99 protein-coding genes, 3 tRNA genes and 1 rRNA gene (1 of these 103 running past the window's edge) are annotated in these 115343 nt (G+C 33.9%); 50 read left to right on the top strand and 53 right to left on the bottom strand.

Annotated features, from left to right (window positions below; translation table 11 throughout):
- From DMB65_RS00520 to DMB65_RS00500, 5 genes are all read right to left on the bottom strand, one after another.
- A protein-coding gene (locus tag DMB65_RS00520; RefSeq protein ID WP_110304723.1) for an MATE family efflux transporter crosses the window boundary here: on the bottom strand, positions 1-1082 show its 5' portion. It extends 454 nt beyond the left edge of the window; only the first 1082 of its 1536 coding nucleotides appear in the window; the start codon lies at positions 1080-1082; its stop codon lies off the left edge, out of view.
- 108 nt (positions 1083-1190) lie between these two features.
- Positions 1191-2273 carry a GDP-mannose 4,6-dehydratase gene (gene gmd / locus DMB65_RS00515; protein ID WP_110304722.1) on the bottom strand — a complete coding sequence of 361 codons (1083 nt, stop codon included), beginning with the start codon at positions 2271-2273 and terminating at the stop codon, positions 1191-1193.
- Between the two features lie 220 nt (positions 2274-2493).
- The gene (locus tag DMB65_RS00510; protein WP_110304721.1) at positions 2494-3444 is read right to left on the bottom strand and encodes a GDP-L-fucose synthase family protein; all 951 of its coding nucleotides are present in this window, start codon (positions 3442-3444) and stop codon (positions 2494-2496) included.
- 6 nt (positions 3445-3450) lie between these two features.
- Positions 3451-3876, bottom strand: coding sequence for an adenylyltransferase/cytidyltransferase family protein (locus DMB65_RS00505; RefSeq protein WP_110304720.1), 426 nt, complete (start codon positions 3874-3876; stop codon positions 3451-3453).
- A gap of 40 nt (positions 3877-3916) precedes the next feature.
- The gene (locus tag DMB65_RS00500; protein WP_110304719.1) at positions 3917-4534 is read right to left on the bottom strand and encodes a hypothetical protein; all 618 of its coding nucleotides are present in this window, start codon (positions 4532-4534) and stop codon (positions 3917-3919) included.
- A 516-nt stretch (positions 4535-5050) separates the two neighbouring features.
- Between DMB65_RS00500 and DMB65_RS00495 the strand changes: the two genes are divergently transcribed.
- Positions 5051-6016 (top strand): T9SS C-terminal target domain-containing protein, encoded by a 966-nt coding sequence (locus DMB65_RS00495; protein WP_110304718.1) that lies wholly within the window; start codon positions 5051-5053, stop codon positions 6014-6016.
- Between the two features lie 333 nt (positions 6017-6349).
- Here the strand turns inward: DMB65_RS00495 and DMB65_RS00490 are convergent, their stop codons facing one another.
- From DMB65_RS00490 to DMB65_RS00435, 12 genes are all read right to left on the bottom strand, one after another.
- Positions 6350-11056, bottom strand: a complete 4707-nt coding sequence (locus DMB65_RS00490; protein WP_230470566.1) for a hypothetical protein — start codon at positions 11054-11056, stop codon at positions 6350-6352.
- Between the two features lie 80 nt (positions 11057-11136).
- Positions 11137-13593: a porin family protein gene (locus DMB65_RS00485; protein ID WP_196239565.1), complete on the bottom strand. Its 2457-nt coding sequence runs from the start codon at positions 13591-13593 to the stop codon at positions 11137-11139.
- A 7-nt stretch (positions 13594-13600) separates the two neighbouring features.
- Complete coding sequence (locus tag DMB65_RS00480) at positions 13601-14944, bottom strand: PKD domain-containing protein (RefSeq protein ID WP_110304717.1); 1344 nt, start codon at positions 14942-14944, stop codon at positions 13601-13603.
- A gap of 35 nt (positions 14945-14979) precedes the next feature.
- Positions 14980-15828: a hypothetical protein gene (locus DMB65_RS00475; RefSeq protein ID WP_110304716.1), complete on the bottom strand. Its 849-nt coding sequence runs from the start codon at positions 15826-15828 to the stop codon at positions 14980-14982.
- Between the two features lie 123 nt (positions 15829-15951).
- Positions 15952-16713 carry a tetratricopeptide repeat protein gene (locus DMB65_RS00470; RefSeq protein WP_110304715.1) on the bottom strand — a complete coding sequence of 254 codons (762 nt, stop codon included), beginning with the start codon at positions 16711-16713 and terminating at the stop codon, positions 15952-15954.
- Positions 16714-16830: 117 nt separating this feature from the next.
- Positions 16831-17244: a hypothetical protein gene (locus tag DMB65_RS00465; RefSeq protein WP_110304714.1), complete on the bottom strand. Its 414-nt coding sequence runs from the start codon at positions 17242-17244 to the stop codon at positions 16831-16833.
- 49 nt (positions 17245-17293) lie between these two features.
- Entirely contained in the window at positions 17294-17761 is a 468-nt protein-coding gene (locus tag DMB65_RS00460) for a hypothetical protein (RefSeq protein WP_110304713.1), read from the bottom strand.
- A complete protein-coding gene (locus DMB65_RS00455) occupies positions 17758-18756 on the bottom strand; it encodes a hypothetical protein (RefSeq protein ID WP_110304712.1) in 999 nt (332 codons plus the stop codon). The genes DMB65_RS00460 and DMB65_RS00455 overlap by 4 nt, the downstream gene beginning before the upstream one ends.
- Before the next feature lie 481 nt (positions 18757-19237).
- Positions 19238-19981, bottom strand: coding sequence for a hypothetical protein (locus tag DMB65_RS00450; RefSeq protein ID WP_110304711.1), 744 nt, complete (start codon positions 19979-19981; stop codon positions 19238-19240).
- Between the two features lie 2 nt (positions 19982-19983).
- Entirely contained in the window at positions 19984-25407 is a 5424-nt protein-coding gene (locus DMB65_RS00445) for a fibronectin type III domain-containing protein (RefSeq protein ID WP_110304710.1), read from the bottom strand.
- 2 nt (positions 25408-25409) lie between these two features.
- Positions 25410-30509 (bottom strand): T9SS type A sorting domain-containing protein, encoded by a 5100-nt coding sequence (locus tag DMB65_RS00440; protein ID WP_110304709.1) that lies wholly within the window; start codon positions 30507-30509, stop codon positions 25410-25412.
- 4 nt (positions 30510-30513) lie between these two features.
- Entirely contained in the window at positions 30514-32577 is a 2064-nt protein-coding gene (locus tag DMB65_RS00435) for a fibronectin type III domain-containing protein (RefSeq protein ID WP_110304708.1), read from the bottom strand.
- 575 nt (positions 32578-33152) lie between these two features.
- On the opposite strand from DMB65_RS00435, the gene DMB65_RS00430 reads away from it, so the two are divergent.
- From DMB65_RS00430 to DMB65_RS00415, 3 genes are all read left to right on the top strand, one after another.
- Complete coding sequence (locus DMB65_RS00430; RefSeq protein WP_110304707.1) at positions 33153-35015, top strand: ABC-F family ATP-binding cassette domain-containing protein; 1863 nt, start codon at positions 33153-33155, stop codon at positions 35013-35015.
- A gap of 279 nt (positions 35016-35294) precedes the next feature.
- Positions 35295-35663 (top strand): four helix bundle protein, encoded by a 369-nt coding sequence (locus DMB65_RS00420; RefSeq protein WP_110304706.1) that lies wholly within the window; start codon positions 35295-35297, stop codon positions 35661-35663.
- Between the two features lie 59 nt (positions 35664-35722).
- Positions 35723-36514 (top strand): O-methyltransferase, encoded by a 792-nt coding sequence (locus DMB65_RS00415; protein ID WP_110304705.1) that lies wholly within the window; start codon positions 35723-35725, stop codon positions 36512-36514.
- Positions 36515-36571: 57 nt separating this feature from the next.
- Here DMB65_RS00415 and DMB65_RS00410 read toward each other — a convergent pair whose 3' ends face one another.
- Positions 36572-37225 (bottom strand): DUF6565 domain-containing protein, encoded by a 654-nt coding sequence (locus DMB65_RS00410; protein ID WP_110304704.1) that lies wholly within the window; start codon positions 37223-37225, stop codon positions 36572-36574.
- Positions 37226-37699: 474 nt separating this feature from the next.
- Between DMB65_RS00410 and DMB65_RS00405 the strand changes: the two genes are divergently transcribed.
- The 9 genes from DMB65_RS00405 to DMB65_RS00365 all read left to right on the top strand — a co-directional run bounded on the left by DMB65_RS00405 (position 37700) and on the right by DMB65_RS00365 (position 49093).
- Positions 37700-38386: an ABC transporter ATP-binding protein gene (locus tag DMB65_RS00405; RefSeq protein WP_110304703.1), complete on the top strand. Its 687-nt coding sequence runs from the start codon at positions 37700-37702 to the stop codon at positions 38384-38386.
- 86 nt (positions 38387-38472) lie between these two features.
- Positions 38473-39042, top strand: a complete 570-nt coding sequence (locus DMB65_RS00400) for a cob(I)yrinic acid a,c-diamide adenosyltransferase (RefSeq protein ID WP_110304702.1) — start codon at positions 38473-38475, stop codon at positions 39040-39042.
- Positions 39043-39247: 205 nt separating this feature from the next.
- The gene (locus DMB65_RS00395) at positions 39248-39469 is read left to right on the top strand and encodes a DUF2795 domain-containing protein (protein ID WP_007138072.1); all 222 of its coding nucleotides are present in this window, start codon (positions 39248-39250) and stop codon (positions 39467-39469) included.
- An 87-nt stretch (positions 39470-39556) separates the two neighbouring features.
- The gene (gene secA / locus DMB65_RS00390; protein ID WP_110304701.1) at positions 39557-42898 is read left to right on the top strand and encodes a preprotein translocase subunit SecA; all 3342 of its coding nucleotides are present in this window, start codon (positions 39557-39559) and stop codon (positions 42896-42898) included.
- A 242-nt stretch (positions 42899-43140) separates the two neighbouring features.
- Complete coding sequence (locus tag DMB65_RS00385) at positions 43141-43518, top strand: hypothetical protein (RefSeq protein WP_230470565.1); 378 nt, start codon at positions 43141-43143, stop codon at positions 43516-43518.
- 92 nt (positions 43519-43610) lie between these two features.
- Positions 43611-45770, top strand: a complete 2160-nt coding sequence (locus DMB65_RS00380; RefSeq protein WP_110304699.1) for a TonB-dependent receptor — start codon at positions 43611-43613, stop codon at positions 45768-45770.
- A 93-nt stretch (positions 45771-45863) separates the two neighbouring features.
- A complete protein-coding gene (locus DMB65_RS00375; RefSeq protein ID WP_110304698.1) occupies positions 45864-47459 on the top strand; it encodes a PepSY-associated TM helix domain-containing protein in 1596 nt (531 codons plus the stop codon).
- Between the two features lie 307 nt (positions 47460-47766).
- Positions 47767-48255, top strand: coding sequence for a hypothetical protein (locus DMB65_RS00370; protein ID WP_110304697.1), 489 nt, complete (start codon positions 47767-47769; stop codon positions 48253-48255).
- Positions 48256-48364: 109 nt separating this feature from the next.
- Positions 48365-49093: an LVIVD repeat-containing protein gene (locus tag DMB65_RS00365; protein WP_110304696.1), complete on the top strand. Its 729-nt coding sequence runs from the start codon at positions 48365-48367 to the stop codon at positions 49091-49093.
- On the opposite strand, the gene DMB65_RS00360 is transcribed toward DMB65_RS00365, so the two are convergent.
- Both DMB65_RS00360 and DMB65_RS00355 read right to left on the bottom strand, forming a co-directional pair.
- The gene (locus DMB65_RS00360) at positions 49090-49746 is read right to left on the bottom strand and encodes a TrmH family RNA methyltransferase (RefSeq protein WP_110304695.1); all 657 of its coding nucleotides are present in this window, start codon (positions 49744-49746) and stop codon (positions 49090-49092) included. The genes DMB65_RS00365 and DMB65_RS00360 overlap by 4 nt on opposite strands.
- Positions 49739-50374, bottom strand: coding sequence for a hypothetical protein (locus DMB65_RS00355; protein WP_110304694.1), 636 nt, complete (start codon positions 50372-50374; stop codon positions 49739-49741). Before DMB65_RS00355 ends, DMB65_RS00360 begins: the two co-directional genes overlap by 8 nt.
- A gap of 201 nt (positions 50375-50575) precedes the next feature.
- Here DMB65_RS00355 and DMB65_RS00350 point away from each other — a divergent pair, with 201 nt between their 5' ends.
- The 5 genes from DMB65_RS00350 to DMB65_RS00330 all read left to right on the top strand — a co-directional run bounded on the left by DMB65_RS00350 (position 50576) and on the right by DMB65_RS00330 (position 57117).
- Positions 50576-51886, top strand: a complete 1311-nt coding sequence (locus DMB65_RS00350; RefSeq protein WP_110304693.1) for a BNR repeat-containing protein — start codon at positions 50576-50578, stop codon at positions 51884-51886.
- Between the two features lie 15 nt (positions 51887-51901).
- Complete coding sequence (locus DMB65_RS00345; protein WP_110305038.1) at positions 51902-52603, top strand: SIR2 family NAD-dependent protein deacylase; 702 nt, start codon at positions 51902-51904, stop codon at positions 52601-52603.
- On the top strand, positions 52600-53292 hold the full coding sequence (locus DMB65_RS00340; protein WP_110304692.1) for a sterol desaturase family protein: 693 nt from the start codon (positions 52600-52602) through the stop codon (positions 53290-53292). Before DMB65_RS00345 ends, DMB65_RS00340 begins: the two co-directional genes overlap by 4 nt.
- A gap of 79 nt (positions 53293-53371) precedes the next feature.
- Positions 53372-54718: an adenylosuccinate lyase gene (purB, locus tag DMB65_RS00335; RefSeq protein ID WP_110304691.1), complete on the top strand. Its 1347-nt coding sequence runs from the start codon at positions 53372-53374 to the stop codon at positions 54716-54718.
- 161 nt (positions 54719-54879) lie between these two features.
- On the top strand, positions 54880-57117 hold the full coding sequence (locus tag DMB65_RS00330) for a cation:proton antiporter domain-containing protein (RefSeq protein ID WP_110304690.1): 2238 nt from the start codon (positions 54880-54882) through the stop codon (positions 57115-57117).
- A 108-nt stretch (positions 57118-57225) separates the two neighbouring features.
- Here DMB65_RS00330 and DMB65_RS00325 read toward each other — a convergent pair whose 3' ends face one another.
- Both DMB65_RS00325 and DMB65_RS00320 read right to left on the bottom strand, forming a co-directional pair.
- The gene (locus DMB65_RS00325; protein ID WP_110304689.1) at positions 57226-57864 is read right to left on the bottom strand and encodes a peroxiredoxin; all 639 of its coding nucleotides are present in this window, start codon (positions 57862-57864) and stop codon (positions 57226-57228) included.
- Positions 57865-57975: 111 nt separating this feature from the next.
- Positions 57976-58887: an AEC family transporter gene (locus DMB65_RS00320; RefSeq protein ID WP_110304688.1), complete on the bottom strand. Its 912-nt coding sequence runs from the start codon at positions 58885-58887 to the stop codon at positions 57976-57978.
- Between the two features lie 105 nt (positions 58888-58992).
- Here DMB65_RS00320 and DMB65_RS00315 point away from each other — a divergent pair, with 105 nt between their 5' ends.
- From DMB65_RS00315 to meaB, 5 genes are all read left to right on the top strand, one after another.
- Entirely contained in the window at positions 58993-59559 is a 567-nt protein-coding gene (locus tag DMB65_RS00315; RefSeq protein ID WP_110304687.1) for a Crp/Fnr family transcriptional regulator, read from the top strand.
- A 58-nt stretch (positions 59560-59617) separates the two neighbouring features.
- The gene (locus tag DMB65_RS00310; RefSeq protein ID WP_110304686.1) at positions 59618-60079 is read left to right on the top strand and encodes a DoxX family protein; all 462 of its coding nucleotides are present in this window, start codon (positions 59618-59620) and stop codon (positions 60077-60079) included.
- 142 nt (positions 60080-60221) lie between these two features.
- A complete protein-coding gene (locus tag DMB65_RS00305; protein WP_110304685.1) occupies positions 60222-60629 on the top strand; it encodes an Rrf2 family transcriptional regulator in 408 nt (135 codons plus the stop codon).
- 57 nt (positions 60630-60686) lie between these two features.
- A complete protein-coding gene (locus DMB65_RS00300; protein ID WP_110304684.1) occupies positions 60687-61328 on the top strand; it encodes an NAD(P)-dependent oxidoreductase in 642 nt (213 codons plus the stop codon).
- A gap of 152 nt (positions 61329-61480) precedes the next feature.
- Entirely contained in the window at positions 61481-62569 is a 1089-nt protein-coding gene (meaB, locus tag DMB65_RS00295; RefSeq protein WP_110304683.1) for a methylmalonyl Co-A mutase-associated GTPase MeaB, read from the top strand.
- Between the two features lie 126 nt (positions 62570-62695).
- Here meaB and DMB65_RS00290 read toward each other — a convergent pair whose 3' ends face one another.
- From DMB65_RS00290 to DMB65_RS00270, 5 genes are all read right to left on the bottom strand, one after another.
- Positions 62696-62926, bottom strand: a complete 231-nt coding sequence (locus DMB65_RS00290; RefSeq protein ID WP_110304682.1) for a hypothetical protein — start codon at positions 62924-62926, stop codon at positions 62696-62698.
- 130 nt (positions 62927-63056) lie between these two features.
- Entirely contained in the window at positions 63057-64997 is a 1941-nt protein-coding gene (locus tag DMB65_RS00285) for an LTA synthase family protein (RefSeq protein WP_110305037.1), read from the bottom strand.
- Positions 64998-65081: 84 nt separating this feature from the next.
- Positions 65082-65309 carry a hypothetical protein gene (locus tag DMB65_RS00280; RefSeq protein WP_110304681.1) on the bottom strand — a complete coding sequence of 76 codons (228 nt, stop codon included), beginning with the start codon at positions 65307-65309 and terminating at the stop codon, positions 65082-65084.
- Between the two features lie 120 nt (positions 65310-65429).
- Positions 65430-65771, bottom strand: a complete 342-nt coding sequence (locus tag DMB65_RS00275; protein ID WP_165834811.1) for a lysozyme inhibitor LprI family protein — start codon at positions 65769-65771, stop codon at positions 65430-65432.
- 46 nt (positions 65772-65817) lie between these two features.
- A complete protein-coding gene (locus DMB65_RS00270; protein ID WP_110305036.1) occupies positions 65818-67188 on the bottom strand; it encodes an MATE family efflux transporter in 1371 nt (456 codons plus the stop codon).
- Between the two features lie 314 nt (positions 67189-67502).
- On the opposite strand from DMB65_RS00270, the gene DMB65_RS00265 reads away from it, so the two are divergent.
- Complete coding sequence (locus DMB65_RS00265; protein WP_110304679.1) at positions 67503-68018, top strand: hypothetical protein; 516 nt, start codon at positions 67503-67505, stop codon at positions 68016-68018.
- A gap of 66 nt (positions 68019-68084) precedes the next feature.
- On the opposite strand, the gene DMB65_RS00260 is transcribed toward DMB65_RS00265, so the two are convergent.
- Positions 68085-68963 (bottom strand): PPK2 family polyphosphate kinase, encoded by an 879-nt coding sequence (locus tag DMB65_RS00260; RefSeq protein WP_110304678.1) that lies wholly within the window; start codon positions 68961-68963, stop codon positions 68085-68087.
- 320 nt (positions 68964-69283) lie between these two features.
- Here DMB65_RS00260 and DMB65_RS00255 point away from each other — a divergent pair, with 320 nt between their 5' ends.
- The 8 genes from DMB65_RS00255 (at position 69284) to DMB65_RS00220 (ending at position 74907) form a co-directional block, all read left to right on the top strand.
- Positions 69284-69748 (top strand): hypothetical protein, encoded by a 465-nt coding sequence (locus DMB65_RS00255; RefSeq protein ID WP_110304677.1) that lies wholly within the window; start codon positions 69284-69286, stop codon positions 69746-69748.
- Between the two features lie 32 nt (positions 69749-69780).
- Positions 69781-70617, top strand: a complete 837-nt coding sequence (locus DMB65_RS00250; protein WP_110304676.1) for a DUF6929 family protein — start codon at positions 69781-69783, stop codon at positions 70615-70617.
- 204 nt (positions 70618-70821) lie between these two features.
- Positions 70822-71322: an RNA polymerase sigma factor gene (locus tag DMB65_RS00245; RefSeq protein WP_110304675.1), complete on the top strand. Its 501-nt coding sequence runs from the start codon at positions 70822-70824 to the stop codon at positions 71320-71322.
- A gap of 2 nt (positions 71323-71324) precedes the next feature.
- Positions 71325-72290 carry a hypothetical protein gene (locus tag DMB65_RS00240; protein ID WP_110304674.1) on the top strand — a complete coding sequence of 322 codons (966 nt, stop codon included), beginning with the start codon at positions 71325-71327 and terminating at the stop codon, positions 72288-72290.
- A 36-nt stretch (positions 72291-72326) separates the two neighbouring features.
- Positions 72327-72740, top strand: a complete 414-nt coding sequence (locus DMB65_RS00235; RefSeq protein ID WP_110304673.1) for a TonB-dependent receptor plug domain-containing protein — start codon at positions 72327-72329, stop codon at positions 72738-72740.
- Between the two features lie 137 nt (positions 72741-72877).
- The gene (locus DMB65_RS00230) at positions 72878-73465 is read left to right on the top strand and encodes an LURP-one-related/scramblase family protein (RefSeq protein ID WP_110304672.1); all 588 of its coding nucleotides are present in this window, start codon (positions 72878-72880) and stop codon (positions 73463-73465) included.
- A 113-nt stretch (positions 73466-73578) separates the two neighbouring features.
- Entirely contained in the window at positions 73579-74295 is a 717-nt protein-coding gene (locus DMB65_RS00225) for a 3-ketoacyl-ACP reductase (protein WP_078226066.1), read from the top strand.
- 102 nt (positions 74296-74397) lie between these two features.
- Positions 74398-74907, top strand: a complete 510-nt coding sequence (locus DMB65_RS00220; RefSeq protein WP_110304671.1) for a hypothetical protein — start codon at positions 74398-74400, stop codon at positions 74905-74907.
- A 110-nt stretch (positions 74908-75017) separates the two neighbouring features.
- On the opposite strand, the gene mtaB is transcribed toward DMB65_RS00220, so the two are convergent.
- A complete protein-coding gene (gene mtaB / locus DMB65_RS00215) occupies positions 75018-76352 on the bottom strand; it encodes a tRNA (N(6)-L-threonylcarbamoyladenosine(37)-C(2))-methylthiotransferase MtaB (RefSeq protein WP_110304670.1) in 1335 nt (444 codons plus the stop codon).
- Between the two features lie 488 nt (positions 76353-76840).
- Here mtaB and DMB65_RS00210 point away from each other — a divergent pair, with 488 nt between their 5' ends.
- Entirely contained in the window at positions 76841-77362 is a 522-nt protein-coding gene (locus DMB65_RS00210; RefSeq protein ID WP_110304669.1) for a hypothetical protein, read from the top strand.
- Positions 77363-77438: 76 nt separating this feature from the next.
- On the opposite strand, the gene DMB65_RS00205 is transcribed toward DMB65_RS00210, so the two are convergent.
- From DMB65_RS00205 to hisS, 11 genes are all read right to left on the bottom strand, one after another.
- Positions 77439-78242: a Cof-type HAD-IIB family hydrolase gene (locus DMB65_RS00205; RefSeq protein WP_110304668.1), complete on the bottom strand. Its 804-nt coding sequence runs from the start codon at positions 78240-78242 to the stop codon at positions 77439-77441.
- 72 nt (positions 78243-78314) lie between these two features.
- Complete coding sequence (locus DMB65_RS00200; protein ID WP_110304667.1) at positions 78315-78533, bottom strand: putative signal transducing protein; 219 nt, start codon at positions 78531-78533, stop codon at positions 78315-78317.
- A gap of 12 nt (positions 78534-78545) precedes the next feature.
- Positions 78546-79235, bottom strand: coding sequence for an alpha/beta hydrolase (locus DMB65_RS00195; protein WP_230470564.1), 690 nt, complete (start codon positions 79233-79235; stop codon positions 78546-78548).
- A gap of 139 nt (positions 79236-79374) precedes the next feature.
- On the bottom strand, positions 79375-80037 hold the full coding sequence (locus DMB65_RS00190) for a DEAD/DEAH box helicase (RefSeq protein WP_110304665.1): 663 nt from the start codon (positions 80035-80037) through the stop codon (positions 79375-79377).
- 56 nt (positions 80038-80093) lie between these two features.
- Positions 80094-81257 (bottom strand): sigma-54-dependent transcriptional regulator, encoded by a 1164-nt coding sequence (locus DMB65_RS00185; RefSeq protein ID WP_110304664.1) that lies wholly within the window; start codon positions 81255-81257, stop codon positions 80094-80096.
- Positions 81258-81337: 80 nt separating this feature from the next.
- On the bottom strand, positions 81338-82654 hold the full coding sequence (locus DMB65_RS00180) for an ABC transporter permease (protein WP_110304663.1): 1317 nt from the start codon (positions 82652-82654) through the stop codon (positions 81338-81340).
- A 70-nt stretch (positions 82655-82724) separates the two neighbouring features.
- Positions 82725-83654, bottom strand: coding sequence for an ABC transporter ATP-binding protein (locus DMB65_RS00175; protein WP_110304662.1), 930 nt, complete (start codon positions 83652-83654; stop codon positions 82725-82727).
- A 161-nt stretch (positions 83655-83815) separates the two neighbouring features.
- Positions 83816-84925, bottom strand: a complete 1110-nt coding sequence (gene dnaJ, locus DMB65_RS00170) for a molecular chaperone DnaJ (protein ID WP_110304661.1) — start codon at positions 84923-84925, stop codon at positions 83816-83818.
- Positions 84926-85012: 87 nt separating this feature from the next.
- A complete protein-coding gene (locus tag DMB65_RS00165) occupies positions 85013-85591 on the bottom strand; it encodes a nucleotide exchange factor GrpE (protein WP_110304660.1) in 579 nt (192 codons plus the stop codon).
- A 315-nt stretch (positions 85592-85906) separates the two neighbouring features.
- A tRNA-Trp gene (locus DMB65_RS00160) sits at positions 85907-85977 on the bottom strand.
- A 183-nt stretch (positions 85978-86160) separates the two neighbouring features.
- On the bottom strand, positions 86161-87588 hold the full coding sequence (gene hisS / locus DMB65_RS00155; RefSeq protein ID WP_110304659.1) for a histidine--tRNA ligase: 1428 nt from the start codon (positions 87586-87588) through the stop codon (positions 86161-86163).
- Between the two features lie 203 nt (positions 87589-87791).
- Between hisS and DMB65_RS00150 the strand changes: the two genes are divergently transcribed.
- The gene (locus DMB65_RS00150) at positions 87792-89036 is read left to right on the top strand and encodes an ABC transporter permease (protein WP_110304658.1); all 1245 of its coding nucleotides are present in this window, start codon (positions 87792-87794) and stop codon (positions 89034-89036) included.
- Positions 89037-89106: 70 nt separating this feature from the next.
- Here DMB65_RS00150 and prmC read toward each other — a convergent pair whose 3' ends face one another.
- Complete coding sequence (gene prmC / locus DMB65_RS00145) at positions 89107-89961, bottom strand: peptide chain release factor N(5)-glutamine methyltransferase (RefSeq protein WP_110304657.1); 855 nt, start codon at positions 89959-89961, stop codon at positions 89107-89109.
- A 79-nt stretch (positions 89962-90040) separates the two neighbouring features.
- A complete protein-coding gene (locus DMB65_RS00140) occupies positions 90041-90526 on the bottom strand; it encodes a GNAT family N-acetyltransferase (RefSeq protein WP_110305035.1) in 486 nt (161 codons plus the stop codon).
- Between the two features lie 109 nt (positions 90527-90635).
- Here DMB65_RS00140 and ribD point away from each other — a divergent pair, with 109 nt between their 5' ends.
- Genes ribD through DMB65_RS00125 form a run of 3 tightly spaced genes read left to right on the top strand, consistent with a single transcriptional unit; the run spans position 90636 to position 92922 of the window.
- Positions 90636-91685, top strand: coding sequence for a bifunctional diaminohydroxyphosphoribosylaminopyrimidine deaminase/5-amino-6-(5-phosphoribosylamino)uracil reductase RibD (ribD, locus tag DMB65_RS00135; RefSeq protein WP_110304656.1), 1050 nt, complete (start codon positions 90636-90638; stop codon positions 91683-91685).
- Complete coding sequence (locus DMB65_RS00130; protein WP_110304655.1) at positions 91678-92280, top strand: HAD family hydrolase; 603 nt, start codon at positions 91678-91680, stop codon at positions 92278-92280. Before ribD ends, DMB65_RS00130 begins: the two co-directional genes overlap by 8 nt.
- Positions 92281-92289: 9 nt before the next feature.
- Positions 92290-92922: an IMPACT family protein gene (locus tag DMB65_RS00125; RefSeq protein ID WP_110304654.1), complete on the top strand. Its 633-nt coding sequence runs from the start codon at positions 92290-92292 to the stop codon at positions 92920-92922.
- 31 nt (positions 92923-92953) lie between these two features.
- On the opposite strand, the gene DMB65_RS00120 is transcribed toward DMB65_RS00125, so the two are convergent.
- Positions 92954-93358 (bottom strand): acyl-CoA thioesterase, encoded by a 405-nt coding sequence (locus tag DMB65_RS00120; RefSeq protein WP_110304653.1) that lies wholly within the window; start codon positions 93356-93358, stop codon positions 92954-92956.
- A gap of 186 nt (positions 93359-93544) precedes the next feature.
- Here DMB65_RS00120 and dnaA point away from each other — a divergent pair, with 186 nt between their 5' ends.
- The 10 genes from dnaA (at position 93545) to scpA (ending at position 103759) form a co-directional block, all read left to right on the top strand.
- Positions 93545-94972 (top strand): chromosomal replication initiator protein DnaA, encoded by a 1428-nt coding sequence (dnaA, locus tag DMB65_RS00115; protein WP_110304652.1) that lies wholly within the window; start codon positions 93545-93547, stop codon positions 94970-94972.
- Between the two features lie 9 nt (positions 94973-94981).
- The gene (locus tag DMB65_RS00110) at positions 94982-95449 is read left to right on the top strand and encodes a low molecular weight protein-tyrosine-phosphatase (RefSeq protein ID WP_110304651.1); all 468 of its coding nucleotides are present in this window, start codon (positions 94982-94984) and stop codon (positions 95447-95449) included.
- A 71-nt stretch (positions 95450-95520) separates the two neighbouring features.
- A complete protein-coding gene (locus DMB65_RS00105; RefSeq protein ID WP_110304650.1) occupies positions 95521-96234 on the top strand; it encodes an SAM-dependent methyltransferase in 714 nt (237 codons plus the stop codon).
- 22 nt (positions 96235-96256) lie between these two features.
- Positions 96257-96658: an energy transducer TonB gene (locus DMB65_RS00100; RefSeq protein WP_110304649.1), complete on the top strand. Its 402-nt coding sequence runs from the start codon at positions 96257-96259 to the stop codon at positions 96656-96658.
- Positions 96659-96718: 60 nt separating this feature from the next.
- The gene (locus DMB65_RS00095) at positions 96719-97846 is read left to right on the top strand and encodes a methionine aminotransferase (protein WP_110304648.1); all 1128 of its coding nucleotides are present in this window, start codon (positions 96719-96721) and stop codon (positions 97844-97846) included.
- Positions 97847-97920: 74 nt separating this feature from the next.
- Complete coding sequence (locus tag DMB65_RS00090; protein WP_165834809.1) at positions 97921-98802, top strand: SDR family oxidoreductase; 882 nt, start codon at positions 97921-97923, stop codon at positions 98800-98802.
- A 252-nt stretch (positions 98803-99054) separates the two neighbouring features.
- On the top strand, positions 99055-99663 hold the full coding sequence (udk, locus tag DMB65_RS00085; protein ID WP_110304647.1) for a uridine kinase: 609 nt from the start codon (positions 99055-99057) through the stop codon (positions 99661-99663).
- A 197-nt stretch (positions 99664-99860) separates the two neighbouring features.
- Positions 99861-100187 carry an FtsB family cell division protein gene (locus DMB65_RS00080; RefSeq protein WP_110304646.1) on the top strand — a complete coding sequence of 109 codons (327 nt, stop codon included), beginning with the start codon at positions 99861-99863 and terminating at the stop codon, positions 100185-100187.
- A gap of 20 nt (positions 100188-100207) precedes the next feature.
- Positions 100208-101572: a methylmalonyl-CoA mutase subunit beta gene (locus DMB65_RS00075; protein ID WP_110304645.1), complete on the top strand. Its 1365-nt coding sequence runs from the start codon at positions 100208-100210 to the stop codon at positions 101570-101572.
- 45 nt (positions 101573-101617) lie between these two features.
- Positions 101618-103759: a methylmalonyl-CoA mutase gene (scpA, locus tag DMB65_RS00070; RefSeq protein ID WP_110304644.1), complete on the top strand. Its 2142-nt coding sequence runs from the start codon at positions 101618-101620 to the stop codon at positions 103757-103759.
- 51 nt (positions 103760-103810) lie between these two features.
- Here the strand turns inward: scpA and DMB65_RS00065 are convergent, their stop codons facing one another.
- The 5 genes from DMB65_RS00065 to dapF all read right to left on the bottom strand — a co-directional run bounded on the left by DMB65_RS00065 (position 103811) and on the right by dapF (position 107920).
- Positions 103811-104458 (bottom strand): peptidoglycan-binding protein LysM, encoded by a 648-nt coding sequence (locus DMB65_RS00065; RefSeq protein WP_110304643.1) that lies wholly within the window; start codon positions 104456-104458, stop codon positions 103811-103813.
- A 98-nt stretch (positions 104459-104556) separates the two neighbouring features.
- Positions 104557-105477 (bottom strand): DUF2279 domain-containing protein, encoded by a 921-nt coding sequence (locus DMB65_RS00060; protein WP_110304642.1) that lies wholly within the window; start codon positions 105475-105477, stop codon positions 104557-104559.
- Between the two features lie 2 nt (positions 105478-105479).
- Positions 105480-106520, bottom strand: coding sequence for an endolytic transglycosylase MltG (mltG, locus tag DMB65_RS00055; RefSeq protein ID WP_110304641.1), 1041 nt, complete (start codon positions 106518-106520; stop codon positions 105480-105482).
- A gap of 10 nt (positions 106521-106530) precedes the next feature.
- The gene (locus DMB65_RS00050) at positions 106531-107064 is read right to left on the bottom strand and encodes a GNAT family N-acetyltransferase (protein WP_110304640.1); all 534 of its coding nucleotides are present in this window, start codon (positions 107062-107064) and stop codon (positions 106531-106533) included.
- Between the two features lie 73 nt (positions 107065-107137).
- Positions 107138-107920 carry a diaminopimelate epimerase gene (gene dapF / locus DMB65_RS00045; RefSeq protein ID WP_110304639.1) on the bottom strand — a complete coding sequence of 261 codons (783 nt, stop codon included), beginning with the start codon at positions 107918-107920 and terminating at the stop codon, positions 107138-107140.
- Positions 107921-108057: 137 nt separating this feature from the next.
- On the opposite strand from dapF, the gene DMB65_RS00040 reads away from it, so the two are divergent.
- Positions 108058-109458 (top strand): trypsin-like peptidase domain-containing protein, encoded by a 1401-nt coding sequence (locus DMB65_RS00040; protein WP_110304638.1) that lies wholly within the window; start codon positions 108058-108060, stop codon positions 109456-109458.
- Between the two features lie 160 nt (positions 109459-109618).
- Entirely contained in the window at positions 109619-111067 is a 1449-nt protein-coding gene (locus DMB65_RS00035; RefSeq protein WP_110304637.1) for a glyceraldehyde-3-phosphate dehydrogenase, read from the top strand.
- Positions 111068-111128: 61 nt separating this feature from the next.
- Here DMB65_RS00035 and DMB65_RS00030 read toward each other — a convergent pair whose 3' ends face one another.
- Complete coding sequence (locus DMB65_RS00030) at positions 111129-111611, bottom strand: Lrp/AsnC family transcriptional regulator (RefSeq protein WP_230470563.1); 483 nt, start codon at positions 111609-111611, stop codon at positions 111129-111131.
- 168 nt (positions 111612-111779) lie between these two features.
- Here DMB65_RS00030 and ald point away from each other — a divergent pair, with 168 nt between their 5' ends.
- Positions 111780-112898 carry an alanine dehydrogenase gene (gene ald / locus DMB65_RS00025; RefSeq protein ID WP_110304635.1) on the top strand — a complete coding sequence of 373 codons (1119 nt, stop codon included), beginning with the start codon at positions 111780-111782 and terminating at the stop codon, positions 112896-112898.
- 260 nt (positions 112899-113158) lie between these two features.
- Here ald and pafA read toward each other — a convergent pair whose 3' ends face one another.
- The 4 genes from pafA to rrf form a co-directional block, all read right to left on the bottom strand.
- Entirely contained in the window at positions 113159-114775 is a 1617-nt protein-coding gene (pafA, locus tag DMB65_RS00020; protein ID WP_110304634.1) for an alkaline phosphatase PafA, read from the bottom strand.
- Between the two features lie 261 nt (positions 114776-115036).
- A tRNA-Leu gene (locus tag DMB65_RS00015) sits at positions 115037-115122 on the bottom strand.
- Between the two features lie 10 nt (positions 115123-115132).
- Positions 115133-115205: transfer RNA gene (locus DMB65_RS00010), tRNA-Phe, on the bottom strand.
- 45 nt (positions 115206-115250) lie between these two features.
- A 5S ribosomal RNA gene (rrf, locus tag DMB65_RS00005) occupies positions 115251-115343 on the bottom strand; the annotation flags it as partial.

The raw sequence follows: 115343 nt of genomic DNA, 5'->3' as shown, positions 1-115343 counted from the left end.
TTTATTTGGTTCATCATCGTTAATAATATGATAGACCTACAAAATTCTACTGTATATTCTGGCACATTTTTCAACCATAATTTTAAAATAAAAGGCATTTCAAAAAAAAAAGGAAGTGCAAAAAATGTAAACAAATAAAAAGAAAATTGATTTGCTGTCAATGATAACCTTATCATACGATCCCTGTCATTTGATCCTTCACTTTTCATAATTTGAGGCCGCATAGCGCTCATCATAGTCTGAGAAAAGAACATCAACTGGCTATTAACCTGATTAGCAATTCCGTAAGCTGCATTAACTACTGTGGCAAAAAACAGATTAAGTATGACTGCTACTCCTTGATTTCTAGCTAATGAACAAAGGGTTCCAAAAAGACTCCATCCTGCGAAAGAATTTAATTCTTTTATCTGATCTATATCATACTCCTTAATCAAATTCACATGGCACTCTTTATATTTTCGCTTGCTATAAATCCTTTTAATAACTCTAATAATAATAGTACATAACATAGTAAAAAAACCATACACAAATAATTTGTCTACTGTTAAAAAAAAGAGGCTAAATGCAATCAATAATTTTAAAACAGATTCAACAACGCCTACAACAGCAAGAAATGTCATATTTTCATGAGCATTAATTAATGCATCATAAGGGACTGAAATTACTGTTATAAAAGTAGAAGCTACTACAAAATGTAAAATATATAATGCCACATCTATTCTTGCTGGATTAATCTTTAACTGATTATTTATCAAATAAATACCTACCAGCTCAATTACGATAACCAACAATATACCAATTACAAAATGTACAATAACACTATTTGCAAAAATTTTTTTTACACTTTCAATATTTGCTGTCCCTAAATTATATGAAATATACCGCTGAGTAGAAGTGCTCATAGCAGCATTAAGAAAAGCTAACATAGCTATCATACCACCTACAACATTATAAATACCAAAATCTTCAGCCCCAAGAGCATTCAAAATGAGCCTTGTAGAATAAAGTGCAATAAGAGAAGTAACTACAGTTTTAACATATGTAATTCCTGTATTAAATATAACTCTATTAATTGCTTGCATTCAAACTTATTTTTAATTTAAATATTCATTAACGTCCAAATTATTACCACTATATAACTTTAAAAATTTAGAGTCATATAAAACCAATCTACCTTCTTATAATAAATCCTAAAACAACTTCAAATCACTCGCTACCATCTCTTTAACCAAAGCAGCCAAATCATACTGAGGCTCCCAACCCAGTTTGGTTTTCGATTTTGTAGGATCACCAATTAAAAGATCTACTTCTGTAGGACGGTAATATTCAGGGTCTACACGTACCACTACTTTACCTATTTCTAATTGGTATAGTGGGTTATTGCAGGCTGCTACTTTTGCTACTTCGCTTTCGTTTTCTCCTTCAAAAGTTAATGTAACACCAATTTCTGCGAAAGCCATAATCACAAAATCTCTAATATAAGTTGTCACTCCTGTTGCAATTACATAATCTTCCGGTTTGTCTTGCTGTAAAATTCGCCACATGGCTTCTACATAATCTTTGGCATGCCCCCAGTCTCTTTGAGAGTTCAGATTACCCAAATACAAACAGTCTTGTTTTCCTTTTGCAATAGCAGCAGTTGCCATCGTAATTTTACGGGTTACAAATGTTTCCCCTCTGCGTGGCGATTCATGATTGAACAGGATTCCGTTACAAGCAAACATATTGTAAGCTTCACGATAATTTTTAGTAATCCAAAAACCGTAAATTTTAGCAGCACCATAAGGAGAACGAGGGTAAAAAGGGGAATTTTCATCATAGAATCCCTTTTCATTTTTATTTTCACTCATCCCGCCATAAAGTTCAGAAGTTGAAGCCTGATAAACTCTGGTTTTTTCGCATAAACCTAAAATTCTTACCGCCTCTAATATTCTTAAAGTACCTATTCCGTCAACATTTGCCACATATTCGGGAGAATCAAAAGATACTTTAACATGAGACATTGCGCCTAAGTTATAAATCTCATCGGGCTGTACTTCCTGAATTATTCTAATAATATTAGTTGAATCAGTCAAATCTCCATAATGGAGTTTAAAATTCACATGCACTTCGTGCTGATCCTGATAAATATGGTCAATTCGTTGCGTATTAAAAGAAGAGGCACGTCTTTTAACACCATGCACCTGATATCCTTTTTCTAATAATAATTCGGCTAAATAAGATCCGTCCTGGCCTGTGATTCCTGTTATAAGGGCTACTTTTTGTGTGCTCATGGGTTTGAGTATATGAGTTGTGAATTGTGAATTGTGAATTGTGAATTGTGAATTGTGAATTGTGAATTGTGAATTGTGAATTGTGAATTGTGAATTGTGAATTGTCTCTCGCTTTGCTCGATTTTTCTAAGCTCTGAATTCACTTTTATCTTCTCACTTTTCACTTCTTACTTCTTACTTTTCACTTCTTACTTTTCACTTCTTACTAATTAGATAAAAACTACATTTTTACTTGTTTGAATGCTTCGATATTATTTAAAAACCATTCGTACGTTTTTTGTATGCCTTCCTCAAGCTCTATTTTGTGTTTCCATCCTAAATCATGCATTTTGGTAACATCCATCAGCTTTCTGGGTGTTCCGTCTGGTTTAGTTGCGTCCCAGATTATTTCTCCTTTATGACCTGTAATTTTCTGAATCGTTTCTGCAAGCTCTTTAATGGTTAAATCTTCTCCTGTTCCTACATTGTACAAATAATCAGGCAATTTGTTTTCAAGAGCAAAAACAACAGCTTGTGCCATATCATCTACAAATAAAAACTCCCGCATCGGGGTTCCGCTTCCCCAAAGTGTTACCGGAGCATTATTGTTTTCTTTGGCTTCATGAAATTTACGGATCATGGCCGGTAAAACATGAGAAGTATTTAAATCAAAATTATCGTGTGTACCATATAAGTTTGTAGGCATTAAACTCACATAATCCTTTCCAAATTGATTTCGAATAGCCTGACAAGCTTTTACACCGGTAATTTTAGCGATTGCATACCATTCGTTGGTTGGCTCTAAAGTATCTGTTAACAAATAATCTTCTTTTAACGGCTGTGGTGCTAATTTTGGATAAATGCAAGAACTGCCTAAAAAAATAAACTTTTCAACATTATTTTGCAAAGCAGCATCGATCAGGTTATTCTGGATTTGCATGTTCTCCATAATAAACTGATACGGATAATCATTGTTTGCCAATATTCCACCAACTCTTGCAGCCGCATCAATAATAACTTCCGGTTTTTCTTTAGCTATAAAATCGTGTACAGCTTGTTGATTTCGAAGATCAAGTTCCTTACTGGAAACTCCTGTCAAATTTGTAAACCCTTTATTAGATAAGGTTCTCCAGATAGCGCTTCCCACCATTCCGTTATGGCCTGCAATATATATTTTTGTATTACTTTTCATATCTGTTTAAATTACCTTTAACGCTTCTTTTTCTGCCACTACTTTTCTTAGACCACTGCTCGAAAAACGATGATCTCTTTGATTAAAATATAGTTCAATTCCTTTTGATTCACAATATTCTCGACCTGTAAAGTTTTTTTCCCGGTATTCATCACCAATAATACGAACATCAATTTTAAAAGACCTCAAAATATCCTCTAAATCCTGTTCTGTCGCATACGGAATAATCTCATCTACAAATTTACACCCTTTTAGCTGAATATAACGTTCCACAACGGTTTGAGTAGGCCTGTTCTTTTCAGGACGGTCTAATGTTGGATCCGTCTGTAATGCACAAATTAAATAATCACATTGCCGCTTAGCTTCTTCTAACATGGTTATATGTCCTGCATGAAGCAAATCGAAGGCACTAAAAGTAATTCCTATTTTCATTATTTTTTATTCTGAAAATGTTTTACTAATTTTTATACACTTAATATGCTGAATCTGAATGTAAACGATTTTGTCCTAAAGCCACCATAAAACCAAAAGTCAGTCCCAGATTGCTACCTGTTACATCTTTTCCAATTAAAGCTCCGTTATAATAAATTTTCTGTGATAAATTAGATTTATAAGTTAGGTCTGCAAAAAATGAAACTTTTTCATTTATAAAAACATAAGGTCTTGCACCTACGAGTAAAACACCTATCTTATCACGATTAAAATATTTACTAGACATTACTCCGGCACCTGCCCCACCATGTACCAGTAATCCAAATTCTCCTCTTGTACTTCTTGCCAATTCAAACAGATTTCCTAAATTATAACAAAGTTCTAATGTTCCTACTAATTGATCACTCTTTTGAAGCCCTTTATTAAACTGGTCAAAACTTAAGGATCCTAATAAACCAATGTTCTCATTAAACATATAACGCAAACCTCCCTGTCCATGAATCAATGATAAAGGTTTTATTTCTCCAGAAGGTGAAAGTAAGGTTAAAGGTACAGCTATACCAACTCCAGCTTCCATATAAAGCTTATCGTATCTTGATCTGTACTGGGCATTTGAAATTGTAGCAACCAATAATAAAGCAAAAAACATTTTTTTCATAAAACAGGTATTTTTTTTTAGGGTTTATATTATTTAAAAATTAAAAAAATTATGTCAAAACTATTGTAATAGATTATGAATTCTATAATACTATTTTTCTTTATAATTATCTTAAATGTAACGGTTTCAAACACAGCTTCGCTATACTAAGTCCCGTTTCAGGATTAGATAAAAAAATTTTCACAAATGTATTGACAATTTTTATAAATTATACTTAAAAAGCTGGTGCTACCAAGAATAATTGTTACGTAAAAATACATCATTCTCATTATCAAACACATACCACCTGCGATAAATTATTACATGTTAAATATTTTAACAAAAAAGTGGGTTTAATTTAATTTAACAGGATAAAAAAAAAATAATCATTTTTTTTAGTGTTAAATTTCCGACTATCACAGGTATTATATTCAACTATTTTGCCGTGAATTTATATGTTTTTTTTTCATTATACGCTAAATTTGAAGGAAAATCTTAAAACATAACATTTAAAATTTTAGTTTATTGCATTTCGTTATGAACATATTTTTATTTTTTTTCTGTTTGTGCATTTCCACAACTTACAGTCAAATTTCTGGCTGTACAGACCCGCTTTCAAAACAATACAATCTCAATGCAACAGTAAATGATGGAAATTGTAAATATGAAATAATTAAAATAAAACCGGAATATTCGAAAAAATTGAGTGATTCAATCAGAGAAATATCTGGTCTTATTAGTTTTGACGGCTTATTATGGACTCACAATGATGATCATGATAAAACGCTTTACGGATTAGACTCTTTAGGAAAAATCAAAAAAAAAATAATTCTGAAAAACAGTATAAATCATGACTGGGAAGAAATTTCACAAGACCGTTTTTATATCTATATTGGTGATTTTGGAAATAATTATAGCGGAAACAGAACTGATCTAAAGATTCTTAAAATCGAAAAAAAATCCTTTTTAGAAAACAATCCAATTATTGAGACGATTTCTTTCGATTATTCGGATCAAACTGACCTTTTTCCCAACAAGCCAAACACAACAAATTTTGATTGCGAAGCTTTTATTGTTGCAAAAGACAGCATCTATCTTTTTACAAAGCAATGGAAATCATCTAAAACCAGTATTTATGTTTTACCCAACCAATCAGGAAAACATGTAGCCAAATTAAAAGAAACATTGGACACAGAAGGACTTGTGACAGGAGCTGTTTATTTAGACACAAAAAAGTTAATCGCCCTTTGCGGCTATTCAAAAAAAGGAAAACCCTTTATATATCTTCTCTATGATTTTAAGAATGATGATTTTCTGTCAGGAAACAAAAGAAGAATTAAACTTAAACTCCCGTTTCACCAAATAGAAGGGATTACATCAACAGATGGCCTACATTATTATTTGACAAATGAATCTTTAGTCCAGAAACCCATCCTGCATATCCCGCAACAAATACATTATTTTGATCTAAGTCCAATATTGAATTCGTATCCCGATAAATAAGTCGTAAGTCGTGATATAATAGTTTACTTTTGACAAGTTTGTTCTGTAAATCATTCACAATAATTGAAAAGTTGACAAATGTTAGGGATGCTAAAACATATACAATGTTAACTGTTAAAATTCTCAAAAATCAAAATGCCATCCTCGTAAGTCTGGCATTTTGATTTTGTGACATTTATCGTCTGAATTTTTGGATTTTAGCTCATTAGAAAATCTTATTATTTAGATTCTCCTGATAACTGAATATTTTGTTGAATTATTTTTAAAAAAATGTAGCATGATCAGATTGATCTTCTCATTTCAAAAAATTATTGCCTACTTTATTTAAAATGGCTATCTAAAATTATTCATGTTTTTGTACTTGTAAGTGAACTCGTTTGCTTGTTTGTCTCCAGGTAAACTATATTTCATCACTATTTCATAATTTCCATATCGCATGAACAGGAAATTAGAGTTTATAAATCGTTTTGCAATTAATTCAACACTAGTGTCTCCATTGATATAAGCGTTAATAATCTGATTGTCTAAATCAATCCAGTCTTGTTTGTAAAGCAAAGGCATATTATATTTAAATGGGAAATTACCTTTGGTCCATGATTGGTTTACGTTATTTTCTATACTGGTCATATAATACGCACTGAGCGGTATTGCTTTAGCCGGAATCACTCCTAATTCACTTGTATCTCTGCTATTTATAGAATAACTGCCATGTAAAGGATAATCTTTATACAGATACGGAAAAATATCCGTTGCATAATACTCATCATTCAGCTTGGACTGTGCAATTATCATCGGTTTATTGTCACTATAATTCACTCCCTGCAGCTCAACAATATCAAATGCTTCCTGACTTGAAATAGTATTGGTTAAATAAATAACATCTGAATATATGACTCCAAAATTATAACTCTGCGTATTTATTGCATTCATTTTAGAATTGAATGTTTTGTATTTGCTAGTATTAAACGAATACGATAAACGCTCGATATTGCCTTCTGCCTTGGATAATGCATCAGCTTGGTTTTCTCTTACTTGTATGTCATTGCCTTCGTTACTAATTGTATTTGTTTTTGTGGCAGCAGTTGCATTTCTCGACGGAGTTTGTTTCAAATTACTCACTATCGAAAAATTGTATTTCTTATCCTGATCCATATTTGGCAAATCATAATACACTTCATTTGAACTGGTATTATAATTAAAAACTGCAACTTTTGAATTGGAAGTTCCTTCCTGATCTAGTTTGATACTGGTTTCCCAACTGGCATCTTCAAACAAATAATCCTGACCACGGTTAAGCTGAATATATCCTTTTGGGTATTCCTCTTCAAGGAAATATTTTTGATCTACAACCGGATAGGAGTATTTAATATTGGTAAGCGGAATATGATTGGGAGCTCCTCCTGTTGTAAAGAGTCTTTCCTCATATTCTGTTGCCACTTTTCCGTCTACTTTTATAGGCTCAAAAACACCATTAACCATCTTTTGAAAACTAACCTCAACCTGGACTTTAAGTGCTGCATTTGGAGGTAAAATATCTGTTGAAATAAAATTAGCCTTGTCTTTCATAGAACCCCATTCCAGAACTCCGGGAATTTCTTTTGTTCCGTCGAAAACCTTAAATTTTTCTAATATCACTTTATAGGTAACATCACCCGCATCTTCAGGAATTACAAAAGCTTCATTTACCTTCGTTGAAAATGCAGCTTGTGGCACAGCAAAAACATCTACATCTGCAGAACTTTGTTTAGGAGTTACATCTGTTATTAGTTTAAGCCCACCCAATGGCGATGCATTTTCAAATTGACATTCTTCTCCAAGTTCAAATTTAAAACGGAATTTTCCTTTTATTAGTCCACCCAGAATATTCATATTTCCTCCCACATAACCTCGCATCCAAACGGGGTTTGGTAATTTTGCCTGCAATAAAACAGCAGCTCCACCTGAAATAATTGGAATTTTAAATTTCAAAAATGATAATTTAACTCTGATACCTAACTCTCCCTGCAGATAAGCATAAGATTGTCCGTTAGCATACCATCCATTTATACCAACCCGGTCTCCTGTATTGGAACATCTGGCTTCCTGGTAATCTTTAAGCATAATATCGAATCCCATTCCTGCCTGAAAACGGGCGTAAAAAAGAAGAAAACTTAAATCTCCGGTATCAAAATCCAAACTGGCACCAAAAGCTAAACCTCCTCCATTTGCCAATGCATTTTCATCACGCATATAATCCAGTTCTTTGGCATCTACTCCCAAAATTTGTGCAACAATAGGCGGCGGTGGCGGACTTCCCGGGAGCACCGTCCCTGCCATAAAATAACTTGTTGTTTTTAAGAACATTCCTGCTATGCCTATTTTTACTCCGCATCGGTCATCGGGAGTTCCCATATACATATACCAATCTTTTGGATCTTTGTGAAAAACACCCCAGACTGCTCTTCCGCCTTCACCAATTCCGGAAAGAAAATTTCCCGGTGTATTAATATATACGTCTGTTGTAGCATGCAAAGAATGATTTTGAAAATCAAATTCTATTGCTGCTGCCATTTTTATACCTACCTGAGCTGATAAGTCTCCGGGAATTGCTTCTTTTGCGGCGGGAATATATTTGCTGGCAAAAGATCCTTTAAGATCGCTTTCGGTTACCCCCATAAAACTTGTCTTTGCCGTAACATTTGAAGCGACTTTCCCCATTAAGTCCGTAACATTTTTAAGTCCGGGTATTGAGGCCAGAACATTTGCTTTGCCAAAAATGGCTAATCTGTTTATTCCGCCTCTTGAGTTAAAAGCTATTTCAAATCCGGCTTCTCCATCACAAATGGTTTCTGAACCAATATGAAAATAAATTAGGGCTTTGACTCCTAAGCTTATTTTTTCATCGGGAGTATAACTCAGTCCTGACGGTGAGAAATCACCAATGGCTATATCCGGATTTCGATGCATTTTATAATACGCTCCTCCTCCAAAACCATTAATCATAAAAGGAGCCGGAGTTGGTGGCCATTTAACAGCGGCATCAAAATACCAATATCTAAAAGTCGTACGTCCAAAAATAGCTTTTGCCTTTACGTTAACCACATCGGCAACATCTACTTCAAGTTCTGCATTAAATCCATTTCCGTATACAGGATCTTTTTCCATTAAGATAAGACCTCCTTTAATGGTTAATCCGCTGAATTTACAGTCAATATTAATAGCGGACAGATCTAAACCATCATATCGGCTTCGCTGCCTGTAACCATCATCATACATTTTACCTTTAATCCCAATTCGGGCTGTGGCTCCGGCGCCAATACTTTCCATCAAATTTATCCCAAGATCAAAATCGATGCGGGAATCATTTCCGTTAATGGCAACATTTATATTACCAATTGAAACAGGAAAATTACCAAAGGCAACTGTGCCTTTATAGCCCATATTTCGAACCGAAATAATAGGTGAAACGGTTTGCAATTGCAGATTTTCAAAAGAGATTCCTTTAAAATCAACAGTCTTTTTTCCTTCTACTTCCTTGTCATCAGATGCTCCTTTGTTGGTTCCAAAGGAAATTGATCCGTTTAAATTGGCTTTAGGTAAAAATTTTCCATTTACTAATTTTAGTTCAACTGAGCTATTAGGTAACAGTAAAGCCTTTGCTTTCCAAAGATCAAAAGCTATAGAATCTTTTGTAACCACCACTAATTGCTGTTCTTCCATGGATATAAATCCATTATAAGCCAAACCTACTCTATTGGTTTGAGCCGCTTTAGTCGGAGTTGTTGCTGCACTTGCTGTTGGTGTAGCAGTAGTTGCCGTTTCTTTTTTCTCTTGTGGAGCTTTACTGATCGGTAAAAGAATCTGACCGTTTAAATTTGCTTTTACAAATGTATTGGCCGCAATCGTTACATCGATATGATCTAAGGAATAGGCCCATGATTTTTCCTGACTGGTTATTCCCCTGTCGAGCGGGAATACATTATCTGCATAAAAAGTTCCCGAAACTCCGTATTTGTCTATAATCAGATTTTGGGCTCCTACGTGAAGTCTTTCTTTACTTGATGCCGTATCTGTAGTTTGAAATTCTTTTGGCAAACCTACATCAAAGGTCTGAATGAATACTCCTTTCCAAGCTTGCGGACTTGGTGTTAAAAGTGCATTTTTTGCATAATATTCCGGAAAAACAACTGTTGGATCATTTTTTAAATCACTTAAATCAAGTACTGCATTACTGACTAAAAACTGAAAATTACCATCAAAATCTTTTCCATTCCGCTTGTCTTTTAATGTAAAAGGCTGCAAACTTACATTGACCAGAATATCATTCCAGCTGCTTGCCATAAAGCTAAACTCTCCTCTAACCCTATTAGGAATCTGAACTGTTTTTCCGTTGTAATAGGTTTTAGGAACAGTTGTTTTTGCTTCGTCGACAGTTTTAGATACCGGATCAATTGGCAATATTAAGTTTCTTGAAAACTCAACTGCTCCGGAAATTTTCATTTCTTTAAAACCATCACAGTCAATTGTCACATAGGTTAAATCATTGACGCTTCCTGTAGCCATATCAAAACCGCCATATAATGATACCTGCCATTTATTATCACTAAACGGAATGTCAACATTGCCCAATAAGACTAATTTGGCCTCCCCCATAATACCTCCCTGATGCGATAATTTTACATTATCTGCACCAAAAAACAATTGCATTGGTTGTCCATTTTTGTCTTTTTGCGGAATATCAACTCTACAAAAAACAGTCAAAGTGGTATATTCGGGAGAAAAAACAGCTTTCGTAATTCCAATAGAATATTGAACATTATTTACCGTATTACGGATTCCCATTGGTAATTCTACCAAATCCTGATTCGAAAATTTGTCTACCCAGCGTTCAGAAGCTTCTATTTTTTCGATAGCACTTGAAGCTGCACCTAATTCTTTAGGTGCTGCAATATCCTGCCCGTAAGAGAAAACAACCGAAAGCATGATAAACAATACCGATAAATGTGTTTTTACAACCTTTTTCATAAGCAGATATTCCTGTTTTTTTGTAAAATAAAGCATAGTAACTTTTTTATATTTTAGGCAAACGTCTATTTAAAACGATTATGTAATTTTATTTGAAGAATCAAGCTTTTTTAATCTTAATTATTCTTCAAATACTTAAATTCAACTTCAGCATCTTTGCCATTTTTAATGGCTAAATCATGATAAAACGGAATTAGTTTGATTTTTAATTCTTCTATTATTTCTGTATCTGTTTTTTTATCTTTCATCATTTTAAAGAAGTGACTCAACTCTTGTTTATTAAAATTTGAAAGATTTTCGTTTTGATGCATTTCATCTGCAGAAATATTCGCAAGTATCGAAATCTCATTAAGCATCCGTCGATGAATTAATAAAGGCTGTAGCTTTTTATTTTTTCGTTCGACCAATTTTAAATAAGAATTATAACTTATTTTATCCGTTACATCTTGTTCATTTACGCCATGCATCTTATGTTTATTTACTCTCCCAAGAGCCATAACATAATCATTTTCAATACCTTCATCTTCACGTATCATCTCTTCTTCTAAACTTTTTAAAGTTTCAAGAATATATTTGTTGTATCTGTCTAAGATGTCATTATTTAAATCGTACCCTTTTAAATAATTTAAAGTCTTTTCTTTAAAACTTTCATCATCAGGAGTCAGAGTAGCAAGTGTCAGCAAATGTTGCAATTCATCCGAATCTTCTTTTGGAATTGGTCGTAATGCCAGTTGAAGGTCCTGCAACTGTTTTATGATTTCATTTCTCGTTCCTTCGTAGGTCTTTTCTTTGTGTTTTATTTTCAGAACAGGATCTGAAACAATTTTCGTTTCTTTTTTTGGTTCTTTTTTGGCTGGTAATTTTATTTTATCAAGTGAATAAGAATAATTTAATGTAGCGGTTAAATCATTGTATTTCTTCGCATTAGAACTGCTTCGAAACATTGAAATGATACTCATATTAAAATTATGCTGTTCGAGCAACACATAACTATTATTAAACTTAACGCCAAAAACAGAACTTGAATTTGTATTGCCCTGAGAGTTATTATAGAGAACTCCAAAATTAGTATTCAGTTTGTCTTTAAATAATTTCTTAGAGGCTCCAACTGAAGCTCCAACTGAAGCATTATTGTTTTGTGCTACCTCATTACTGGTGTAATTAAGGGAGCTGTTTAAGCTCATTTTTGTTTCGATAAAGCTTATTGAATGTGCTAAATTATAATTCTGAACGGTACTTGCCTGACCTTTTCGTATCACACCGCCTTGTTCATTGGCCTGACCGGCAATGCTATAGTTGAAATTTAAATTTTGGTTTCTCTTTTTTCCAAAGGCATACGACATATTCACATTGGCATTTTGCGATAATTGCCTGTAATCTAAAGTATCAGACTGGACTACATTTGGATTGTTTATCAGCTCAAACTGATCTAATTTTTTATTCGTATAAGTGGAAAAATTCGAATAACTGCCTGTAATATTAAGCTGATCCGTAACGCTGTAATTCATATTAACTGAACCAACAACCCGCTTAGTGTCCTGTTTTTTTGCTTTTGCCAAATCATCTCTCTGATATCCTAAACTGGTAGTTACCGTAATTTTATCCTGGTAAAAAGGCCGTGCAAATCGCAATGCAATATTTTCTAAATCGTTATTAAAATATAATGCTCCCAATGTGTTGTAATTTGGATCAATACGCTCATACGTCAATCCTATGATGCTCTTTTGAATGTTATAATCAAAATTGACATTTACTGCATTCATAAAACTGGTGCTTTCTTTGCTGGAAAATAACTTATCCCTTAAATTACCTCCTGAAATATTTTTGCTTCTAACATCATCAGTTAAAACTGACAAAGCATACTCGACATTTAAATTTAAATTTTTAATCAAAGAGGTACTAAAAATCAAACTGTTTACAAAGTTTTCTTTTGGCGTTACTCCCTTATCATTAGTTATGTTTAACGAGCTAACATCGTCTTTGGCATAAAAACCAATCCAGCCAATTTTATACTGTGGCTGCTCAAAACCTATTTTTGCTCCGTAACCAAAACGCTGGTATACCGGAATTCCTCCTGATGCATTTTCCTCTGATACTGCTTTTAACAACTGTCCTCCCATCAAAGTTATTTTAAACGGACTTCTTGGGGTAAGTTCCAGACCAACTCCCTTAAACGGAAAGCCACTTAATGTATAAGGTGAAAATGTCATACTCACATTGCCTATATAGGCTTTTACCCATTTGTATTTGGGCATAATACTTAATCTGTTAAAATCAAACGGGGCAGTATAGCCTAAATTATTTCCCTGATTGGTAATGCTGTAAAATAACGGAACACTAAAATTAAAAGCACTAATATTCAAACTTCCTGAGAGCAAATAAGTAAACTGTTCACTGGAATTTTGCATATCAGATGTATAATACATCGTATTTGCATTTACATTACCTGTAACTTTGAAATTGGGTTTATAAAAATTCTCTAAGTCTACATCCTGAGCATATCCTTTCCTGCAAATAACACAGGCAAAAAAAATACATAACCAAAACAAGATCTTCTTATTCTCTCTCTTCATTTATTGGTTATTGTTTTTGTACTTTGATATCGCATAAAATATAAGAACTTGTTCCGTTCTTTACCATATCTTTAATTTTAATGGCTCCTTTTTTTCCGTCTTGTGTTTTAAATAAAATAATCCTTGGAAAAGTAAAGCCAAATTCCTGCGCTCCTGCTGCACTGTAACTTATATTTAAAGATTTTATCGGGCTATCGTTTACCATGGCATCAAACTGTGCTTCGGTAAAATTTAGACCGCAGTTGCACAAATTTTGAGAGTTTATAAAAATGGTGCTTTGGGCATTTTTTAATGCTAAATAGCCATAATTGTCTGCCTGATCCGGCGATATAAATCTATTATTGGTAAAATTGCTGTTTAAGCCCTGAAAAACAACATCTATTAAGCTGCTATTCTGATCATTAATTTCATTTGCTTTATAAACCTGTCTGGTTACGGTTGAGAACATTGCACCAATATTATTATTGTTATGGGCCGAATTTATTCCCAATTTAACGTTAGTCAAAATACGCAGATTGGTATCTGTCAGCACTGTAATGACCAATTTATAAATCTGGCTTGTTTTATCATTAAAGGCTTCTAAGGTAACTTCATGACTGCCTGCACTTGTAAAAACAACTGTCGGATTTTCTTCTGTTGAAACAGCAGGGTTTCCGCCTTCAAAGCTCCATTTGTAATGTGTCGCACTAGTTGATTTGTTGGTAAAATCAATCGTTACAGGAGCCTCGTAATCATCATCTTCAAACTTTGGATCATACGAAAATAAGCTCACTAAATAAGGAGCAACAGTTACGGTTTTAGTTTGTTTTTCTGATTCAAAACCATTAGAAACTGTTACCGTTATAATGTGATCACCGGGAGTTGTAAATACAACATTTGGAGGCGTTTTACCTGTAAAAGTGGCAGGTACTCCACCCTGAAAATCCCATGTAAAAGTTAATCCCTCTCCGATGGTCGCATTTTTTAAAACAACCTCAACCGGAGAATAATTGCTTTTTATGATTTCGTGAGAAAACTCAATATTAATTCCTTCTTTTATAACTACGGTTTTACTGAATTCATTACTTTCTCCATCTACATTTGTAGCTATTAATTTAATGGTATAGGTACCTTGTTTACTGTACACTATTTCACCCGGATTTTTTTGAGATGAAGTGGCCGGACTACCTCCCTCAAATGTCCATTCGTAGGTATCTGCTCCCGTAATTTTATTGTCTATTTTAATTAGTACGGGTATTGATTCGTCATTATTGACATACGAAGTCGTAAAATCACCCTCTATGGCTATAGCGGTTTCCTGATAGCAAGATGTAATAATAATAAAGAATAATACGAGTAAAATTTTTCTCATTCTGAATCTTATGTCTATATTTCTAACTAACTTAATTATTTTCTTTTCTCTAAATATTGACTTCCTAAGCTGTAGCCGTTTCCAACAAGAACACGCGCAATATTCATAGCAGTTATATCTTTACTCATTTTATATCCTATCGGATTACCTCTATTATCAAAAGCAGCTTTAAAAACTTTATTATCGAATGTAATAAGCTCCTGATTTAAAAATTTATCATAACCTGAAACCATTCCTGCTTTTGCAAACCATCTGGCTATCAGATGACCATCTAAATCAATAACTTCATAATATAACTCTCCGTTTGTATACGGCGACGTCATTTTGATATACCCTATTCTTTTATCATTTGGATCTTCATTTTTTGCTTTTACACTATAAATTACCCCATTGTCATCAATTGTTAACTGATACGTATCTGCCAGACGACTTGCATTATCAATATCACCCTGAACTCCCAGACGTTTTGCAGCTATACCGGCTGATTCTCCATTTAAAAAATTTTCTACTGCTTCGACATTTAAACCATCAGTGGTAAAATAACCTCTATCCATTAATTCATAGATGATACTTCTGTCATAATTAAAGGCACTGAATTTTCTGCTTTTATTCTTAAAATCTAATTCGTTCGTTTTTCCTGTGGCTTCGTTTTTAATCTCTATCCATGGCAGTTTCATCGAATCTTCATTGGGAGCTTTCTTTAATTCTGCTGTTACAAAAAAACTTTTATCTAAACTATATATTTTAAAAACTGGCTTTTTACCTTCTAAAAAACCAATTGTTTTTTCGTCGAGTTTTATTTCTCCTTTATCAATCTTGATTTTTTGCGCAAAGGCACCAATTCCAATTAATAGAGCTACTGCTATTAATACTATTTTTTTCATATTTATTTTATTATCGGACTTATAATTATTTTATTCAATTCTTCGATCTCTTATTCTATTTACTTCTGTGCCAGCATAGGGAAGGGTAGTCATCTTTTTTATTTTATTTTATTTTATTTTTTTTTATTTTATTTCATTAATTATTTTTTTTGCATTTTCGTTATTTGGATTTAATTCAAGTGATTTTTGATACGATTTAATTGCTTCCTTTTTTCTGTTTAGTAATAACAAACACTCTCCCAAGCTATCAAATGTATTGTAGCCTTGTGGATACAATTTTGTATTTAAAATAAAAATTTCAACTGCCTCATTAACTTTCTGTGAATTTATTAATTCATATCCAAAATCATTTAACGCTGTCTCACTTACATTATAAATGTTGTTTTTTCCTTTCTTTTTTTCGGTTTTTATTTGGGATATGGTTTTATCTATTGACAATGTGCTCTTATAATAATCAGAAATAGGAATTAAATAACCTAAATTTGTCTTGATATCATCTGGTATTTCGCCGTTTGGTAAAATATTATCAATATTTATTTTAATTCCTTTAATTTTATTTTTTAAATCAACAGGAAAAGTTTCTAGATGTTTTACTAATATTCCATAATATTTTTGTGCACTTTTAGCCTCCTCAACATATTTATTTTTTAATTTAGTTCTTTGTTGATTATAATCAGCTTCACTAAATAACTTTTGATCCTGTTTATTTTTGAATACTTTAATGCTATCAATTAAAATATTTAGGTTTTCTATATTTTTGCTACCTATTTCGCTCCACTGATTTAAACCGATTTCATTTTCACTGGGTGGTTCATTGTTGATATTTTGTGCGAAGAGTAAGCTGTTAATAGAAATTATTAACATTGTTGAAAATAAGTATTTCATATCTTTTTATTTTTTTGTTAAAATTTAATTTAATTAGTTCTTCTCCTTGGTGCGAGCATATTACTCGTGAACAGGGCTTTATTCTGCTATTCACTCATTTTTCATCTACTAGACTTTTTAGAACAGGTGTTTACAATAGTTTATTTTTTTTTGTGCTTCACTTTCTATAATAGCTATATAATCGAATTCTATTACACCACTCTGGTATTTTTCCCATGGTGCAAGATAATTTTCATTCTTTTTTATATAAAAATCAATTAATTTTAAAATTTCTTCTCTATTAAACGTTTCTCCATTATAATGCTCTATTCTGTCAAACTCTTCGCAATTATTTATTGCATTATATAGTAATAACAACTGCTCTTTAAAATTATTTTCTCCAAATATTATGATAGAATCTTCTAGTGAGAATTCTTCCCTTATTGGATTTATTTTAAAGATCGGATCATATGTTTTATAAGGTTCTCCCCAATCAAACTTTTTTTCTTGTACAACACAAAAAGGAATTGTACTGTTATCTATATTCTCCATTTATTTAATATTACTTACATCAAAGATGTTTTTATACCTACCAGAAAAACTATTGATCACTATTTAGCAACTCGGATATCTTTATATACAAAGACATTTGGGTTATAATTAAATTATCATAGGTGAGATGTTTATCTTTATCCATATAATACAGCAGTTTGTTTAGAATTTCGGGCTTTCCATCTTCAAATTCAAACAAACACAATGCTGAAACCCCACTTGGAATATAATCGATTTCATAACTTGGGTTAACAGAAATATATTTTAAAATACATTTTGTTTTTACACATTCATTGATGTTATTGTACGAATATAAAACATCAAAATTTGTATTAACTTTAATATCTAAATCATAGGATCTTGCAAATAAGAAAACTTGATTACTGTTTTCAATCTTGGGTAAATTTCCTTTTTGTAAATCTTTTTCTCTAGGAATATCGTGTAAAAATAATGTAGGGAACTCCTTAAAGTTTCCATCGGAATAAAGTTTTGTCTCAATATCTCCAAATTTTTTCATAATCCATTGTATTTTATTGCTTTTTGATAGAATTCTAATGATTTATCTAATGATGATGCTGGTAAAGTCCGTAGTAAATGATCAGCTGAATCTCTAGTTAAACTAGATGGTAAATCAATCCCAAAAACCTCTTTTACTACCTTTCGTGCATTTTCAACAGATATCTCAATTTTAGATGTTTTTGCAAAATTCTCTGCGGAAGTATTAAAAATAATTTCTAATTCAATATCGACCCTTCTATTTGGTGCAGATAAAGTAATATTTTTTAGATCAATCGGTAATCCCATTTGTAGAACCCCTTTCGATCCACCGTATTGGGTAGCACTTTCAATCGAAAATATTGTAGACTTTACTGGATCTGTTGAAGCTGACATCCCTCCAATTTGTGCATTTGTACTTCCAGGAAAAAGTGAATTATCAATTTTATTTCTAGTAGTTCCTCTAAAAAATGATTTTATTCCTTTTTCTTCTAATTGAGTAACAGTAGTTAATTCATTAACATTATCCAAAAAAGCAATTAATTCATCTGTTGAAGTAATCTTTCCATAATTATTCGCCTCCTTAAATTTAATTGCTCTAGCTATATCATCACTCTCATTTAAAACTTCTTTTATTTCAGCATTGGCTATCTTCCCTTCTTTAAAAGCCTTAGCAAATGCATCCAGTTCAGCAGTTGTAACAGTTTTATCAGACAAATTGAAAAACTCCAGTAACCTACCGCGTTTATAGGTAGTAGATAATTTAGCCAGTTTACCATCGGCTTGCAACGTATAAACAAATCCTCTAAAGAATATTTTCGAATCCTTAGTGAGTTTTCCTGCTAATTTTTGACCAACTCTAAGTTCCCCTGAAGCGATGACGGGCAATACAATAGCAGAGGTGTAAAGAGCAGTACTTAGTGCATCTTTTCGTTTTACAGAATACATCAAACCGATGGTTTCAGGTATAGCATCAGCTCCAATAAATGATGCCGCAACAGATGAAACATCTATCACACCATATACAATAGGATCAAGCGTACTCCATTTGTCTTTATTGTAAACATTAACGAACTCATGAACAGGAGGAGTTTCATCTGTACCACCAAAGACTACTGAAAGATCTTTTGTCCCGCTGGGCTAAGTCTCCCGACTTCGTACCCTTTCCAATATACCTTAACATTTATCGTAATAAACTGCGTATATTTTTTATTTCAATGAACGTATATTCTTTAATTTATATATCTATTTGTGTAAACCTATTTTAGGACAAGACATTTGGAATATTCTTTAATTCGGCTGTTATTGAAAAAATTTTATCTAAATTATAAATCTTAAAAAACAGTTTTTGCCTTCTATGTAACCAATTGTTTTTCATCCAGCTTTATTTCCCCCTTGTCGATTTTTATTTTTTGGGCAAAAGAAAACATACTAATTAACACACTGATTAGGGTTAAAAAATATTTTTTAATATGTGTATTTTTATTTTTCATTTTGTTTAATTAGCGTCATCCAATTTTATTTGTATTTCTTCAAATGTTTTATATCTATGCTTTTCTGGTAATAATTCATAAATATTTTCATAAAAAAGAACCTCATTATCAACAAGTAAGTACATATCTCTAAAATATAATGATTTGTCTCCTTCTTCGATTATTTCAAAGCCATTTTCAAAATCAAATACAGACTTATAATTTTTCATCAGTATCAATAATTCTCTTAAATAGCTATTAAATCTTGTTGCATTTAAATATGAAAGTTCTTTGTTATTGAAAGAATTAAAATCAGTTCTCCTATTATATAAAACCGAAAAGAAAGCATCAGTATAAAGCAATAACCTAAACTTATCAATAATCTGTATATCGAAAAAATTATACGAATTTGAATTACTTTCAAAACGAGCTATAGAAATATCTTGATTGCTATTTATGTACATGTCTGATTTTATCGAAACTCTATTTGTCAATACATTAACAAATGGATCGTAAAATAATGTTCTGTAATCTATATCTGTTTTAGCTAAAATTTTATTTTTCAATAAATTAATTCCATCTAATAAACTCTGATTAGTATTAATAGAAGGAATGATTACTCCATATTTTACTCCTATCGATATAAATTTCTCTAAAAATGAATCTTTATTTTCTAATAAAAACTTTTTATCCAACGTAAAATTCCAACTTGAGCTTTGTTCAAAATCTCCCCAATAATTTTGAGGATTTTCGACTTTTAAATTATCCATGTTTACCAATTTGAAGGTTTAACAATAATTCTTTTATTTCCAACGATAATATGCAATTCCTGCAAGCTTTTTAATTCCTGAAGAGTAAACATCTTACCTGCCCCTTCTCCTATTAAACTTGTTACTGTTCCATCACTTAATTTACAGTTCTTTACTAAGTTTACAAATTCATCCGCAGAACTTAAATTAGGGAATGCACCATTAGCAATATTTATTTGTCCAAATCTCTTAGGGTACATATTTTTCCATTTTCCAGTTAATTTGCCATCCTCCCTGAATTTTTTAATTATTAATTCGAGATTACTAAAAATATTCATTTCTGCATTTGTTCCTTTAACATTTGGATATTTACACTCTAAAATTCCTTTATTAGAGCCTGAAATAAATACCACATCTACTTCATCAGGGGGTGTTTTACCTGGCGATAATTCTTTAGATATAATGACTTCTTCACCCTTATCCAGCCAATATTTCCCTTCGTTAAATTCATTCATTAATGATAAGGCTTTGTCACTTTTAGCAGATCCATTAAAGAAGCAGCCTTCCAGATTTTTCAACAAGTCTTCCGGATTTTTAAATTTAGGATTTTTTGCCAGGTCATCTATCATTTTCATCATCTGATTACTTCCAATTTCTGTATCGATATACATTGCTCGTATAATGATGTCATCTATTACAGATTTTGGAATTCCTGCCTTGGTAAGGTTTTTTGTAATTGAATTTTCTAATCCCTTAATAACATCGTTAGCTATGTTTTTAAAAAGATTGGCCCTCTTAATTTCGTCTGCTTCGCTAAGTATTGCCTTAATGTCTTTTGATAATATTTTATTTTCTTTGAACGCATTACAAAAAGCATCTAATTCTACATGAGAAACAGCATTATCAGAGAAATTAAAAAATTCAAGTAGTCTTCCACGTTTGTAAGTAGTCGATAACTTAGCTAGTTTACCGTCAGTTTTCAAAGTATAAACAAATCCCCTAAAGAATACTTTAGAATCTTTTGCTAATTTTGATGCTAATTTTTGTCCAACTCTAAGTTCTCCGGAAGCAACAACTGGTAAGACAATAGCTGTTGTATAAAGAGTAGCACTTACTACATCTTTCCTTTTTACAGAATACATTAAACCAATTGCTTCAGGTATAGCATCAGCACCAACAAAGGATGCTACAATAGAGGCAGCATCTATAGTACCATAAACAATTGGATCAAGTGTACTCCATTTGTCTTTGTTATAAACATTAGCAAAATCATAAACAGGAGGATTTTCATCTGTACCACCAAAAACTACCGAAAGATCTTTTGTCCATTGTACAAATCCATTTTTAAAAGCATAACCTGTAATATATTTGTTGGATGTAAGTTCATCTAACTGCTTTTCTTTAAAATCTATTGAATTTTCAACACTATTCCAATCTTCAATTCCTCCTTCATTAGCCTTATCCAGCAGTTCAGCTTTCTTCAGTTCATATTCAAGTAAATGTTGCTCATAATTTGGATCATAAACCATTACCGGAACCCCTGTTGTTGGTGAAACCCCTGCAGATTGTGTTCCCGGGTAAACTAATTTTTGAATCTCATCATAATACTTGTTTTGTTGCAGAAGTACTGTTTTTACAAAATTATATCCGGGCTGATATTCTGCACTTTCTCTCTTAGTTGCCTGAATACTACCATCAGCATATTTAAGACCTAAATAAATAAGTGAAGGTTTATAGGTTTGTTTATACACCTGACCAATAAATTCTTCTACTTGTGAACTAAGAATAGATTCATAAGTGCCTCCAGCTGCTGCTCCATTTCCCCCCTTGACTTTAGCTGTATTATTGGCTTTAATTTTAGCAATAGCAGCTGTTTTTACATCCACTCCTTTTGCGTACAATCCCGGCATAAAATGATCTACAGAAAAATCTGTAATACTAATACTCTTTTCAAGGTTAAAGTAAGGAACCGTAATTAGTATTGCATTTTTATCTTTCAGATTACTTGCTTCATAAACTTGTTTGGTAAATTCATTCCAATTACCACTAATCAGGTAATCAACTTTTGTATAAACTACATAAATATTTACCGGATTATTTTTTTGTTTTGAAAACTCGGATAAATAAACAAGACCATGATCCAGTCTGTTTAATTTGTCTCCTCCCGCAGGAATATCTTCATCAACTGATATATTTCCCAGATCACTATTGGTCATCTCAGTATTATAAGCATAACCCGAATTATTTTTTACAATTAACCTATTGACCTGAGATATTGTTTTCTGAATTTGTTCAGGAGAAAATTTACCTCCTTCAATTCTATCAACTTTTACTCCTGGAGGTACCTCCATACTTGTAATATCAAAAAAGCCAGATGTGAATGCATCTTTATCATTACCACATGGAACATTTTTAGCCTTACCAATATTATCCTCAATAAACTTATTTAAGTCAGCAGTATTAAGTTTGTCCTTTATTTGTGAATATTGAACGGTTAATTCTTTTGATGGACACGGCCTTTCTATATCAAAGAATAATGTGATATTATCGGTGTCTTTTGGATAACTGATGTATTTTAATACTCCCTCGTACTTTGTATTTTTAATACTTTCATAATAGGCATCATTTTTCCAACAATAGTGTTTATCTCCTTCGCTAAATCCATAAATCAATCCCTTTTTTGCATTATCAAAATTACAAGCATCATAAATTAAGCTATTTGGTGTTGGTAAACTAGCAATTCTATAATCCGGAGTTACTACATAATTAGCAAATTCCCCACTAGCCTGACTCTGAAACGCATACAATTTAAATGCAGGATCATTAATCTGTTTCCAATCCTGGTGGTTCAAAACAGTTCCTTCGCTATAATCCATCAATAAATCAGTACTTGATTCAGCTGTCTTATACGTTTCAAAAGGATGTTCTAATTTAAAAATTCCGTGACCTAATTCGTGTGCAGGAGTTTTTGCTAAACCTGATTTAAATACATAACCAAACTGCCCGTTCAAACGCATATAACCCTGCTGCCCTGTACTTGAAGCTTTATCGGTTACGAAAAGCACATAACTATTGTCTGTACTTTGGTACAAACTGTTTATATTTTGCTGCTCTGTGCTATAGGTTGATGTAAGCGTATTTTTCTCAGTCTGAATCGTGTTACCTGAAACTACACTATCGATATTGAGTATGTTCGCTTTCTTGAAGTTTACTTTTACACCAATCTTATTATAAATTGCCTGTGTACTTGTAATAATCCCATCAAGTTTATTTTGCGAAGCGATATCTGTAGGCACTAAAGCTACATTAACCTCTTTTGGAGAAATATGAACGAGAACAAAAGCGCCAATAACCTTCCATTTCTCACCTTGTTTTATAGTCGCCAGTATTTGCTCTTCGGCATAACTTAGCCTTCCTTTTACGGTTAATACAAATACTTTATCGGTTCTTTTAAACTCGATATTGGCACCGTTTTGGGTTTTAAATACGATACTGTCCAGTTTTATATTTGTATCTGTAAGGGTTACTGTAGCTAATACCGTATCTGAATAACCATTTAATACGGCTTTATAAGGCAGGGCAAAGTCTCCTACTTTTTTGTAAAGTTTTTGTAAAGCAGCTGGTGCTTTGTCTGGTAGTACATCAAAAGCATATTTACTGCCGTTACCACTAAATGCAATCGAAATTCCTTTTGCCGTAAATTCGGTAACCTGACCGCTTTCATCTACTCCATCGGTATTTTCAGGTGTTGGTTTGCCCCCCGCTGCGGCCAATGTAGGTTCGTTACTTCCGTTGCCGTCTTTATCAACATTATAAATATTTCCTTTACTATCAGTAATAACGGTATCTTTTCCACCCGGAATTATTATTTGTTCACCGTCTTTACCGTTGACTACGATATCGCCATTAGCATTAATAACAATTTTGTCAATCACAAAAGGAACGGTTTCTTCAATTTGACCACCCTGGCCTTCGCCGGTGAAATCTTCCACATCGGTAACATTTTTCCACTCCGGATTGTAACTCGTCTCTACAACACCGCTAATCAATTGATAATCGGTATTGATTACGATACTCTTAAATTCAACGGCAATTTTTGTATCAGCCAGATAAGGCACTATGATGTAACCTCGTCCGGAATATGGACTGTTTTTCCCCTGAAGTTCTAAAATGGTTACCGGAAAATCTCCAGCCCTAAACGTTTCACTCTGTATTAAATTCGTAAGCGGTTTTTGATTCTGAATATTAATTTGAGGAATGATACCACAATTATAAACAGCAATGCCACTTGTCTCTACAGGGGTTGTAAAAGTGCTGATGCCGGAATAGGTAAACGACTGAACGCCTTCGGTTGCGGGATCACAGCTTGAACCTACTCTAAACTGATAGGTAACACCTGGTTCTAAATTGGTCAGCAGGCTTTGCGTATTTAAACTATAGGTCGAAAACCATTGTGCATTACGGATACCTTCTTTCTTATATTGTATCTGATAGCGTGTATGTTCCGGCGTTCCTTGCCAAGTGATTTTGACACTTTTAGAACTCTGGGATTCGCTTAATAAAAAAGTTGGGGCTGCACACGAGGATGTATATTTAAACGAATAAATCTCGCTGTATCCGTCATTTTTAAATACGGCGTTCTCTGAAAGTCCTGTGGTCGAAATCGCTTTTACCCGCCACGCATAACGCATTCCCGGAACAAGTATTGGCATGCTTACATTGTACAGCAAAGCGGTTGCAAAAAGTGTTTCCTCATATAAAACGGGAGACATCTGAAATGCAATTTGCGGATCTAATGCAGGATCGATAAGCTGTTTTAATTCGAATTTATACGAAACATTCGTTGCATTGATCTGACGTGGTGTCCAGGTAAATAAGATATTAGGAAATTCAGTTGAAGCAATTTGTTCGTTTCGTTGTGGTGTATTTAATAGCGGTGGATCGTTTAAGATCAGGTATAAACTGGCACAGCTTTTTTGCGAGATCTTCTGGTTGGTCACAAAATCGTACATCTCAAAACAAAAACTGTACATGCCGTCCGGCAATCCGTTGGCATATTGTACAGGAGAAATTCCCTGCAGGTTTTCTAATCTAAACAGTGACGCAATATCAGTATTGGTCAGCGTTTGCAATTCTCCGCCATTTATAAAAATTGGGCGCTGTCCCTGTATATAATCGCTGCTTTGTATGTTGAGTCCGTTACCTTGTATGTACAATTTCAGGCGTACCTGCCTTTGCGATATAGAGATATCGGTAGGATTGATCAGCAATTGCATTTTAGTGTCCATGCTGGTAGCATAATCCGATATTTTGACACTATACGGACTATTGAAAACAGGGGTCATCTGCACCGGATAAAGCTGGGCGTAAGCATCCCCCCAACCCCCGAAGGGGGAGCACTGGATGAGTAAAATAAGTAAAATTATATTTTTGAAAAAGTTCTTCATTTTTAATTGATGATAATTTTTTTAACCAATGTTTGTTGCCCTGTTTCTAATACTAAAACATACATTCCGGATTCTAATGTGGTGGCAAAATCTATTTCATACTTTTTCTTTCCGGATTCTTTTTTCTGAATCATAGTATTTTGTGCGTTTGTCGAAAATAGTCTTAAGTTGATGTCACTATCATTTTCTAAAGTTACAAGTGCTTTAAAATTACCATTACTCGGATTTGGAGTTACGATAAAATCTACAATGAATTGCGATGTTGTGCCTATATTAGGTAATGTACTTCGTTGCTCTACCGTAATATTTTTATTAAATGTAGCATAACACTCCCCTTGTGTTTGCTTCAGACCAATGGTATAAGTACCAATCGCACTAAATTTGAGTGTTGCGTATTTTTCGTTTTGCTCTATACTATTTACGCCTTGAGGTATCACCCATTCTGTATCTTCGCCAATAGGGCTGCTTGTATTAATCAATATTACTTCTTCATCCAAATAAGCCTGAGAGCTCAATAAAAATTCGGAATTAATTACTGCCTGACTTGTTTTTATTACAATTTCATCTTCACTAACACATCCTAAACCTGAAGTTACTTTTACGTGATAGGTTCCGGCTTTTGATACATTTACTTTTGCTTCATTTGAGGTAAATCCGGTTGAAGAAGTCCAGTTGTATTGTGCTTTTGGATCTTCAATTTTTGCGTCTAAATCCAGATTCTGATCGTTGCATAAGGTTCTGTCAGGACCAATATTTACAATAACAGGTTGCGGATCTTTTAAAACAAATTTCTTTTTATAGGTACAGCAATCAGGACAGGTAATAGCAACTTCATAATTTCCTGCTGTAAGATTATTTAGGTCTTTGGTCGTAGCACCAGTGTTCCATAAATAGCTGTAAGGTAAGTTTCCACCTGTAACATTTAATTCTATCGAAGCATCATTCCCTTGATAACAAGTAGTATTTTTGATGATTTCAGTCGTAAATATTCCTTTTGGATCACCAACAAAAATGCTTCCCTGAACAATACAACCTTTTGCATCGGTTGCGATTACAAAGTAATTGTTTGTGGTAATGTTTTCTATTCTTGGGGTTGTTTCTCCATTTGTCCACTCATACGTATAAGGTGGAGTGCCCCCGGAAACATGCGCCTCTGCCCAACCGTCATTTCCTGTTGTACAGCCTACATCTAACTTGGTAAAAGTGAGTTTTAATTTTTCCGGCTCCGGCATATATTGTGTAACATCTTTTGCCTCAACCAAAATATTATTGAGATACGTTCCGAGTTTTATTCCGTTGGCATCTTCAATATTCAACGCATAAGTACCATCAGATAAATTTTCAGCTGTTTCATCCTGATCCTTCCAGAGTATCCACGAACCGTCTTTTTGTTGTTTTTTCCAGGTATAAAAATAAGGTAATCCGTTATTTTTATCCGCCTGCAGCTGAATCCCTCCCTTGACATGGGCGACTAAAATACCTTCCTGGGACTCATCTCTTTGATTGTCCATCGGATTAGCATCGGTCTCATTTCCAAATTCATTACTCACATTACAGGAAATAGTACGAACTACTTCAAAAGTAACTTCAAGCGGATCCGGGTCGTCTAAAGTTGTTACAGAATTTGCCACGGTACAACTTGTTTTATTTGTTGCAAGATTATAATTGGCATCACGAACTGTTAAGCTATACATTTCCTCCGGAAGCCCGTTTAACGAAATGGTATAAACTCCGTTACTGAAATTCGTTGTGGTTGTCGTTTGTACAATTCCTTTACTGTTTTTCCATTCAAACCAATAGGAGTTGTCTGAAAAAATAGTACCACCGGTAACTTCTACCACGATTTTTCCATTGGTCGCTTTGTAAAAACCAGGATTAAGAACTTCGATATATTTAATAGCAAGCGGTGCTGCAGGTTCTGAAATTGTTATACTTTCTTGGGTAGTACATCCTTTGGCGTCTGTAATAAATACCCAATATTCACCTGCTTTTAAAACAGTGTTTGTATCAATTTCTACTTCATTCGACCATTTATAATCATACGGAGGGGTTCCGCCTACAACATTTGCTGTAGCCCAGCCGTCATTTCCTCCATTACAAAAAACATCACCATTAGTAATGGTTACAGATAATTTTGGAGGTTCCTGCATCAATTGGGTTGCGTCAATTTCCTGTGCCAGCTGATTATTAATATAGGTTCCTAACATGATTCCGTTTCTGTCTTTTACATTTAAGGCATAAGTCCCATGAGAAAGATCCGAAGCTGTTTCTCCCGTAATGTTAGACAAAGCCATCCAGGAGCCATCTGTTTGTTGTTTTTTCCAATAAAAATAATACGGTAATCCATTATTTACAGAGGATGCCAGCGGAGTTCCACCTGAAACATGAGCTGTTAAAATACCATCCTGCGATTCATCACGCTGTCCGTCAGTTGGTTTTATATCTGTACCATTACCAAATTCGTTATTGGTATTACAGGAAATAGTACGAACGATTTCAAAAACAACTTTTAAAGGATCCGGTTCATTTAGTGTCACTTTTGACTCTAATACGGAACAATTAATAATTTGATTGGTTGCTTCGTTATAGTTTTTATCCTTAATCGTTAAAAAATAATCATCGGCCGAAACACCATTTAGGGTAATGGTATAAATTCCGTTTTTTATTTCTGCTGTGGTAGTTTGTAGTACTCCTGCTGCGTTTTTCCACTCGTACTTATAGGATTGATCATCCTTTGGTGTTCCTCCAGTAATTTTGGCTACAATGCGACCGTTGGTAGCACCTGAAAAAGTAGGGGTGAAAATTTCTTCATATTCGATCGCAACAGGTGATTGCGGTTCTGTTATTTTAATACTGCCTTTTACAAAACAACCCTTTGCGTCTGTTATTTCTACAAAATATTCACCTGCTGTTAGCTGAGTTATTTTATTTTGGTCAATAGTTCCGTTACCCGTATTGTACCATGTATATGTATAAGCCCCTGTTCCTCCGGTAACAGTTGCAATAGCCCAGCCATTATTTCCCTGGTGACAGGAAACATTTCCTGAGGTAAATGACAATTCCAATTTTGCGGGCTCAGCAATTTCTTTTGTAGTCGGAATTGCAGTTTCTAAATCTGTAGTGTTATAAGTTCCCTGCACTATTCCATTAGCATCTATAATGTTTAGCGAATAGTTTCCTTTTGAAAGATTCTCTGCAGTATCTGTTTTATAATCTGTCAACTCTTCCCATAAATTTGTTGCAGTATTGTATTTTGACCAGATAAACTTATAGGGCAAACCATTATTTGCTGATCCTGTAAATTTAACGCCACCACTTACTGTCGCTTTTAATATTCCGTCTGAGAATTTATTTACATCTGATTCTAAATTTCCAGTATTACAGGAAATAGGCTGTGTTTCTGCTAAAGCAATAATAATTTGATCCGGCTGGGTCAATATTTGTGATGATTCGATAATAGAACAAGCCGTTTTATTTGTGGCATTATTATAATTTTTATCTTTTACCGTTAGTTTGTATTCTCCTTCAGGAATATTTTCTAATGTAATATTGTATGTTTTATCAGCAGCATTATATTGGGCTGTTGCCGGTAAAACTATACCATTACTATTTTTCCATTCGTACTCATACGATTTATCATCATTGATAGTTCCGCCGGTTATTGAGGCTGTTAATTTTCCGTTAGCTGCTCCGTAAAAAGTGGGGTCTTTTTTGAATGTGTAATGGAGTGTTAATGGTGATGCGGGTTGCGAGATCGTTTTTTCCAGTAGTTTATCATCACCAAGTTGAATCTCTCCATTTACTGATGTTTGAATTTTAGCAATACAGCCATTCATGTCTTTTACTTTCACATTGTATGTTCCAGGTGCCAAACCAGTAATGGTGTATGGTTTATTATTAGGGAAAGGAATCCAGCTCAATCCATTATCTAATGAATAATAATCATTGCCTAATACAGTACGGGTTCCTCCGGTTGGGGTAATGGTTATAGTACCATCCTGAGCCGCGTAACATTGTATATCTGTACTGTTTAGTGAAAAATCCAATACAGGAGGAGATGCTATTGTAAATGACTTCAAATCATATCGATTTGCTTCATTAGCAGTGCTTAATCCATTTTGAAAACCAATTAACTGCAGCATATAATTGCCTTTTCTTAAACCCGAAATAACAAAAGATTTATCAGCTCCAATAGATAATGTGCCATTATAATTAGCAGGCATATTTGTGGTAACATCCAGTAAGGTATAATTTAATTGTTCGCCGGGATATAAAGTTCGATTAAAAACAAGCTTTATAGATCCATCATTAGTATCACTGCAAGTAGGCTGAACAGGTGTAGCTGAAACAACTTTTGGTGCAGATAAACGTACACTGTAGGGAACCGGGTCTGAAACCGCAGCCCCATTATAGGCTATTTGTCTAAAATAAACCTTTTTCCCATGACTCGTTTCATCTAGTACTTGTAAGACATCTAAGGCATTTACCGATATACTTGCCGTATTAAATTGTGGCAGACTCACCCAACTTGATGGATCAAGATAATTAAATGAATATTGCCAATTGTATTCTGAACTCAAAAATCCTGTATCGGAGTTTATTGTAATCTTGTCTGTTGTTGGCAAAATATCACTATCAACACCAGTTGGTATTTTTATCTTAAGATCAGGTAAAATCTTAAGTGTTGCTCTTAAATTATAGAGAGCAGTAAAATTATTCGGAAGATAATATTCAGTAATACCGTAGGAAACGTTTTTGTTCTCGGTACTGCTGTTATCATTTTTACAACCAGAATTAAGTCCTCCATGATATTCCCTTCCTTCTGAGTAATATTTAATTTTGGTAAGCTTATTGGAACTGGGGAAAACAGCAGTCCAATCTCTAGGAAGGTTTTGGTTGTCACCAATAGGCTGATAAAAAAAAGACTGATCAGCAGCATTACTAAAAATTAGCCACGATTGTAAACGGCTGCCACAATTCCCTGATATATCTACCTTTATATTAAGGTCCGTTATATTAAAACTAACATTATAATTCCCCACACCCTGACTAAAACAAAAGCCTGAAACCAATAAAATTATCAATACATAAATTTTCTTCATAAGCTTAGTAAACAACGGTTAAAACTTCTTCTTTTGCGGGGCTATTTTCTAAATTAGGAATCAAATGATACTCGTATTCCATGTTCATTTTTAAATTCTTGTCTTCTAAAGTAAAAACATCACCGTTTAATTCTCTCCATAATGTTGGGGGTGTTCCTTTTATATTTTTATAAATACTCAAACCCAGCACTTTTCCTTTGCTTTTATTATAATCCCAGGTCAGGATAATTTTTTTATTTTCCCTGTCCGGTACTCCTTGCAAAAATGTAATGATTTTTAAAGGTGTAAAATCTAAAACCTGAACAGTTACTGTAGAATGCTCTAAGGAGGACCAAAGATTACTTTTATCCTTTGCCAAAATAGCATACTGATATGTTTTTTTGTTCTCTACCCTGTCATCTGTAAATTCCTGAATGGTATCGTTAATTTGTTTAATCTCCAGCCACTTTTCTTGTCCTTTTTCTCTCCTTCTTAGACTATATCCTGTTACATCTTCACTATAACTTCGTATCCATTTTAAATGTACTTTGCCGTCTTTATTATCGTAGTCTTTAAAAATAGGTGCAGCGGGCGGAATTTTATCCGGTTTATCCAAAACCAAAACATCAGACGGGTCAGAAATATTAAATCGCATATCTTCGGCAGCAATTCTATAATATACCTTACTGTTTGTCATCTTCAGACTTACACTGTCTTTATAGTCATTACCAACATAAGATTGATGATAAATATCTACAAACTCTTCATCAACGTTATTGGCTTTTAAAATTCGGTAACCTCGCAAATCCTTTTCCTGATTGGGTTTCCATTTTAATCGAACAACCCCAAGGCTATCAATTACTCCTTCAAGCCCCATTGGTTTTGCAGGTGGTATAGAATCTACAGGCTGGACTAACATACTTTGTGATGTTAATCGCTGATTATTTTTACCTACAACAGAAATAGTAAAATAATTAGAGGGGTATAAATTTTCTTTATAATTGAGTTTTCTCTCGGATGGTGGAATAATCTTAGACACAACTTTATAGGGTCCCTGGTCATTATCTGCTAAATTAATTTCATACCCCTGAATAAAACCTTCTGATGCTGCAGGATATTCCCATTCAAGATTAACTTCGTTTGAATTAATGATATTATAATCTACAAGCCTTGCCGCTGTAACTATAGCAGCTACTCCTGTTGCAGTAATTGGTTTTGTTACTTCTCCTTTTTCTCCAAATGAGGTTATACCGTATAATCTATAGTGATAGATTTTATCGTTTACACTAAGGGTATCAATATAATACATCGTTTTTGACGGATGCTCGTCTTTATCGTTTAAGTTTACTAAAGGCGTGGTTGCTATGGGATTAAAATTGATTCCATCAGAAGATTTTTCTACCATATAAGAAGTGTAAATTCTTTTGAAGGTTTCGTAATCCCAGGAAAGCAATACTTTTTTATCATCAGGGATTGCAATAAAATCTGTTGGAGCAGGAAGTACACTATAGTCTTTTAAACCGATCATGTAAGATGATTCCTTAACTTTTGGACTTTCAAAAACACTTACCTGATACGCATAGACTTCATTTTTCTTTACATTGGTATCTACAAATCCCCAACCCGCTTTTACCGCACCTGTAAAACTCATGTCGGCTGCGTATAAAGCAAATGTATAACGCTGGTCCAGCTCATCTGCCATATTTACTATTTTCGACAAATCCCCCTCTTTCGCAGAAGTTACCTCAAAACTTTCTCCATAAATAGATTGTGCTATAATAGCTGCATTATTATCTTTTTGTACCAGATCAATCCATGCATCCAAAGGTTCCGCAACTAGTGGTTTTGGGGTGAGCAGCATTTTTTCTGGTTTTGGTAAAATAATACCATCTCGTGATATTGTAGAGCGGGTAACTATAAATCCTTTTTTATTTGCTTTTTGCCATTCAGCAGGAGAATTAACTGCCCAACGAATCAAAATTTTATCTTTTTGAGCTCTGGCATTAACCATGACGGTAGCACGTTTAGCCTGAGAATGCGATAATGATATAAATAATAAGAACAAAAAAAGGAGTTTGTTTTTTGACATTAATCTGTAATTATTTCCATGTTAAAAACCGCAAAAATAGTATTTTATATTGACTGACAAACCAATATTACAAAATAAAAATCTTATTATTAAAGATTAAATTTTAGAAAATAGTATATCAAAAAAGCATATAATAATCGTAAATCAATTAAAACAAAAAATTCATCTTTATTTTTGAGTTAAATGCAATTTAATACATATTTTTTTTCACATCACGATCAAGTGCTTCCAAATTAAGTTTAAGTTCCCCTAAATAATCAGGTTTGATTTTTTTAGACTTTAACTCAAAAACTTCAAGATATTGTAATCCCTTATGACAGAATAATTAAGTCAACAAAAAAATCACTCTTCCCTACGAGAACTTTGAACTCTTATACTACAAATAAAATAAACACATATCTTTCTTGCTTTATGCGTTACTACTAAACGAGAGACAAAACGTCTTTTTTTGTTTAAATCAAAAAGGTATCTTTGCAATCTCGTAATTAAAGTATCCTATACTAAATAAGATACCTAATTAGCGATCTTTTAATTTCAACAACACATAAAGGCTTTATTTAAAGCTATTTAACAACATGAATTATCTCTCTGTAGAAAATATATCGAAGTCTTTTGGCGAAAGAACACTTTTTGACAATATATCATTCGGAATCAACAAAGACCAAAAAATCGCTTTTATCGCTAAAAACGGTTCCGGAAAAACAACTATCATGAGCATCATCAATGGTTTGGACGAACCAGACACTGGCCAGGTTGTTTTGAGAAAAGGAATCCGGATGGCGTTCTTGTCCCAGGATAACAATCTTCAGGACGAATTGACAATTGAAGAAAGTATTTTTGCTTCTGATAATGAAACTTTAAAAATTATTGAAGCCTACGAAAAAGCACTAGAAAACCCTGACGACGAAGAAGCGTATCAAAAAGCTTTTGACGGAATGGATCAGCACAATGCCTGGGATTTTGAAACGCAATACAAACAGATTTTATTCAAATTAAAGCTGGAAGATTTTAAACTTAAGGTAAAAAATCTTTCCGGAGGTCAGAAGAAACGCCTTTCATTAGCCATTATTTTAATTAACCGCCCGGATTTATTGATTCTGGATGAGCCTACCAACCACTTAGATCTTGAAATGATCGAATGGCTGGAAAGTTATTTTGCCAAAGAAAACATTACCTTATTTATGGTGACTCACGACCGTTTCTTTTTAGAGCGCGTTTGCAATGAAATCATCGAATTAGACAATGGAAAATTATACCAGTATAAAGGAAATTACTCTTACTATTTAGAGAAAAAAGAAGAACGGATTACGTCTGAAAATGCCAGTGTTGACAAAGCTAAAAACCTATTTGTAAAGGAATTAGAATGGATGCGCCGCCAGCCAAAAGCAAGAACGACCAAATCTAAATCCCGTCAGGATGATTTTTATGTCATCAAGGAAAAAGCACAAAGCCGAAGAAAAGAGAATAAAGTTGAACTTGAAATCAATATGGAACGTATGGGAAGTAAGATTATCGAGCTTCACAAAATTTCTAAAAAATTCAAAGACCATGTTATTCTTGATAATTTCAGTTTTGATTTTCAGCGTGGTGAACGTATCGGAATTATTGGTAAAAACGGAACCGGAAAATCAACTTTTTTAAATCTTCTCACGGGAACACTTCCGCTTGACAGTGGCCGTGTTGTAAAAGGTGATACAATAAAAATTGGTTATTATACGCAAAGCGGAATTAATCCGAAACCAGGTCAGCGTGTTATTGATATTATTAAAGAATACGGGGAATTTATCCCGCTTGCAAAAGGCAGAATGATTTCGGCTTCGCAATTATTAGAACGTTTCCTTTTTGACGCCAAAAAACAATATGATTTTGTCGAAAAATTAAGTGGTGGCGAACTAAAACGCTTGTATTTATGTACCGTTTTAATTCAGAATCCTAACTTTTTGATTCTTGATGAGCCAACCAATGATTTAGATATTGTAACACTAAACGTTTTAGAGAGTTTCCTTTTAGATTATCCAGGATGTTTATTAGTCGTTTCACACGACCGTTATTTTATGGATAAAATTGTTGATCATTTATTTGTTTTCAGAGGAAACGGAGAGATCGAAAATTTCCCCGGAAATTATTCCGATTTCAGAGCCTACGAAGATAGTGCCGATGTTGCACAGAAAGAAGAAAACAAAGCCGAAAAAAAAGACTGGAAGCAAAATAATCCAACAGGAAATCTAACTTTCAACGAACAAAAAGAATATCAAAAGCTAGAAAGAGAAATCAAAGATCTGGAAATCGATAAAAGTAAAATCGAACAGTTATTCTCTGACGGAAAAGTAGCCGATGCGGACATCGAGAAAAAAGCAAACGAACTGCAAAATATCATCAATAAAATTGATCAGAAAGAAGAACGCTGGTTTGAGCTTTCGGCTAAAATTGAGGGATAAACTAGTATTCAGTGGCAGTCGTAGTGGCAGTCTCAGTCTCAGTCTCAGTCTCAGTCTCAGTCTCAGTCTCAGTCGTAGTGGCAGTCTCAGTCTCAGTCTCAGTCGTAGTCTCAGTCGTAGTCTCAGTCTCAGTGGTAGTCGCAGTCTCAGTGATAGTGGCAGTCGTAGTGATAGTCGCAGTCGTAGTGGCAGTTTTTAGTTTTTTTTATCGTTAAATATTTCTTATTTTAAAAATAAGTTTTTTCTTGTTTTTTTAATATCCTTGTAAAAAATTAAAACATGGATTTTAAAGAATTATTGGCCTATAAAAAATCATTTGAACTTGCTATGGAAATATTTGAACTTTCGAAAACATTTCCTAAAGAAGAAAAATATTCGTTGACAGATCAAATAAGAAGGTCTTCAAGAAGTGTTTCTGCTAATATTGCAGAATCATATCGAAAGAGAAGATATGTTAACCATTTTATAAGTAAACTGACTGATAGTGATGCAGAAAATTCGGAAACAAATGTTTGGTTGGATTTTTCACTTCAGTGTAAATACATTAATCAGGAAACTTTTGATATTTTAAATAACAAAAGCAACGAAATAGGAAAACTTATAAATTACATGATAAATAATCCCGGTAAATTTGGATGCAATATATAATTTCGAACACTGAAACTGAAAACTGAAACTGAAAACTGCGACTGAAAACTTCTTATATAATGTTATTTCAAATAAAATCATATCTAAAATTCCTTTGGAACTCCAAAAATGAACATGGAGTACACTCTCCATTTGTTTTTAGTTTATTAACGAAATGCTTTTACGATAAAAAATCAAAAACCGAATATTCAACTCTTAATAACTATCGAAAATCATTTTCAGAGAATAAAAACTTTATTAATGTAACTGATTTTGGAGCAGGTTCAAAAGTTTTTAAATCCAATAAAAGACAGATTTCAAAAATTGTAAAAACTGCAGGAATTTCTAAAAAACGTGCTGAATTATTATTTCGCATAACTAATTATTTTGAGCCTAAAAACATTCTTGAAATCGGAACTTCATTAGGTCTCGCCACTTCTGCCCTTGCATTAGGAAATCCAAAAGCAAAAGTCATTACTTTAGAAGGCTGCCCGAATACAAGTTCTGTTGCACAAAATCAATTAAAAAAATTTGATTGCCATAATGTGGATACTGTCGTAACAGAATTTGAAGGATATTTTCAGGAGATTCAAAGAAAACTCAGTACAGAAACTAAAAACTTCGACTTAATATACTTCGACGGAAATCATTCTAAAAAAGCGACCCTGGTTTATTTTGATCTTTTATTACCAACAATTCATAATGATGCTGTCTGGATTTTTGATGATATCCACTGGTCTTCGGACATGGAAGAAGCCTGGGAAATTATAAAACAGCATCAAAAGGTAAAAGTTACAATTGACACCTTTCAATGGGGAATTGTGTTTTTCAGATACGAGCAGGAGAAAGAACATTTTGTAATAAGGGCATAAAAAAAGACAACCATTTCTGATTGTCTTTTTCAAAAAAAAAACCTAAACCTAACTAACCTATTTTTTAGCTTCTTTGTTCTCCTCAGATTTTGCTCCTATTCTGTTTACAGTATACATGGGCGCAAATTTGATTTTTAATCCCGCAATTTTTCTGTTGTCTTCTGCTGAAAGTCCTTCTTTTTCAACCGTATTTTTACGACTGTCAAGTGCTTCATACATCAATTTAATCTCATCCCAGTCTTCACGGGAATAACTGTCTTTATTGTTCTCTACAGTGTGTACAAATTGTTGATAAACACTATGGATATTTTGAGCGTTAACCCAGATAAAATCCATGTCATCGCCTATTTTTCCTTCTCCAAATAAAGCATTACGCAATTGTTGTTTTGAACCTGGAGGAGAAAGAGTTGCGGCCATTTCGTTTTTAAATTCTTCGTATTTAATTTTAGTCTCATTGATTTTTTCTGTTTCAGCAGTATTATCTTTCAGATCTGCTAATGCCATCCTTGCATTTTCAGCTCTTCTGTCATATTCAGCCTCCACAGCAGTCCAATCTGCTTTCAGATCATCTGCAGCTACATTTTTTACCGAATCCACATAAGATACATATGAATCAATTGTTTTTTTAGCCTGTTCCTGTTTCTCGTCTTTACATGATGTAAAACCTAATGCAATTAATACAACTCCTGATAAAATTTGTATACTTTTCATACTCTTGATTATTTAATTAATAGATAATCAAATTTACTTAATACCCACCCCGATAAATTACATTATTGACATGTTTTAAAAATTAAAAACATTTTAAAAGTATAAAACATACAGCATAATGATAATTATATAAAATCAGTCAAAAAAAGTATAACACTTTTCTGCTTTAAAAACAAATCCATCTAAACCGTTAGTTTATTCAAAACATCAGTTCGGGTATTTTTTGTGTAGTGTAACAGAACAAAAAATGTATTAAGAATCGTTTTTGATGATCATTTTTTCTGTTCCCGATACAATTTTATGTCAGAAATTAGCATAACAAACAAAAAATAATCACCAGAAACCCATTACACCCATTACGTTCATTTAGTACTCATTTATAAAAGAGCATTTGTAACAAAATTCAATTCTAAACTACTTATACTTTTTATTGAAAAGTGTTTTGTACTTTTAAATCCAAAATCGTGAAACAAAATGGCAAATCCATTAATTAAAATAACGGACATAAAACGAAATTTCGTCCTTGGTAATGAAATCGTTTATGTTTTAAAAGGAATTAACTTAGAAATTAACAAAGGAGAATATGTGGCATTAATGGGACCATCAGGATCCGGAAAATCCACACTGATGAACTTACTGGGATGCCTTGACACACCAACCTCCGGACACTATGTTTTAAACAACAAAGATGTCAGCCAAATGAAAGATGATGAACTCGCCGGAATTCGAAACAAAGAAATTGGTTTTGTATTTCAGACTTTCAATCTCTTACCACGAACAACTGCTTTAGACAATGTTGCTTTGCCCATGATTTATGCAGGATATTCTAAATCTGAAAGAAACGCAAGAGCGACAGAAGTATTAAAACAAGTAAATCTTGCAGACCGAATGGATCATCAGCCGAACCAGCTCTCGGGAGGACAACGCCAGCGTGTGGCTATTGCCCGGGCTTTGGTCAACAAACCTTCTATTATATTAGCCGATGAACCAACCGGAAACTTAGACAGTAAAACCTCTGTAGAAATCATGAAGCTTTTTGGAGACATTCATGCACAAGGAAATACCGTAATTCTGGTTACTCACGAGGAAGATATTGCTGCGTACGCCCATCGGGTTATTCGTTTACGGGATGGTTTAATAGAAAGTGACACTACAAAATAGTTTAATAGTTTATTTAGCTATTCGTTTAATCGCAAAAGAGCAAAAACTTAGTTTCGATGTAAATTTGAAACTTAGCACCTAAAAAAATGAAAATATATACCAAAACAGGTGATAAAGGTACAACTGCCCTCTTTGGCGGAACCCGGGTACCCAAAGATCATATTAGAATTGACAGTTATGGAACTGTTGACGAATTGAACTCATACATAGGATTAATTCGGGATCAGGAAATCGCCTCCCATTACAAAACTATTTTAATCGAAATTCAGGACCGTCTTTTTACAGTTGGTGCCATTTTGGCAACTCCGCAGGAAAAAGAAGTTTTAAAAAATGGCAAACTCAGGCTAGAGAATCTCGGAATAATCGATCCGGATATTGAATTATTAGAAAATGAAATAGATATCATGGACGAAAGCCTTCCGAAAATGACTCATTTTGTTTTACCAGGCGGTCATCCTACTGTGTCACATTGTCATATCGCAAGATGTATTTGCCGTCGCGCAGAACGTTTAGCAGTCCATTTAAGCCATAACGAACACGTTCCAGAAATCGCAATTCAGTACTTAAACCGACTTTCTGACTATCTTTTTGTGTTGGCACGGAAGTTGTCCTCAGACTTAAAAGCGGATGAAGTAAAATGGATTCCGAGGAAATAAATAGTTTACAGTCACAGTTTTCATACTGAAAAGAAAATTCTTGAAAAGCAAAGTAAAGAGTCGTAATTTTTCAGTTTTACGCTGCAAACTGGCACTGAAAACTGAATACTAATAAAGACGTTCTTAAATTTTCTTAAAATAAATCAAATTTTACTTGTCTTTTTCAGTAAAAAATTTATTTTTGCACAAACTAAATCGACAACAGATGTATTGGACATTAGAATTAGCATCTTATTTAAGTGATGCGCCGTGGCCTGCTAACAAAGACGAACTTATTGACTACGCTATTAGAGCAGGAGCTCCTTTGGAAGTAGTAGAAAACCTGCAGTCGATTGAAGACGAAGGCGAGATATATGAATCAATGGAAGAAATTTGGCCTGATTATCCAACAGACGAAGATTATCTTTGGAATGAGGATGAATATTAAAAAATAAACCAAAGGAAAAAGTCTCATCACCGAGGCTTTTTTTTTGGTTCAAATACACATTTACATAAAATAGAAATACAATAAATCATGAGTTTTATAAACAGTATTATTAAAGTCTTTGTAGGTGATAAATCACAAAAAGATGTCAAAGCTTTACAACCGTATTTAAACAAAATTAAAACATTCGAAACCAGCTTAATGAATTTGTCCCACGACGAATTGAGAGCCAGAACCGTATTTTTTAAGGAAAGAATCAAAGAAGCGAGAGCTGATAAAGATGCTAAAATTGCTTCGCTTAAAGCGGAAGTTGAAAAAATTGAAGACATCGACAAAAGAGAAGATCTTTATGATGCTATTGACGCTCTTGAAAAAGAAGCCTATGAAATCTCAGAAAAGACTTTAATGGAGATTCTTCCTGAAGCTTTTTCTGTTGTTAAAGAAACCGCACGCCGATTTAAAGATAATTCATTTATTGAAGTTACAGCTACTGCAAAAGACAGAGAATTTTCTGCAACAAAAACATACGTTACTATTGAAGGTGAAAAAGCAATCTGGGCAAACAAATGGAATGCCGCCGGTAAAGAAATTACCTGGGACATGATTCATTATGATGTTCAGTTAATTGGGGGAATGGTTTTGCACGAAGGTAAAGTTGCCGAAATGCAAACAGGTGAAGGTAAAACTTTGGTGGCTACGCTGCCACTTTACTTAAATGCCTTAACTGGAAACGGAGTTCACTTAGTAACAGTAAATGATTATCTGGCAAAACGTGACAGCACCTGGAAAGCACCTTTATTCGAATTTCACGGTTTAACAGTTGATTGTATTGATAATCACCAGCCCAGTACAGAACAAAGAAAAAAAGCATACGATGCCGATATCACTTACGGAACCAACAACGAATTTGGTTTTGACTATTTGAGAGATAATATGGCACATTCGCCAAGCGATTTGGTACAAAGAAAACACAATTACGCCATTGTCGATGAGGTCGATTCTGTATTAATTGATGATGCCAGAACACCGCTTATTATTTCAGGACCAGTACCGCAGGGAGATCGTCATGAATTTAATGAATTGAAACCAAAAATCGAAAACTTAGTTTCACAACAACGTCAGTTAGCGAATGGTTTCTTGGCAGAAGCTAAAAAATTAATCAAAGAAGGAAATACTAAAGAAGGCGGATTCTTATTACTAAGAGCTTACAGAAGTTTACCTAAAAATAAAGCATTAATTAAATTTTTGAGTGAAGAAGGAATTAAACAATTACTTCAAAAAACCGAAAATCAATATATGCAGGATAACAATCGCGAAATGCACAAAGTAGATGAAGCTTTGTATTTTGTAATTGAAGAAAAAAACAATCAGGTTGAATTGACCGATAATGGTATTAAATATCTTTCAGGAGATACCGATTCTGATTTCTTCGTTTTACCGGACATAGGAACTGAAATTGCTGCTATTGAAAAACAAAAATTAGATAAAGACGCTGAAGCCGAAGCCAAAGAAAAATTATTTCAGGACTTTGGTGTAAAAAGCGAACGTATCCATACGCTTACACAGCTTTTAAAAGCATATGCTCTTTTCGAAAAAGATGTAGAATATGTGATCATGGACAACAAAATTATGATTGTCGATGAGCAAACTGGCCGTATCATGGATGGCCGTCGTTATTCTGACGGTTTACACCAGGCGATCGAAGCAAAGGAAAATGTAAAAATCGAAGCTGCTACACAAACATTTGCAACCGTTACATTACAGAATTATTTTAGAATGTACAGCAAATTAGGTGGTATGACTGGTACAGCTGTTACAGAAGCTGGAGAGTTATGGCAGATTTATAAATTGGATGTTGTTGAAATCCCAACCAACCGTCCGATTTCAAGACAAGACAAAGAAGATTATATCTACAAAACTACACGTGAAAAATTCAACGCTGTAATTGAAGATGTAACTGAATTATCAAAAGCAGGAAGACCCGTTTTAATTGGAACAACTTCTGTAGAGATTTCAGAATTATTAAGCCGAATGCTAAAAATGAGAGGCGTTACACATAACGTTTTGAATGCTAAAATGCACAAACAAGAGGCGCAAATTGTAGAAGAAGCAGGTAAAGCCGGTGTTGTAACTATTGCCACAAACATGGCTGGTCGTGGTACCGATATTAAATTATCTCCAGAAGTAAAAGCTGCCGGAGGTTTAGCAATCGTGGGTACAGAACGTCACGACTCCCGTCGTGTAGACAGACAGTTACGTGGTCGTGCAGGACGTCAGGGAGATCCGGGTAGCTCTCAGTTTTATGTTTCTCTTGAAGATAACTTAATGCGTTTATTTGGTTCTGAAAGAGTAGCAAAAGTAATGGACAGAATGGGATTACAGGAAGGTGAAGTGATTCAGCATTCTATGATGACCAAATCTATCGAACGTGCTCAGAAAAAAGTAGAAGAAAACAACTTTGGTGTTCGTAAACGTTTATTAGAATATGATGACGTTATGAACTCCCAACGTGAAGTGGTTTACAAACGTCGCCGTCACGCATTATTTGGTGAACGTTTGAAACTGGACATCGCTAATATGCTCTATGATACCTGTGAGTTGATTGTAGACCAGAATAAAGTAACGAACGATTTCAAAAACTTCGAATTTGACTTGATTCGTTATTTCTCCATTACATCTCCAATCACAGAAGCTGAATTCATAAAAGCTACAGAAATTGAAATCACAGGAAAAATATACAAAGAAACTTTAGCTTTCTATACTGAAAAAACAGAACGTAGTGCAAGAGAAGCTTTTCCAATCATAAAAGGAGTTTACGAAGAGCCAAACAATCATTTCGAGCGCATTGTAGTTCCATTTACTGACGGAATCAAAACATTGAACGTAGTTACAGACCTGAAAAAAGCATACGATAGCCAAGGTGCGCAATTAATTGCTGATTTCGAGAAAAACATCACACTTTCTATTGTTGATGAGGCCTGGAAAAAACATTTACGTAAAATGGACGAATTGAAACAATCTGTTCAATTAGCTGTTCACGAACAAAAAGATCCGTTGCTTATTTACAAATTAGAAGCTTTTAATTTATTTAGAGGAATGTTGGACAACGTAAATAAAGAAGTAATTTCATTCTTATTCAAAGGTGATTTACCGGCTCAAAACGTTCCTGAAATTCACGAAGCAAGAGAAGTTCGTCAAAAAGAAAACTTCAAATTAAGCAAAGATGAAATTCCGAATAGCGAAGACATCAACCGTGAAGCCGGAGAAACCCAGCAACGTCAGGTTACAGAAACGATTGTTAGAGACATGCCAAAAATCAACCGTAATGATACTGTAACAGTTCAGGAAGTTGCTACAGGTAAAACAGAAACAATGAAATATAAAAAGGCTGAAACTTTAATTGCCAATGGCACATGGGTTCTTGTAAAATAAGTTACAATTTACAGTCACAATCTCAGTTTACACTAAAAACTGAAAACTGAGACTGAAAACTAAAATACAAGTTAGCGTTACAATTTCAATACAAACAGGAAACTGTGATTGCGACTAAACACTGAAAAATATCTCCGGCTACTTTTGTAATTGGAGATATTTTTTTTGCAAAATGACAAAAAATCATACTATTTAAAAATAATAAAAATGTATTTTTGCAATCGAAAACAAAGAAACAGCTCTTGAAAAAGTTACTCATCATATTTCTTTCCTGTATGCTTTTAGTGCCATCATTTGGCAGTTTCTTCGTTTATACCTCCTTCAAATTAAATCAGGAAGAAATTTCGAAGACCATCTGTATACAACGAAAAATGGTTTTTAATAGCTGTAACGGACGTTGTGAGCTTCAAAAAAGTTTAAAAAAATACGCCGATAACGAAAAAAGAATGCAAAACAATCTGAAAGAAAAAGCAGAAGTAGTTTACATTCAGAATTCAAATACAACACATTTCAAATTAGTAACTTCAATTGAATCCAAAGCAAATATTTTTGCTTTTAGTGATGATAAACCAATCTCGGTTTCAAATACTACTTTTCACCCTCCTTCCTGTTTTATATAAATTTTAGTCTCTTTTCAATACAAATTGAAAGGTCTTTCCTTGGCTTAAAGCCAAAGAATATTAGGTTACTTTTAAAATTTATATAATTTAAAATGAAAAAAATATACTTTACCCTATTAATCATAGGGCAATGTGTTCTTGCACAAAACGAAGTAAAACAAGACACAACAAAATCTCAGGAACTCGAAAATGTTTTTATAACTGCCAATCGTACTGCTACTTTACGTAAAGAAACGCCTGTTGCCATTAGCAAATTAACGGCAAAAACAATAAACGAAACCAAAGCTACAGCCGTTTATGAAATCATAAACAAAACACCTGGGGTTTTAATGGTCAATTTAGGAAACGAACAGCACATGATGTCGGTTCGCCAGCCTATGACCACCAATGCCTATTATTTATATCTGGAAGACGGATTGCCAATTCGCCCGATGGGAATCTTCAATCACAACGCTTTATTAGAAATCAATCAGTTTAATCTTCAAAGCATTGAAGTCGTTAAAGGTCCGGTTTCTTCTTTATATGGCCCGGAAGCTGTGGGTGGAACTATCAATTTAATTTCGCTAAAACCGCCTGTTAATCCTGAATTTAAATTTGGCGTTCAGGCGGACAATTATGGTTACAGAAGATTTCAGGCGGCGGGTGGCGCAACGGTTGGAAAAGTTGGTTTTCATATTGCCGGAATTTCAAGTTTGCAGGAAAATGGCTGGATGACGTATTCTGATTACAACAAAGACAATCTGAATGCGAGAATTGATTATAACATCTCTCCTTCTACCCGATTGATCAGCAATACGATGTACGGAAAATATTATTCGGACATGAGCGGAAGTGTCAATGAAGAAGCTTTTAACAATAGAACTTACAAAAGCACAACCGATTTTACCTATAGAAAATCTGATGCTTTACGAACACGATTAACTTTAGAACACGATTGGAACGGCAATTCAAGCAGTTATATAACAGGATATCTGCGTGACAACAAATTAGGTCAAAATCCTTCATACGGAATCAAATGGAGCCAGACTGTAAATCCTACAACTGCAAAAGGTGAAATCAATTCGAATAATTTTAAAAGTTACGGTGCTATCGGACAACATACTCAAAAATTTAATTTCTTAAATGCCAAACTGGTTGCCGGAGCATTATATGATTATTCTCCCGTAACGTATTGGTCTTATGTAATTGATCTAAAAGCCAATCTAAATCCAGGAGAAACCGGAAAACAAACCGTAAATTCTTATGAAATTATCGCAGAACATCCGGACTCAAAATTAGCAGATTATTCAGCAGATATTTTTAACACAGCTGGTTATGCACAATTGAGTTTTAATCTATTTGAAAAATTAGTTATCACGGTTGGTAGCCGTTACGACAACATGAAAGTGGATTACGAAAACACTTTAGACAATTCTACCGGAAGCAAAGTTTATGATAAAATGACTTTTAAAGCCGGAGCCAATTACAATCCGTTTGAATTTGCAGGTCTTTATGGCAATTATTCACAAGGATTTGCACCTCCGGGAATCACTTCTATCTTCAGAACAAAACCTGGCACTGGAGGAACAACAGGCGTACCAGCTGACTTTTATTATAATCTCGAACCTGCAACTTTCAATAACTACGAAGTGGGCGGATGGCTTTCTTTCCTTCAGAATAAATTAAATTTTGATTATGCTTTCTATTATATGGAAGGAAAAAATGAGTTATTAAACATCAAACTTCCGGATAATTCTACTGATTATCGCTCGGCAGGAGAAACCCGTCATAAAGGAATTGAATTTGGAGTATCCTACCGCCCTTCAAAAGAGTTTAATTTACGTCTTGGCGGAACTTATGCACAACATAACTATATTGACTTTAAACTTTCAGACAAACCATCTGATCCGATTCAGAATTTAAACGGAAAAGAAATGCCTGCAGCGCCAAGATGGTCTGGAAATTCAGAAATAAGTTATTACCCAGACTGGCTTCCCAACTTCAGAACTTCTATCGAATGGCAACATGTAGGCAGTTACTATCAGGATCAGATTAATACCGTAAAATATGATGGTTACAATTTATTCAATGCCAGAATTGGGTACCAATGGAAAAAAATTGAAATCTACGGAAATGTCATGAACCTAACCGATAAATTATACGCTTATAACGTTTCGAGAGCAAACACAACAGGGGCGCAGCCAACTTATACAGCAGCAGCACCAAGAACATTTGTATTCGGAATACAATATCATTTTTCACTAAAAAAATAAGTATTAGAAGCTAATCCCGCTCTACGCTATATCTTTTGTGGCGAACCCCGCCACAAAAGGATATCGCTTCGATCGGGGCTAAAAAACGGAACAATGAACAAAGAAATAACAGCCAAAAAATCTAAAAAGAAAGATTCGAAATTCATAAAAAAAATCAAACAGCACATGTACCAATGGCATCGTGTAATTGGTTTAATCACCATTATCCCTGTTATCTTCTGGACATTATCCGGTTTGATGCATCCGTTTATGGCGCATTTTTTCAAACCCGAAATCGCACATGATAAAATCGAACAGCAAATCATTCCTAAAAATCAACTGAAATTTTCTATTCAGGAAGTACTGAAGCAAAATTTTATCAAGGATTTCAAAAATTTCCGGATCGTTCAATTCAACAACAGCACTTATTATCAGGTAAAAATGATTTCCGGTGATTTACTGTATTTTGATACTTCAAATGCAAAAAAAATCGAAAATGGAGATCAAAAATATGCCGAATGGCTTTCAAGATATTTTCTGGATGATCAAAAAAGCACTGTTAAAAAGAGCGAAATCGTAACCGAATTCACTTCTCAATATAAATATGTAAACCGTTATTTACCTGTTTACAAATTCACTTTTGACCGCCCGGATACGATGGAAGTTTACGTAGAAACCTCATCAGGCAAACTGGCTACTTTCAATCCGGCTTCCAGACAATGGTTCATTTGGTTTTTTGATGTATTTCATAACTGGTCATTTATAGATGCTATTTCCAACAACAGCATCCGTATTATTACCATGATCTTACTCCTGTCCATAATTGGATTTTCTGCCCTGAGCGGTCTTCTGATTTATGGTTTACTTTGGAAACAATTCAAAAAAACGGATAGTTTAACTCCTAAAAAAGGGCTTAGAAAATACCATCGCCAAATTGGGATCTGGGTTGCTCTTTTTACATTAACATTTGCTTTTAGCGGTGGATATCATGCTACCACAAAATGGGTTCCTTATACGTTATCCCAAATGGTTTATGAACCCACTTTTGAAACTAAAGAAATTCCTGTTGCCAATAATACCCTGAATTTAGACTGGAGTCGTTTTCAAAATGCAAGTCTTATTACTTTAAATGACACAACCTATTTCCGTTGTCAATTATTGGAACAAGGAAAATTCAAGAAACCAAAAGCTGATTCCAATTCAAAATGGAATAAAAAAGACGACAAAAAATCAGAAGTAGTTTACGTCAATGCAACGACAAATAAAATCACACCCAACATTGACTTTAAATATGCCGAATTTTTAGCCTATTATTTTACAGACGGAGCTCCAAAGGCCGCTTGTTGCGAAATGGCCGAAAGTTCAGAAGAGCCTGAAACTTCATTAGAAAATGCAAAATTATTAGAATCAAAAGTCATAACTGATTTTGAGAGCAGGGAATATGGTTTTGTCAACAAAAGACTGCCTGTTGTAAAACTAGCCTATGACACTCCTGAAAAAACAACATATTTCATCGAAACTTCGACTTCAAGACTGGCAGCTATTGTCAAAAATGCAGACAAAGTTGAAGGGTATTCTTTTGCCATCCTCCACAAATTTTTATTCATGGATTGGGCAGGAAAAAACATTCGGGATCTTACAATGGTTTTGGCTACATTGACTATTTTGATTGTTAGCGTTCTTGGATTTATTTTGTTTTTGAAAAAGTAAAAACATTTAATCTAGTCGTAAAAGTTTCTTTCTGTTTTACCTATTTTCGACTAAGTTTTTCAATATCAAAGTTGAAAATTTAAGATGATAAAAACACAAACACCTGTGATTTAAAAAAAGTTGCAGGTGTTTTTATTAAAAAAAAATAAACTTTTTTTATAATCGAACTTTTTATATCTCAAAGCCACGAACAAAATCGAATTATTTTGATTTTTACTATTTGATTATCAACATTAAAAAAACATTAATAAAAATTAAAATGTATGGATAGCCATTCATTTTAATTATCTTTATTAAAATAATTCACATGAAAAAAACATTACTTCTACTATTAATTGCCTGCAGTGTTATTTCTTGTTTACGTCTTGAAAACAATGAAACTTTGGAAGAGAATCAATACAAACCGGTATTAGTTCAAAGAAGCGTTTTTGAAAAATCGATTGTATTAGAGAATGCCCAAACTATTACAAAGTCTGGTAAAATTTATATAAAAGGTGATTTAATGTTTATTAATGATGTAAATAAAGGATTTCATGTTTACGATTATTCAGATCCTAAAAATCCGGTTCCTTTACAATTTATAAAAGTACCAGGAGCAACAGATCTGGCTATTATTGATGATATTATTTACATCAATCAGGCTGTAGATCTAGTAGCGCTAACCTACAATGCTACTACAAAAAAAATTAAAATCACAAACAGGAACAAAAATGTCTTTCCGCAAAAAAAATCACCAAATGGTTTTTCAGGTAATCATAAAGAAAATGAAATCATAATTGACTGGAAAGTTAAATAATAGATTTTCAAGATTTATTCTAAGCTATCTTTAAGCAATTCATTACATATTTATTATCACTCCTCTATTTTGAAATTCAAAATAGCTAATTTTTAAACCAGTACTTAAAATGAGAAAAATTATATCTGTATTAACTATTTTATTTTTAATTGGTTGCTCCGATTCGGATTCATCAGGAAGCGGAGAAATTGGTCAGGGTGGTTCTCTTGCCGTCTTTGCTATAAAAGGAAATTATCTTTATAGTGTGGATGAAATGAAACTAAATGTTTTTTCTTTAATCGACAAAGAGAAACCGGTAAAAGTTAACGAAATTCCAATAGGTTTTAATATTGAAACCTTATTTTCTTATGGTGAAAATCTATATGTTGGATCCAGAAATGGAATGTTTATTTATTCTATCAAAAATCCTGAGAACCCTACTAAATTATCAGCTGTCCAGCATTTTACTGCCTGCGACCCGGTAATAGCCAACAACACTCATTCTTTTGTAACTCTTAATTCAAATACTTTTTGTGGAAACAATATTAATGTCTTACAGGTCTATGACACAAAAGACCTTAAAAATCCAAAATTAATACATAGCAGAACATTAGCTCACCCTAAAGGAATTGGCTTTTTTAATACCGATTATTTATTGGTTTGCGACGACGTCATAAAAATATTTAATATTCAAAATCCTGCTGAACCCGTATTGGTTCATTCGATAGACAAAGAATGTTTTGATGTAATAATTAGAAATAATACTCTATTTGCAATTGGCAATAACGGAATTTATCATTACGAATTAAACTCCAACAACATAAAAGATGTAAAATTACTAAGCGAAATACATTTCTAATGCTCCTCATAATAGCGTGCTTCAATCCGTTTAATATCTTTAATCGAATTTCTCGCCCAGGACAAACGTTTTTCCAGAATTTCTTCTTCAGACAATTGCCAATTAATATCTGAATTTCGTAATCTGTTGGTTAAATTCTGAATGATGATCGCTGCCGAAACCGAAATATTCAGACTTTCGGTAAAACCAACCATCGGAATTTTAAGAAAACCATCTGCTTTTTGCAGAATTTCTTCAGATAATCCATCCCTTTCTGTTCCAAAAAACAAAGCACTTGGTCTTGTAATATCAAAATCTTCCAACAGACAATCATTTTCATGAGGCGTTGTCGCAATAATTTGATACCCCTGATTTTTTAAAGTCGAAATACAAGTAGCAACCGAATCAAATTGATTGATATCAACCCATTTTTGAGCACCCATGGCAATTTCCTTATCGATCTTTTTTCCGTAACGCTGCTCAATCACATTCAGCTCCTGAATTCCAAAAACCTCACAGCTTCTCATTACGGCACTCGTATTATGCATCTGAAAAACATCTTCAACGGCAATCGTAAAATGTTTGGTACGATTCGCCAGAACATTCAAAAATCTCTCTTTGCGGTTGTCTGTTAATATATTTTCAAGAAAAGCGAGGTAATCTAAATCAATCATTATTAATATTTTTATTGGCAATAATATTTTCAATCACATTCCATAAAACAAAAGTATTCCAATCCTCTTTATATGAATAACCACGATTAAAATCTAACGAGTTTTCCAACGAATAAATGGAAATATATGTCGTATATTTTTTAATTCCAACATCATTCCAAAGGATTAATTTTTTCTCTTGTTTTAAAAGTTTAGAAATTGAAATAACTACACCTTCAGAATTAACATTCACATCTCCAATATAAAAAGATTTTCCTTCTTCAAAATCTTTAATAAACGCATGAACTTTTTGTTTAAAATATAAATTCCAAAGCGTGTTAATTATTTTAGCGTAGAGTTCATGATATTCATGTTTTTTTATTCCGAAATAACTTTTAAAATTAATCTTCAATATTTCATTATCGAAATTTCTAATATAAAGTTGAAATTCGCGTCCAAAAACAATATCATATTGATACAAAACCACACCGTATCGAAACTCTTTAATTTCATTTGTTGTAAAAGAGGTAATACTGTTTCTAGCAGAATCGTTCTCTTCAAAGCTAATAAAATCAGGATGGAGATGTAAATTTCTTTTATAATTATCTAAAAAGCTTCTTTTAATTTTTATTTGTAGTTCTTCCGTCAATTTTATCGTAATTTAAGATTGCTAAAATAAGTATTTACTTGAACTTTTTGTTATTTGCCATAAATGAATAGACATAATAAATAATCTTACGGAAAAAAAACAACAAACTTTACAAAACTAAAAACTGGTATGGTTCAATTAGTATTATTCCTAAAATCGGTTATTTTTACTTTTACTAACTTCTTCATAAAAAAAATCTTAATGCAGAAACATTTTTACAAAAGCTTTTTTTGTGCCTTTTCGTTAATATTGATTAGCTGTGCAACAAAACAGAATATCGAAATCCCTGTTAGCCCCGGATGGAGCAATAATTCTGTTAATACCGTTAAATTTAGAAAAAACGCTTTAACCACTTTTAAAGACATTCAATTTATAGCCTACTATGATGCCGGTGGCTCCCTGGTTTTAGGCAAACGAAAGTTAAAAACTCCCCATTGGGACATCGTAAAAACACCTTACTCAGGAAATGTAAAAGATGCCCACAACAGTATTAGCATTGCTGTAGATGGCGATGGTTATTTACATGTAAGCTGGGATCATCATGATACCAAACTCCGATACGCAAAAAGCAAATCTCCATTAAGTTTAGATTTAGGCAACGAAGACTCCATGACCGGAATTGCTGAATATAAAGTAACTTATCCTGAATTTTACAATCTGCCAAACGGAAACTTATTGTTTTTTTATCGCTCAGGCTCTTCCGGAAGAGGCAATATGATTATCAATTCTTATAGTACAAAAGACAAAAAATGGTCTCAGTTGCAAAGCAATTTATTAAATGGCGAAGATCAAAGAAGTGCCTACTGGCAAGCCAAAGTTGATAAAAATGGTGTAATTCATCTTTCCTGGGTATGGAGAGAAAGCTGGGATGTTTCTACCAATCATGATATATGCTATGCCCGTTCTGATGATGGCGGTTTAAGCTGGGAAAAATCAAATGGAGAAAAATATACTTTGCCCATAACAGCAGCTTTCGCAGAATACGCCTGGAAGATTCCGCAAAAATCGGGTTTAATCAACCAAACATCAATGACAACAGACGATAAAGGAAATCCATATATAGCGAGCTACTGGAGTGAAAATGATATTCCACAATTTCAGATTGTTTACTTAGAAAACGGTGTCTGGAAAAAAACAAATACGGCTTTCAGAAAAGCACCTTTCTCTCTTGGTGGCGGAGGTACCAAAAAAATTCCGATTTCCAGACCGGATGTGTTGATTAAAGAACAAGAAAACAATCGTTATTTGTACCTGCTTTTCAGAGACAGTGAAAGAGAAAACAGCGTCTCAATGGCTTACACAAATTTAGATACGAAAAGCAATTGGAAAGTAACCGATTTAACCACAACCTCAATAGGCGAATGGGAACCCAATTATGATATTTCGCTTTGGGAAAAGCAAAAAAAACTTCATATCTTTCTTCAAAATGTAAATCAGGTTGATGGCGAAGGTCTCGCAAAATCAGAACCAACAATGGTGCGGGTATTAGAAGTAAATCAATTACCAAAATAATTTAGAATGCAAAAAATAAAAAGGAAATTAGTAGTCCTGACCGGAGCAGGCATTAGTGCCGAAAGCGGTATTAAAACTTTTCGTGACAGCGATGGTTTATGGGAAGGTCATGATGTTATGGAAGTTGCAACTCCCGAAGGCTGGCGTAAAAATCAGGAACTGGTTTTGGATTTTTACAACAAAAGGCGCCAACAGCTTAAAGAAGTTGAACCCAATTTAGGTCACAAAATTTTAGCCGAATTAGAAAAAGATTTCGATGTACATATTATTACACAGAATGTGGATGATTTGCACGAACGCGCCGGAAGTACAAAAGTCCTGCATCTGCATGGTGAATTGCTAAAAGTAAGAAGTGTTCAAAACAAAAACCTGATTTTAAATTGGACTGAAGATTTGTTCACCGGAGATTTTGATGAAAACGGACATCAGCTGCGACCACATATTGTTTGGTTTGGCGAAGAAGTACCTGCTCTCGAAGAAGCCATCAAGATTGTGGAAGAAGCAGATTATTTTGCCGTAATCGGTACTTCATTACAAGTCTATCCTGCTGCAGGATTGATAAGTTATACCTATAGTATTACGCCGGTTTTTTATATTGATCCAAAACCAATTGCCATTCCGAATATTCAAAACAAAGTAGAAACGATTGCCAAATTTGCTTCTGAGGGCGTAGCAGATTTAAGAGAAAGGCTATCTAATTTAGAAAAAGAAAAATGATTTTTGAAAGTTGGCTCGATCAATTATCCGAATTAAATCTGTTATATCTTTCTCTTTTCTTTTTAATTGAAAACTTAGCTTTAGTCTATATTTCGGTTTTAATTGGAAAAGCAATTGAGCTTGAAAATACACTACTGAAAAGAACTGATTACAAATGGGTTTTGTCTACTCTGATTTGCAATACGTTTATAACTATTGCAGGTTTTGAATTATACAATACAGGCATGGTTAAAATAGATTTTTCAGGATCAGTACAACTTATCATTTTTGATACCCTTTTACTGGTTTTACTAATGGACTTTTTCATGTTCTTTTTTCATGTTCTGGTCCATCGCTTAAAATGGTTCAACCCTATTCACCGGCTTCATCATACTCATGTTGAAACCAATGTCTATAGTTTGTATGTACTTCATCCTATAGAAACTTTGGGGTTTGGTTTTATCTGGCTGCTTTTAATTACGATTTTAAAGTTTAACTATTTAAGCATCCTTATTTATCTCGTTTTAAATTTGTCATACGGAATATTGGGACATCTGAAAAAAGACATTTTCCCTGACTTCTGGTATCAAAACCATTTTACAAAATGGATTTCGACTACAAAATTCCATAACGATCATCATAAAAATGAATCCCGTAATTATGGATTTTACTTTACAATTTGGGATAAAATTTTCAAAACCATCATTTAAACCCATAATATAGCTTCAGTAATTTTCAGAAGTTTTAACAATACCGTATATTTGCACCTTTCGAAAAAACAACATAACGATGACTACTCTAAACGAATTGAATGCTATATCCCCAATTGACGGAAGATATAGAAGTAAAACCCAAAATTTAGCGCCTTACTTCTCTGAAGAAGCTTTAATAAAATATCGTGTATTAGTTGAAGTTGAGTACTTTATAGCTTTGTGCGAAATTCCTTTACCACAATTAAAAGGCGTAAATTCAGAACTGTTTGAAAGCCTTCGTAATATCTACAAGAATTTCTCTACTGAAGATGCGCTTTGGATTAAAGAAACAGAAAAAGTAACCAACCACGATGTAAAAGCGGTAGAATACTTCATTAAAGATGCTTTTGAAAAATTAGGTTTGTCACAATACAAAGAGTTCATTCATTTCGGGTTAACCTCTCAGGATATTAACAATACTGCTATTCCGCTTTCTACAAAAGAAGCTTTTGAAAAGGTTTACATGCCTTCTTTAATTTCTTTGATTTCTAAATTGAAAGAATTAAGTGTTGAATGGAAGGATATTCCGATGCTGGCCCGCACACACGGACAGCCGGCCTCTCCTACCCGTTTAGGAAAAGAAATCCTGGTTTTTGTAGAACGTCTTGAAGAGCAGATGCGTTTGTTGTTCAACATTCCGTTTGCAGGTAAATTTGGTGGTGCAACAGGAAATTTCAATGCGCATCATGTAGCGTATCCACAAATTGACTGGAAACAGTTTGGAACTAAATTTGTTGAAACCGGATTAGGCTTGCAGCATTCATTTCCAACAACTCAAATCGAGCACTACGATCATTTTGCTGCTTTTTTTGACGCTTTAAAGCGAATCAATAATATCATTATCAATTTAGACCGTGATATCTGGACGTATGTTTCGATGGATTATTTCAAGCAAAAGATCAAAGCAGGCGAAATTGGATCTTCGGCAATGCCTCATAAAGTAAACCCAATTGATTTTGAAAACTCAGAAGGAAATTTAGGAATTGCCAATGCGATTTTTGAGCATTTAGCAGCTAAACTGCCAATCTCAAGATTACAGCGTGATTTAACTGACAGCACGGTTTTAAGAAATATTGGAGTTCCTGTCGGGCACACCATTATTGCTTTTGAAGCTACTTTGAAAGGTTTGAACAAATTACTTTTAAACGAAAGTAAATTTGCCGAAGACTTAGAGAAAAACTGGGCTGTAGTGGCAGAAGCTATTCAGACTATTTTGCGTCGTGAAGCATATCCAAATCCATACGAAGCTTTGAAAGGATTGACCAGAACTAATGAAGCAATTGATAAAAATGCAATTCATAATTTTATTGCCACTTTAGAAGTTTCTGATGCTGTCAGAGGAGAATTGATGCAGATAACCCCTGCAAATTACACAGGAATTTAAAGAATATCTGAAATATTTTGTCAAAAAAAGCTATCTTTATCAGGATAGCTTTTTTATTGGATAATATCGTCCTGAAATAAGTTGACACAAAATTGACTTATTATAAATCAAGTTTTTGTATTTAAAAAAAGCTGGATTATCCCATTAAATTTAAACTTTTTATGATTGCCTTAAATGCCGCTGCCGAAACAACCCACCATTTAGAACCTTTAATAAGCGATCTTGGATTAATTCTGATGACTGCAGGCGTTGCTGTTTTACTATTTAAAAAAATGAAGCAGCCTTTGGTTTTAGGATACCTGATCGCAGGATTTTTAGCAGGAAACCATTTTGACTTTTTCCCATCTATAACAGACATCAAAAGCGTTGAAGTCTGGGCAGAAATTGGTGTGATTATTTTACTCTTTAGTCTTGGTCTTGAATTTAGTTTTAAAAAACTGATGAAAGTAGGCGGAACAGCCTCAATAACAGCTATCACGCAAATAGCAACCATGATCATCATTGGATATTTTGCCGGTCAGTGGATGTCATGGTCCAAAATGGACAGTATTTTTCTGGGCGTCATTTTATCAATATCTTCTACTACTATTATTCTGAAAACTTTTGACGAATTGGGCGTAAAAGCCCAAAAATTTGCCGGAATCGTGATCGGATCATTGATTGTTCAGGATATTGTCGCTATTTTAATGATGGTATTATTATCCACAATAGCAGTGAGCCAGCAATTTTCGGGCAGCGAATTACTGATGTCTGTTTTAAAATTGTGTTTTTTCCTTACCGTATGGTTCGTAGGAGGAATCTTTTTTATACCTACACTCCTCAAGAAAGCAAAACATTTATTAACAGACGAAATGCTTTTGATCATATCACTTGCCCTTTGTCTGACTATGGTCAGTTTTGCTGCCAATGTTGGTTTTTCTCCAGCCTTGGGCGCTTTCATAATGGGTTCTATTATTGCAGAAACTACCCAGGCTGAACACATAGAGCATTTAATAAAACCTATAAAAAATTTATTTGGTGCCGTCTTTTTTGTCTCGGTTGGAATGCTGATTGATCCAACAACACTTTATGAATATGCCTTACCAGTAGCGCTCCTGACCTTTTTAACTATTATTGGACAATCCGTAAGTTCTACTATTGGTGCGTTAATAGCCGGACAGCCCCTCAAACAATCTGTTCAGACCGGCATGAGTTTGTCACAAATTGGCGAATTTTCGTTTATCATTGCCACATTAGGAATGACACTCAATGTAACAAGTTCCTTTTTATATCCGGTTGTTGTAGCAGTTTCGGCCGTAACGACTTTTACAACACCGTTTATGGTAAAATATGCGGTTCCTTTTTCTGATTTTCTGGAAAGTAAATTGCCAAAAAAATGGGTTAAAAACATCAACCGTTACAGTGTAAATGCACAAGCAATAAAAGCTGTCAGTACCTGGCAAAAAGTACTAAATGCCTATATTCTTCAAATTGTACTACATACCATTATAATAGCCGCAATTATCTTATTGTCTTCAAAATATGTGGCTCCTTTAGTCGCTGATACTAGATTTGGCAATACATTGGCTGTATTAATTACGTTAGTTATAATTGCTCCTTTTTTATGGGCACTTTCATTGCGGCGTGTCGCTGTTGAAGAAGTCGAATTGTTATGGGAAGAACGTAAATATCGTGGCGCATTGTTAATGCTAATATTAATCAGAATGAGCCTAGGTTTATTTTTTATTGGTTTTTTATTAAATATATTCTTCTCTCCTGTAGTTGCTTTTATTGCGCTGATCATTGCTATTATTGCATATCAGATATTCCCTAAAAAACTGAACGAACAATATCATAAAATTGAAAATCACTTTCTAAAGAATTTAAACGATCGTGAAAACAAAAAAATTGACAGACGTTATGCTAATTTGATGCCTTGGGATGGACACATGTCTTTTTTCGATATTGGAAGAGAATCGAATTTAGCCGGAAAAACATTAGAAGAACTACGTATCCGTGAGCAAATGGGAATCAATATCGCATATATAAGGCGTGGAGAAATCACCATTCCGATTCCAACAAAAAACGAACGTTTATTTCCAGGTGATGAAATCTGCGTAATTGGTACTGATGCCCAGGTTACGGAGTTTACGCGATACCTGAATCAGAATGAAACTGAAGTTGCGAAAGCAGTCGAAGAGTCCCAAATCGTATTGAGACAATTAGAAGTTTTTAATGACGAATTTGTACAAAAAAGCATTGGACAATTTAGGACCAAAACCAACGGAATGGTTGTGGGAATTGAAAGAAATGGCAATCGGGTTTTAAATCCGGAATCGAATATCATATTAGAAAAAAATGATATTATCTGGGTGGTAGGTGATAAAAAAAGAATGGCGGAACTGATGAAGAAAGCCTAAAAAAAAGAATCATAAAATACTAATAATCTAGGCAATAAAAAGAAAAAGCTAAGTTTCTAAAAATTAAAAACCTTAGAAACTTAGCCTTCAGAAACTCAGAGCTACAAATTATTTATTCGGCTGCGGTGTCATACGCAGATATGGTTTTATTGATGTATGCCCTTTTGGGAATTTGGCCGGAATATCACTGTCAGGAACAGCAGGTGAAATCACCACATCTCCTCCATCTTTCCAGTTTGCAGGAGTTGCCACGCTATAATTTGCTGTTAATTGCAAACTATCAATAACACGAAGTAATTCGTCAAAATTTCTTCCTGTTGACGCTGGGTATGTTAATGTTAATTTTATTTTTTTATCTGCACCAATAACAAATACCGAACGTACTGTAAATTTATCGCTGGCATTTGGATGCAGCATATCGTACAAATTCGCTACTTTTTTATCCTCATCTGCTATAATTGGAAAATTTACTATTGTATTCTGTGTCTCGTTGATATCTTTAATCCATTCTAAATGGGATTCAAGTCCATCAACGCTAAGAGCAATTACCTTCGTATTTCTTTTTGTAAATTCAGGAAGATAATTGGCTACTGTTCCCAGTTCAGTGGTACATACAGGAGTAAAATCTGAAGGATGCGAGAATAAAACACCCCAAGAGTCACCCAACCATTCGTGAAAATGAATGGATCCCTGAGTCGTTTCTGCAGAAAAATCCGGAGCTATATCGCCTAATCGTAATGTTGACATAATTTTATTTTTTTAGTTCCTATAAATTTAACTAAAAAACACATTGAGAAAACATCCGGAGTCTTAAAAAAAGTTAAAATTCTATCTGATCTATATAATTAGTATTTAAAATCAGATGAATTGTACAACAAAGTACCAGATTGCCAGCGTCAGAAATGAAATCGGAATTCCGAAACCAACCATCATACTGCTTAATTTGGGCTTTAGTCCATAAGATGAAGCTAAAATAGCACCCGTAATCATTGGTGCCATAGCCGTTTCCATTATTGTAATTTTTATAGATTCTGAATGCTGTTTAAAAATAAAAACATATAAAACTAAAATTACAAACGGAACCAAAATAAGCTTAAAAAAAAGTCCAAGCCTTAAAAATTTCCAATGTCTGCTTTTCTTGTCAAAACTGAGCTGTAATCCTACAGATAACAAGGCCAGTGGCGTTACCAAACTTCCTGTTTTCAATAAAACAAATTCAATATTCGAATCCAGTTGATAATTATAAACATTCATTAAGCAAGCTAAAACAAACATTATAAAAGGCGGAAATGCTATTATTTTCTGTATAATACCAAAAACATTCGGACTGCCTTTAGAATAAAATGCGGCAACAAAAACACCTAAAGTTGAAACGACAACAAACGTTCCGGGCTGATCAACCAAAATTGCCGTTTCTAAACCTTTTTTCCCAAATAGTGCTTCAATTATAGGATAACCGAGAAATGAGGAATTGCTCAGTCCGGCTGTTAAAATCAAACAGCCTGTCAATTTATTGGACCACCCTAATCTTTTTCCTAAAATATGAAAAAATACAAATGCCAGAAGAAAAGTAATCCAGCCTGCTCCTATCGGAAAAAGCAGTTCATTACTCCATTTTATTTTCGGAATATGGCATAAAGTGATTGCCGGAAGACATAGATAAATAACGATTTTATTCAGGATCTTATGAACATTAGACGGAAAGCTTTTTACGTTTTGCAAAAACAGTCCTAAAAACAAAAAGAAGAATATTATAATAAAGTTGTTCATAATGGCAGTTAGTTACAAAAGTAGGCATTTATCAGGTGTTGTCTAAAACAAATACTTATCGTATTTGATAATTTTGTTATTTTTAATCACATATTCAAAAAAGCAATGCAGGAAATAAGAAACAATCTGGAACAAATGGCAAAACTCACTGATGAAGAATGGGCTGTTTTTTCATCCAAACTGATTTGTGAGAAAGTACCAAAGAAAACATTATTACTCAAAAAAGGACATGTGGAAAATTATCTTTCATTTGTTGCAAAGGGTTTGGTGCGATATTATATTCCTGGTGAAAATTACGACCATACTTTTGCATTTGCCTTTGATAACGAATTTACAAGTGGCTACGATTCATTTATTACACAAAAGCCTTCCGTTTATACTATTGAAGCTCTTTCAGACTTAATTCTCTGGCGCATATCTTACAGCGATTTACAGGATATTTATGCTGAAACCAAAATTGGAAACACTATTGGCCGCTTTGCAAGTGAAGGATTATATCTTCAAAAATCAAAAAGGGAACTTTCGCTGCTTACTGATTCTGCAGAAAAACGCTACCTCAATCTTTTTACTGACCAACCTCAATTAATACAAAAGATCCCGCAAAAATATCTCGCTTCTTATATTGGCATTACACCCCAGGCATTAAGCAGGATCAGGAAACGAATTTATTAACTCTGGTTCATTGTCTGAAGTGTATTTCCGGTGCAACTTTGTATAAAAAACAAAAGTTATGGAAACCACAATCGTATTGTTAGGCGTTTTTACAGTAGCCTTATTTATTTTCTGGCTATCAAATAAAAAAATTGAAAGCGCAAGAGCCGCCAGGACAGCCATGGCTGCACTGTTGTTATTTACCGGAGTAGGTCATTTTTTATTTTCTAAAGGAATGGCAATGATGATTTCTTTTTTGCCCTTTGACAAAGAAATTATATATCTGACAGGAATTATTGAAGTGGCTGCCGCTGTTGGTATTTTAATATCACGAACCCGATTATTGACAGGCAAATTGCTACTGTTGTTTTTTATTTTAATTCTTCCAGCCAACATTTATGCTGCATATCATAATGTTAATCTAAAAACTGCAGGTTTTGATGGTAATGGCCTGTCGTATTTATGGTTTAGAATCCCTCAACAGCTCTTTTTTATGATCTGGGTTTATTTTTCTTCAGTCAGAAATCACTCCAAAACCTAATAGTAAAAGGATTTAACACCAATTCTTGTCCGTATAATACAGCTACTCCAAGCAAATTTTAATTGAGTGCTAATAATTATTTGTTAAAAGAATCATTTTCTAACCTAAAACATTTTATATTTGTAATATATTTTATTACAGTATGCTTTCAGGTAAATTTGCCATATCCATTCATATTCTCACTTTGCTCACTAAATTTCCGAATGATTTTTTGTCTTCAGAATTTATTGCGGGAAGCATTAATTTGAATCCGGTTTTGGTTCGAAAAGAGATTGCCAATTTAAAAGCACATCATATTGTAGAAAGCAAAGAAGGTAAAAACGGCGGAACAAAATTGTCCAAATCTGCGTCAGATATAACTCTAAACGAAATATTTCAAATGACTTTTGACACGATTAATTTAGGTTATGCCAAAAATCACCCCCATCCGGATTGCCCCGTTGGGAAAAAAATCAATGAAAATTTATCGGGCTTATATACCCAGCTAAACAAAAAAGTAAGTGTCGAACTGAAGAATATCACATTAGAAGATTTTTCTAATCAGTTTTAAAACTTTTTTTTATCTAAAACTGTAACATTTTTTATTACCAAATAAATTTATTATACTATGAAAATCGCAATTATTGGAGCTACAGGATTTGTTGGCTCAGCCCTTGTCAATGAATTCGCTGACAGAAAACACGAAATTACTGCAATTGCCAGAAATCCTAAGGATACTGCAAATGCAAAATGGATTGCTGCTGATGTTTTTAACGTTGATGCATTGGCAGAAATTTTAAAAGGACATGACACTGTTATTAATGCTTTTAACCCGGGATGGACGAATCCGAACATTTACGAAGATTCAATAAAAGGATTAAAGGCAATTCAGGAGGCAGTTAAAAAATCAGGTGTTAGCCGTTTTATTACCATAGGAGGAGCCGGAAGTTTGTTTGTAGCACCTGGTTTACAAGCTGTTGACACACCTGATTTTCCAAAAGAAATTTATGACGGGGCTAATGCCGCAAGAGATTACCTGAATATCATTAAAGAAGAAAAAGAACTGGACTGGGCCTTTTTTAGTCCGGCTTTTGAAATGCATCAGGGAACAAAAACAGGAAGAACAGGAAAATATCGTTTAGGTCTTGAAAATCCGGTTTTTAATGACGAACAAAGAAGTATTTTGTCTGTAGAAGATCTGGCCGTTGTTATTGCTGACGAAACAGAAACACCAAAACACCATCAGGTTCGGTTTACAGCTGCATATTAATCAAATACAGATTTCATGAATTGGCACAAATTAAAATCTGAATCTTAATAATTGGTTCATTCATGTTTTAACAAAAAACAGTTTCCATGGCACTTTTCTGCTTTTGAAACTGTTTTTGTTTTCAGTACTTTTACAATTCTAAAACAAGTGTTTTGTCAAATTTCAATAAACAAACCGGCAGTTTAAACGAAAAAGCTGGAATTTCATCTCCCGAAATCACCAATGCGCCGGCTATCATTCAAATTAAAAACAAACGCAGACAACTACCATCTTCTGAAGAATTAATCTCAGGTATTCTTTCCGGAAACCGAACTGCTTTAAGCCGTGCAATTACTTTAATCGAAAGCACAAATCCGGAACATACTGAAAAAGCAAACCAAATAATCAAAGAATGTTTGCCTGGAGCTAATAAATCAATCAGAATAGGTATAACAGGTGTTCCGGGCGTTGGAAAAAGTACTTTTATTGAAGCTTTTGGAAAGTACTTAACTTCACTTGGGAAAAAAGTTGCTGTTTTAGCTGTTGATCCAAGCAGTTCTCTTTCTCACGGTAGTATTTTAGGAGATAAAACCCGTATGGAAGAATTGGTAAAAGATGAAAATGCTTTTATCAGGCCAAGCGCTTCCGGCGAAACCTTAGGCGGTGTAGCCAGAAAAACACGTGAATCGATTATCCTTTGTGAAGCAGCAGGTTTTGATACTATTATTATTGAAACCGTTGGCGTTGGTCAAAGTGAAACTGCTGTACACAGCATGGTTGACTTTTTCTTATTACTCAAGATATCTGGTGCCGGAGATGAACTTCAGGGTATTAAACGCGGCATTATGGAAATGGCAGATGCAATTGTCATCAACAAAGCAGATGGAGACAATATTAAAAAAGCAGCTTTGGCAAAAATCGAATTCAGCAAAGCTTTACATTTATTTCCTCCTAAAAAATCGGCCTGGCAGCCCATAGTTACAACTTGCAGTTCTGTAACAAAAGAGGGCGTTTCTCAAATCTGGAAAACCATTTCAGATTATTTTGACACGACAAATGAAACCGGCTATTTTCAGGAAAAAAGAACAGGACAGAATCAATTTTGGATGATGGAAACTATTAATGAGGAGTTGAAATCAAATTTTTATAATCAGCCAGAAATTATATCACTCTTAGAAAAAACACAAAAAGCGGTACAAAATAATGAAATATCACCTTTTGCAGCCGCTCAGTTATTGTTGGAAAAGTATTTTAAAGCCTAACCTTTATGTTCTACCTATTATAATTTTTAACACTTCGGAAATTTTTCTGGTATAATGCCAATATAATATAAAAACAAGCTGATTTTTATTTGGTTATATTAAATACATAAACGGTAATTAGTTATTTTAACGGACATTGCTGATTGAGTTTTTTGCTGTATCGTGTTTTGTTTTCAAACGCCTTCTATCTAATGATGCAGCAGCTTGGGACTGTGTTTCTGATATAAGTTTTAATTCCGAAGTCGGATTAGATTTAGCTATTTTTTCTTTTACATTTTTGCAATCCTGAGCTTTTACGTTTGTTAAGCAGCACAATATGAAGGCTGTTGTAAATATTGCTATTTTAAAATTTTTCATGTTGATTCAGTTTTAATATTTTTGAATAGATAAACAAAGTTTCCTTTTTGTTACCCCGAATTAAAACAAAAAAGCTACCAAAGAAGAAATTTCATCTTTGGCAGCTTTTCATTAACAAAATCTGTTGTCTTTATTTTTTTAGATCTCTCAGCTTATATTTATTCTCCTTATATAAATTACCAGCGGTTATAACATGTGCCAGGGCATCTTTGGCTAGTTCTTCGTTTAATTTTACAGGAATTAAAGTTGTATCATTTTTGATTTCGAATTGCAATGGTTTCAAATTTGGCTGCATGATTACCACCTGATTTTCAACCCTGAATGCATTGATATCATTAAACTGCATGATTGACCTTCCTTGTACTTTTGCATTCATTTTATTTAAATTTCTTCCCACCATTGGGGTTTCAAATGAAAGCCCTAAATAGCTTAATAATGTTGGCGGAATATCAATCTGACTTGCTAATTTACTATACGAAACTCCTTTTGGAACTCCTGGTCCCATAATTAAGGCTGGAATATGAAACTTATTGATTGGTACCAGATTCTTTCCGTAGGTTCTGGTATTATGATCTGCAATCACAATGAAAATCGTATTTTTGAAATAAGCTTCTTTTTTAGCCATTTCAAAGAATTTCCCAATCGAAAAATCGGCATATTTCATGGCGTTGTTAACGGTTGCCGGTTTCTTGTCATAGGGGTTGATTCTTCCTGCCGGATATTCAAATGGCTCATGATTGGAAGTCGAAAACATCAAAGAGAAGAATGGTTTGTCTCCTTTTGATTTAAAATAATTATTTGCTTTGGTAACTAAATCCTCGTCTGAATACCCCCAGGTTCCTTTGAATGCATATTTATTGCCATCAGACTCAAAATCTTCCTGATCTACAATATCCTGAAATCCGTTTCCGTTGAAAAACGAAGCCATATTATCAAAATTCGCCATTCCGCCATAAATAAAACTCGTATCGTATCCTTTATGTTTTAAGGCATCTGCTAAAGTAAAAAATCCTTGTTGTGAATTTCCCAGTTTTACCACACTTTCAGATGGCGAAGGTAAGAATCCGGTAACAACCGCTTCGATTCCGCGGACGCTTCGGGTTCCGGTACAATATAAATTAGTAAACAACAAACCTTCTTTCGATAATTTATCAAACTCAGGTGTTAAAGGTTTTCCTCCCAGAATCCCAACATATTCAGCACCTAAACTTTCCTGAAGAAAAATCACCAGATTATAAGGCTTCTTCAAAACAGAATCCGGCTGCTGCAAATGCAGGAACGGAATTCCGGCATCGGTAAAATCATCTGGTTCGGCAATCATGTATTTTTTTACACGGGCAATGGCCTCAGCTTCCTCCATTTTACCGTACATTTTAGTGTTCCCTTCATTTTTAATTGAATAGGCAGCAAAAGCAACTGTGTAAAAAGAATTTAATCCCAAACAATTTGTCAACTGATCTGTGGAAAAAACAGCATTACTGGCATTAATAGGGCGTTTTGAAGTTAAACTTGAACGAGCGCCAAAAAACAATAAAAAAGCCACTAATGGAAAAATCATTAATTTAAACTTATATTCAGTACGGGTAGTATAAAAAAGTTGTTTTCCTTTTTTGAAAGCAAAATAAATTACCACTCCTAAAATCAGAAAAGTTACAATAATAGAAGTCAGGTAACTTTTTAAAAGCATTCCCACAACTTCTTTTGGATAAATCAAGTAGTCTAAGAAAATCTTATTGGGACGTGTATCGTATTGTTTTACAAAATCCGGTGAAGCCAATTCTACAAACAGAATTAGGAACAAAAACAGAAAGCTGTAAATTACGAGAAATGAATTGGTAAACTTCAACCATTTATTTGGTAAAAAAGTAATTAAAACTGTCGGCAGAAACGATAAATAGCACAGTAAAATTAAATCCATCCGAAGACCGATTGGAAAAATATACCCGAAATTAGGAGTTTCAACAACTCTTTCTTTAAAAATAAAAAACAAAAATACCCTGCTTAAGGTAGTAATCAGTAATCCGATTAAAATAAAATTAAAAACCGGTTTTAAAAAACGTAAATTTTTCATTCGTAATTTTTGGTTTTGAGACATATTAGGAACGCATATACAAATATACACTGAAGAAACATTAAGTGACGCACTGCTATATCCCTACTCTTCGTAACGACCAATTTCTCTGTCGTAAAACTCATTTGCTTTGACAATCAATCCTTCCATTTCGGCATTTAATTCGGCTTCATCAAGATCTTCGGCTTCTTCCAGAAATTCTACCTCATCATCCTTTAAATTGATAATAAATCTTGGGTAATCAAGGTGAATGATAAAAATATCATCTGGAAAATCTGTATTATCTCCTAGTAAAAATTTAGGTAATTCCATGTTTTATGTATTTTAATTTTTATAATTGCCCACAGGCTGTTTTTGTTCTTTTTTAGATATTACAAATCGAAAAAGTATAACTATGAAATTCTCAGTTTCGGTAGCATTTACGTAATGCTGTCACATACCACCAATCAAATTTTTTAATTCTTTTGTTCTTGCGATTGTAGTCTGTGTCAAACAATCTATTTTCATTTTGTTCGTATATGGCCCACCACCATTACCCGGATCCTGACTTTTAAATTTGCAATTCAGATCTCTAAAATTTATCCAGGATTTTTGTGCATCAATTAGGTTTTTTTTATCCTTTTCTGTGAGCTCTTTTTTTAGTTTATTGTATACCGTATTCAATTCTTTATCTGCCTTTTCATATAAATCATAAAGTTCATCTTCCCCTGTAAAAGATTGGGAAAATGACATTGCGCTCAAAAACAAAAACTGTACACAAATGATTTTTTTCATTAGCATTCAAATAAATTTTCAGGATTCAAATGTAGTTATTTGAAACTTAATTATTGCTTAATTTTTTGGTTAAGTAATTAAAGCGAATGTATAGAAAAAGTGCTGCAGAAGTCAGCCCGGCCAAAAGCCCGATCCATACTCCGGACGCTTTCATGGACGTGTATTCTCCTAAGTAATAAGAAATAGGAAAACCAATAACCCAATAGGCTACAAAAGTAATATACATCGGGATTTTTACATCCTGCAATCCGCGTAAAGCTCCCAGAACCACAACCTGAATCCCGTCAGATATTTGGAACACTGCAGCAATCAGCAATAATTTTGAAGCAATTTCGATTACCTCAGTATTGTCTGTAAGCTGTATTGTGTTTTCCATATTCAGAAAAACATGAGGCAGGAATTGGTGAAAAGCCACAAACAAAACAGCAAAAACACTTTCTATAATGATCGCCAGTAAAAAAATAGAGCGTGCTACTACTATTAATTTTTTATAATCCTGAAGTCCCCTTTGATTGCTAACCCTTATCATTGAAGTAACACTTAATCCCATTGCAAACATAAAAGTCATAGAAGCCAGACTCAAGGCAATTTGGTTCGCTGCCTGGCTGGTTCTGCCAATATTTCCGCATAGCCAGATAGAAGCGGTAAACAGCACCACTTCAAAAAGCATTTGCATAGCTGATGGAAATCCAATGTTTATTATTTTTTTTATCGTTTGTTTTTTAATTTCATCAAAACTAAAATTGCTGAAGAAACGTTTTAAATCGTTTCTTCGTGACAGCATAATGTGCATAAACATGACCAAAAATATCCTGGATATTACTGTTCCTAATGCTGCACCGATAATGCCCATTTTTGGAAAAATCCAAATTCCATAAATCAAAACATAATTCATACCTACATGAAGTACATTTGCCATTACCATGGCATACATCGAATATTTGGTAAGTGAGAGCCCGTCTGCAAATTGTTTGTACCCCTGATACATGATTAAAGGAATCAGTGAAAAAGCAACCCAGTCCAGATAAGGTTTTGCTAGGGCTATAACTTCGTCAGGCTGATGCAGCATTTCCATTATTGGTTTTGCCAGAACGATTAAACCAAAAAGCATTAATCCTAACAGCGTACACAAAAACAAGCCATGATGAAAAGCAGATCGGATTTTAGTATCATTCTTCTCGGCATCGCCTTCGGCAACAATAGGTGTAATCGCTGTAGAAAATCCGATTCCCAATGACATCGCAATAAAAATCATACTATTTCCTAAGGAAACAGCTGCCAGTTCCGTACTGCCTAATCTGCCGACCATTATATTGTCAACCATTCCTATTAAGTTATGACCAACCATTCCTAAAATAACAGGATATGCCAGTCTAAAATTGTATGAAAACTCTTTTGTGTACTGTTTTAAATTCACTTTTAACATCTTTAGTCTGCAAAGATAAACAGATGCTTTGGATTCTGCAGAAATATTGAATTTTAATGGATTTAAAAAAACAAAAAACACTTACACCATTTTAACATCTTAATCAAATAGTTACGATTAAAACCTTTTTAACACTTTCGGTTCACATTAGCCAAAACCTTAATAAAATCAAGACTTCACAGGATTATCGCTAAACCTGAAACTTTAACCATATTTACATTATGTAACGATTCCAGAAAATTATATAATGCCTTACCAATATCTCAAAACTACTTTTACATCATAGTAATTAAAAAAATACAAGCATGAAAAATTTACAAAATATCAGGATTTTATTCGTTGCCGCACTAGCAATGATGTACACGACAACTTCATCTGCTCAGACAACAGATAGCACTAACTACGATCAGAAATTCAAATTAGGATTTGGTGTGAGTGGCGGAATCCCAACCGATGGAGATGATTACGACTGGGCTTTGGGCGGTGATGTAAGACTTCAATATGATCTGTCTAAAAAAACTTCAATAACCCTGACAACTGGATTTACTAACTTATTTGTGGGTGATGATGTACCGGATTTAGGTTTCATTCCTGCAAAAGCCGGTTTCAAGGCATTCGTTTGGGAAGATCAATTTTACGTAATGGGAGAAGTAGGTGCCGGTTTCGCAGTAACGAACGGATACAATGAAACTTCAATTTTATGGGCTCCAAGCATTGGATATGCAACAAAACACCTGGATATCAGTTTACGTTATGAAGATTATGACAAATTCGATACCAACCAGATAGCGCTTCGCTTTGCGTATGGATTTGAATTGTAAAATAAATTAGAATTATTTTTGTAAAACCCGACAGACTTTATATTAGTTTACCGGGTTTACTTTTTTTTAACCCTCTCCCAGTTCTTTTTTATACATTTCGATATTGTCTTTCGTTTTATCATCCATTTCTGGTTCTTTAATATCGGTATGTTTTTGCATTTCTTCCCAGATAATTTTGGCCACAATATAACGGGACATTTCTTTGTCATCAGCCGGAATTATATACCAGGGCGCATGTACTGTCGAAGTTTTATTGATAGCCTCTTCATAATATTTCATATAGTCTTTCCAATACGTGCGTTCTTTTAAATCGCCCGACGAAAACTTCCAATTGTGTTTCTCTTCCTCCAGACGACGTAGTAATCGCTGACGCTGCTCCTCTTTGCTTAAATGCATATAGAACTTCATGATAATCGTTCCGTTTTGTGCAATATGCTTTTCAAAATTATTGATTTGCTCAATTCTGTTTTTCCAAAACTTGGGGGTAATATCTTCTACAGATTCTATTCCTGGTAAATTTTCACCTAAAATATATTCAGGATGTACACGCGTTACCAAAACATTTTCGTAGTGTGTACGGTTAAAAATAGCAAACTTCCCTTTTTCCGGCAAAGCAATATAATGTCTCCACAAATAATCATGTTCCAACTCAGTCGAATTGGGTGTTTTAAAACTATGTACCACAACACCACGCGGGTTAAATTCCTTAAAAACTTCCCTAATCAAACTGTCCTTGCCTGAAGTATCCATTCCCTGCAGACAAATTAAAACACCATATTTATTGTGTGAATACATGACATCCTGCAAATCACTCAGTTTCGCCTGAACCTTATCCAATTTTTCTTCTTTTTCATCATCATTAGCTTCGATATTAAGCAAAGTCGGAATCTTAGACAATTTTATTTTATCTGTAACTTTAAAATCATTCGGGTCTATTGATTTCATATGTGTTAATTTTAATTATTATTGGTCACATATGTTATCGCCTTTAATTGTTTTTGTTTACACAAAGATTCTATCAGTAGCGATTTCATATTTCTAAGTTTTATACAAGTAAATATACTATTTTTACGAAGCATATTCCTGCTATTCATTGCAATACTTTTCAATAAAATGCTTTTTTCCAAAGCCATAACAAAGCTTCCGCTGGTCGCTTCGTTCTGTCAGGAAAAAACACATTTTCTTTTCAAAGTATTTTCATTACTATCAGGGCTAGGCATTGGTTTTCAAAACAACTTTCACTTTCATAATTTTATATCTACGTGATGAAAAAAAACTTTCTAATACTTTTACTTTTATTAGGAATTCAGGTCTTCAGTCAAAATGATGATCCTGACCAAAAATTTCACCATAAAATTTACGGCAAATGTTTCAAGAGCTTAAAACAAATTCCTGAAACAGAAAATCAACTACTATTAAAAGCACTATCATTTTGCAGTCTTTTAGAATGTACAATAGGTTTTGAATACTCGAAAAATAAGAAAGATACTCAGGATGCTATACTAAAGAGAGCCATTGAAATTACTAATCTGCTTTACGATGAAGGAACTCCAGTATATCTAATCAGTGGATTGGATAGCTCAGATGAAGCTGAAAAGCAAAACCAAAATATTACTGACGATAATAATTTAGTATATATTAGTGTTGGAGGATGCGTTTCCACTAATGAACTTCAAAAAATAAAACAAATTATTAATCAGCAGACATTAAAATTAATCAATAAAAAATAAACCAAAAATACCAATACTCAAAACAACAATTCATGGAAAAATTCACATTAGAAATACTATTTCAAATCATCGGAATCGGTTCTGCCTCCGGATTATTTTTAAATAATGATTCACTTTATGTTATTGGCGACAACAGCGGATTTTTATACGAATACAACATGCAGAATCAGCAGTTAAACCAGCATCCTTTAATTGAAAATCCAACGCAAAACATTCCAAAAAACCTAAAACCGGATTTTGAATCGATCACGCATCACAACGATACACTATATGTTTTTGGTTCCGGATCCACTGAAAACCGAAACAAAATGATTGAATTCGACCTTAAATCGAAAACGGTTATACAAAAAAACAATCTGGTCGATTTGTATGCGCTGATGCAAAATTTTGGTGAAATAAAACCGGAAGATTTCAATCTCGAAGGTGCTATTTTTGATGGTGAAAACTGGTACTTATTCAACCGCGGGAACGGAATTTCGAACAAAAACACCATTTTTACCATCCACGCCAAAAGTCTCGGGGAAGAATTTGCCCTGATTTCGGTCAATTATAAACTGCCAAAAATAAAAGGTATTCGTTCCAGCTTTACCGATGCCATTTTAGTCGAAGACAAAATCTATTTCCTTTCTAGCGCCGAAGATACCAAATCAACTTATGATGATGGTCAGGTTTTAGGAAGTTTCATTGGAAGAATAGATCTCAAATCCATGAAAATCGATTTCACGCAAAAAATTACATCTGCCAGTAAATTTGAAGGTTTGACTTTTTACAAAAAAGAAAATAACAAAATCGAATTTTTGCTTTGCGAAGATAATGATACGGATTTGTTGGAAACTAAAATTTATAAATTGACATTGCCAATAAAGTAAACAAATTCTTCTTTAATCTGTAGTGCGCACTGCTGTACATCTCTATAGAAACCTTAGTGAATCTTTGTGATAAAAACCACTCGGGAAAACAGTACTTTTACATTTATTTTCATCTTCGTCCCAACCTTTTTATCTTTTTCACTCTCTTTATAATTAAAGACCAAAATTGTGATAAACGAAACGCTAATTTCTAACTGCAAAAAAATGAACCGTGATGCCCAGCGTCAGGTTTATGAGCACATGGCTCCAAAATTGTATCGCGTTTGCAAACGATACCTCAAGAAGGAAGAAGAAATAGAAGAAGCCCTGGCCGACGCTTTCTATACCATCTTCACAAAATTAGACCAGCTCAAAGAAGATAAAGCCTTTGAAGCCTGGTCCAGAAAAATTACCGTTAATCACTGTTTGGCAACTATTAAAAAGAGTACCAATTTCAACATGTATATTGATGATGTAAAAGTACTTTCGCAGCCTTTTACAGATGAGATCAACACATTAGAAGAAGAAGATTTACTCAATTTATTAAACCATATCCCGGATGGCTGTAAAACTGTTTTCAACCTTTTTGTTATAGAAGGTTTTGGACATAAGGAAATAGCCGAAATGCTGAAAATCGCAGAGGGTACTTCAAAATCGCAGCTCAATGCGGCCAAAACCAAACTGAAAGAACTGGTGAATAAATTGTATTATCAAAAAGCAAAATAGTCATGGACAATCACGATAAAATATTCGATAAATTTAAAGAAGCCGCTCACAACTCGGAACAAAAAGATTTTCCGGGAATGGAAAAAATCTGGTCGCGCGTTGAAGATAAACTGGATCAAAAAGAAGATAAAAAAACCATTGCTTTATGGAAGAAAATTGCAATCGCAGCTTCCTTTATGTTATTACTTTCCATTGGATTTCAATTTTTAAAGACAGACAAAAATGCAGTAAATGAGATTCCAAAAGTGGTTATTCAGGAAACTGAAAAATCTCAAAAATCCGATTTAAATCCAAAAAACAAGACGTTTTCTTCTGACTCCGGAATTGTCTCTAAGGAAGAAGCAATTAAAATTCTTGAAAATCAGGCAAAAAACAAAGAAAGTGTCGCCATTCAGCAAGCAACCGGAATGGGATCTAGTGTTCAACTTATTGAACCGGTGGTTGTTTATGAAATGACTCCCGAAGCTATTGCAGCTCCCCCTGTAAAAGAGGAACATTTTGAAGAAGACAAGACTATAGTTTCAAAAAAAGAAACTAGTGAAGAAATGGGTTATTCTTCAAAATTTAAAGAAAGAGAATCAGCAAAAGTTGCCTTTGCCGAAAAACAAGAGCAAAAGGCTAAAAAGTCAGCACCATTGATTGTCCTTAACGGAAATGCCATGGCACACAGTGACGATTACAAAAGAGACAAAATGATACAGGAGGAACTTCCTAATATGAGTCCGGAAAATGTAGAATCACTCGTTATTCTCGATGAACCTTTGTATATTATTGATGGTATTTATTTCTCTGAAAATGATTTATTCGGAAAAAATCCGACGAGTCCTTACGCTCCTTTAAATAAACAGGAAATCAAAACCATTACCATACTTCAGGATCTGGAAGCCACAGAAAAATATGGCGAAAAAGGCAGAAAAGGAGTTGTCATCATCACTACTAAAACTGGAAAACCGGCTCTGAAAAAATAGCCAAAAAACCGAACATTAATTCTAAAACTTACTATCATGAAAAGTCTAAAACTTATTTCATTAGCCATTACTATGCTTATATGTTTCGTATTAAAAGCGCAGGAAAAAATACCCATTAAGAAACCGCAGAATCTTGCTTTAGAAACAGAAATAATTCCCAACCCCTTAATCAAGATGAAAGACACAATTTGTGAGGTAGCAATTTCTTCAAATTTTGTAAAAACTAATGCATCACCAAATTTCAGAATAGTATGTGCAAAGACTATATCATATAAGGCTGAACCACTCTACATCCTTGATGGAATTCCGATTCAGGCAAAACAACTTGCAAAAATAAATCCGAATGATATTGAAGAGATAAAAGTTCTAAAAGGCATTGATGCGACTTCTTTATACGGAAACCAAGCTACTAACGGAGTTATCGTTATTACATCTAAAGAAAAGGAATAATCATTTTGCATTAAGAGTACAACAGCGTATTTAATACTGATTACTTAATAAAATTATTTTTACATTTGAATTGCTTTTTAAAAATTAAAACTACTATCATCAAAAAGTTATTATAAATCAATTTCAAATAAAATTTCATGAACCCAATTTTAAGCCAAAACCTATTTTTAGTAAAAGAACATGTCGGAATGTTTAAAGCGTCAAACAATTACGATATTTATAATCCTGAAAGCAACCAGATTATCATGAACTGCCGTGAGAGCAATCTGGGTTTTTTTACCAAAATGCTGCGCTTTACAGATTATAAGCGAATGACTCCTTTTAATGTTGAAATCACTACAGCAAGTGGCGAAAAATTAATTGCAGTAAAACGTGGTATTGCGATCTTTCGATCTACTGTCGAAATATTTGATGAGAAAGACAGATTAGTTGGAACTTTTAAACAGAAATTCTTTTCCATCGGAGGAAAATTCGAAATACTAGACAAAAATGAAAAACCTGTCGCAACGCTTCAGGGAAAATGGACCGGCTGGGATTTTAAATTTTCGCACGAAAACAAACAGCTGGCTCAGGTAAGTAAAAAATGGGCCGGAATGGGTAAAGAGTTTTTTACCAGTGCCGATAATTATGTCCTGCAAATTGAAGAAACAGTCCCAGCTGATTCTCCGCTGAGACAATTAATCCTGGCAGCTGTAATGTGTATTGACATGGTTTTGAAAGAATAAGCAAAAGCTGTTAAACTTAGATTAAGAAATAAAAAAAGCGTCATTTTGGTAAGCAAAAACTGTATTTTTGTATAACTAAACTGATGCTTTTTGCATTTCTAAAAAATACACTCATGACAAATCTAAAAAATAAAAATGCCCTGATTACAGGAGCCGGAAAAGGAATTGGAAAAGCTATTGCCATTGCTCTGGCAAAAGAAGGCGTAAACGTAATTTTAGTTTCAAGAACACAACTGGATGTTGAACAACTGGCTGTTAAAATTGAAAATTTCGGAGTAAAATCATTGGCTCTGACTGCTGACGTGGCCGATATAAATTCGATAAATACTGCTATTGAAAAAGCTTTAGCAGAATTTAAAACCATTGATATTTTAATCAATAATGCCGGAATCGCTGCTTTTGGAAAGTTTATGGAATTAGAGCCATCCGAATGGGAAAAAATCATACAGGTAAACTTAATGGGAACTTATTATACAACCCGTGCCGTTTTACCTAATATGATCAAAAGGCAAACTGGTGATATTATCAATATTTCTTCTACAGCCGGATTAAACGGAAATGCCTTAACCAGTGCCTACAGTGCCTCTAAATTTGCAGTTTTAGGATTAACAGATTCTTTAATGCAGGAAATGAGAAAACACAACATTCGCGTTACAGCCTTAACACCAAGTACCGTTGCAACTGATATGGCTAAAGATTTAAACCTCACTGACGGAAATCCTGAAAAAGTCATGCAGTCAGAAGACATTGCAGAGTTGATAATCGCCCAACTCAAACTAAATCGCAGAGTGTTCGTTAAGAACAGCAGTATCTGGTCTACAAATCCTTAAGTTAAAATATAAATTCTGATCTATGAAATTCCCTATTCCAATTATTATCCTTAACTTATAGTTGGAACAGGAAACTTGATTTTGGAATTAAAAAACAATAAAATGGAACAATATTTAAGACAATTGGTTTCAATTGCATTTACAGATAAAAAAGAAATCTTTACCGGATTTCTCATTGATTACTCTGATGACTGGATTTTGTTGAAAAACAATCCTGTTGATTTTATACTTGACGGGTTTATAATTCTGAAAAATAAAAACATCGAAGCAATCGAAAGAGATGAAGAACTTGAATTTAACGAAAGGGTAATTCGCCTAAAGGGGCTAAAAACCAATGCAGAAGACATCATTCCGATTAAGGATTTAAGCACAATTCTGAAGTATATCCAAACCCAATACGGCATTTTTCAGATCGTTAAAAAATCACCTAAATCAGTTTATTTAGGAAAACTCATTGAGATAAACGACGAAATACTAACTATTGATTTCTTAGATATTAGAGGACAATTTGGTGGTGAACTGAGTTTTAATCCTGAAAAAATAAGAGTAATCGAATTTGATTCTGATTATATCAATTCGTTGAAATTGGTTTCGCAGGAAAACGAGAAATAATATTTTACAAATGCACAAAAAAAGTCCTTTTTCAAGGACTTTTTAAATTTTATGTCATTTCAAGGAAGAAGACTCGAACGATGAGAATAGACGAAATAATAATATTGTGACTAGGCTTCTGCCAATTTATTAATAAACTCCAGACGAACACTCCCGTCTTCATCAATTTTAGTCAAATTAATTTCCTGTAAAGTATTAACCAATTCCGGATTCCAGGGTGTTTTTACTTTCACATAGTTTTCGGTAAAACCATGAATGTATCCTTCTTTATTTTCACTTTCGAATAAAACTGTTCGGTTGGTTCCTAGCTGGCTTTCGTAAAAAGCACGGCGTTTTTTAACAGACAATCCACGTAGCATTTTACTTCTTTTCGCTCTCACATTCGCAGGAACAACTCCCGACATTAAAGCTGCTTCGGTATTATCCCTTTCTGAATAGGTAAAAACATGCAGGTAAGAAATATCCATTTCATTCAGAAAATGATAGGTCTCTAAAAAGTCTTCATCTGTTTCACCCGGAAAGCCAACAATTACGTCTACTCCAATACAGGCATGCGGCATTACTTCACGAATCTTATTAACCCTTTCTGTATACACTTCACGCAAATAGCGACGCTTCATTAATTTTAAAATAGTATTACTTCCGGATTGGAGCGGAATATGGAAATGGGGTACAAAAGTGCGGCTTTTAGAAACGAAATCAATTGTTTCATTTTTCAGTAAATTAGGTTCGATTGATGAAATTCTTAAACGCTCGATACCTTCAACCTGATCCAGAGCCTGAACTAAATCAAGAAAAGTGTGTTCGTGCTTTTTGTTCCCAAATTCACCTTTACCGTAATCTCCAATATTTACACCGGTTAAGACAATTTCTTTGATGTTTTGAGCTGATATTTCTTTTGCATTTTGTAAAACGTTTTCAAGAGCATCACTTCTTGAAATCCCTCTCGCTAGAGGAATTGTACAATAGGTACATTTATAATCACAACCATCCTGAACTTTCAGAAAAGCACGGGTTCTGTCACCAATTGAATAACTTCCAACATAAAAATCAGCTTCGGCTATTTCGCAGGAGTGAACCTCACCCATGTCATTTTTGCTCAGGTCATGAATATAATCTGTGATTTTGAATTTTTCAGTTGCTCCTAAAACCAAATCAACCCCATCGACAGCTGCTAATTCTTCAGGTTTTAATTGTGCATAACAACCTACTGCAGCAACAAAAGCTTTTTCATTAAGTTTCATTGCTTTTTTTACGACCTGTTTAAACTGCTTATCAGCATTTTCTGTTACAGAGCAAGTGTTGATCACATATATATCTGCTACTTCTTCAAAATCAACTCTGTCAAAACCCTCATCATTAAAGTTTCTGGCAATTGTAGATGTTTCTGAAAAATTCAGTTTACAGCCAAGTGTATAAAAAGCAACTTTTTTTCTATTTTCCATAGGAATGTACTACGTTTTAAGTAGCAAGATTATTATATTTACATCTTAGATTGAAGAGTTTGCAAATTTACACACAAATTTCTTTAAAATAAAATCAATAATAGATTATAAATCAAAGAATTGAAACAAAACACTTTTATTAAACCATAAAAAGTAATTAATTGAATTTATGTTTACTATAAAAGATTTATTTTTTTTATAATTTCACGCTTAGTATCAAAAAATATAAAATGAAAGAAAAAATCGACAAAAAGTAAATAAATCCGATTAAATACATTGTAGCTTATTTTAAAATCATTTTTTCTTGAATTTTTCTTTGCTGTCATTAATAATAAACTTAAATTCACACATCGAAATTTTATAAAATAATTAAACTCTGAAATATAATTTTATTTCATTGAAAGCGTTTTTAAAATTTCAACTAAAAACCAAATGGGAAAGCCGAAAACCAATTTAGAGTAGGCGAATTTTTAAATTTACAGAACAATATGAAAGCATGTTTTCCTACGATCTGCTTAATCTTTTTAACCATCTTCGCACAGGCTCAAACTAATACACCTGCTGCAAATTCAAATCCATTTCCAACAATCAGTACATTAACAAATTGGGCCAGTTTAAACTCTCAGCAGCAATTTGACATTGCGATACGTGCGGTTGGATTTAAATTTGAAGTTAAAGAACCGGGAGAAGGATCTACAGCTTATACATACATCAGAAAAGTAGTAGTTAATGAGGTAAATTATACGGACAGAATTGTTTACCGAATTACAAATACCAACTCTGCTAGTATTATCTCTTTAGTTACTGCTTCTACAGATTTAGTAAGTTTATACACTCCTCAATTAGCTTCTTTTAAAAACAACAACTGTAAAACAGAAATGTCTAAAGACAAAAATACAACCTGCAGTTGCTACGAAAGCGCAAATTTTGCAATTGATCTTTGCGATGAGCGTGTAAAGCTAACAATGGGTGATGGGAATAAATATTTTGTTTCTGTAGCTAAAAAATAATTCAGAAGAATTTATGAAATACAAATCCGAAATTTAAGATATTAGATTTCGGATTTTTTTGTTCAAAAGCAGGTATTTAGATCAATATATAACGCTGTACAACCTCAGCAACACCATCATCATTGTTTGATGCCACAATTACATCTGCCCTGTCACGCAATTCGGGCGTTACATTATCAACCCAAACACCCAGACCGGCATATTCTATCATTGTAAGATCATTTCCGGCATTTCCAACAGCTATAATTTCGCTTTGATGAATATTTAATTTCTCTGCTAAGATTTTTATACTTGCTGCTTTATCGATTCCGTATTGAGCTGCTTCCAGGAAAAAGGGTTTAGACATGGCAACACTCAAGTGAGGCATTGCAGTTTTGAGGTCTTGCTCTACTTCTTTTAAATACGAAGGCTCTTCAAGCAAAATACATTTTACCGCAGATCTGGAAACTGCTGCTTTAAAGTCAGAAACCTTATTGTGTGGCAGTCCGGTAATTTCTTTTTCAATTTCTATATACTCTGAGTCGGTTTCACTGATAATCTCACCATCCAGATAAGTGATGATGTGGGTTTTCATTTTTATACTATAATCATATAAATCATGAATTTGTTCAGGCGTTAAACATTGCTCAAATAATATAAAATCATCTTTTACGGTACTGATTACCGCTCCATTGAACGAAATGATATAAGAATCGTTTAAATCCAGTTCTAATTCTTTCGCAAAAGCGGTCATGGCAGATGTTGGGCGTCCCGAGGCCAAAACTACATATACTCCTTTTGCCTGAGCCTCAAGCAGTACTTTTTTATTTAATTCCGAAATTTTATGATCGTCTGTCAACAAGGTATCATCCATGTCGAGCACTAACATTTTATATTGCATATTTTTTTAGTTTTCAGTCGCAGTCACAGTTTTCAGTTGATTGCGACTGAAAACTACAACTAATTATTTATTTTAGATACTCATTCTGAAATCTTCAATAACCGGATTTGCTTTTGCAAAATCTGTTTCCTGAATAAAAACCTCAACTGCTAAATCTGTGCCTCCAAAACCACCTAATCTGGCTGATTGGATATTATCTTTTTTTACGGTTTCTAAACCAGCTGCTTCTAATTTTCCCTGCAAAGCAATGGCTAACACTTCACTTCCTGAAAACACCTTCATTAATCCCATAACATTATTTTTTTATTGTAAAATTATTTTTAACTTATTTTGAAAATCATCGTTTTCATTCATTCCAATATGCCCCTGATTTTTTAAACCGCAAAAATGACCTTTAAAATCTAGTAATTTATTCAACCTAAGTGAATTTGAACACGAAATCAACTGATCATCCAGACCATGAAAAATATAAATAGGTGCTTTTACTTTTGGCAAAAATCTAAAAGTTTCTAAGTGGATTTTTTTCATGAAATCCGGAAAAAATGGAACTCTGCTGTCTGACAATTCTGTAAAACTGTAATAGGGCGATTGCAGCATCAAAGCTTTCGGTTTATTGCTGGAAGCCAAAATTGCTGCAAGTCCGGTTCCTATCGAGTAACCCGCAATAATGATTTTACTTTCAGGATATTTTTTAGTTAATACATTATACACAATAGAGACATCTTTATTTAATTGTTCTTCATCTTCTATTACACCTTCGCTTTTACCAAAGCTTCTATAATCTAAAATAAAAATATCATAACCTAAATTAGTGAATGTCTTTGCTATTTTTCCCCAGTTTTCAAGATTTCCGGCATTTCCATGAAGATAAAAAACGAGACCTTTAGAACTTTCTGCCTTAAACAAAAGTCCGTTTAAATTTACTCCATCAAATGATTTAATATTCAGTTCTTCAAATTTACTCTGATAATCAAATTGATGTTTTTTTGGCAAAGATGTACTTTGAAAAACCATTCCCACCTGATTGAAATATACGTAAGAAACGATAATTAAATAAATTATAACGAAAAAGACCAAAAGTACAATGGTTAAAAATTTAAGCGTTTTTATCATTTCAACAGGCAGTCAGAAATTACTCTTCTTCTATTTGATCTTCTTCTTCGTCCAATTCTTCTTCCCCCTCTTCATCCATATCAAAAAAATAAGGCTCCAACAGCATTTTATCTGCTAACATTTCGATACGTTCCGTTAAGGTTTCTGCAAAAATAATACGCTGTGTTTTTGTGATACTATTTGAAATACGCATAATTTTAGTTTCATTACGCAATTTCAAAATTGGATCTGCATCATCAAGAATAAACATTTTTAAACGATTCACATTGTAGCCTGCCGTGGTAAACATATCGCTTAATTTATTTGGTGTACCAATTAAAACATCAATTCCGGTAGAAATATAGTTTTTATCATAGTCCATATCGCCTTTGTCGTGCACGCCATAAACCTCCAGGTTTGTGTATTTTCCGTACTTTTCAAAAAGTTCTACCATTTCCAGAACTTTGGTTTTGTCTTCAACAATAATCAAAGCTCTTGGAGATTCCTCGACTTTTCCGGCCAACTGCTGAATTACATTTAATACAATAGTTGTCGATTTTCCGGTTCCGGCAGGAGAAATAATCATGCAATCAGCACCGCTCTTAATCGTTGAAAAAGTTTCCATCTGCAATATATTCGCTTCTGTTAAACCGTTTTCGATTAAGCCGTCTTGTAATTTCTCATTTATTTTTTTTAGTTTCATACTTGATTTTAGATTTTCTGACTTTTAGCTTTCTTAATAAAACCTAAATCAAATCATTATTTGCTTGCGAACATTTTTACATCAGTTTCAGAAATTTCGGTTCCTCCCAAAATAATCAGTCTTTCGACTACATTTCGAAGCTCACGGATATTTCCTGTCCAGTCATATTCCTGCAATAATTTTATGGCCTGCGCCGAAAATACTTTTACAGCATTACCTTGTTCTGAAGCAATTTTCTCTGCAAAATGTGTAATTAATGCCGGAATATCGTCACGTCTGTCATTTAATGCCGGAACTTTAATTAAAATAACAGCCAGACGATGGTATAAATCCTCGCGGAAACGACCTTCGGCAATTTCTGTTTTTAAATCTTTATTAGTTGCTGCAACTACCCGCACATCTACTTTGATATCTTTCTCAGCACCAACTCTCGTAATCATATTTTCCTGAAGCGCACGCAACACTTTGGCTTGCGCCGAAAGACTCATATCGCCAATTTCATCCAGAAAAATAGTTCCTTTATCTGCTGCTTCAAACTTCCCCGCACGATCTTTTACTGCTGATGTAAAAGCTCCTTTTACGTGTCCGAACAATTCGCTTTCGATCAATTCACTCGGAATCGCCGCACAGTTTACTTCGATTAAAGGAAAACCAGAACGCTCACTTTTTTCATGCAATTGATGCGCTACCAATTCTTTACCCGTTCCGTTTGGGCCTGTAATCAAAACCCTGGCTTCTGTTGGGGCTACTTTATCAATCATTACTTTGATATGATTGATAGATTCACTGTCACCAATCATTTCATAGTTTTTGCTGACTTTTTTCTTTAGAATTTTATTTTCAACTACCAATTGTTTTTTATCCAAAGCATTACGTACCGTATTTAATAAACGGTTTAAATCCGGTGGTTTTGAGATGTAATCAAAAGCTCCCAAGCGCATGGTATGAATGGCGGTTTCCATATCGCCGTGACCGGAAATCATTACCATAGGAATTTCAGGTTTGATTTTTTTTACTTCTTCCAAAACCTCAACTCCGTCCATTTTTGGCATTTTTATGTCACACAATACCAGATCGTAATCATTGTTTTTTATTTTATCAAGCCCGGTAATGCCATCCTCTGCCTCATCAACCTGATAGGAATCATTTTCTTCTGATAAAATCTTTACCAAAACCCTTCTGATCGCTGCTTCGTCTTCTATGATTAATATTTTACTCATTCTTAGTGATTTTCAATTTTAAAAATTCCTAAACCCAATTATAGCGTTTAGAATTTATTTAGATTTTTTAATATTGGTTTTTAATATTTTAACCATTTGTACAACTCTTTCCATGTTGGTTTTTTACCATACATCAAAATCCCAACACGGTAAATTTTTGCAGCAAACCAAACAACAAAGAAAAAAGTAGCAAACAATAATGATACCGAAATTGCAATTTGCCACCACGGTACACCAAAAGGAAGCCGCATTAACATGACAATAGGCGAGGTTAACGGAAGCATCGAAAACACAACAGCTACTGTGCCATGAGGATCATTTACAACTGTAAAAAATCCGATGTACACGCTCAGAATAAGAGGCATAATTATAGGTAATAAAAATTGTTGCGAATCGGTTTGATTATCTACAGCTGCCCCAATTGCCGCATAAAATGAACTGTATAAAAAATAGCCTCCGATAAAATACACGATGAAACCGATTATGATACTCGCGATAGGCAGATTCCATAATTCTGCTATATACATTTGTGCAGAACCCGAAAGTTCCTGCTGTGCGGATTGGATTAATTCAGGAGAAATTCTTGCAGTTGGTCCTACATTTACACCAAAAAAAACTGAAGCAGCCAACATTAATCCTAAACCAATAATCGCCCAAATTATAAATTGAAGCAATCCCGCAAGTGAAGTTCCAACGATTTTACCAATCATTAACTGAAATGGTTTTACCGATGAAATAATGATTTCAATTATTCTGTTGGTTTTTTCTTCGATGACGCTTCGCATTACCATGTTCCCGTAAATAATAATGAACATCATGATTAAATATCCAAAAGCACCTCCTATTCCAATTTTAATTTCATTCAGACCTTTTAAACTTTGTTCTCCCGAAGCTTTTTCAAGATGAATATTTACATTTGCCTGTGCTTTCTGAATAGACAACGTATCCAATTTGGCTTTTTCTAAATTGATTTTAGTGATTTTTGAAGCAATTATGTCCTGAGTATTTTCTATAAAGGAAATACTTGGACTGTTATTGGAAATAAATTCAATTTTTGATTCTAATTCTTTTTCAGAATTTGTTTTCGGAATTACCAGTAAACCGTCGAAATTCTCTTTTGCAATACTGTCTTTCAAAGCTTTTACCTCCATTACAGACAGATTAATGTATTTAAATTCGGCATCTTTGTTATTTTGCTTTACAAAATCATCAGCAAACAAACCTGTCTCATCATGAATGGCGATTCGTTTTGTTTCAGCTTTCATTGAACTTAAATAACCAATAAATCCGGCAATTGCCACAAATAATACCGGACTCAAAAAAGTCATGACAACAAAAGATTTATTACGGACTTTGGCAATAAATTCTCTTTTTATAATCAGCGAGATGATGCTCATAAGTATTTTAATTTTCAAATTTAAATTCCAAATCCTAATTATATCTTTAAAATTTAGAATTTTGGAATTTCTAAACTTTGTTTTGCGTTACAGTTTGAATAAAAATATCGTTTACACTTGGGATTTTTTCTACAAAATGCGTTACTTGTCCACGTTGTGTAAGGATATTCAACAACTCGTTTGGTGTGGCATTTCCTATTTCGATATTTAATTTCAAATCATCATTTAAGGATTTGAAATGGGCAGGTGAAACGGTAAACTTCTGGGTAATATCATACATTAAACCTTCTACATTATTTGTCAGGATTCCAACTTCATAGCTGTTTGTTTTAAACTGTCGTTTTACATCGCTTACTTTTCCTTCGATAAGTTTATTTGATTTGTGAATTAAGGCAATATGGTCACAAAGTTCCTCTACACTTTCCATCCTGTGAGTTGAAAAAATAATAGTTGAGCCCTGTTCTTTTAATGCCAGAATTTCATCTTTGATTACATTTGCATTTACGGGATCAAACCCTGAAAAAGGTTCGTCAAAAATCAGCAATTTTGGTTTATGCAATACACAAACCACAAACTGGATTTTCTGCGCCATTCCTTTAGAAAGCTCCTGTATTTTCTTGTTCCACCAGCCCTGAATCCCAAGTCGGTCAAACCAGAAATCAAGCTGTTGTTTGGCTTCGGTTTTAGAAAGTCCCTTCATTTGCGCCAGGTACAAACACTGTTCCCCTACTTTCATTGAACTGTACAAACCTCTTTCTTCAGGAAGATAACCAATAGTCTGCACATGTTTGGGCTGTAATTTTTCTCCATCCAGAATCACTTCGCCGCTATCTGGCAGCGTAATTTGATTGATAATTCGAATAAGGGAAGTTTTTCCGGCTCCATTGGGGCCTAATAGTCCATAAATACTGCCTTTTGGCACATTTAATGAAACTTCGTTAAGCGCTACATAATCACCGTATTGTTTTACGACTTTATGTACTTCGAGTAAGTTGCTCATGTTGTATTCAGGATTTTCTGCGTCAGTTTTACCATATAGGGTTTCGCGACTGTAAAAGTAAATAATTCAGAGCGAATCTGAGTGTTAATACATAAAAAACCCATTCTAAAATTTATCTCAGAATGGGTTTCGAATTATTTGTATTTTTTTAAAAGGTTCAGTTATGAAAACATATCTTTTACTTTTTCAAAAAATGATTTTTCTGATTTCTCGGGGCTTGGAGTAAAATGCTCATCGTTTAAAGCATTTTCAAAAAATTGTTTTTGCTCTTTATTCAGTGTTCTTGGAGTCCATACATTAACGTGAACTAATAAATCCCCACTTCCGTAACCATTAATACTCGGAATACCTTTTCCTTTTAATCTCAGGATTTTTCCTGACTGAATACCTTCTTCAAGTTTAATACGGACTTTTCCGTTGATCGCTTCAATATCTTTAGAAACCCCTAAAACGGCTTCAGGAAAACTGATGTACAAATCATAATGGATATTTTCACCTTCGCGTTTCAGGAATTCATGTTCTAATTCTTCAATCGCAACGATCAAATCACCTGGAATACTATTTCCGGGAGCATCATTTCCTTTATTGGAAACTTTAAGTTGCATACCGTCAACAACTCCAGCAGGAATTTTAATAGAAACAGTTTCATCTTCTACGATCATTCCCTGAGCATCCGCATCAGAAGGTCTTTTATCCAGAATTTGTCCGGAACCGCCGCAAGTAGGGCAAGTTGACGCAGACTGCATCCTACCTAATATAGTGTTCGTTACACGCATTACCTGACCTTGTCCGTTACAAGTCGAACAGGTTTTGTACGTAACGCCTTTTGCCTGAACTTTACGTTTTACTTTTACTTTTTTCTCAACCCCATTTGCAATTTCTTCTAAAGTCAGTTTCACCTTAATTCGAAGATTACTTCCTTTTGCACGACGAGGACCGCCTCCGCCACCGCCGAATCCGCCGAATCCGCCGCCAAAAATATCCCCAAACTGGCTGAAAATGTCATCCATATTCATACCGCCATGACCACCGCCAAATCCGCCGGAACCATCAAAAGCCTGATGTCCGTACTGATCGTATTTCGCTTTTTTGTTAGGATCACTTAAAACTTCATAAGCTTCTGCCGCGAGTTTAAAGTTTTCTTCTGCCTCTTTGTCACCTGGGTTCTTATCCGGGTGGTATTTTAGCGCACTTTTTCGGTAAGCCTTTTTTATTTCGGCAGCATCAGCATTTTTTGAAATGCCAAGTATTTCGTAAAAATCTTTTTTCATAATTTAGGTTAAGTTCTAAATACAAAGTTTAGAATTCCAAATTCCAATAGTTAAAAATTTTCTTTTTAGAATCTTAATTTGCAGTTTTTAGTTTCCAATGACCACTTTAGGAAAACGAATAATTTTATCTCCTAATTTGTATCCTTTTTCAATAACATCAACAATTTTCCCTTTTAATTCATCAGACGGAGCCGGAATCTGGGTAATTGCTTCAGCAAAATCGGCATTAAAAGCATCACCTGTTCTTACTTCTACCTGCTCTAAACCTTTAGCAACCAGAGTGCTTTTTAGTTTCTCATGAATCAACTCAACTCCTTTTTTCAAATTTTCATCATCTGATTTATTGATTTCCACAGTTGCTCTGTCAAAATCATCCAAAACAGGAAGCATTGCTAACAAAACTTCTTGATTTGCTGTTTTAAATAAATCGATACGTTCTTTTGAAGTTCTTTTTTTGTAATTTTCAAATTCGGCAAATAATCTCAAAAACTTATCTTTTTCTTTTGCCAAGTCCTGAGACAATTGCTCTTCAACACTTAATTCTTCAACAATTAATTGCTCACCGTTGGCATTGTTTTCTAACGTTACATCATCTAATTCCTGATCGAATTCTGTATTTTCAGTAGTCATATTATTTGTATTTTTAAAAATATTCTTAAACTTCATTTTCAATTTCTTTGGTTTGAATTGCAAAAGTACTGCCAATTCTTTTAAAATGTCAAATTGTCACTTTTAATATTTTTATATTCTTTTAAACCCTAATTTCTTAAAGAAAATTTTAGTATAATTTTAAGACTATTACGTTATAGTTTATTTTATATTTGAACCCGAAACCAAATCAGTATTATTACCTATAAAAGTTGAATTTAAGGGTTAGCCTCGGCTTATATAAATTATTAATTCAAGTTTACCTTATATTAAAAAAAGCTTCGCTGTAGTTCAGACGAAGCTTTTTTTTATGTCTTTTATCCTGTTTTATTGCACGGGCGGAGGGATTCGAACCCCCATCAACGGTTTTGGAGACCGCTATTCTACCCTTGAACTACGCCCGTAACTTAAGGCCGCAAATAAAAAGTATTTTTTCTTTTCCTGCAATTATTTTACGCAGATTTAAAAAGATTCCGACTGATTAAACAAAAACAATTCCTTAAGACAATCATTGCCAAAGGGTTGTCACTTCACCTTCCTTAAAAAAACTTCACGAACTTTGTTCAAAATCTTAGCATTCCTTGCATTTACACCAGCAAAGCAGCTTTCAGACCTTCAAAATCAACCGAAATCTGTTCACCTGAAACTAAATTCTTAAGCGAATAGGAATTAGCTGCAATTTCCTGATCTCCTGCAATTACAGCGAACGGAATTAATCGTTTATCTGCATATTGAAATTGTTTTCCCACTTTTACATTATCAGGATATAACTCTACTTTTATATTTTCCTGTCTTAATTTCTGGATAGCTTTTGAAGCATACAAAGCTTCTTTATCTCCGTAATTGACAAATATTGCTTTTGATGTCGCTGCAACGGTTTCCGGAAACAACTGTAATTCTTCTAAAACTAAATAAATACGATCTAAGCCAAAAGAAATCCCAACACCACTCATATTTTTCAAACCAAAAATACCAGTCAAATCATCGTATCTTCCACCTCCGCCTATAGAACCCATTGAAACGGATTTTGGTGCAGCTACTTCAAAAATGGCTCCCGTGTAATAATTCAGCCCTCTTGCCAAAGTTACATCAAGGTCTAAAGTTGCAGTCGATAAACCTAAAATAGCTACATTGTCGCAAATGAATTTTAATTCTTCAACACCTTTCATTCCTTCTTCTGATTCAGCTAATAAATTAGAAAGCTGACTAATTTTATCTGCAAAAGTTCCTGTAAAACTAAAAAGTGGCTGCACTTTTACCAAAGCTTCTTCAGAAATGCCTTTTTCGATCATTTCTTTTTTAACGCCGTCTTCTCCAATTTTATCTAATTTATCAAGAGCAACTGTAAAATCAATTAACTTATCAGAAGCACCAATTACCTCAGCAATTCCAGACAATATTTTTCTGTTATTGATTTTAATGGTCACGCCTTCTAAACCTAAAGAAGTAAAAACGGTATCATACAATTGCACCAATTCTACCTCTTGCCATAAGGATTTTGAACCAACTACATCGGCATCACATTGATAAAATTCTCTGAAACGGCCTTTCTGCGGGCGATCAGCTCTCCAAACCGGTTGAATCTGGTATCTTTTAAAAGGAAATTCAATTTCGTTTTGGTGTTGTACCACATATCTCGCAAACGGCACCGTTAAATCGTAACGTAATGCTTTTTCGGAAATTTTCCCGCTAAATTTGTTCAGCTCAATTCTTTGCTTAACATCAATTGTTTCTGCAGAATTAACCTGCAGGGACGCTATAGATTCCGGTAATTCTATTTTATTTTTATTAAAGAAAAAATTGCCTGAATTTAATATTTTAAAAATCAAACGATCGCCTTCTTCTCCATATTTTCCCATCAGTGTATCTGAATTCTCAAACGAAGGTGTTTCTATTGGCTGAAAACCAAATTTTTCAAAATTATTTTTTATAGTCTGAATAATATATTGACGTTTTGACACCTCTGCTGGTGAAAAATCTCTGGTTCCCTGAGGTATACTTGGTTTTGAAGCCATCTTTGTTATTTTAGATTTTAGACTTTAGATTTTAGATTCTTTTGAAATGCTGTCTCTAAACTTCTTATACATTATTTTATTTTAGATTTTAGATTTTTTTTCAAATCCTATAATCGCCTGCAAATATCTTATTTTTTAAAATAAATTAGCGTAGTTCGAAAACAAACTTGTAACAAAAAACGTATTTTCGTGTCAAATTGGTCATGATGCTAAAATTATTTAAAGAAAATATCCGTATTGCTTTTGGTTCCATCAAAACACAATTGCTGAGAACCATTCTTACCGTATTAATTATCGCAATCGGAATTACCGCTTTAGTTGGGATTTTAACTGTTGTTACAGCACTGGAAAATACCGTTTCAACCAATTTTGCCTCGATGGGCGCCAATACTTTCAATATCAACCAATACGAAAACACCCTTAAAAATCGTGGTGGTAATAAGCGTGAAATCGTCAACCCTATTATTTCGTACCCTGAAGCCGTCGCTTTCAAAAACAAATACAAATATCCATTTACAGAGACCTCACTTTCCTTTACTGCAACTTCAAAAGCCGAAGTAAAATATCTGGATCAAAAAACAGATCCTGAAATCAAAATTGTGGGAGTTGACGAACATTTTATTTCGAATTCAGGTTTAGAAATAAATATGGGAAGATCCTTTAATCAATTTGACATCGACAACAATACGTATTCCTGTGTTGTAGGTTCAGATTTCGAAAAAGGACTATTGAAAGATGTAAATCCAATTGACAAAATCCTCTCCATTCGCGGTGCGCGTTTTAAAGTCATTGGTGTATTAAAAGAAAAAGGATCCACCTTTGGAAACAGTCAGGATTTAAGAATTTTAATTCCAATTCAGGTCGCACGTTCTTTATTTACAGCTCCCAAGATCAATTATACGATGAGTGTAATGGTTTCTAAAAAAGAACTTTTGGATCCTGCTATTGATAATGCTACGAGTACCATGCGAAGAGTTCGTAAACTGAATCCGGTTCGTGACAATAATTTTAGCATTGGCAGAAGCGACGATTTAATCAACAGAATCCTCGGAATCACACAATATTTAGATTGGGCTTCTGCGGTAATTAGTATAATTACAATATTAGGTTCATCAATCGCTTTAATGAATATTATGATCGTTTCGGTTACAGAACGTACCCGCGAAATTGGCGTTCGAAAAGCATTAGGAGCAACAAGAGCAACGGTAGCATTTCAGTTTTTCATTGAAACTTTATTAATTGGACAAATTGGTGGATTAGTTGGAATTATATTAGGAATGTTAATTGGATTTGGTATTGCAACAGCCATGAGTTTTGCATTCGTAGTTCCATGGTTTGCTATCATCATTGCTTTTGGAACCAGCTTTATGGTTGCGATTGTTTCCGGGTTGTATCCTGCAATTAAGGCTTCAAAATTAGATCCTATTGAGGCCTTGCGTTATGAGTGATTTTTCAGTCTCAGTTTTTCAGTTTCAGTGTAGTAACTGAAAACTGTGACTGAAAAACTGTGACTAAAAACTAAACATTCCCTTTTATCATCCGGTCATTATCGTAAATATCTTTTCTTAACTCAATATCTCTAAAATCCATTTTCTCAAGCAATTCAATCATTTCTTTTCCCAGATATTGATTGATTTCAAAGTACAATTGCCCGTTTTCTAACAGATTTTTTTGTGCTAATTCAGTGATTTTTTGATAAAAAACCAGGGCATCATTATCGTCTACAAACAATGCCAGATGCGGTTCGTAATCCAAAACATTTTTTTTAATTTCCTGCTTTTCTAAGTTGCGGACATAGGGCGGATTCGAAACAATAATATCATAATCCGATTTCAGGATTTCTAATTCTAAAACATTTTTAAGTATAAAAGTTATCTCAACATGGTTGTTTAGAGCATTTTTTTTTGCCGTATTGATAGCCTTCTTAGACACATCCATGGCGTAAACCTCTGCATTTGGCAAATTCTTGGCCAGAGAAACTGCAATACAGCCGCTTCCGGTTCCGATGTCCAGGATTTTTAGTTTTTTGAGTTTATCGTTGTGCTTGTTTTCATTAATTATCCATTCAACCAATTCTTCGGTTTCAGGTCTCGGAATCAAAACGTTTTGGTTTACCTCGAAATCCAATCCGAAAAAATTGGTTTTCCCTAGTAAATACTGAACGGGAACTTCTTTTTTTAACTCCTTTAAAAAAACACTCCAAACATCTAAATCAGCATCTGAAAAAGCCAATTCATGATTCAGTGCCAGATCAATTTGTCTAAGCTTGTGTTTATTTTCTAATATCAGATAAAAAAAACTTTCTGCTTCATATGCATCGTACAATAAAGAAAGTTCCTTAATAAATTGAGTTCGGTATTGTTTTATTTTCATTTGGGGTATTGCGTATTTTTTATGCAAAATAAAATTGTGACAAAATTAGTATTGCAAAATAAAATTTGATCCAATTATTTTACAATTCTTTCAGCATCCAAACCGGGCAGGAACTATGTCCTGTACATCCCAATGGAGCATCTAAATACTCGAATCCTGATTTTTTATATAATTTTTGGGCAGCATGCATAAAAGGCATCGTTTCTATATAACATTTTTCGAAACCAAAACTTTTTGCCTGTTCCAGACATTTTTCCATCATCTCGCTTCCTATTCCTAAACCGCGGGTTTGAGGTAAAAAATACATCTTTTGTAATTCGCATATCTTTGAATCTGCATTTTCTAAAGGAGCGATTCCGCAACAGCCAACAATTTCTCCCTCATTTTCAACCACAAAATAAACCGAACGCGGCTTATTATATTCTTCAAACATCAAATCTAAATACGGATCTTCATAAGCAGTTCCTGTTTTCGGAATTTCCATTTCGTCAAAAACCGATCTAATTAATTGAGCAACCGCCTGATTGTCTGATTTACTTATTTTCCTGATTAAACAATTTTTCATTTCAATAGTACATTCTGTCTTTACAAAAATAAACATACTTTTCTGATTGTATCGCAACTATGCTCATAACATTTCGAATCAAAACTGAAAAAATAACTACTTTTGCAACGTGAATATACATGAAGAATACATAAAGCGCTGCATCGCATTGGCCCAAAACGGTCTAGGAAGCACCTATCCCAATCCGATGGTGGGAAGTGTTATTGTTTATGATGGTAAAATCATTGGCGAAGGCTGGCACAAAAAAGCCGGAGAACCCCATGCCGAGGTCAATGCTATCAGATCTGTAAAAGACAAATCGCTGCTTCAAAAAGCTACTATTTATGTAAGTTTAGAACCTTGCAGCCATTTTGGAAAAACACCTCCCTGCTGTGATTTAATTATTAAATATAAAATTCCGAATGTTGTAGTTGGAACCGTAGATCCTAATGAAAAAGTCGCAGGAAGAGGAATAAAAAAAATAACAGAATCCGGAGCAAGCGTTATTGTAGGCATTTTAGAAAACGAATGCAAAGAACTCAATAAACGTTTTTTTACTTTTCACACTAAAAAGAGACCTTATATTATATTAAAATGGGCCGAAAGTCAGGACGGTTTTTTAGCACCGGAAAAAAAAATCAATCAGGAACGTAAACCTTTCTGGATTACCAACCCATATTCCAGACAACTGGTTCATAAATGGCGAAGTGAAGAGCAGGCCATTTTAGTCGGCACTCAGACTGTAATTGATGACAATCCGAAATTAAACACCAGAGATTGGTCAGGAAACAATCCAACAAGAGTGGTTTTAGATCAAAATAACCGAATTTCAAAGGAGAGTTTTGTTTTTGACGACAGTGTTAAAACTATCCTATTTACAAAATCTGAAATGAGCTTTTCAGCAGAAAACACTACCTTTGAAGTAATTGATTTTAATCGAAATATAATTCCTCAAATTATAGAGGTTTTATACAAAAATCAGATTCAGTCTATTATTATTGAAGGTGGTTTACAAACATTACAATCTTTTATAGATAAAAACATCTGGGACGAAGCACGAATTTTTATTGGACAAAATCTTTTTGAAAACGGGACAAAAGCCCCCATTCTGTCAAAAAAAAATGCAATAAAAACTCATGTTCAAAATGACGAATTAATATACGTTAGAAATCATGATTGATACAATAATTTTTGACTTTGGAGATATTTTCATCAACTTAAATAAAGAAGCCACAATTTCTGGATTAAAGAAATTGGGCATGACTGAATGGAATTCAGAATTTGACCGTTTGAATTTGTTGTTTGAAACCGGCGATATCTCGCATGATGATTTTCTGGCAGGTTTTCAGCAACAGCTTCCCAATGCTTCAATTGAAGAAATCCTTGAAGCCTGGAATGCTATTTTGGCAGATTTCCCTTTGTACAGATTAGAATTCCTTCAGTTGCTTTCTAAAAAGTACCGCTTGTTTTTATTAAGCAATACCGACTCAATTCACATTGAAACTTTCGAAAATAAAACCGGCATCTCTTTCTATAGTGATTTTTACCAATGTTTTGAAAAAGTGTACTTTTCATTTGAAATTGGAAAAAGAAAACCAAATCCTGAAGCCTATCAATATATTATTAACAAACACGAATTATCACCCAAACGAACTTTGTTTATCGATGATAAAAAGGAAAATACAGATGCAGCGGCAGCCCTGGGCCTTCATGTATGGAATTTACAAGTAGGAAAAGAAGATGTGGTCGATTTATTCGAAAAACAAATACTTTAAAACTTACTTTTGGAATACAACGACACCTATCAAACCATCGCTTTTGAGTCTGAAGAAATACTTTTTAAAGAAAAAGGAAGCAAATTCTTTGGCTATGCCTATCCAATAGAAACAGAAGAAGCGGTAAAACCTATTATTGAAAATTTAAAAAAACAGCATCCTCATGCCGTACATTACTGCTACGCCTACCAGATTGGCACAGCTCCAAAAATATCTTATCGTGCTAATGACGATGGGGAACCAAGTAATACGGCAGGAGCTCCAATTTACGGACAAATACAATCTTTTGGTCTGACCAACGTACTTGTAGTAGTAGTTCGGATTTTTGGCGGAATTAAATTAGGAGTAGGCGGATTAATCGCTGCTTATAAAACTACCGCGCAAATGGCACTTGAGGCTTGTGAAATTATTGAAAAAACAATTGATGTGCATTTTTTAATCTCGTTTGATTACAAAAACATGAACAAAGTCATGCGGGTAATTAAGGAAAAAAAGCTGGAAATAACATCTCAGGAAATGGAAATTGATGAAGATTCCGGGCTTCCAATTGGCAAAATAATGACAAAAACACGAAAAAAAAATGCCGAATCTGTATTCAGCATTTTTGATTTAATGTTTGAAATCGACATTAAAGCGATATAAATTGATATTAAAACACACGTCTTTTTAATAATTACACCAGTGTTTTAAATAATTCCAAAATATAATCCGGAGGAGCTGTCGGGCGACCCGTTTTTAACGAAATAAACACCAAAATAAACACTGCCGTTGTTAATAACTCATTCGATTCATTATAAATTGCGCAGTCAAATTCAATCTTCACAGACGACTGACTTTTGAACGTTGTATGAATTGTTAAAAGCTCATCATAACGTGCCGATTTTTTGTAATTTATCTGCATCGAAACAATTGGCAGCCCGATCCCGCTTTCTTCCATGCTTTTATACGAAACACCTTTATTTCTAAGCCATTCCACGCGTCCTATCTCAAAATAAGGAACATAATTACCGTGATAAACAACTCCCATTTGATCCGTTTCAGAGTAACGGACACGTACTTGAGTTTGATGATTTTTCATTATTAATATATTAAAAAAATTAATTTTAAAAAGCCTCCTTACAACATTATTTTATAAAATTAGAAGACAAAATATTTTTTTTTACAGAAATTTGTTCACATATTTGTTATCCCGAAATACGGAATAAAATTGCTCCATTTTTATTAGGAGAATCTTTATAAATAATAAAAAAATTTATTAGAATTTATGACTAAAACTGCTCAATCGGTATGGGAAAACTGTTTGTCCTTTATAAAAGACAATATTCAAGATCAAGCCTACAAAACTTGGTTTGAACCAATCAAATCAGTTGAGCTAACCGACAATGCGTTATATATTCAGGTTCCAAGTAAATTTTTCTACGAATGGCTCGAAGAACATTACGTTAAATTATTGAAAGTTGCGCTTACCAAAGAACTGGGAAAAAACGCAAAGTTACTTTATAAAATTAAAATGGAAAACACTTATGGAAATAAACAACCGTTTACCGAACAGTTGCCAAGTTCCAATAGAGTTCCAATGAAACCACAAGAAGTTGACGCTCCGTTTAAAAACTTAAATCCAGAACTTAAAAACCCGTTTGTAATTCCCGGGATCCGAAATTTAAAAATCGAATCGCAGTTAAACGCAAATTACAGCTTTGATAATTTTCTTGAAGGAGATTCAAACCGTCTGGCGCGTTCTGCAGGTATGGCGGTTGCCAATAAGCCGGGAGGAACATCTTTTAATCCATTATTAATTTTTGGAGGCGTTGGTTTAGGAAAAACTCACTTAGCACACGCTATCGGTGTTGAAGTAAAAGACAAATTTCCGGAAAAAACGGTATTATATATCTCGGCAGAAATTTTCACACAACAATATATTGATTCTGTAAAAAAGAATAATCGTAACGATTTTATTCACTTTTACCAGTTAATCGACGTTTTGATTATTGATGATGTTCAGTTTTTATCTGGAAAATCGGGAACTCAGGATGTGTTTTTCCATATTTTTAATTATTTGCATCAAAACGGAAAACAGGTAATTTTAACATCTGACAAAGCTCCTGTTGATATGCAGGATATTGAGCAGCGTTTATTATCGCGTTTTAAATGGGGTTTATCTGCAGAGCTTCATCAGCCGGATTACGAAACCCGTATTTCAATCTTAAAAAACATTCTTTACCGTGATGGCGTCGAAATGCCGGAAGATATTATTGAATATGTTGCCCGCAATATCAAAACCAATGTCAGAGAATTGGAAGGAGCTATTATTTCATTGATCGCTCAGTCTTCTTTTAATAAAAAAGAAGTAACAATTGAGTTGGCTAAAAGTGTTGTAGAGAAATTTGTAAAAAATGTAAAGAGAGAAATCTCTATCGATTATATTCAAAAAATTGTGTCTGATTATTTTCAGTTGGATATTGAAACCCTTCAATCAAAAACCAGAAAAAGACACGTAGTTCAGGCGAGACAATTAGCCATGTTTTTTGCCAAGAAATTCACAAAAGCTTCTTTGGCAAACATTGGCTCTCAAATTGGTGATCGCGATCACGCTACCGTTTTGCACGCTTGCAAAACAGTTGACAATTTAGTTTCTACAGACAAGCAATTCAAAAAATTTGTCGAAGACATCAACAAAAAATTAACGCTATAAACGCGCATCATGCCAGTAAAAATCTTAATGGTTTGTTTGGGAAATATTTGCAGGTCACCACTGGCCGAAGGTATTTTAGCATCCAAATTACCAAAAGAAAATTTTATAGTCGATTCAGCAGGAACAGGCTCCTGGCATATAGGTCATTCCCCTGACAAAAGATCTATAGCTGTTGCTAAAAAAAATGGCTTATGTATCGATCAACAGAAAGGAAGGCAATTTAAAACTTCCGATTTTGATGAATTCGACTATATATATGTCATGGACAATTCAAATTATCGTGACGTTACTCATCTTGCCAAAACTCCTGAACACAAAAACAAAGTATGTCTAATCCTGAATGAACTATTTCCGGATGAAAATGTTGATGTGCCCGATCCCTATTACGGAGCAGTAGACGGATTTGACAATGTCTATAAAATGTTAGATGAAGCTGCCGAAATTATCTCCAAAAAACTTATCAAAAAACACTCTTAACTTACTTTTTCAATTATTAAACTTAAAACTTAATAATTGAAAAAGTATTTCATTTTATAATACCATAAAATATGAAACATCCGGGAAAATTATATTTAATTCCAACAACTATGGGCGAAAGCGATCCTATGGATGTTTTACCACAAACTGTAAGAAGGACAATAGAATTAATTGACCATTATATTGTTGAGAATGATAAAACGGCCAGGAAATCTATAAAAGCCGTTTATCCTGAAAAGAAACAATCAGAACTGGTTCTTTTTACACTGAATAAACGAACTGAACCAAGCGAACATGTAGACTTTATAAAACCTTTACTGGAAGGGAAAAACATGGGCCTGATGAGCGAAGCCGGATGTCCAGGAGTCGCAGATCCCGGAGCTGTGATTGTCAAACTGGCACACGAAAAAGGAATTCAGGTTGTACCATTAGTTGGCCCTTCTTCAATTTTATTAGCGATGATGGCTTCCGGAATGAACGGACAAAGTTTTACTTTCAACGGATATTTACCAATTGATAAAGACGAAAAAAAATCAGCTTTAAGGCATTTTGAGAAATTATCTCAGGATAAAAATCAATCGCAAATTTTCATTGAAACTCCTTATCGAAATAATAAACTAGTTGAGGATCTTTTACAAATTCTAAATCCGTCAACGCATCTTTGTATTGCTACGGATATTACGTTGCCAACAGAATTCATTAAAACGATGCGTGTTTCTGACTGGAAAAAATTGAAAGTTGATTTGCATAACCGACCTACGATTTTTATTCTTCATAAAATGTAAACAAATTTTAAAATTATCATCCATGAAAAAGTTTCTAATTCTAGTTTTTATTTGTTTTGCACAAAATATATTTTCTCAAAGCACCTCATCTACAACAAAATATGACGAAAGTCCCGTTTACAATACAGCAGGCATAGACCTCAAACCAGACTTCCCAGGTGGATATGACAAATTCTTTGCATTTGTTGATCAAAATTTTAAATATCCTGAAGGAAATATTAATTTAAAAGGAAAAAAAATCTACGTAACATTTATAGTTGAAAAAGATGGTTCGCTAACAGATATAAAAATTCTTAGAGATGCAGGTCATGGAACAGGAGTTGAAGCACTTCGAGTTCTAAAACTAAGTCCTAAATGGAATCCTGGAAAACAAAAAGGCGAAACAATTAGGGTTTTATTTTCAGTCCCAATAGTTCTCAAATAATTTAGCTCACCAAAATTATTTACTAACACACTCACCAGTTTTCCCAAAATCAAACTTTATATGAGTAAACTTCCAAATGTCACCACCAGCATTTTTACAGTAATGTCTAAAATGGCAGCTGAACATAATGCGATAAATCTTTCACAAGGATTCCCAAATTTCCCTGTTGATGAAAGATTGACCGATATTTTAGCGAAGTTATCCAAAGAAAATGTACACCAATATACACCAATGGCAGGTTATCCGCCATTACTGAACCAAATTGCAAAATTAGTTCAGAGTTCTTATAACCGGAAGATTAATCCTGATTTAGAATTATTGGTAACTGCAGGTGCCACTCAGGGAATTTTTACCACTATTTTAGCTTTAGTAAAAACCGGAGACGAAGTAATAATTCTGGATCCGAGTTACGATTCGTATGAATCTCCAGTTTTATTGTGCAATGCAAAACCAATTCGCATAGCTTTACATGATGATTATACTCCAAATTGGGAAACCATAGAAAAAGCGTGTTCTTCAAAAACGAAGATGATCATCCTCAATAATCCGCATAATCCAACCGGAAAAATCCTAACCGAAGCGGATTTTGTACAACTAAAAAATCTTCTTGAAAAATATCCCGATCTTTTGGTTTTGTCTGATGAAGTCTATGAATACATCACTTTCGAAGAAAAACATATTTCTGCACATACCAAAGATTTCCTTTTAAATCGTTGTATTATGGTTTCTTCTTTTGGGAAATCATTTCATATTACCGGCTGGAAAATTGGTTACACTGTTGCTCCTGAATACCTAATGAAAGAAATCAAAAAAGTGCATCAGTTTTTGGTTTTTAGTGTAAACAGTATTTCACAGGTTGCCATTAGTCAGTATTTAGATGTTGTTGATGTAAATCGGCTTGGGGAATTCTATCAGGAAAAACGGGATTATTTTCAAAAACTGCTTCAAAATAGCCGATTGGAATTAAAACCCTGTGAAGGAACTTATTTTCAGGTTGCTTCCTATGCCAATATTTCTGACGATGATGATGTGACTTTCTGTAAAAAATTAATCACCGATCATGGTGTTGCCGCAATTCCAATTTCAACCTTTTATTCTGATCATAAAGACCAGAAATTAATACGCTTTTGTTTCGCCAAGGATAATTTCACACTTGAAACAGCCGCAAAAAAAATATGCGAAATATAAAGTTTTTTTAAAATTTATAACAATGTTATGCATGCATCCTATTTAAATTAATTAATTTTGTAAAAATAAAAAGTATGAGCTATACAGATAAAATGTTAAGAGACGATGCTTTAAAAGGTAAAGTCATTGTAGTTACAGGCGGCGGAAGTGGTTTAGGAAAAGCAATGACCAAATATTTTTTAGAATTGGGGGCTCAGGTAGCCATTACTTCAAGAGATTTAGAAAAGCTACAATCAACAGCAGCGGAGCTCGAAACTGAAACTGGCGGAAAATGTCTGCCGCTTCAATGTGATGTCCGTCATTATGAAGAGGTTGAAAACATGCTTCAGGAAGTTTTAAATACTTTCGGTAAAGTTGATGTTCTTTTGAACAATGCTGCCGGAAATTTTATTTCTCCAACAGAGCGTCTCTCTGCAAATGCATTTGACACCGTTATAGATATCGTACTTAAAGGTTCTAAAAACTGTACCCTGGCTTTTGGAAAACACTGGATCGACAGCAAGCAAAAATCGGCCACCATATTAAATATTGTTACAACTTATGCCTGGACAGGATCTGCTTATGTAGTTCCAAGTGCCACAGCAAAAGCAGGTGTTTTAGCCATGACAAGAAGTTTAGCAGTAGAATGGGCAAAATACGGAATTCGTTCTAATGCAATTGCTCCGGGACCATTCCCAACAAAAGGTGCGTGGGACAGATTATTGCCTGGTGATCTAGCTGAAAAGTTTGATATGGCTAAAAAAGTGCCTTTAAAACGCGTGGGAGATCATCAGGAATTGGCCAATTTAGCAGCTTATCTTGTTTCTGATTTTTCAGCTTACGTAAACGGAGATGTCATTACAATCGATGGAGGTGAGTGGCTAAAAGGCGCTGGACAATTCAACTTACTCGAAGCAATCCCGGAAGAACTTTGGGATCAGCTCGAAATGATGATAAAAGCAAAAAAGAATAAATAATTACAAGTGCTTACTAAATTCAGAATATTTTAAATAAATTATACTGATTGCACCAAATCCCGACGGCAGTGCTATCGGGATTTTTTTATGTTTTTTACCCTATAAGTAATATAAATGCAACTATGTACAATTTTATTTAAATATCTTTCTACATATACTTCCTAACATTACTTATATGGTTTAAAATCTTAATACATTTAAACATTTCAGTTTAATTATTATTTTTGTCAAACAAATTATAACATCAAATTTATGCTCATCATTGGAATTGCAGGAGGAACTGGAAGTGGAAAAACAACAGTAGTACATCAAATCATGAACGAATTGCCAGACACTGAAGTTGGCGTAATCTCACAGGATTCATACTACAAGGAAACTCATCATTTGTCGTTTGATGAAAGAGCTTTAATTAATTTTGATCATCCAAGGTCTATTGATTTTGAGTTATTAGAAAAACATCTTAAAGCCTTAAAAGCAGGCGAAACAATTAATCAGCCGGTATATTCTTTTATCCAGCACAACAGAACCGACGATACCGTTTCAACGCATCCCCGAAAAGTGATGATTGTTGAAGGTATTTTAATTTTAACAAATCCCGAATTACGGGAGCTTTTTGATATTAAAATTTACGTTCACGCCGATTCTGATGAAAGGTTAGTTCGCCGTTTAAAACGTGATATTTCAGAACGCGGACGCGATATCGACGAGGTTTTAACACGTTATCAAAACACTTTAAAACCTATGCACGAGCAATTTATCGAACCTTCAAAAGCATTTGCCGACATTATTATTCCCAACGACAAATACAATACCGTGGCTATCGATGTAGTTCGTGCCGTAATTAATCAACGAATTTTATAATTTTTATCGTAAATTTATTCCATAAAAATCAGGAGCTGTTTCCCGCTCTCGCCTTTATCTTTTAATGGCAGAAAAAGCCATGAAAAGGATACCGGCTCAAACGAAGTTCACTGAACACAAATAAAAAAATAAACTTTGTGAAGAATCGGGGCTAAAAGACGAATCTTAAAGAAATAATAGGTTAAAATTAAACTACAATGAAAAATCCCTATAAAGACAAAAAATGGTTTAAATTCCTGGGCAATAAATATGTCTGGGTATTACTTTTTTTTGTGGTATGGATGCTATTTTTAGACAATTATTCCTATTTCGACCATCGGTTCTTAAATGACCAGATCCATGAACTTGAAAACAATAAAACCTATTATCAGGAAGAAATAAAAAAAGATCAGGAACAAATCAAACAACTCAAAAATCCTGAACAGATAGAAAAATATGCCCGCGAAAAATATTTCATGAAAAAAGACAGCGAGGACATATACATAATCAAATTTGAAGGCGATACGCTTCAGGAAAAAGAATAAATTCAGAAAAAATATTTCAAATGTCTACTACCCTATTCGACGATTTTAATCCGGTTTCATCCAAACAATGGAAACAAAAAATTCAGTTTGAATTGGATGGAGCTGATTATAACAAAAACGTAATCTGGAATTCTCCGGAAGATATTCAGGTAAAGCCATTTTACCATTACGATGAAGATTATAAAACTGCTTCGGTAACAACACGGGCTTCCAATTTTAAAATTTGTCAAAACATATTTGTCTATGATCTCGAAAAATCGATTCAAAGAGCAATAGATAGTTTTGAAAAAGGTGCTGAAAGTTTGCGTTTTACGATTCAAAACGAAAAAACAGACATTCAAAAATTATTAGAAAATCTTCCTTTAGAAAACAGGATCGTTTACTTTCATTTAAGTTTTATTTCAATCGATTTCGTAAAACTATTGGATACGATTTCGATTCAAAAAAAAGCTTTTTTTTATTGTAATTTTGACCCAATCGGTCATTTAGCCCGAGAGGGAAACTGGTTTGCAAGTTCTGATAAAAATAACTTTGAAAGCCTTGAAAACATTTTAAAAGCCACAACAAATCTTTCTTTGCTAAGTATTGATTCAGGTCTCTACCAAAATGCCGGTGCAAATATTACACAACAAATTGCCTATAGCTTAGCGCACGCAAACGAATATTTAAATCTTTTGCCAGATAATACTAAACCAATTGTTTTTCAAGTGTCTGTAGGTACCAATTATTTTTTTGAAATTGCAAAACTTCGTGCTTTGCGAATGCTCTTCAAATTAATTGCTGCAGCATATAGCCCTAATCTGGACTGCCATTTGTTAGTAACACCAACCAAACGCAATAAAACAATTTACGATTACAATGTCAATATGCTTCGAACCACAACCGAATGTATGTCGGCAATTTTAGGTGGAGCTGATGCTGTTGCTAACTTGCCATACGACGCATTATATCACAAAGACAATGAATTTGGTGATCGGATTGCACGAAATCAATTACTGATTTTAAAACACGAAAGCTACTTTGACAAAGTAAATAATCCTGCTGACGGAAGTTATTATATTGAAAGCCTTACCATGCAATTAGCTGAAAAAAGTTTAGCTTTATTCAAAGATATAGAATCAAATGGAGGTTTTTTAAAGCTTTTAAACGAAGGAACTATCAAAAAGAAAATTCAGGAAAGTGCCAATAAGGAACAAGAATTATTTGATTCTAAAAAAGAAGTTTTGGTAGGAACAAATAAATATCCAAATAGAGAAGACAAAATGAAACATAATTTAGAATTGTTTCCTTTTGTAAAAATAAAACCAAGAAAAACATTAATTACGCCAATTATAGAAAAAAGACTGGCAGAAAAATTAGAACAGGAGCGACTAAAGTTAGAATAATCTTTTTCAAGTAATTAATAAACTGCTCCAAAAGAGTATTTCAAAATGATAAGAAAAGACCTTAAACATATTAAGTTAGATGTTACAAATTATGATTCAGACAAAAAAACGTCTGAATCAGATCCATTAACATCAAGCTTCACCACTGCCGAAGGAATTGAATTAAAAAAAACGTATTCAGAAAAAGATATTGAAGATTTAGAGTTTCTTGATTTTGGAGCTGGCTTTGCACCCTATTTACGAGGTCCTTACCCAACCATGTACGTCAAACACCCCTGGACAATTCGGCAGTATGCAGGATTCTCAACTGCAGAGGAAAGTAATGCTTTTTACAGACGAAATTTAGCTGCCGGTCAAAAAGGTTTATCTATTGCTTTTGATTTACCAACCCATCGGGGCTACGATTCCGATCATGAAAGAGTTGTTGGCGATGTAGGAAAAGCAGGTGTTGCTATTGACTCTGTCGAAGATATGACAATCCTTTTCGATCAGATTCCATTGGATGAAATGTCTGTTTCAATGACCATGAACGGTGCTGTTTTACCCATTATGGCATTTTATATAGTGGCAGCAGAAGAACAGGGCGTTTCAGCAGAAAAACTTTCAGGAACCATACAAAATGATATTTTGAAAGAGTTTATGGTTCGCAATACCTACATCTATCCGCCAGCACCTTCAATGAAAATCATTGCTGATATTTTTGAATTCACCAGCAAAAAAATGCCAAAATTCAATTCCATCTCTATTTCAGGATATCACATGCAGGAAGCTGGTGCAACAGCTCACATCGAACTGGCTTATACGCTGGCAGATGGTTTAGAATACATCAGAACCGGATTATCGACAGGCATGACAATTGACGATTTTGCACCCAGATTATCATTTTTCTGGGCTATTGGCATGAATCATTTTATGGAAATTGCCAAAATGAGAGCCGGAAGAATGATTTGGGCAAAATTGGTTAAACAATTTAATCCAAAAAGTGATAAATCATTAATTTTAAGAACACATTGTCAAACCAGTGGATGGAGTTTAACCGAACAAGATCCTTTTAATAATGTAACCCGAACTTGTATTGAAGCTTCGGCTGCCGCTTTTGGTGGTACGCAGTCATTACACACCAATGCGCTAGATGAGGCAATTGCTTTACCCACTGACTTTTCTGCAAGAATCGCACGTAATACTCAAATTTTTTTACAGGAAGAAACTAAAATAACTAAAACAGTCGATCCCTGGGCAGGAAGTTATTATGTAGAAAGCCTTACCCATGATATGATCGAAAAAACATGGAAACTGATTGAAGAAGTAGAAGAATTAGGCGGAATGACAAAAGCCATTGAAGCCGGAATACCCAAGCTTAGAATAGAAGAAGCAGCTGCAAGAAAACAAGCCAGAATTGACAGCGGACAAGATATAATTGTAGGTGTAAATAAATTTCGATTAGAAAAAGAAGATCCATTACATATTTTAGACGTAGATAACCAAATTGTCAGGAAGCAGCAAATGGAACGTCTTGAGAAAATAAAAGCAACCCGAAATACTGACAAAGTAAACCAATCACTAGAAAAGTTAATTCATTGTGCTAAGACCGGACATGGAAATTTATTAGAAATTACCATTGAAGCTGCAAGAAACAGAGCCACTTTAGGTGAAATCAGTGATGCTCTCGAAAGTGTTTTTGGCAGGTACAAAGCACACATAAAATCTGTTAGCGGTGTGTATAGTGCAGCAATTAAAAATGATGAAAATTTTGAAAAAGCTAAGCTGCTAGCTGACACTTTTGCAAAACAAGAAGGAAGGCGCCCGAGAATCATGGTTGCCAAAATGGGGCAGGACGGGCATGACCGGGGGGCAAAAGTAGTAGCAACTGGTTATGCTGATTTAGGTTTTGATGTTGATATAGGGCCGTTATTTCAAACTCCGGAAGAAGCCGCCAAACAAGCAGTTGAAAATGACGTTCATGTTTTAGGTGTTTCTTCATTGGCTGCAGGTCACAAAACATTAGTACCACAAGTAATTGATGAACTCAAAAAGCATGGTCGTGAAGATATCATGGTAATTGTAGGAGGTGTAATTCCGGTGCAGGACTATCAATACTTATTTGATGCCGGAGCAGTAGCGATTTTTGGCCCAGGTACCAAAATAAGTGAGGCCGCTATTAAAATTCTGGAAATTCTCATTGATTAAAGAGCATAAAAAATCCCGAGTTTATCGGGATTTTTATACTTTCAAAAGTTCTTAATCATTTATTGTTGCATTACTGTCTGCTTCAATATAAGAAAGATCATAACCTCCAAAGGCTCTCATATAACTTTTTAAAGAAGTGCCATAAGCATCTCTAAAATGTCTGTTGCCTCTGTTTTTAAAAAAGTTCTTAACCGATCCTGCACCGCCTAAATGTGCTGCTGCTAAAATTCCTGATTCAGTAATCGCAACCCCATTAATGATTTTCCCTTCATACTTTTGGATTTCTCTACGTAAAATCCATTTGTTTTTAGATAACAATGCAATAAATGCCTTTTCCTGCAGGGCTGGGTTTTTTAAAAAATCTTTGTCATTTTGAACACCTACTGCTCTTAAAGTTTTTGAACCAAATTGGTATTTTCCCATATACCCGATAGAATTTACTTTTCGGTATTTACCCTGAGATTCTTTGAAAGCAATTGCTTCTTTAAAGCCAATTAGCCGATTTCCGGTAAAAGGAGCATTTAATTTTGTTTGTGAAGGATAGTCATCCTTGTCCTTAGATGGAAATAAGTACTCTGATCCATCTGTTTTTGCTATATAAAACCAAGGTTTGATTTCCAGACTAAAGGGTTTGAAACCCAAAGTTAAAAATGTAATAATAACGATTAAACTAGTGTAATAATACCATTTCTTTATCATAAATTGTTTTTCTTCAAAACGCTGTCACCTTTTTGAAATTTCTACTGTGCAAAGATAATAAATACAAAAATACACTGATAATCAGTTGTTTACGATTTTTAGAAGTAAAGGGTATATGCTTTAAACCCTTTATTGGCGGTATATTCGAGAGTTGGAGCCGGAATTTTTATCGTGTTAAAAACAGAAAAAATAGTTTTAAAAAAATGCGATTTTGTGTCAATTTTAGCTAAATCAAGGTCTAAACTAAGAAAAAACTTACGTTTAATATTGGTTTTATATGGCAAATTTAAGATTTCATTATGATTGTTACCAGACAACATTCCTTCTGCACCATATCCAAAAGCAACATTAAACCACTTTGGTATTTTTGTGTTTTTTGCAAAAGAATGAAGATTTACTGATAGCCAGTAAGTCTGTCCATTATAATCTTTTAAAATCTGCTCATTAAGCGAGCTTCCGAGTTTTTCAGGATTTTGATTTGCATATTTAGTAGTATGAAAAGAGAATTTAGGTGTAATTCGTTGTTCTTTCCAGAGTAATTCCTGAGAAACATATAATGCTGTACCGGCTGTGTTAGCAATTAAATCTCCGGATGATGCCCCCCATTCTGCAGAATATCCATCTAAAACTTCAACAGCAGTAAGAAAAAAAAAACCAATACCCGGTCCGTAAATTAATTGATTTTTTGACCTTGCTCCACTCCAGTTAAGTGCTTCAGCGCCAAGTCTACCCAAATGATAAGCTGAATAAAAGTGTCCAACTTTGTCCATTTGTAACCATTCACTATTATCGTTTATAAAATGAAAATCAGATTTGGCATAATCTGCATACCAAATCTGATTTAAACCAATTAATGTAACGGAAGCCAGAGCTGCTTCAGTTATGATAACCGTATTTTGTCTTTTTATATTTAAAGTATCAGAAGGCTCTAAAAAGGCATCAATTTTGTTTTGGGCTTCGATATTATGAAAGCCCAAAAAAGACAAAACCAATAAAAAAAAAGGTACGTTAAAACTCAAAACTATCTTGTTACTCCCTGACCGGCAATCCAGTCTGAATATTTTTTTGCATTAATGGTATGTTGCTCATAAGATGAGGCAAATTCATGGTAACCAAAACGGTCAATACTGGCACAAAAATAAATATAATCGTGCTTTTCAGGATCTAAAACAGCTTCGACAGCAGTAATATCAGGCATGGCAATTGGACCTGGAGGAAGTCCTATATTCACATAAGTATTATAAGGAGATCTCATAATTAAATCATTGTAAAAAACTCTTTTTATCACCTGATCGAAATTATTGTCACGTAGTTTTAGTGCATAAATCACAGTTGGATCTGCTTGTAACGGCATTTCTAAACGTAAACGATTTAAATAAACTCCTGCAATACGGGGCCTTTCATCCTTTTTAACTGATTCTTTATGTACGATAGAAGCTAAAATTGTAGCCTGAACTGGTGTCAAGCCTTGCTTTTTAGCTTTTTCAATTCTTTCAGCAGTCCAAAAATTGTGATATTCCTTAATCATTTTATCACGGAATTTTACTGCAGAAGTATTCCAGTACACTTCATAAGTATTTGGAATAAACATGGCGAAAACATTCTCTTCGTTAAATCCATTCTCTTTTAAGAAAGTAGAATCTTTTATAGCTTTCAATAGTGACAAACTATCAGCTTCAATTTGAGAACCAATTCTTCCGGCAAAATTTTCTAATCGCTCCTGATTATTAAAAGCCAGTTTAACCGGAACATTGGAACGCATTGCTCGAACCAAATCAATGTTGTTCATGTCTTTTTTTAGTAAAAACCGGCCTGACTTTACATTTTCGGGGTAGTTGCGTTTACTGGCGACCATCTCAAAATCATCGAAATTCTTAACATACGGTTCCAATATTTTTTTAACATCTGCATAGGTAGCATCAGTAGCAACGTATACATAAAGTTCTTTTTCTTCAAATTTTGTGTTGGCACTAAAAATTCTGCTAATTAGTAAAAATCCGTAAATCATTAAAACTGAAATAACAGCTACGGCAACTATGGTGATACTCTTTTTTAATTTCAAAATCTAAAATTTAAATTTGTTTGTTAATCAATTGAAAAATTGCCTCGTCCTGATAACGTCCATTTAGCAAGATCCAATCTTTTTTAATTCCTGTTTGCTCAAAGCCAAATTTAGTAAAAAGAGCTATACTTGCTACATTTCCTACACTAATATTTGCATATAATTGATGCAAATTTAAATTGTAAAAAGAATATCTAATTAATAACTCTAAAGCCTCAGAACCAATATTTTGATTTCGGTTTTCCTTATTTTGAATTACAATACCAACTCCAGCCCTATTATTTTTAGGATCAAATTCAAATAAATCAATCAGACCAATAGCTGGAAAATCTTCATCCTGGCAAATCGCAAGGCGTAACTGTTTCGCCTCATAAATATCCTGATGTGCATTTTCCAGATATTGCCGAACCAAAAAACGGCTATATGGTGTTTGCGTATTGCTGACTTCCCAAATACTTTCATCATTTTCCATCGCATAGACAAACTCTAAATCATTAGGTTCTAATGCGCGCAGATAAATATTCTTGCCTTTCAGAGTGATCATTTAATTTGAAAATTATGGTTTTAGGTCTGGACTTGAACTAAAGATTGGTATTTGGAATTTTAAAAAATGGACTTTATATCTCTATTATTCCTTTAAAAACAAATTTTGCAGGACCAATTAAAAAAACATTCGTAAAATGTTCTCCTAATTTATCAAAAGAAACGGCTAATTTTCCGCCTTCAACATTTATATCAATGGAAGTTTTATCTGTTTGTCCGGTTGCATTCATAGCAATTGCAACAGCAGTCGCTCCAGTTCCGCAGGCTAACGTTTCATCTTCAACACCTCTTTCATAAGTTCGAAGCGAAAACTCAGCGTCATTCACTTTTTTAACAAAATTAATATTACTTCCCTTTTGTCCATACAACGATCCATAACGTATTGCAGCACCATTTTCTTTAACATTATAATGTTCCAAATCATCTACAATTTGTACATGATGAGGTGAACCGGTGTTTAAAAAAGTATAGGAATCTTTCTTTTGAACTTCAACAACATCAATCATCTGTAAGGAAACAATAGAATTATCATTTACTGTTGCATAATGTAAGCCATCAGTAGCAATAAAAGTAGTTTTATGTTCTATAACACCTAATTGATTTGCAAAAGCAACAAGACAACGACCTCCGTTACCACACATCGAACTCTCATTTCCATCTGAGTTGTAATATACCATTCTGAAATCGGTTTCAGCGTCATTTTCAAGTAAAATGAGTCCATCGGCTCCTATTCCGAAACGTCTGTTACACAAACGTTCAACAAGTTTTACGTCTTCTTTTGGAAAGAAACCTGAACGATTATCAATCATTACAAAATCATTTCCTGTACCCTGATATTTATAAAATTCTATTTGCATTTTTATCTATTATAATGTGCAAAAGTACGAACTATTAATTAATGAAATGTTAATCATTGTTAAAGAGCGTTAAACCATTTTCCAAAATAATTTTTTCCTTTAATTTTACAGTAGTAACTTAAACAATTATCCTAATTATGAAAAGATTTTCAAGCTTATTTTTAGTGTCGTTATTGAGTGGCGCTACTACACTTGGTGCCTATAAAATGTTATTTGATGGTAACAATTCTTTTTTGGGAAGAGAAAATTCTGTTGTTACTCTTGCCCCGAATTCATTTGGCAGAAATGTTGGCCTGGCTGCCGAAACAGTAGATTTTACTGAAGCTGCTGATAAAACGATCCATACTGTAGTTCACGTTAAAAACGTTTCCCGCAGAACGATAAGCAATCCTATGCTGGAATTTTTCTATGGTTATGGAGGGGGACAGCAGCAAGAACAAGTAGGGACAGGTTCTGGTGTTATTATATCTGAAGATGGCTACATTGTTACAAACAATCACGTAATTAAAGACGCTTCAGAAATTGAAATTACCTTAAATAATAAAAAGTCATATAAAGCGAAACTTATCGGTACAGATTCTAAAATGGATATTGCATTATTAAAAATTGATGCTGATGAGAAACTGCCCTATACTGCTTTTGCGAACTCTGACAGTGTAAAAGTTGGAGAATGGGTTTTAGCGGTTGGAAATCCGTATAATTTGACTTCTACAGTAACTGCCGGAATCGTTTCAGCAAAAGCCCGAAACTTAGACACAAGTGGTATCCAGTCTTTCATTCAGACTGATGCTGCCGTAAACCCTGGAAACAGTGGAGGTGCTTTAGTAAATACCCGTGGTGAATTAATCGGAATCAATACTATGATTTCATCCATGACTGGATCATATGTAGGATATTCTTTTGCTGTTCCTTCTAACAATGCCCGAAAAATTGTCGAAGACATTATGGAATTTGGAAATGTCCAAAGAGGGATTTTAGGAGTTGAAGGTGGAGAATTAAACAGCAACGCTTCTAAAGAATTAGGAATTTCTGAGACACAAGGTTTTTACATTAATAAAGTCACTCCAAAATCAGGCGCTCAAAAGGCTGGTCTTACCAAAGGAGATATTATTGTAAAATTAGATGATCAAAGTATTTCAACTTTTGCTGATCTTTCAGGTTATATTAACACCAAAAGACCAAACGATATTGTTCAGGTGACTTACATTAGAGAAGGTAAATCGAAAACAGCGTCTGTAACCTTGAGTAAAAATGAATTTTTCAGTACCGAATTTAAAGGGATTGAGTTAGAAAATATTGATGCTATTGATAAAAAGAAATTCAAAATTGATTATGGAGTAAAAATCAAAAATATCACCAATGAAAATCTGATGCAATACCAAAATGAATTACAAGGCAATATTATTTTAAGCATTGACAACATCAAAGCGACAAACGTTGAAACGGTTTCGAAACTTTTAAATAAAAAAGATGAAGGCCAGAGTGTACGAATCGAAATGATAAACAAGAATGGTGAGATATTTAGGATCATCATCTAAAAAAAATTCCAAAATAAATTATAAAAGTCATCTTAAAATTTAAGATGACTTTTTTTTTGGAAAAATAAATATCAAAACAGGTTACGAAATCGATTGAAATAAATATTTTTGAGTAGAATTTATAATAGAGAGTATTTTATTTTTTCAATTTCAATCAATTATGACAAAAAAAACATTATACCAAAAAGAAGTATCCTTACAAGTCGACCGAAGAAGAGCCGGAGTCGAATTAATTAAAATCATAAGCGATTTATGGTATGACAAATCGATCGAAATGGTTTTATTCAAAAATCAATTATTGGATAAAAATGTCAGCGACATAATCAATCTTCATCATTATGCTGGAGAATTTGTCGGCAAACCAATCAGCATTTTTGATTCTGTTGAAATCGCAAAAGTCATTTTATCGTTAGATTTTCCTCCTGCAAAATTAGATCTTGGAAAATTAACTTATGAATATCAACTAGAAGAAGAAAAATATCCGGATTCCAGGTATTTTATAATGGATAAATTAAAAAAAGCCAAATCATCAAAAGAAATTCAACCTAAAGACGTCGTTTTGTATGGCTTTGGAAGAATTGGACGCTTATTAGCGAGGGAATTAATGTCTAAAACCGGAAAAGGAAATCAGCTTCGACTGAGAGCAATTGTAACCCGTGATAAAATCGATACAATACTCTTAGAGAAAAGAGCTTCATTATTAAGACACGATTCAATTCACGGAGATTTTAAGGGTTCAGTGACAGCAGATCCAAAAAATAATGCTTTAATTATTAACGGGACAACAGTGACCATTATCCATGCAAATTCACCAGAGGAAATAGATTATACTCAATACGGAATTGATGATGCGCTGGTAATTGACAACAGCGGAGCTTTTACCTCAGAAGAAACATTAAACAAACATTTAGTTTCGAAAGGAGTCAGTAAAGTATTATTGACAGCACCAGGAAAGGGAGTACCGAATATTGTATATGGTGTAAACCATAACGAATACGATCCGGATCAGACGAATATTTTCTCAGCTGCATCATGTACAACAAATGCTATAACCCCTGTTTTAAAAGTTATTGAAGACAATTTAGGAATTGTAAAAGGTCATTTAGAAACCATTCATTCCTATACAAACGATCAGAATCTGGTTGATAATATGCATAAAAAATACCGCCGCGGAAGAGCCGCAGCCTTAAACATGGTCATCACTGAAACTGGTGCGGGCACTGCAGTTGCCAAAGCAATACCTTCACTTGAAGGAAAATTAACATCAAATGCCATCAGAGTTCCAGTACCAAACGGATCTTTGGTAGTTGCAAACTTCGAAGTTAAAAAAGCAACATCATCAGCAACCGTAAATAAAATCATAAAAAAATATGCACTGGAAGGCGAATTGGTAGAACAAATTAAGTACTCATTAAATAACGAACTCGTTTCATCTGACATTGTTGGCACATCTGCACCGGCAATTTATGACAGCAATGCAACTATTGTTTCTAAAGACGGAAAAAATATTGTACTCTATATCTGGTATGACAATGAATATGGATACAGCCATCAGGTAATCCGCCTGGCAAAATATATTGCAAAAGTGAGACGTTTTACTTATTATTAATCCAGTATTTAATTTAGAGTCTTTAAAACCATCAAGTTTTCTTGGTGGTTTTTTGTTTACATTAAATTGGTAAAACCGTTGTGCTTTTTACTTCTGAAATAACAAAAACAGTATTTATTAAAGAAACTTCAGGTAAAACGGACAACTTTTTTTGATGAAAATGATGATAACTTTCCATATCAGGAATAATAACTTTCAGCATATAATCGAAGTTTCCCGAAACATAATTGCATTCTACAACTTCTGCCATACTTAAAATCGACTGATTAAAACCCTCAGAAGTATCATATGTCTGTTTTGTTAAAGTTACCTGACAATAAACCGTTAGATTATTACCTAATTTTTTTTTGTTTAAAATAGAAACATACTTTTCTATAACACCTTCTTTTTCAAGACGTTTAACTCTATCATGAACTGGTGTTAATGACAAATTTATTTTGTTTGCAATGTCTTTCAGTGTGTAATGAGCATTTTCCTGTAAAAGACGTAAGATTTTCTTATCAATTTCATCCAAAGCCATAACGAAAACGTTTTCTGTATTCAATCAAAATCAGTCATTTTTTCTTTTTAAGAAAATAAAAACGAACCCAGAAAGAATATTTTCCTGTAAAAGTATTAAATAAAATAATATTTTCTTATTTAAAGCACCATAATCAATAATAAATTCTCTATTAATACATTTGTAACACAAACTCAATAAAAAAACAACAAAATGATAATAGGTATTCCAAAAGAAATTAAAAATAACGAGAACCGTGTAGCATTAACTCCTGCCGGTGTTTCTGAAATGAAAAAACACGGACACACAGTCTATGTACAATCTACTGCAGGTTTAGGAAGTGGTTTTAATGATGAAGAATATACAGAAGCGGGTGCTGAAGTTCTAGCAACGATTGAAGAAGTATATGCAATTGCTGAAATGATTATTAAGGTAAAAGAACCAATTGCTTCTGAATATCCATTGATCAAAAAAGATCAGTTACTATTTACCTACTTCCATTTTGCTTCATCTGAAGAATTAACTCATGCAATGTTAGAAAAAGGAGCAGTATGTTTAGCATACGAAACAGTTGAAAAGACCGACCGTAGTTTACCATTATTAGTTCCAATGTCTGAAGTTGCAGGTCGTATGGCAATTCAGCAAGGTGCAAAATATCTCGAAAAACCATTAAAAGGAAGAGGAATTCTTTTAGGTGGTGTTCCAGGTGTACCTCCGGCAAAAGTATTAGTTTTGGGAGGTGGAATTGTTGGGACTCAGGCTGCAAAAATGGCTGCCGGCTTAGGTGCACAAGTTACCATAATGGATTTGAGTTTACCACGCTTACGTCAATTAGATGATATTATGCCTGCAAATGTAAATACTGAAATGTCAAATCATTACAACATTACAAAAGCAATTAAAGACGCCGACTTAATTGTTGGAGCAGTTTTAATTCCAGGAGCAAAAGCTCCTCACTTAATTACCAGAGACATGCTTAAATTAATGCGTCCTGGAACTGTAGTTGTTGACGTTGCTGTAGATCAGGGAGGTTGTATCGAAACTTGTACTCCAACAACTCACGAAAATCCAACTTTCATTATTGATGATATTGTTCACTACTGTGTAGCTAATATGCCAGGAGCAGTTCCTTATACATCTACTTTAGCTTTAACTAATGCTACTTTGCCTTACGCAGTACAATTAGCCAATAAAGGCTGGAAAAAAGCTTGTAACGAAAATGAAGAATTGAAAAAAGGGTTAAATATTGCCGATGGAAAAATTCTTTACAAAGGAGTAGCAGAAGCATGGAATCTTCCTTTCAATGAAGAATTAGTATTAACAAACGCATAGTTATTACTAAAATAGTGTTTACTAAAATTCACTAGCAAAAAGAGGCTGTCCGAAAAGTAAAATGAATTGTTATGTTTCTTTGTTTCAATGGTAATTTAGTAAAAAAAATGTCTTCTAAAAGAGTTTTTACTGATATATAGTTAATAAAAAACCCTGAAAATTATTAATAATTTTCAGGGTTTTACTTTTCGGACACCCTCTTTTTTTTGCACAAAAAAACCTGCCTCAAAAGACAGGTTTAAATTTATAACTCTAAAATATTACTTTTCATTCAATACTTCCTGCATTACTTTAGCTTCTGTTCCATTTGGGAAAGTAACTTTTATTTTTTGAGCAATCGTTGGTGCAATTTCAGTAATAGCCTTTTTATCGTAAGATTCTCCTTTTTTAATATGCCAACCATAAAAAATTGCAGGCACATGTGTATCGTAAGTATAAGCAGTACCATGCGATGTACCCGTTGGCAAGTATTCAATAACTCCAGGTTTCCCAATTACAACTATATCACCATCCTGCGTTACATCATAACCTTTTGCTACAAAATTCAAATAATAATCATTTCCTGAATTAGCCAAAATTTCTTCTTCTGTATATACTTTTTTAACCTGTGGTAACAACATTAAAAACTCTTTGAATACTTGTTTTATTTTTACCAAATCTAATCCTTTCTCTTTAATCATTTCTTTATTAAAAAAGATATTAAAATTAGAATAATTTAAAAGCAAATCTACCCCAAATGTTTTTAATGAAAAATCCTGTAAATTTTTTCTAAAATCTTTTGACGGATAATTATTAACATCATATTTGTGGTCTTTCAAATAAATAACATTTTCCGCACCAGCATGATCAGCCGTCAGGAAAAGCAAATAATTATTCTTTCCTACTGTTTTATCCAAATACGTTAAAAAATCGGCTATTGTCTGGTCTAATCGTAAATACGTATCCTGAAGTTCTATTGAACGTGGTCCTAATAAATGGCCAACGTAATCAGTAGACGAAAAACTTATTGTTAAGAAGTCAGTAATATTATCTTTTCCCAGCTCTTCTTTTTCAATGGCTCTTTTCGCAAAATCAGCCAGTAAATCATTCCCATAAGGAGTAGAACGAATTATTCCGGCATCATTTTTTTCATACATGGTTTTCAGATCATACGGGAAAACAGGTTCAGAACTTCCGTATAATTTTCCTTCATACGGATTATTATCAGAAAGACTTTCATTGTAAGTCGAACCAGGCTCATACAAGTCCCACCCTTTATTAATATATTTCAGATAATTTTTCTCGTTATTAAATTCAGATACCCACTCCGGTAATTTTTCTCCGTAAAAAGTACTTGAAATAAAAGATCCAGTTTTGCTGTACCAAAATGCCCAATTCGCAAAATGCCCAGCTGCCAAAATCGCTCCTCGGTCTTTAAGACTCATTCCAATAACTTTTCCTTGAAAATTAGTCGCCATTCTAACTTCATCAGTTATGGTTGTACTTTGTAAATTTTTAGGAGACATAGCACCTTCCTCTACAGTTCCGTCACCCACTGTTTTTACCAATGCATCATCTGTACAGTACATCTGCTTACCAAGACTTCTGCTAAACCATTCATTTCCCACAATTCCATGTATTGCTGGCGTAGTTCCTGTATAAATTGATGCATGCCCTGGAGCTGTATAAGTAGGCAAATAATTATAATGCATATTTTGAAAAGTATATCCATTATCCATTAATCTCTTAAATCCGTTTAAAGAAAAATCATCTGAAAATCGATACAAATATTCCATTTTCATCTGATCAACCACAATTCCTACTACCAATTTAGGACGCTGTTGAGCGGCAAGATTTGAGATAACAAACAGCATCAACAATACAATACATTTTTTCATATCTAGTTATAATATTTAAACAAAAATACAGATTCAAATCTAAAAAGGCTAAACAACCTTTAGGTTTAAAAGTAAAATTGATCTTAATTTAACAGAACTTCATGGTATTTTTGAGAATGCAGACAAAATCATTGGTTTTGTAAAATTAGCCAAATATCATCAAAAAGGATTAATCCCTTCTGGACAAATTGAAAATCCTTATCTATTTCATAAAATAAAAAAAGCGTAATAACTGATATAAGTAATTACGCTTTTTGTTTGTACTCAGAGCGGGACTTGAACCCGCACGAACATTGCTGTTCACTGGATTTTAAGTCCAGCGTGTCTACCAATTTCACCATCCGAGCATTCTTATTGTGGTACCTCCAGGGATCGAACCAGGGACACATGGATTTTCAGTCCATTGCTCTACCATCTGAGCTAAGGTACCTGATTTAAAATAAAAACCCTTCATCGATTGATGAAGGGTTTAAAAGAAAGGCGACGACATACTCTCCCACAAAATTGCAGTACCATCTGCGCAGGCGGGCTTAACTTCTCTGTTCGGGATGGGAAGAGGTGAGCCCCG

Source organism: Flavobacterium cheongpyeongense, assembly GCF_003202435.1.
Classification (GTDB): domain Bacteria; phylum Bacteroidota; class Bacteroidia; order Flavobacteriales; family Flavobacteriaceae; genus Flavobacterium; species Flavobacterium cheongpyeongense.
The sequence above is the reverse complement of the archived record's forward strand: the minus strand, read 5'-3'. Positions and strand labels throughout refer to the sequence as shown.

Excerpts from the sequence above, each read along its gene's own strand:
- DMB65_RS00265 (WP_110304679.1), top strand. The coding sequence starts at position 67,503 with ATGAAAAATTTACAAAATATCAGGATTTTATTCGTTGCCGCACTAGCA.
- hisS (WP_110304659.1), bottom strand. The coding sequence starts at position 87,588 with ATGGCTTCAAAACCAAGTATACCTCAGGGAACCAGAGATTTTTCACCA.
- DMB65_RS00210 (WP_110304669.1), top strand. The coding sequence starts at position 76,841 with ATGAAAGCATGTTTTCCTACGATCTGCTTAATCTTTTTAACCATCTTC.
- DMB65_RS00430 (WP_110304707.1), top strand. The coding sequence starts at position 33,153 with ATGAATTATCTCTCTGTAGAAAATATATCGAAGTCTTTTGGCGAAAGA.
- DMB65_RS00465 (WP_110304714.1), bottom strand. The coding sequence starts at position 17,244 with ATGGAGAATATAGATAACAGTACAATTCCTTTTTGTGTTGTACAAGAA.
- DMB65_RS00365 (WP_110304696.1), top strand. The coding sequence starts at position 48,365 with ATGAGAAAAATTATATCTGTATTAACTATTTTATTTTTAATTGGTTGC.
- DMB65_RS00260 (WP_110304678.1), bottom strand. The coding sequence starts at position 68,963 with ATGAAATCAATAGACCCGAATGATTTTAAAGTTACAGATAAAATAAAA.
- DMB65_RS00435 (WP_110304708.1), bottom strand. The coding sequence starts at position 32,577 with ATGTCAAAAAACAAACTCCTTTTTTTGTTCTTATTATTTATATCATTA.
- DMB65_RS00050 (WP_110304640.1), bottom strand. The coding sequence starts at position 107,064 with ATGATCACTCTGAAAGGCAAGAATATTTATCTGCGCGCATTAGAACCT.
- DMB65_RS00120 (WP_110304653.1), bottom strand. The coding sequence starts at position 93,358 with ATGAAAAATCATCAAACTCAAGTACGTGTCCGTTACTCTGAAACGGAT.
- DMB65_RS00300 (WP_110304684.1), top strand. The coding sequence starts at position 60,687 with ATGAAAATCGCAATTATTGGAGCTACAGGATTTGTTGGCTCAGCCCTT.
- purB (WP_110304691.1), top strand. The coding sequence starts at position 53,372 with ATGACTACTCTAAACGAATTGAATGCTATATCCCCAATTGACGGAAGA.
- DMB65_RS00165 (WP_110304660.1), bottom strand. The coding sequence starts at position 85,591 with ATGAAGTTTAAGAATATTTTTAAAAATACAAATAATATGACTACTGAA.
- DMB65_RS00285 (WP_110305037.1), bottom strand. The coding sequence starts at position 64,997 with ATGAAAAATTTACGTTTTTTAAAACCGGTTTTTAATTTTATTTTAATC.
- DMB65_RS00105 (WP_110304650.1), top strand. The coding sequence starts at position 95,521 with ATGAAACATCCGGGAAAATTATATTTAATTCCAACAACTATGGGCGAA.
- DMB65_RS00415 (WP_110304705.1), top strand. The coding sequence starts at position 35,723 with ATGTTATTTCAAATAAAATCATATCTAAAATTCCTTTGGAACTCCAAA.
- gmd (WP_110304722.1), bottom strand. The coding sequence starts at position 2,273 with ATGAGCACACAAAAAGTAGCCCTTATAACAGGAATCACAGGCCAGGAC.
- DMB65_RS00400 (WP_110304702.1), top strand. The coding sequence starts at position 38,473 with ATGAAAATATATACCAAAACAGGTGATAAAGGTACAACTGCCCTCTTT.
- DMB65_RS00235 (WP_110304673.1), top strand. The coding sequence starts at position 72,327 with ATGAAAAGTCTAAAACTTATTTCATTAGCCATTACTATGCTTATATGT.
- DMB65_RS00330 (WP_110304690.1), top strand. The coding sequence starts at position 54,880 with ATGATTGCCTTAAATGCCGCTGCCGAAACAACCCACCATTTAGAACCT.
- DMB65_RS00485 (WP_196239565.1), bottom strand. The coding sequence starts at position 13,593 with ATGAAGAGAGAGAATAAGAAGATCTTGTTTTGGTTATGTATTTTTTTT.
- DMB65_RS00225 (WP_078226066.1), top strand. The coding sequence starts at position 73,579 with ATGACAAATCTAAAAAATAAAAATGCCCTGATTACAGGAGCCGGAAAA.
- udk (WP_110304647.1), top strand. The coding sequence starts at position 99,055 with ATGCTCATCATTGGAATTGCAGGAGGAACTGGAAGTGGAAAAACAACA.
- DMB65_RS00375 (WP_110304698.1), top strand. The coding sequence starts at position 45,864 with ATGAACAAAGAAATAACAGCCAAAAAATCTAAAAAGAAAGATTCGAAA.
- DMB65_RS00370 (WP_110304697.1), top strand. The coding sequence starts at position 47,767 with ATGAAAAAAACATTACTTCTACTATTAATTGCCTGCAGTGTTATTTCT.
- DMB65_RS00480 (WP_110304717.1), bottom strand. The coding sequence starts at position 14,944 with ATGAGAAAAATTTTACTCGTATTATTCTTTATTATTATTACATCTTGC.
- scpA (WP_110304644.1), top strand. The coding sequence starts at position 101,618 with ATGATAAGAAAAGACCTTAAACATATTAAGTTAGATGTTACAAATTAT.
- DMB65_RS00510 (WP_110304721.1), bottom strand. The coding sequence starts at position 3,444 with ATGAAAAGTAATACAAAAATATATATTGCAGGCCATAACGGAATGGTG.
- DMB65_RS00075 (WP_110304645.1), top strand. The coding sequence starts at position 100,208 with ATGTCTACTACCCTATTCGACGATTTTAATCCGGTTTCATCCAAACAA.
- DMB65_RS00340 (WP_110304692.1), top strand. The coding sequence starts at position 52,600 with ATGATTTTTGAAAGTTGGCTCGATCAATTATCCGAATTAAATCTGTTA.
- DMB65_RS00275 (WP_165834811.1), bottom strand. The coding sequence starts at position 65,771 with ATGAAAAAAATCATTTGTGTACAGTTTTTGTTTTTGAGCGCAATGTCA.
- DMB65_RS00405 (WP_110304703.1), top strand. The coding sequence starts at position 37,700 with ATGGCAAATCCATTAATTAAAATAACGGACATAAAACGAAATTTCGTC.
- DMB65_RS00100 (WP_110304649.1), top strand. The coding sequence starts at position 96,257 with ATGAAAAAGTTTCTAATTCTAGTTTTTATTTGTTTTGCACAAAATATA.
- dnaA (WP_110304652.1), top strand. The coding sequence starts at position 93,545 with ATGACTAAAACTGCTCAATCGGTATGGGAAAACTGTTTGTCCTTTATA.
- DMB65_RS00470 (WP_110304715.1), bottom strand. The coding sequence starts at position 16,713 with ATGAAATACTTATTTTCAACAATGTTAATAATTTCTATTAACAGCTTA.
- DMB65_RS00450 (WP_110304711.1), bottom strand. The coding sequence starts at position 19,981 with ATGGATAATTTAAAAGTCGAAAATCCTCAAAATTATTGGGGAGATTTT.
- DMB65_RS00040 (WP_110304638.1), top strand. The coding sequence starts at position 108,058 with ATGAAAAGATTTTCAAGCTTATTTTTAGTGTCGTTATTGAGTGGCGCT.
- dnaJ (WP_110304661.1), bottom strand. The coding sequence starts at position 84,925 with ATGAAAAAAGATTTTTACGAAATACTTGGCATTTCAAAAAATGCTGAT.
- DMB65_RS00090 (WP_165834809.1), top strand. The coding sequence starts at position 97,921 with ATGAGCTATACAGATAAAATGTTAAGAGACGATGCTTTAAAAGGTAAA.
- DMB65_RS00250 (WP_110304676.1), top strand. The coding sequence starts at position 69,781 with ATGGAAAAATTCACATTAGAAATACTATTTCAAATCATCGGAATCGGT.
- DMB65_RS00490 (WP_230470566.1), bottom strand. The coding sequence starts at position 11,056 with ATGCTTTATTTTACAAAAAAACAGGAATATCTGCTTATGAAAAAGGTT.
- DMB65_RS00280 (WP_110304681.1), bottom strand. The coding sequence starts at position 65,309 with ATGGAATTACCTAAATTTTTACTAGGAGATAATACAGATTTTCCAGAT.
- DMB65_RS00080 (WP_110304646.1), top strand. The coding sequence starts at position 99,861 with ATGAAAAATCCCTATAAAGACAAAAAATGGTTTAAATTCCTGGGCAAT.
- DMB65_RS00175 (WP_110304662.1), bottom strand. The coding sequence starts at position 83,654 with ATGAGCAACTTACTCGAAGTACATAAAGTCGTAAAACAATACGGTGAT.
- DMB65_RS00505 (WP_110304720.1), bottom strand. The coding sequence starts at position 3,876 with ATGAAAATAGGAATTACTTTTAGTGCCTTCGATTTGCTTCATGCAGGA.
- DMB65_RS00410 (WP_110304704.1), bottom strand. The coding sequence starts at position 37,225 with ATGAAAAGTATACAAATTTTATCAGGAGTTGTATTAATTGCATTAGGT.
- DMB65_RS00255 (WP_110304677.1), top strand. The coding sequence starts at position 69,284 with ATGAAAAAAAACTTTCTAATACTTTTACTTTTATTAGGAATTCAGGTC.
- DMB65_RS00035 (WP_110304637.1), top strand. The coding sequence starts at position 109,619 with ATGACAAAAAAAACATTATACCAAAAAGAAGTATCCTTACAAGTCGAC.
- secA (WP_110304701.1), top strand. The coding sequence starts at position 39,557 with ATGAGTTTTATAAACAGTATTATTAAAGTCTTTGTAGGTGATAAATCA.
- DMB65_RS00230 (WP_110304672.1), top strand. The coding sequence starts at position 72,878 with ATGAACCCAATTTTAAGCCAAAACCTATTTTTAGTAAAAGAACATGTC.
- DMB65_RS00095 (WP_110304648.1), top strand. The coding sequence starts at position 96,719 with ATGAGTAAACTTCCAAATGTCACCACCAGCATTTTTACAGTAATGTCT.
- DMB65_RS00185 (WP_110304664.1), bottom strand. The coding sequence starts at position 81,257 with ATGAGTAAAATATTAATCATAGAAGACGAAGCAGCGATCAGAAGGGTT.
- DMB65_RS00350 (WP_110304693.1), top strand. The coding sequence starts at position 50,576 with ATGCAGAAACATTTTTACAAAAGCTTTTTTTGTGCCTTTTCGTTAATA.
- DMB65_RS00245 (WP_110304675.1), top strand. The coding sequence starts at position 70,822 with ATGAACCGTGATGCCCAGCGTCAGGTTTATGAGCACATGGCTCCAAAA.
- DMB65_RS00325 (WP_110304689.1), bottom strand. The coding sequence starts at position 57,864 with ATGTCAACATTACGATTAGGCGATATAGCTCCGGATTTTTCTGCAGAA.
- DMB65_RS00315 (WP_110304687.1), top strand. The coding sequence starts at position 58,993 with ATGCAGGAAATAAGAAACAATCTGGAACAAATGGCAAAACTCACTGAT.
- DMB65_RS00360 (WP_110304695.1), bottom strand. The coding sequence starts at position 49,746 with ATGATTGATTTAGATTACCTCGCTTTTCTTGAAAATATATTAACAGAC.
- DMB65_RS00220 (WP_110304671.1), top strand. The coding sequence starts at position 74,398 with ATGGAACAATATTTAAGACAATTGGTTTCAATTGCATTTACAGATAAA.
- ald (WP_110304635.1), top strand. The coding sequence starts at position 111,780 with ATGATAATAGGTATTCCAAAAGAAATTAAAAATAACGAGAACCGTGTA.
- DMB65_RS00110 (WP_110304651.1), top strand. The coding sequence starts at position 94,982 with ATGCCAGTAAAAATCTTAATGGTTTGTTTGGGAAATATTTGCAGGTCA.
- DMB65_RS00460 (WP_110304713.1), bottom strand. The coding sequence starts at position 17,761 with ATGAAAAAATTTGGAGATATTGAGACAAAACTTTATTCCGATGGAAAC.
- DMB65_RS00150 (WP_110304658.1), top strand. The coding sequence starts at position 87,792 with ATGATGCTAAAATTATTTAAAGAAAATATCCGTATTGCTTTTGGTTCC.
- DMB65_RS00305 (WP_110304685.1), top strand. The coding sequence starts at position 60,222 with ATGCTTTCAGGTAAATTTGCCATATCCATTCATATTCTCACTTTGCTC.
- DMB65_RS00205 (WP_110304668.1), bottom strand. The coding sequence starts at position 78,242 with ATGCAATATAAAATGTTAGTGCTCGACATGGATGATACCTTGTTGACA.
- DMB65_RS00440 (WP_110304709.1), bottom strand. The coding sequence starts at position 30,509 with ATGAAGAAAATTTATGTATTGATAATTTTATTGGTTTCAGGCTTTTGT.
- mtaB (WP_110304670.1), bottom strand. The coding sequence starts at position 76,352 with ATGGAAAATAGAAAAAAAGTTGCTTTTTATACACTTGGCTGTAAACTG.
- pafA (WP_110304634.1), bottom strand. The coding sequence starts at position 114,775 with ATGAAAAAATGTATTGTATTGTTGATGCTGTTTGTTATCTCAAATCTT.
- DMB65_RS00500 (WP_110304719.1), bottom strand. The coding sequence starts at position 4,534 with ATGAAAAAAATGTTTTTTGCTTTATTATTGGTTGCTACAATTTCAAAT.
- DMB65_RS00380 (WP_110304699.1), top strand. The coding sequence starts at position 43,611 with ATGAAAAAAATATACTTTACCCTATTAATCATAGGGCAATGTGTTCTT.
- DMB65_RS00180 (WP_110304663.1), bottom strand. The coding sequence starts at position 82,654 with ATGAGCATCATCTCGCTGATTATAAAAAGAGAATTTATTGCCAAAGTC.
- DMB65_RS00200 (WP_110304667.1), bottom strand. The coding sequence starts at position 78,533 with ATGGGATTAATGAAGGTGTTTTCAGGAAGTGAAGTGTTAGCCATTGCT.
- DMB65_RS00140 (WP_110305035.1), bottom strand. The coding sequence starts at position 90,526 with ATGAAAAATTGTTTAATCAGGAAAATAAGTAAATCAGACAATCAGGCG.
- DMB65_RS00190 (WP_110304665.1), bottom strand. The coding sequence starts at position 80,037 with ATGAAACTAAAAAAAATAAATGAGAAATTACAAGACGGCTTAATCGAA.
- DMB65_RS00495 (WP_110304718.1), top strand. The coding sequence starts at position 5,051 with ATGAACATATTTTTATTTTTTTTCTGTTTGTGCATTTCCACAACTTAC.
- DMB65_RS00130 (WP_110304655.1), top strand. The coding sequence starts at position 91,678 with ATGATTGATACAATAATTTTTGACTTTGGAGATATTTTCATCAACTTA.
- DMB65_RS00475 (WP_110304716.1), bottom strand. The coding sequence starts at position 15,828 with ATGAAAAAAATAGTATTAATAGCAGTAGCTCTATTAATTGGAATTGGT.
- DMB65_RS00240 (WP_110304674.1), top strand. The coding sequence starts at position 71,325 with ATGGACAATCACGATAAAATATTCGATAAATTTAAAGAAGCCGCTCAC.
- DMB65_RS00310 (WP_110304686.1), top strand. The coding sequence starts at position 59,618 with ATGGAAACCACAATCGTATTGTTAGGCGTTTTTACAGTAGCCTTATTT.
- DMB65_RS00445 (WP_110304710.1), bottom strand. The coding sequence starts at position 25,407 with ATGAAGAACTTTTTCAAAAATATAATTTTACTTATTTTACTCATCCAG.
- dapF (WP_110304639.1), bottom strand. The coding sequence starts at position 107,920 with ATGCAAATAGAATTTTATAAATATCAGGGTACAGGAAATGATTTTGTA.
- DMB65_RS00420 (WP_110304706.1), top strand. The coding sequence starts at position 35,295 with ATGGATTTTAAAGAATTATTGGCCTATAAAAAATCATTTGAACTTGCT.
- DMB65_RS00065 (WP_110304643.1), bottom strand. The coding sequence starts at position 104,458 with ATGATAAAGAAATGGTATTATTACACTAGTTTAATCGTTATTATTACA.
- DMB65_RS00290 (WP_110304682.1), bottom strand. The coding sequence starts at position 62,926 with ATGAAAAATTTTAAAATAGCAATATTTACAACAGCCTTCATATTGTGC.
- prmC (WP_110304657.1), bottom strand. The coding sequence starts at position 89,961 with ATGAAAATAAAACAATACCGAACTCAATTTATTAAGGAACTTTCTTTA.
- DMB65_RS00320 (WP_110304688.1), bottom strand. The coding sequence starts at position 58,887 with ATGAACAACTTTATTATAATATTCTTCTTTTTGTTTTTAGGACTGTTT.
- DMB65_RS00395 (WP_007138072.1), top strand. The coding sequence starts at position 39,248 with ATGTATTGGACATTAGAATTAGCATCTTATTTAAGTGATGCGCCGTGG.